Raw genomic sequence first — 115,343 nt, forward strand, 5'->3', positions numbered from 1 at the left:
GGACTCCAGGCATTCAACACCTTGAGCCTCGAGGAAATGGTTCATCTCCATCTCTTCGCTGACCATCGATTTGCCCTTGATCACTTGCCGCGCCTCGTGAGCGCGGATGATCGAAAGGACGATGCCATTGGCTTCGTCCACCGTTTCCGCCCAGTGCACTGTCACACCGTTGCGGGTCAGGTTCTGTTCCAGTTGCTCGAGCAGGTCGGGCAAATTGGAGAGCGCACGCGCCCTGATCGAGTTGCCCAGGGCGCGCAAGTGTTCTCTTTCGTGGGCATCGCTGAAAGCCGCTGCCCGCTTGGTCATCAGTGAATCCATCGCAGTGCGGAAGTTGTTCCGTAGCTGCTGATCACCCAGGGCGTTGTGTGCCCGGGTGCGGAAATCTTCTTCTACGGCAACCGTAGGAATAATCGTCGAGGTGCTCATTGCGCACCTCCGGTTCGTTGCCACAGAAAGCTGGCGAGATGTTGCCCGCGCAGCGCTTCCTTTTGTTTCTCCAATGCGCCGTTGATGTTCATCAAACAGCCACAGTCGGCGCTCAACACCTTGTGCGCGCCGGAATCCTTCAACGCTTTGGTCTTGTCAGCCACCATCGCGCCGGAAATGTCTGGCATACGGACGCTGAATGTCCCGCCGAAGCCACAGCATTCGCTTTCATGGTCATGGTTGACCCGTTCCACGTTGCTCAACTGCGCCAACAACTCGCGGCCGTGCAGGTGGGTGTTCATTTCGCGCCGTGCCGAACACGAGGTGTGCAGCGCGACTTTCACCGGCTCACCGCTGTCCTTGAGCTGCACCTTGCAGACGAACAGCAGAAACTCGGCCAGTTCATAGGTGCGGGCCGCGAGGGCCTGCACCTGTTTCAACGTTTGCGGCTCGTCCTTGAACAAATCGGCGTAATGCTCGCGCAGCATGCCCGCGCAGGAACCCGACGGCACCACCACCGGATAATCCCCGGCAAACAGCGCCAGTTGCGAGCGCGCGACCGTCCGCGCCTGCTCGGTGTAACCCGAGGTGTAGGCCGGTTGTCCGCAGCAGCTCTGCCCTTGCGGGTACTCGACCTTGATCCCTTCGCGCTCCAGCAAGTGGATCGCGTCCATCCCGGCTTCGGGGTAGAACAGGTCGACCACGCAGGTGCCGAACAGGTAGACCTGCGACGGTTTCTCGCTGGGGTATTGCCGAGGTTCGGGCAATGGCGGTGCGACGCGAGTGGCGTTGGGCACAGCGTTGTAAAAAAGCTCGCTCATCAGGCGTGTCTCCGGGTGGGCCCGGTTATCCGTCTGTGGCGGCTGCTGAATATAAAGAGCCTTGCTTTCAGCAGCCTTACAGACCGGGTGGTGAATTGCTGACGCCGGAATCACCAGCCGGCGTCGGTTATTTCCGTTTTGTTTATAGGTTTAGTGCACCAGCATGCCGGTGAACCAGTAGGCCTGGGCCAGAGTGATCAGGCCGACAATCGTCGCAAAGAATAGGCTGTGCTTGAGGGTGAAGCGGAACAGATCCGATTCCTTGCCCACCAGCCCGGTCGCAGCACAGGCCACGGCAATCGATTGTGGCGAGATCATCTTGCCGGTCACGCCACCGCTGGTATTGGCGGCGACCAACAAGGTGTCATTGACGCCGATCTGGTGTGCGGTGGTCGCCTGCAGCGAACTGAACAGGGCGTTGGACGAGGTATCAGAGCCGGTGAGGAACACGCCCAGCCAGCCGAGGAACGGCGAGAAAAACGGGAACGCGGCACCCGTACCGGCCAGCACCAGCGCCATGGTCGAAGACATGCCGGAATAGTTGGTGACGAAGGCGAAGGCCAGCACCATGCCAATCGACAGAATAGGCCAGCGCAGTTCGTAGAAGGTCTCTTTCAAAGTGGTCAGACCAGTTTTGAAGTTGATCTTCAATACCAGCATCGAGATCAGTGCGGAGAAGAAAATCGCGGTGCCGGTCGCGGAAATCGGGTCGAGTTTGAACACGGCCGGGATGGCGGTTGGGGTGGTGACGATCGGAGCAGTCTTGATCACTAATTGATCAAGGTGCGGGATCGCGAAGTTGAACACCCAGGCGTACATCGAGCCGCCGGCGGCGAACATCGCTTTGAAGGGCTTGAGGGTCCAGATGGTTACCAGCACGGTGAGAATCAGGAATGGCGACCAGGCGATGAAAATTTCCCAGAGGCTGTAAGGCGATGCCACGGTGCTGCGTTTCTGGCCGAAACCTCCTGCGCTGGCGGTCACCACTGAGGCCGAAACGGCGCCGGCGATGTGTTGGCCGGCGGCGCGTTTTGGCTGCCAGACTTTGAGGAACAGGGTCAGGGAAATCAGGCTGGCCAGGGCCGAGGTGATGTCCGGCAGCTCCGGGCCGATGAAGTTCGAAGTGAAGTACTGGGTCACGGCGAAGCTCAGGCCTGCGACCAGTGCTGCCGGCCAGGTCTCACGCACGCCGCGCAGGCCGTCCATCATGAACACCAGCCAGAACGGCACGAACAGCGACAGTAGCGGCAATTGGCGACCGGTCATGGCGCCGATCTTGAACGCGTCGATGCCGGTGACCTGGCCGGCCACGATGATCGGAATCCCCAGGGCGCCGAACGCCACGGGTGCGGTGTTGGCAATCAGGCACAGGCCGGCGGCGTACAGCGGGTTGAACCCGAGACCGACCAGCAGCGCGGCGGTAATCGCTACCGGCGCGCCGAAGCCGGCGGCACCTTCCAGAAACGCACCGAAGCAGAAACCAATCAGCAACACCTGCAGACGCTGGTCGTCGGTGATCGACAGCACCGAACTGCGAATGACCTCGAACTGACCACTCTTGACCGTCAGTTTGTAAAGGAACACCGCCGCGACAATGATCCAGGCAATCGGCCACAGACCGTAGGCAAAGCCGTATCCGGCCGCGGCGAAGGCCATGTCGACCGGCATGTGGAAGGCGAAAATCGCCACGGCAATCGACAGGGCCAGCGTGATGCTGCCGGCCACGTGACCCTTGAGGCGGAACACCGCCAGAGCCAGAAAGAAGAAAACGATGGGGATAACGGCCGCAAGAGCGGAGACGCCGAGACTGCCGAGCGGGGTATAGAGCTGTTGCCAGGTTTGCATATGGGGTGGCCCCTAATTGTTGTTGGTCAGGCACTGTCAGCGTTCTTGGTTAATTGGTAATACCAATTTACAATCGCTGTTGGCTAGGGTAAAAGCCTTGATGTCGGTGTGTCAATTTGTCGCCCTGAAACTTTTGTCGAATAAGCGGTGCAGAGGTCATCTGATCCGGTCGGGCGAATGTGCTCTGACAGGTGCCGGCGGGGCGCCGATAGGCCAGAATAGAGAGCCCGGCGAGCGGTCGGGATCGTGGAGAATTGAGTTATGGGGTTTGATCAGATTCGTCAGCGCCGTTTGTCTGACGATATTGTCGAGCGACTCGAGGGGATGATCCTCGAGGGCACGCTGAAGTCCGGTGAGCGGCTTCCGGCTGAGCGCGCCCTGGCCGAGCAATTCGGCGTGTCGCGTCCGTCGTTGCGCGAAGCGATTCAGAAACTGGCGGCCAAGGGCTTGCTGGTCAGTCGCCAGGGCGGCGGCAACTATGTAGTGGAAACGCTCGGCTCGACCTTCAGTGATCCTCTGCTATTGCTGCTGGAGAGCAACCCCGAAGCGCAGCGCGACTTGCTGGAGTTTCGGCACACTCTGGAGGCATCGTGCGCCTATTACGCAGCATTGCGCGCTACGGACGTGGATCGTGAACGTCTGACCGCAGCGTTCAACGAGCTGCAGGATTGTTACACGCGGCATGACGAAGTGAGTCGGGTGGAAGAGGGCGCGGCGGATGCCAGGTTTCATCTGGCGATCGCCGAAGCCAGCCATAACGCGGTGCTGCTGCACACCATTCGCGGGTTGTTCGATCTGCTCAAGCGCAACGTGGTGACCAACATCGGCGGCATGTACAAGCAGCGTACGGAAACCCGCGACATGCTGATCTCTCAGCACCGGGAGCTGTATCTGGCGATTATCGAGGGGCGTGCGGAGCAGGCGCGCGAGGTTTCCAGTCGGCACATTCTGTATGTGCAGGAGGTGCTGGAAGAGGTGCGGCAGGAAGTTCAGCGCATGGCTCGGGCGGAGCGGCGCAAGGGGATGTAGCTTTTAGAAGCAAAAAGATCGCAGCCTTCGGCAGCTCCTACACGGAAATTCTCATTCCTGTGTAGGAGCTGCCGAAGGCTGCGATCTTTTAAAGCAGGAAAATTACTCTTCCTTGCCCTTGTTGCGCACGGCGCGCTGCAATTCACGACCGGCGTCGCGTTCGCGCTCGGTGTCACGCTTGTCGTATTCCTTCTTGCCCTTGCCCAGAGCGATCTCGCACTTGACCATGTGCTTGCTCCAGTAGAAGGACAGGCACACGCAGGCGTAGCCTTTCTGTTGCACGGCAGCGGCGAGTTTTTCCAGCTCGCGCTTGTTGAGCAGCAGTTTGCGGGTGCGGGTCGGATCGGCGATGACGTGGGTGCTGGCGGTCATCAACGGCGTGATGTGACTGCCGAGGAGCCAGGCTTCGCCATCCTTGAGCAGCACGTAACTGTCGACCAGTTGCAGCTTGCTTGCCCGCAGACTTTTTACTTCCCAGCCGGCCAGGACCAGACCAGCCTCGAAACGATGTTCGATGAAGTAATCGTGTCGCGCCTTTTTGTTCTGCGCGATGGTCCCTGTTGGGTGTTTCTTCTGTTTAGCCATAGGGGCGGCATTATATGGAGATAAACGGTCCTCGGCTACGGTGATGCTGCGTGCTTGAGCAGGTTGATTGAATCCCGGACAATGCGGCCTCTTTTTCTAACGCTTGGGCGTGATATTCAATGTCGACAGACAAGGTTTCTGTCCACGGCAGTTGGGCTAGCCGCTGGGTTTTCATATTCGCCGCGACCGGTTCGGCCGTGGGACTGGGCAGCATCTGGAAATTCCCCTACATGGTCGGGGTCTACGGTGGCGGCGCCTTCGTGCTGATGTTTCTGGCCTGTATCGCCCTGATCGGGATCCCGGTCATGCTGGCTGAAACCCTGATCGGCCGCCGCGCACGACAGAGTCCGGCGAACGCCCTGAAGGTGCTGGCGCTGGAAGTCGGGCATTCGGGCAAGTGGTCGTGGGGCGCATTTGCCGGGATGATCACGGCGTTGCTGATCCTGTCTTTCTATAGTGTGGTTGGCGGCTGGTCGCTGGATTACATCATCGACATGGGGCGCGGCGACTTCCAGGGCGCCACGGCGGAGCAGGTCGGCGCTTATTTCGGCAATGTGATCTCCGATCCCTGGCGCCTGACACTTTGGCACACAGTTTTCATGCTGTTGTCGGCCGTGGTGATCGCCAAAGGCGTGGTTGCCGGGCTTGAGCGCAGCCTGCGGATCATGATGCCGCTGCTGTTCGTGATGGTGCTGGTGTTGCTGGGTTACAGCATGACCACCGGGCATTTCATGGAGGGCGTGCATTTCATGTTCGACTTCCATCCGGAAAAAGTCCTCGATGGCTTGCTGCCCGCCATGGGCCATGCGTTTTTTTCCCTGAGCGTGGGCGTCGGCTCGATCATGATCTACGGCGCCTACATGACCAAGGAAGCGTCGTTGTCCGGCACTGTGGTCGGTGTGGCATTGCTCGACACCTTTGTTTCGCTGGTGGCCGGTCTGGCATTGTTTCCGATTGTGTTCGCCGGCGGTTTGAACCCTAGCGAAGGCCCCGGCCTGATGTTCGTCAGTCTGCCATTTGCCTTCGGTAACGTGGTTTTCGGCCAGTTGATGGGCGTGGTGTTCTTTGTCCTGGTGGCAATTGCCGCCTGGAGCTCGGCGATTTCCCTGCTAGAACCGATGGTTGCCTATCTGGTTGAGCGCACGAAAATCAGCCGTGGCTGGGTGACTTTCTGGCTGGCATTTATCTGCTGGTTCGTCGGTCTGGGTACGGTTTTCTCCTTCAATATCTGGAAGGAAGCCAAATTTTTCGTGAACGATGGCGGGCTGTTCCACCTCTACCAATGGGGTGCGGCGGGCGGTCTGGACTTCTTCGGCGTGATCGATTTCTTCACCTCGCGGATCATGTTGCCGCTCGGTGGGCTGTGCTTCGTGCTGTTTGCCGGTTGGGTGATGGGCCGTGAGGCGGTGCGTGACGAGTTGTCGATTCGTAACCCGGCGCTGTTTGCCCTGTCCTTGTTTTTGATGCGCTACGTGGCGCCTATCGGCATTCTGGTAGTGTTTGCCGCTCAGCTCTGGAAGTAACGCTTACATGACGACACATATTCAACGTTCGGCGTTGCTGCCATACCCGGCGCAATTCCTCTACGACCTGGTCAACGACGTCGCGCGTTACCCGGAATTCCTGCCATGGTGCTCGTCCGCCGAGGTGCTGGAGAGCTCGCCCGAGCACATGCGCGCCAGCGTTGGTGTGGCCAAGGGCGGTCTGAGTCAGCACTTCGTCACGCGCAATACGCTGGTGCCGGGGCAGTCGATCGAGATGAACCTGGAAGAGGGGCCGTTCAACCAACTGCATGGCGTCTGGGTCTTCAAGGCCTTGAACGAGAAGGCCTGCAAGATCAGTCTTGATCTGTCGTTCGATTACGCCGGGCCGCTGGTACGCGCGACACTCGGCCCGCTGTTCAATCAGGCGGCGAATACTCTGGTGGATGCGTTCTGCCAGCGTGCCAAGCAGATGCATGGTTGAGCCGGTGATCGAGATTGAAGTGGTGTATGCCGCCGTGGATCGTCAGGTTCTGCACGCTTTGAGCGTTCCAGATGGGGCGACAGTGCGTGAGGCGGTGCTCAAGTCAGGTATCGGGGAAGAATTCCCTGAGCTGGATTTGAGCGAGTGTCCGTTGGGAATCTTCGGCAAGGTGGTGGCTGATCCACAGGTTCGCTTGATACAGGCGGGGGATCGTATCGAGATTTACCGGCCGTTACTGGCGGATCCGAAAGAGGTTCGGCGCCTGCGGGCGGCCAAGGCTGCCGAAGCCAAGGTACGAAGTCAGTAGGCTGAGCAAATCGCAGGCAATAAAAAACCCGGAAATTCCGGGTTTTTTATTGCCTCGCATATTACTGCGGCGAGGTGTCCAGCGGCTCAGGCGTCGGAACCGGAACGGTTTCAACGCCGTCCACGTCCTTCTGGATCTGATCCAGCAAGGAGCCTGGTTTGGCTGGTTCTTCCGGTTTCGGCTTCTCGGCGTTTTCAGCAGGGGCGGTCACGCTGGTGCCACTGTCCTTGCCGAGAATGGCTTCGTCACGACTTACGCCCGGCATGAAGTCACCGGACAGGCTGACAAGCTGGTCGTTGGAGTTGAAATTAACACTCACGCGTTCCTGTTGGCGTTCACCGCCACCAGGTTGCAGGCTGTACAGATAATCCCAGCGATCGGCATGGAACGTGTCGGTCAGCAGAGGGTTACCCATGATAAACCGTACTTGCCGACGGGTCATTCCCGGGCGTAACTGGTCTATCATGTCCTGCGTGACGACATTGCCCTGCTGGATGTCGATTTTGTAAACCCCGGGGAATGAACAACCGGCGAGTGCGAGCAGTCCCACAAAGGTGAAACTGGTTAGCAAGAGCTTGGTGTTTTGCATCGGTGGGCGACTTCCACTATCTTGGCTGGGACAACGTAAACGCCGATCATACCCGCATTAAGAGAAGCTGCGAAGCAGCATCGCGAGAAAGCTGACCATGGTTGAAAATAGCGAACTACGCAAAGCCGGCCTCAAAGTGACCCTGCCACGGGTCAAGATCCTGCAAATGCTCGACTCTACCGAGCAGCGTCACATGAGTGCCGAAGACGTCTACAAGGCGTTGATGGAAGCGGGCGAGGACGTCGGTCTGGCCACGGTTTACCGTGTTCTGACCCAGTTCGAAGCCGCTGGCCTCGTGGTCCGTCACAACTTCGACGGTGGCCACGCGGTATTCGAACTGGCCGACGGTGGCCACCACGACCATATGGTCAACGTGGAAACCGGTGAAGTCGTCGAATTCGTCAGTCCGGAAATCGAAAAGCTCCAGAAAGCAATCGCCGAGGAGCACGGTGTTGATCTGGTAGATCACAATCTGGTGCTGTACGTACGCAAGAAAAAGTAAGCATGTCGCGCGAATTTCAGGTTCGCGAAACGAACGAAGGCGGCCCAAGGGTCGCCTTCGTGCTTTCTGCTGCTCTTAAATTTTTGCGGTAACCACCATTTTTTTCGCGTGAGCCAAGGATTCTTTGGTCAGGTCGATGCCGCCCAGCATCCGCGCCACTTCTTCTATACGGTCGTTCTTGCTCAGTTTGGACACTGCAGTGTGAGTCGCCTGCTCGCCGCGCACCTTGTGCACGAACAAATGCTGATGCCCTTGCGCCGCCACTTGCGGCAAGTGCGTCACGGTCAGCACCTGCCCGCGATCGCCAAGACGACGCAACAACTGGCCGACGATTTCAGCAGTTGGCCCGCCGATGCCCACGTCCACTTCGTCGAACACCAGGGTTGGCACCCGTGAGGTCTGCGCGGTGATTACCTGAATCGCCAGGCTGATCCGCGACAGCTCGCCACCGGAGGCCACTTTGGCCAGCGCCTTCAGTGGCTGGCCGGGGTTGGCGCTGACAAGCAGTTCGACCTGTTCCAGGCCGTTGGGCAGCAGTTCCTCGCTGCTGTTGGCGCGCAATTCAATGGTGAAGCGCCCGCCCGGCATGCCCAGGCGCTGGATTTCCTGCTCTACGGCGCTGGCAAGGCTGCCGGCGGCCTGATGACGCAAATCGCTCAGCTCGCGGGCCTTCTCCTGATAGTGGCGCGCGTAGGACGCCAGTTCTTCACCCAGGCGCTCGATGGATTCGTCATTGGCATTGAGCGTTTCGATCTCATCCAGCAGTTTCTGCTGCATCTCGGCGACTTCGGTTGGCTGGATCCGGTGCTTGCGGGCCAGGGTGTAAATCGCGTCGAGGCGTTCTTCCAGATATTGCAGGCGCGCCGGATCGGCATCGAAGTTGTCGAGGAAGCGATTGAGTTCGCCCACGGCTTCTTCGACCTGGATCTGCGCACTGGTCAGCAGGCTGCTGGCTTCGCCCAGTGCGCCCACCGAGTTGTTCACGCTCGACAGGCGGTTGAGGCTGGCGGTCAGTGCATTCAGTACGTTGCCGGAATCGCTTTCGCTGCACTGCTCGACCACCTGTCGGCAAATGCCAAGCAGGGTTTCGGCGTTGGTCAGGTTCTTGTGTTCCTGCTCCAGCTGTTCGAGTTCGTTTTCGCCGAGGCCGAGGTTTTCCAGTTCTTCGAGCTGGTAGCTGAGCAATTGGTGACGCGCGCGTTGTTCGTCGCCGGAATTGGAGAGGCGCTCCAGCTCCTGGCGAGTCTGACGCCAGCGCTGCGCGGCGAGTTGAACCTGACGGGCCAGATCGGTCGCGCCAGCGTATTCATCGAGCAGGCGCCGGTGGGTATCGGTTTTCAGCAGGGACTGGTGTTCGTGCTGGCTGTGGATATCGATCAGCAGTTCGCCGAGTGCCTTGAGATCGCCGAGAGGGCAGGGCGTGCCATTGATGTAGCCGCGCGAACGGCCTTCGGCGGTGATGACCCGGCGCAGGATGCACGGACCGTCGTTTTCGAGATCGCGCTCGGCCAGCCAGGCATGGGCTTCGGGAATGTCGACCAGGTCGAAGGTGGCCAGGATATCGGCCTTGTCGGCGCCCGGGCGGACCACGCCGCTGTCGGCGCGATCGCCGAGGGTCAGGCCCAGGGCGTCGAGCATGATCGACTTGCCGGCGCCGGTTTCCCCTGTGATCACACTCATCCCGCGATCGAGTTCGAGATCGAGATGTTCGACGATGGCGTAGTTGTGTACGGACAGGTGCACCAGCATAAAGGCCGCTCCCAGGCTTTAGGTCTGGTTATTTATACAGTGTTTTGTTTCTGGCTGACAATGCCCTCGCTTAGCTCGATTCGCTTGATCCGATCAAATGCTTAGTCCGAGCGGGAATGACAATGCAGCACTTTTTTGTAGGGTTAATCATTGCAGGCCCTTGAAGCCTGATTTTGCGGCCCCATATATCGGGGCAGAAGCGCGAGTACAGCTCGCGGACGTAATTGAAAGGAGAATTCTATGGCTGACGAACAGACAGTAGATACGCAAAATCCAGAAGCCAATCAGGCGCCCGAGACTTCGGGTGACGACCTGGCGACCCGTGTACAAGTGCTCGAAGAGCAGTTGGCCGCCGCGCAGGATCAGTCGCTGCGCGTAGCTGCCGATCTGCAGAACGTCCGCCGCCGTGCCGAGCAGGATGTCGAGAAGGCGCACAAATTTGCGCTGGAAAAATTCGCCGGTGACCTGCTGCCGATCGTCGACAGCCTGGAGCGCGGCCTCGAGCTGTCGAGCCCGGACGACGAAAGCATCCGCCCGATGCGCGAAGGTATCGAGCTGACCCTGAAAATGTTCCATGACACGCTCAAGCGTTATCAGCTTGAAGCGATCGATCCGCATGGCGAACCATTCAACGCCGTTCACCATCAGGCGATGGCCATGCAGGAAAGCGCCGACGTAGAACCGAACAGCGTTCTGAAGGTGTTCCAGAAGGGCTACCAGCTCAACGGTCGCCTGTTGCGTCCGGCCATGGTTGTGGTCAGCAAGGCGCCGGCGCCAATTTCGCCTTCGATTGACGAGAAGGCTTGAAATTAGCCGCAAGGCCCCCATTTAGAAGTCAAGCGTTTAAGTATTACCGCAGTTAGCCACCACTGCTGCGGCAACAAAATCCAAAGTTTCGGGAGAGTGAACATGGGCAAAATTATCGGTATCGACCTGGGGACTACCAACTCCTGCGTCTCCGTGCTGGAAAACGGCGTAGCCAAAGTTATCGAAAACGCCGAAGGCGCGCGCACCACGCCGTCGATCATCGCTTACGCCAACGATGGTGAAATCCTCGTTGGTCAGTCGGCCAAGCGTCAGGCAGTGACCAACCCGCACAACACCCTGTACGCGGTGAAGCGTCTGATCGGTCGCAAGTTCGACGAAGAAGTCGTACAGAAAGACATCAAGATGGTCCCATACAAAATCGCCAAGGCTGACAACGGCGACGCCTGGGTTGAAGTGAACGGCCAGAAAATGGCGCCGCCACAAATCTCGGCTGAAATTCTGAAGAAGATGAAGAAGACCGCCGAAGACTACCTCGGCGAGCCTGTGACCGAAGCGGTGATCACCGTTCCGGCCTACTTCAACGACAGCCAGCGTCAGGCGACCAAAGACGCCGGCCGCATCGCCGGTCTGGACGTTAAACGTATCATCAACGAACCAACCGCAGCTGCTCTGGCTTACGGTATGGACAAGGCCAAGGGCGATCACACCGTGATCGTTTACGACCTGGGTGGCGGTACTTTCGACGTTTCCGTGATCGAAATCGCTGAAGTTGACGGCGAGCACCAGTTCGAAGTGTTGGCCACCAACGGTGACACCTTCCTCGGCGGTGAAGACTTCGACATTCGTCTGATCGACTACCTCGTCGACGAATTCAAGAAAGAAAGCGGCATGAACCTCAAAGGCGACCCGCTGGCCATGCAGCGCCTGAAAGAAGCCGCTGAGAAAGCCAAGATCGAGCTGTCGTCCGCGCAGTCGACCGACGTCAACCTGCCGTATATCACTGCAGATGCCACCGGTCCTAAGCACCTGAACGTGAAGATCTCGCGTGCCAAGCTCGAAGCACTGGTTGAAGACCTGGTTCAGCGCACCATCGAACCTTGCCGCATCGCCATGAAAGACGCCGGTATCGACGTTGGCGCGATCAACGACGTGATTCTGGTCGGCGGTCAGACCCGTATGCCGCTGGTACAGAAGCTGGTGACCGATTTCTTCGGTAAAGAAGCACGTAAGGACGTGAACCCGGACGAAGCGGTTGCCATGGGTGCTGCGATTCAGGGCGCCGTTCTGGCCGGTGACGTGAAAGACGTTCTGCTGCTCGACGTCAGCCCGCTGACCCTGGGTATCGAAACCATGGGTGGCGTGATGACCGCGCTGATCGAGAAAAACACCACGATTCCTACCAAGAAATCGCAAGTGTTCTCGACTGCCGACGACAACCAGGGCGCCGTGACCATTCACGTTCTGCAAGGTGAGCGTAAGCAAGCCGCACAGAACAAGTCCCTGGGCAAGTTCGACCTGGCCGACATTCCACCAGCTCCACGTGGCGTGCCGCAGATCGAAGTGACCTTCGATATCGACGCTAACGGCATCCTGCACGTTGGTGCGAAAGACAAGGCGACCGGTAAAGAGCAGAAGATCACCATCAAGGCCAACTCCGGTCTGTCGGATGAAGAAATCCAGAAGATGGTTCGCGATGCCGAGCTGAACGCCGAGGAAGACCGCAAGTTCGCTGAGCTGGCTGAATCCCGTAACAAGGGTGATGCACTGGTTCACTCGACTCGCAAAATGGTTACCGAAGCGGGCGACAAGGTCAGCGCTGAAGAGAAGACCGCGATCGAAGCAGCTGTGGTTGCACTGGAAGCCGCTGTGAAAGGCGACGACAAGGCTGCCATCGAAGCGAAGATCGAAGAGCTGTCGAAAGTCTCGGCTCCGGTTGCTCAGAAGATGTACGCCGAACAGGCTCAGCCTGCTGAAGGCGCGGCACCGCACGACGAGAAAGCTGAAAAGGCTGACGATGTTGTCGATGCCGAGTTCGAAGAAGTCAAAGACCACAAGTAAGTTGTTGGTCGGCCGGTTGACTGCCTTGCGGCGGTGACTGGTAGGATGTCGCCGCGCGGGAGCTTGCTCCCGCGTTGGCGTATCTGGAATACACGAATTTTTACAGCATGCGACAAGGTTCGCCTGCTGCTGGTATGGCCGGGAATGCTCCTGCTTTTCGCGCCGCAAGTACCAAATGAAACAAAGACCAGGATCGTTGAATTGACGTGAGTTGGGTCCGGGCCTGTATTGGGGCTCAACGAGTTTGGCCATCCTCAGGAGGGGTTTGCCGAACGTCCTCAAGAGTGCAAAAGACTTATGGCAAAGCGTGACTATTACGAAGTATTGGGTGTAGAGCGTGGTTCAAGCGATGCAGACCTGAAGAAGGCCTATCGTCGTCTGGCGATGAAGCATCACCCGGACCGTAATCCCGATGACAAAGCGTCGGAAGAACTGTTCAAAGAGGCCAACGAGGCCTACGAAGTATTGTCCGATTCGAGCAAGCGCGCGGCGTACGACCAGTACGGTCATGCTGGCGTCGACCCAAGCATGGGTGGCGGTGGCGCCGGTTTCGGCGGGCAGAATTTCTCGGACATCTTTGGCGATGTCTTCAGTGACTTCTTCGGTGGCGGTCGTGGCGGTTCCCGTGGCGGCGCCCAGCGTGGCAGCGATCTGCGCTACACCCTGGAGCTGAATCTGGAAGAAGCGGTGCGTGGCACTACCGTGAATATCCGCGTTCCGACGCTGGTCAATTGCAAGCCATGCGATGGTTCCGGCGCGAAGAAAGGCTCGTCGCCATCGACCTGCCCGACCTGCGGCGGTATCGGTCAGGTGCGCATGCAGCAGGGCTTCTTCTCGGTGCAGCAGACCTGCCCGCGCTGCCATGGCCAGGGCAAGATCATTTCCGATCCGTGCGATTCCTGCCACGGCGACGGTCGCGTCGAAGAGTACAAAACCCTGTCGGTCAAAGTGCCGGCTGGCGTTGATACCGGCGACCGCATTCGTCTGTCTGGCGAGGGCGAGGCGGGCACCCAGGGCGGCCCGACTGGCGACCTGTACGTTGTGATCAACGTGCGCGAGCACGACATCTTCCAGCGCGATGGCAAACATCTGTTCTGCGAAGTGCCGATCAGCTTCGTTGATGCGGCGCTCGGCGGCGAGCTGGAAATCCCGACCCTCGACGGTCGCGTCAAACTGAAAATCCCTGAGGGCACCCAGACCGGCAAGCAGTTCCGTGTGCGCGGCAAAGGCGTGGCGCCGGTGCGTGGCGGTGGTGCGGGCGATCTGATGTGCCGTGTAGCGGTCGAGACCCCGGTCAATCTGAATCGTCGTCAGCGCGAACTGCTCGAAGAATTCCGCAGCTCGCTGGCGGACGACAACAGCCACTCGCCGAAAACCACCGGTTGGTTCGACGGTGTGAAGCGCTTCTTCGGCGATCTGTAAGGAGTCGGCATGCGACGTATAGCTGTGATGGGCGCCGCCGGGCGCATGGGCAAGATTCTGGTCGAGGCCGTGCAACAGCGCGCGCCGCTGACCGGCCTGACCGCGGCGATCGTTCGTCCCGGCAGTACGCTGATCGGGGTGGACGCCGGTGAGCTGGCTTCGCTGGGTCGCATCGGTGTGCCGTTGTCCGGCAACCTCGAGTCGGTAGCTGAAGAGTTTGATGTGCTGATCGACTTCACCCTGCCGGAAGTCATGCTGAAAAACCTCGCGTTTTGCCGCAAGGCCGGCAAGGCCATGGTTATCGGCACCACCGGTCTCGACGCTGCGCAGAAGCAACTGCTGGCCGAGGCGGGCAAGGATATTCCGATCGTGTTCGCGGCCAACTTCAGCGTCGGGGTCAACCTGTCACTGAAGCTGCTCGAAATGACCGCCCGGGTGCTGGGCGATGATGCCGACATCGAAATCATCGAAGCGCATCACCGGCACAAGATTGACGCGCCTTCGGGCACTGCCCTGCGCATGGGTGAAGTGATCGCCGATGCGCTGGATCGTGATCTGCAGAAGGTTGCGGTCTATGGTCGTGAAGGCCATACCGGCGCGCGAGAGCGGGAAACCATCGGTTTCGCTACCGTGCGTGGTGGTGATGTGGTCGGCGATCACACCGTGCTGTTCGCCTGTGAGGGCGAGCGCCTGGAGATCACGCATAAGGCTTCCAGTCGCATGACATTCGCCAAGGGCGCAGTGCGTGCGGCGTTGTGGCTGGATGCTCGCGAGCCGGGTCTGTATGACATGCAGGATGTGCTTGCGCTGCATTGATTGACTGCTTTTACCCAGCGCAAACGCCCGGTTTGCGCTGGTTTTTCTACGCCGCGCGACGCCCTGTCGCATTCTCCGGCCTTTTAGGCTCTTTAGCGGTGGACCAAAAAAGCCTTTTTCTGTAAGCTACAGCTTTAGTGTGTCCACTAAAAGCGCGCAGAATAATTCAGTGAAGAAGCGGGGTGACGTGTCCATACGTCACTCCGCTTTTTTACAACCTGCGATTGCCCTTTCATGCGTTATTTACGGGAGGTCTTCTTGACTAAGCCAGCCATACTCGCCCTTGCTGATGGCAGCATTTTTCGCGGCGAAGCCATTGGAGCCGACGGTCAAACCGTTGGTGAGGTGGTGTTCAACACCGCAATGACCGGCTATCAGGAAATCCTTACCGATCCTTCCTACGCCCAACAGATCGTTACCCTGACTTACCCGCACATCGGCAACACCGGCACCACGCCGGAAGATGCCGAGTCCGACCGCGTATGGTCCGCTGGCCTGGTTATCCGTGACCTGCCGCTGGTAGCGAGCAACTGGCGTAACACGATGTCCCTGTCCGACTACCTGAAAGCCAACAACGTTGTGGCAATCGCTGGTATCGACACCCGTCGCCTGACCCGCATCCTGCGTGAAAAAGGCGCACAGAACGGCTGCATCATGGCCGGCGACAACATCTCCGAAGAAGCTGCAATCGCTGCCGCGCAAGGCTTCCCGGGCCTGAAGGGCATGGATCTGGCGAAAGTCGTCAGCACCAAGGAAAAGTACGAATGGCGCTCCACTGTCTGGGACTTGAAGACCGACAGCCACGCGACCATCGAAGCGTCCGAGCTGCCATATCACGTGGTTGCCTACGACTATGGCGTCAAACTGAACATTCTGCGCATGCTGGTCGAGCGCGGCTGCCGCGTCACCGTGGTTCCGGCGCAAACTCCGGCTGCCGACGTGCTGGCACTCAAGCCGGACGGCGTGTTCCTGTCCAACGGCCCTGGTGACCCGGAGCCTTGCGACTACGCGATCAAGGCGATCAAGGAAGTGCTGGAAACCGAAATTCCGGTCTTCGGTATCTGCCTCGGTCACCAGCTGCTGGCTCTGGCCTCCGGCGCCAAGACCCTGAAAATGGGCCACGGCCACCACGGTGCCAACCACCCGGTACAGGATCTGGACACTGGCGTCGTAATGATCACCAGCCAGAACCACGGTTTCGCGGTTGACGAAGCGACCCTGCCGGCCAACGTGCGTGCGATCCACAAATCGCTGTTCGACGGCACCCTGCAAGGCATCGAGCGCACCGACAAGAGCGCGTTCAGCTTCCAGGGCCACCCTGAAGCGAGCCCGGGCCCGAACGATGTGGCGCCCCTGTTCGACCGCTTCATCAACGAGATGGCCAAGCGACGCTAAGCGTTCGCCTTGAGACTGTAGCGAGAAGCCCTCGAGGGCGGCCCCGACACCGGTGGCGCCCCTCAGGGCTTCAGAAATCGATCAAGACGGCTTGCCGACTGACCTGCGGATTTGAGTGACAAACCCATGCCAAAACGTACAGACATTAAAAGCATCCTGATTCTCGGCGCTGGCCCGATCGTTATCGGCCAGGCCTGCGAATTCGACTACTCCGGCGCCCAGGCCTGCAAAGCCCTGCGCGAAGAGGGTTACCGCGTCATCCTGGTGAACTCCAACCCGGCCACCATCATGACCGACCCGGACATGGCTGACGCCACGTACATCGAGCCGATCAAATGGCAGACCGTGGCCAAGATCATCGAAAAAGAGCGTCCGGATGCAGTGCTGCCAACCATGGGCGGCCAGACTGCACTGAACTGCGCCCTGGATCTGGAGCGCGAAGGCGTTCTGGAAAAGTTCGGCGTGGAAATGATCGGCGCCAACGCCGACACCATCGACAAGGCTGAAGACCGCTCGCGTTTCGACAAGGCCATGAAGTCCATCGGTCTGGAATGCCCGCGTTCCGGTATCGCCCACAGCATGGAAGAAGCCAACGCCGTCCTCGAGCGTCTGGGTTTTCCGTGCATCATCCGTCCGTCCTTCACCATGGGCGGCACCGGTGGCGGTATTGCGTACAACCGTGAAGAGTTTGAAGAAATCTGCGCCCGCGGTCTGGACCTGTCGCCGACCAAAGAGCTGCTGATCGACGAATCGCTGATCGGCTGGAAAGAATATGAGATGGAAGTTGTCCGCGACAAAAAGGACAACTGCATCATCGTCTGCTCGATCGAAAACTTCGACCCGATGGGCGTGCACACCGGTGACTCGATCACCGTGGCTCCGGCACAGACCCTGACCGACAAGGAATACCAGATCCTGCGTAACGCCTCGCTGGCGGTACTGCGCGAGATCGGCGTCGAGACCGGCGGTTCGAACGTGCAGTTCGGTATCTGCCCGGACACCGGCCGCATGGTCGTGATCGAGATGAACCCGCGTGTATCGCGTTCCTCGGCACTGGCTTCGAAAGCCACCGGTTTCCCGATCGCCAAAGTCGCGGCCAAGCTGGCTGTGGGCTACACCCTCGACGAACTGTCGAACGACATCACCGGCGGCAAGACTCCGGCGTCCTTCGAACCGTCGATCGACTACGTCGTGACCAAGCTGCCACGTTTCGCCTTCGAGAAATTCGCCAAGGCTGACGCCCGTCTGACTACTCAGATGAAGTCGGTGGGTGAAGTCATGGCCATCGGCCGTACCTTCCAGGAATCCCTGCAGAAAGCCCTGCGCGGTCTGGAAGTCGGCGTTTGTGGTCTGGACGAGAAGCTCGATCTGAGCAACCCGGAAAGCATGAGCATCCTCAAGCGCGAACTGACCGTGCCGGGCGCCGAGCGTATCTGGTACGTGGCGGACGCGTTCCGTGCTGGTCTGACCGTCGAAGACATTTTCGGCATGAACATGATCGACCCGTGGTTCCTGGTGCAGATCGAAGATCTGATCAAGGAAGAAGAGAAGGTCAAGACCCTCGGTCTGTCCGCCATCGACCGCGACCTGATGTTCAAGCTCAAGCGCAAAGGCTTCTCTGATCAGCGTCTGGCCAAGCTGCTGGGTGTGACCGAGAAGAACCTGCGTACTCACCGTCAAAAACTGGAAGTGTTCCCGGTTTACAAGCGTGTTGACACCTGCGCTGCCGAGTTCGCCACCGACACCGCGTACCTCTACTCGACGTACGAGGAAGAGTGCGAAGCCGCACCGTCCGGTCGCGACAAGATCATGATTCTGGGTGGCGGTCCGAACCGTATCGGCCAGGGCATCGAGTTCGACTACTGCTGCGTACACGCCGCCCTCGCACTGCGCGAAGACGGCTACGAAACCATCATGGTCAACTGCAACCCGGAAACCGTTTCCACCGATTACGACACTTCCGACCGTCTGTACTTTGAGCCGGTAACCCTGGAAGACGTACTGGAAATCTGCCGCGTCGAGAAGCCAAAAGGCGTGATCGTCCAGTACGGCGGCCAGACTCCGCTGAAACTGGCGCGTGCCCTGGAAGCCGCTGGCGTGCCGATCATCGGTACCAGCCCTGACGCCATCGACCGCGCCGAAGACCGTGAGCGCTTCCAGCAAATGGTCGAGCGCCTGAACCTGCGTCAGCCGCCAAACGCCACCGTGCGCAGCGAAGACGAAGCCGTTCGCGCTGCCGCGAAAATCGGTTATCCGCTGGTGGTGCGCCCGTCCTACGTACTGGGCGGCCGCGCGATGGAAATCGTTTACAAGGAAGACGAACTCAAGCGCTACCTGCGTGATGCGGTGCAAGTGTCCAACGACAGCCCGGTGCTGCTCGACCACTTCCTCAACTGCGCCATCGAGATGGACGTGGATGCGGTCTGCGACGGCAAAGACGTGGTGATCGGCGCGATCATGCAGCACATCGAACAGGCAGGCGTTCACTCCGGTGACTCCGCATGCTCGCTGCCGCCGTACTCGCTGCCGGCGCACATCCAGGACGAGATGCGCGAACAGGTCAAGAAAATGGCCCTGGAACTGGGCGTTGTCGGCCTGATGAACGTGCAACTGGCGCTGCAGGGCGAAGACATCTACGTCATCGAAGTCAATCCGCGCGCTTCGCGTACCGTGCCGTTCGTGTCCAAGTGCATCGGTGTCTCCCTGGCAATGATCGCTGCTCGCGTGATGGCCGGTAAGACCCTGAAGGAAATCGGCTTCACCAAGGAAATCATCCCGAACTTCTACAGTGTGAAAGAGGCGGTGTTCCCGTTCGCCAAATTCCCTGGCGTTGACCCGATCCTCGGCCCAGAGATGAAGTCCACTGGTGAAGTGATGGGTGTCGGCGACACCTTCGGTGAAGCATTCGCCAAGGCCCAAATGGGCGCCAGCGAAGTGCTGCCGACCGGCGGTACCGCGTTCATCAGCGTGCGTGACGATGACAAGCCGCTGGTTGCAGGCGTGGCCCGTGATCTGATCAACTTGGGCTTTGAAGTGGTCGCCACTGCCGGTACTGCCAAGCTGATCGAAGCCGCAGGCCTGAAAGTGCGCCGTGTGAACAAGGTGACCGAGGGGCGTCCGCACGTGGTCGACATGATCAAGAATGACGAAGTCACCCTGATCATCAACACCACCGAAGGCCGTCAGTCGATCGCTGATTCCTACTCCATTCGTCGTAATGCCCTGCAGCACAAGATCTACTGCACCACCACCATTGCTGCGGGCGAAGCTATCTGTGAAGCGCTGAAGTTCGGTCCCGAGAAGACCGTGCGCCGCTTGCAGGATCTACACGCAGGATTGAAGGCATGATCAAATATCCAATGACCGTCCAGGGCGCGAAAGCCCTGGAAGAAGAACACGCTCATCTGACCAAGGTCGTTCGTCCGAAGCTCAGCCAGGACATTGGTACGGCCCGTGAGTTGGGTGACCTGAAGGAAAACGCTGAGTACCATGCCGCGCGCGAACAGCAAGGCATGGTCGAGGCGCGGATCCGTGACATCGAAGGCCGGATTCAGAATCAGGTCATCATCGACGTCACGACCATCCCGCACACCGGCAAAGTGATCTTCGGTACTACCGTCGAAATCGCCAACGTCGAGACTGATGAGAGCGTCACTTACCACATCGTGGGTGAGGATGAGGCTGACTTCAAACTCGGCAAGATTTCGGTCGGCTCGCCTTTGGCCCGTGCCTTGATCGGCAAGGAAGAGGGTGATGTGGTTGCCGTGAAAACGCCGAGTGGCGTTATCGAGTACGAGATTGTCGAAGTCCGTCACATCTGAAGGCAGGCGCCCGCTACGTGCGGGCGCCATGCTTTGGCAGCTGACCCAGATGTTGTGGGTCGGCGGCTTCTGGTTGATTCATCTTGGTTTGCGACCGGTGTTGGGCAAGATTGGCCTGGCGCCGTTGCTGATCGATGAGGTTGCCGATGCATTCGAAGTGCCGTTGGTGGGTTTTGCCGCGGCATGCGTGACTTTTCAGGCTTTGGTGCTGGTACAGGCCGATGGCCTTGGCAGTCTATGGCGGGATTTTCGCGGGCAGGTGTTGCTGATGGCGTTGTATGCGTGTGCGATGTTTATTGCAGTGCATGTCGGCTGGCCGGAAGCGCAGCGCTGGCAGGAATTCAGTTTTCTGGTGTTGGGCTTTTCCGGTGTGGTGCTGGTGTTGCAACCGCTGCCGGGATGGAGTGGCAGGGTGCGCGAAGCACACCCTTGACCCTTGTCATCACTTGAAGCGATGAACGTTCGACAGCTGCTTGTTGACGCTGAAGTTCTTGCGATAAACCAGTGCCATCTTGCCGATGACCTGAACCAAGTCAGCCTTGCCGACCTTGCACAGCTCTGCAATGTGCGCCAGGCGCGACTCGCGATCGAGGATGTTGAGCTTGATCTTGATCAGCTCGTGATCCGCCAGGGCGCGTTCAAGTTCGGCTAATACACCTTCAGTCAGACCGTTGTCCGCCACCGTCAAAACCGGTTTCAGGTGGTGGCCAATGGATTTGTACTGTTTCTTCTGCTCTGGAGTGAGCGGCATAATCTGACCCTTTCGTCTGGATTCTGTAAAATGGCGGCCATTTTACCCGAGGGTTCGTGGATCCGCCCAATTAATCACGACCCTAATCATCGAGGTGCCCAATGGCGCGTTCCAAGACAAGCCTTGGTTGGCTGAAACGACATGTCAACGATCCTTATGTGAAGCAGGCGCAGAAGGATGGCTACCGCTCGCGTGCGAGTTACAAGCTTCTGGAGATCCAGGAGAAATACAAGCTGATCCGTTCCGGCATGAGCGTTGTCGACCTGGGCGCAGCGCCCGGCGGCTGGTCGCAGGTCACCAGTCGGTTGATTGGCGGTCAGGGGCGTCTGATCGCTTCGGACATTCTGGAAATGGACAGCATTCCGGACGTGACATTCATCCAGGGTGACTTCACCGAGGATGAAGTGCTCGCGCGGATTCTTGAGGCTGTGGGTAATTCGCAGGTGGACCTTGTGATTTCCGATATGGCCCCCAATATGAGTGGTACGCCTGAAGTGGATATGCCGAAAGCCATGTTTCTTTGCGAACTGGCGCTTGATCTGGCGGAACGGATACTCAAGCCGGGTGGCAATTTCGTGATCAAGATCTTTCAGGGTGAAGGTTTCGATGTATACCTGAAGGATGCTCGCAAGAAATTCGACAAGATCCAGATGATCAAGCCGGATTCTTCCCGTGGCAGCTCCCGCGAGCAATATATGCTGGCCTGGGGTTACCGCGGTGGTAACGAGTAAAACGAGGTTTTTTGGCGGGGCGATAGGTTTTTCGTATTTTGCCCTGCGTGCATAAGCGAATATTGTGTAGAAAGTGTTTCACAAAGGGTTACAGACGGCGCCTGCCAGAGTTGTAGGTAATGTAGTAAGTTAGGCCGGTGAATATCATGCGAAGCGCGCGCCAGTAGCGGAGCTTGCTTCAGAGGGTAGTTAATTGAACGATATGGCAAAGAATCTGATCCTGTGGTTGATCATCGCGGCAGTCCTCGTGACGGTGATGAACAACTTCTCCAGCCCTAACGAGCCGCAGACCCTCAACTATTCCGACTTCATCCAGCAGGTCAAGGATGGCAAGGTCGAGCGCGTAGCTGTTGATGGCTATGTGATTACCGGCAAGCGCAACGATGGCGACAGCTTCAAGACCATTCGTCCGGCGATCCAGGACAACGGCCTGATCGGCGACCTGGTTGACAATCACGTTGTGGTTGAAGGCAAGCAGCCTGAACAGCAAAGCATCTGGACTCAGCTCCTGGTGGCCAGCTTCCCGATCCTGGTGATCATCGCGGTGTTCATGTTCTTCATGCGCCAGATGCAGGGCGGTGCCGGCGGCAAGGGCGGGCCAATGAGCTTCGGCAAGAGCAAGGCACGCCTGCTCTCCGAAGATCAGGTGAAAACCACTTTGGCTGACGTTGCCGGTTGCGACGAAGCCAAGGAAGAAGTTGGCGAGCTGGTTGAGTTCCTGCGTGATCCGGGCAAGTTCCAGCGCCTGGGTGGACGTATTCCTCGCGGCGTATTGATGGTCGGTCCTCCGGGTACCGGTAAAACCTTGCTGGCCAAGGCGATTGCCGGCGAAGCGAAGGTGCCGTTCTTCACCATCTCCGGCTCCGACTTCGTTGAAATGTTCGTGGGTGTTGGTGCAAGCCGCGTTCGCGACATGTTCGAGCAGGCCAAGAAGCACGCCCCGTGCATCATCTTCATCGACGAAATCGACGCCGTCGGTCGCCACCGTGGCGCCGGCATGGGCGGCGGTCACGACGAGCGTGAGCAGACTCTCAACCAGTTGCTGGTGGAGATGGACGGCTTTGAAATGAATGACGGCATCATTGTGATCGCTGCCACCAACCGCCCTGATGTTCTCGACCCTGCGCTGTTGCGTCCGGGCCGTTTCGACCGTCAGGTAGTTGTTGGCCTGCCGGACATCCGTGGTCGCGAGCAGATCCTCAAGGTTCATATGCGCAAGGTGCCAATGGGTGACGACGTTGCTCCGGCCGTTATCGCACGTGGTACCCCGGGCTTCTCCGGTGCCGACTTGGCCAACCTGGTCAACGAAGCGTCGCTGTTCGCTGCACGTAGCGGCAAACGCATCGTCGAAATGAAAGAGTTCGAACTGGCCAAGGACAAGATCATGATGGGCGCCGAGCGCAAATCCATGGTCATGTCCGAGAAAGAGAAGCAGAACACCGCTTATCACGAAGCGGGCCACGCCATCGTCGGTCGCGTCGTGCCTGAGCATGATCCGGTCTACAAGGTTTCGATCATTCCGCGTGGTCGTGCGCTGGGTGTGACCATGTTCCTGCCGGAAGAGGATCGCTACAGTCTTTCCAAGCGTGCGCTGATCAGTCAGATCTGCTCGCTGTACGGTGGCCGTATCGCCGAAGAAATGACCCTTGGTTTCGATGGTGTGACCACCGGCGCGTCCAACGACATCATGCGTGCCAGTCAGATTGCGCGGAACATGGTGACCAAGTGGGGCCTGTCGGAAAAACTCGGTCCGCTGATGTACGCGGAAGAAGAGGGCGAAGTGTTCCTCGGTCGCGGTGGTGGCGGTCAGGCCGCAAGCTTCTCCGGTGAGACAGCCAAGCTGATCGACTCCGAAGTGCGCAGCATCATTGATCAGTGCTACGGCACGGCCAAGCAGATCCTCACGGACAACCGTGACAAGCTCGATGCCATGGCTGATGCTCTGATGAAGTACGAAACCATCGATGCCGAGCAGATCGACGACATCATGGCGGGTCGTACGCCTCGTGAGCCGCGTGACTGGACTGGTGGCGCGGGTACGCCTCCGCCTCCGGTGATCCAGGATGAGCGTCCTGAAACACCGATCGGCGGTCCGGCTGCTGACGTTTAAGGTTTGAAATGACTTCTGTACAGTCCCTGACCCGGTTGCCTTGCGGCAACCGGGTTCTTGATTTGGCCCGGACGCACGTCATGGGCATTCTCAATGTCACTCCCGATTCCTTTTCCGACGGCGGCCGGTACAGCCAGCTCGACGTGGCCTTGCGTCACGCTGAAGCCATGGTGGCTGCTGGTGCGACGCTGATCGATGTCGGCGGTGAATCGACCCGGCCTGGCGCTCGAGCGGTTTCGCCGCTGGAGGAGCTGGAGCGCGTAGCTCCGATCGTGGAGCTGATCAATCGCGAGCTGGATGTGGTCATCTCGGTCGATACTTCGACACCTGCGGTGATGCGCGAAACGGCGCGCCTGGGTGCCGGGTTGATCAATGATGTGCGCTCGCTGCGCCGCGATGGCGCGCTGGATGCGGCTGCGGCGACCGGGTTGCCGGTCTGCCTGATGCACATGCTCGGCGAGCCGGGTGACATGCAGGACAATCCGCATTATCAGGACGTTACCCGGGAAGTGGGTGAATTTCTGGCAGAGCGCATGGCTCAATGTGCGGCGGCGGGTATTCCTGCAGAGCGGATCATTCTTGATCCCGGTTTCGGTTTCGCGAAAACTCTGCAGCACAACCTGAGTTTGTTCAAGCATATGCAAGCCCTGCATGTGCTGGGGCGTCCGCTGTTGGTCGGCGTCTCGCGCAAAAGCATGATTGGCCTGGCTTTGAACCGCCCAGTGGGCGAGCGTCTGCATGGCGGTCTGGCTCTCGCGGCACTGGCATCGATTAACGGAGCGCGTATATTGCGCGTCCATGATGTGGCGGAAACGGTAGATGTGGTGCGTATGCTCGCAGCCGTGGAATCAGCCGAATAAGAATGATGGAGCACTTATGAGCAAGAAATACTTTGGTACTGACGGTATTCGTGGTCGTGTCGGTGAATATCCGATCACTCCGGACTTCATGCTCAAGCTCGGCTGGGCGGCAGGTATGGCCTTTCGCAAGATGGGCGCCTGCAAGGTGCTGGTCGGCAAGGACACGCGCATCTCTGGCTACATGTTCGAATCGGCGCTTGAAGCAGGCCTGACCTCGGCTGGTGCGGACGTGATGCTGCTCGGTCCGATGCCGACGCCGGCGATTGCCTATCTGTCGCGCACGTTTCAGGCCGAGGCCGGGATCGTGATCAGTGCTTCACACAATCCGCACGACGATAACGGCATCAAATTCTTCTCCGGCAAGGGTACCAAGCTGCCTGATGAGCTGGAGCTGATGATCGAAGAATTGCTCGACGCCCCTATGACAGTGGTTGAGTCGAGCAAGATCGGCAAAGTCTCGCGCATTAACGACGCTTCCGGTCGTTACATCGAATTCTGCAAAAGCAGTGTGCCGACCGGTACAAGTTTTTCCGGTATGAAGATCGTGATCGACTGTGCACACGGTGCGACCTACAAGGTTGCTCCGAGTGTGTTCCGTGAGTTGGGTGCTGAAGTGGTTGTCCTGTCGGCCCAGCCTAATGGTCTGAATATCAATGACAACTGCGGTTCGACCCATATGGGGCAGCTGCAGGCCGCTGTTCTGGCGGAGCACGCTGATCTGGGTATCGCCTTTGACGGTGATGGTGATCGGGTGCTGATGGTCGATCACACGGGTGCCATCGTCGATGGCGACGAATTGCTGTTCATTATTGCCCGCGACCTGCACGAGCGTGGCAAGTTGCAGGGTGGTGTAGTCGGTACCCTGATGAGCAACCTCGGTCTGGAGCTCGCTCTGGCAGAGCTCTCGATTCCATTCATTCGTGCCAATGTCGGTGACCGTTATGTGATCGCCGAGCTGCTGGAACGCAACTGGCTGGTAGGTGGTGAAAATTCGGGGCATATCGTCTGCTTCAATCACACCACCACTGGTGATGCGATCATTGCTGCGCTGCAGGTGCTGATGGCATTGAGAGCGCGCAATGAAGGTCTTGCGCAAACGCGTCAGGCTTTGCGTAAGTGTCCTCAGGTGTTGATCAACGTGCGTTTCGGCGGTGGCGAAAGCCCGCTGGAGCATCCTGCTGTCAAGGAAGCCAGTGCGCGTGTAACCCAGGCAATGGCCGGTCGTGGTCGGGTGCTTCTGCGCAAGTCCGGTACAGAGCCGTTGGTGCGTGTGATGGTCGAAGGCGAGGATGAAACTCAGGTTCGCAGCTACGCCGAAGAACTGGCAAAACTGGTAAGTGAAGTTTCTGCCTGATACGGCTTGCCAGCCATGATTGTGTTGGGTAAAATCTGCGCCCACTTTGACCGACGAGGTACAGCATGCGTCGCCCTATGGTAGCTGGTAACTGGAAGATGCACGGTACCCGCGCCAGCGTCGCTGAGCTGATCAACGGCCTTCGTCATCTGGCCTTGCCAAGCGGTGTTGATGTCGCGGTATTCCCGCCTTGCTTGCATATCAATCAAGTGATTGATGGCTTGAAAGGTAAATCGATTTCGGTCGGTGCGCAGAATTCTGCGGTGGAATCCATGCAAGGTGCATTGACGGGTGAAATTGCACCGAGTCAGTTGGTGGATGCAGGTTGTTCCCTGGTGCTTGTCGGGCACTCCGAACGCCGCCAGATAATGGGCGAGCGAGACGGGATGCTGAATCGCAAGTTCGCAGCGGCACAGGCATGTGGCTTGATTCCGGTGTTGTGTGTAGGGGAAACCCTCGAGCAGCGCGAAGCCGGAAAAACTCTTGAAGTTGTCGGGCGTCAGCTGGGCAGCATCATCGAGGAGCTGGGTGTAGGTGCCTTTGCCAAGGCAGTCATTGCTTACGAGCCTGTCTGGGCCATTGGTACCGGGCTGACTGCAACGCCGCAACAGGCTCAGGATGTGCACAAAGCCATCCGCGAGCAGTTGGCGGCAGAGAATTCTGAAGTCGCACGAGGTGTGCGGCTTCTATACGGCGGCAGCGTGAAGGCGGCCAATGCGGCCGAACTGTTCGGCATGCCGGATATCGATGGGGGGCTCATTGGTGGAGCTTCCCTGAATGCAGATGAGTTCGGTGCGATTTGTCGCGCCGCGGGAAACTGAAAAAATGCTGGAAACAGTCGTAGTCGTTTTTCATCTGCTGGGTGCATTGGGCGTAGTTGCTCTGGTTTTGCTGCAGCAGGGTAAAGGTGCGGACGCTGGCGCGTCTTTCGGAGCAGGTGCTTCAAATACTGTGTTCGGAAGCCAAGGTTCCTCTACCTTTCTTAGTAAGTTTACTGCTATACTTGCCGCCGGTTTCTTCATAACCAGCTTGGGGTTAGGTTACTTTGCTAAAGAGAAGGCTCATCAGCTGACTCAAGCAGGTTTGCCAGATCCAGCAGTGTTGGAAGTGCCTAAGCAGCAACAACCGGCTTCTGATGATGTCCCCGTGCTTCAAGAGCAAAAGTCGGCTACTCCAGCGACTGACGTACCTCCAGCTCAAGAGCAGAAGTAAGAAGGGTTTCAAACGTAGTTTTGCCGAGGTGGTGGAATTGGTAGACACGCAACCTTGAGGTGGTTGTGCCCATAGGGTGTAGGGGTTCGAGTCCCCTTCTCGGTACCAATTAGTCAGGAGAGCCCGCTGTTGCGGGCTTTCTTGCAGGTGGAAGGTTACATTGACCCTATAAGGGATCGGTCGTATACTTCCGCCCCAGCTTTGTCGCGGGGTGGAGCAGTCTGGTAGCTCGTCGGGCTCATAACCCGAAGGTCGTCGGTTCAAATCCGGCCCCCGCAACCAGTTTAAGGAGCCCCTTTTCAGGGGCTTTTTGTTAGCTGGACACTTTCTACGCCGATGTTCGACGGCGTTTCAAGGATGGGCGTTTCGCCCATTTTTTTATTTTGCAGCGCATGCATTTACATGCACGAGGGGGTTCAGGTGTCGAGCAAGCTAGAAGAGTTGCAGGCCTTGTTGGCCCCGGTGGTCGTGGCCCTAGGCTATGAATGCTGGGGTATCGAGTTTTCGGCTCAAGGTCGTCACTCGATGTTGCGTGTTTATATCGATAAAGAGGGTGGCGTGCTGGTGGACGATTGCGCCATTGTCAGCCGTCAGATCAGCGGTGTCCTGGATGTTGAAGATCCGATCTCCGTTGAATACACCCTTGAAGTTTCCTCGCCTGGCATGGAACGCCCACTGTTCACTCTTGAGCAGTTTGCAAAATTTGCCGGTGAACAAGTGAAGATCAAGCTGCGCTCGCCTTTTGAAGGTCGACGCAACTTTCAGGGCCTTCTGCGCGGTGTAGAAGAACAGGATGTCGTGGTGCAGGTAGAAGACCATGAATTCCTGTTGCCGATCGATATGATCGACAAGGCCAACATTATTCCCAGTTTTGACTGAGACGCGGATCCCGCGGATCCAATGGCTTGCGAAAGGCGAGGCGTACGATGAGCAAAGAAGTACTGCTGGTTGTTGAGTCGGTATCCAATGAAAAGGGCGTACCGGCAAGCGTGATTTTTGAAGCGCTGGAGCTGGCTCTGGCCACTGCTACCAAAAAGCGTTTTGAAGACGAAGTTGACCTGCGTGTGGAAATTAACCGCCACACCGGTTCCTACGAGACTTTCCGTCGCTGGACAGTCGTCGAAGAGAATGATCTCGACGATCCTGCGATCGAAACCTGGCCAAGCAAGGTTGCCGAAACGCACCCGGGTGCCAAGGTCGGCGACGTCGTCGAAGAAAAGATCGAATCCATCGAGTTCGGCCGCATTGCTGCACAGACCGCCAAACAGGTCATTGTGCAGAAAGTGCGTGAAGCCGAGCGCGCTCAAGTGGTCGACGCCTATCGCGAGCGCCTGGGAGAAATCATCTCCGGCACCGTGAAGAAAGTCACCCGCGACAACGTGATCGTCGATCTGGGCAACAACGCCGAAGCGTTGCTGGCCCGTGAAGACATCATTTCTCGCGAAACCTTCCGTGTCGGTGTGCGTCTGCGTGCACTGCTCAAGGAAATCCGCACCGAGAACCGCGGCCCGCAGCTGATCCTGTCGCGTACCGCGCCGGAAATGCTGATCGAGTTGTTCCGCATCGAAGTGCCGGAAATCGCTGAAGGCCTGATCGAAGTCATGGCGGCGTCCCGTGATCCGGGTTCGCGTGCCAAGATCGCTGTCCGTTCCAAGGACAAACGCATCGACCCGCAGGGCGCGTGCATCGGTATGCGCGGTTCGCGCGTCCAGGCCGTGTCGGGCGAGTTGGGTGGCGAGCGTGTCGATATCGTCCTGTGGGACGATAACCCGGCGCAGTTCGTGATCAATGCCATGTCGCCGGCAGAAGTGGCGGCCATTATCGTTGACGAAGATGCCCATGCAATGGACATCGCCGTTGGCGCAGACAATCTGGCTCAGGCCATCGGTCGAGGTGGTCAGAACGTGCGTCTGGCGAGCCAGTTGACTGGCTGGACCCTGAACGTGATGACCGAATCGGACATCCAGGCTAAGCAGCAAGCAGAAACCGGCGACATCCTGCGCAACTTCATCGACGAGCTGGAAGTCGACGAAGAACTGGCTCAGGTGCTGGTAGATGAAGGCTTCACCAGCCTGGAAGAGATTGCCTACGTACCGTTGGAAGAAATGCTCAACATCGACGGCTTTGACGAAGATATCGTCAACGAGCTTCGCGCTCGTGCCAAGGATCGTTTGTTGACCAAAGCCATCGCTACTGAGGAAAAGCTGGCAGACGCCCATCCGGCCGAAGACCTGCTCTCGCTTGAGGGTATGGACAAGGATTTGGCGATGGAACTGGCGGTGCGCGGCGTAATTACCCGCGAAGACCTGGCCGAGCAGTCTATTGACGACCTGCTCGACATCGACGGCATTGACGATGATCGTGCCGGCAAGTTGATCATGGCCGCCCGAGCCCACTGGTTCGAGTAATTAGGCGCGGCCTGAGGAGAGAAGTGCATGACGCAAGTCACGGTGAAACAACTGGCCGATGAGGTCAAAACACCGGTAGAGCGCCTGTTGCAGCAGATGCGTGAGGCAGGTCTGCCGCACACCGCCGCCGAAGAAAATGTGACTGACAGTGAGAAGCAATCCCTGCTGACTCACTTGAAGAGCAGCCACAAGGCGAAAGTGGAAGAACCACGCAAGATCACGCTGCAGCGTAAAACCACCAGCACCCTGCGTGTGGCTGGTAGCAAGAGCATCAGCGTTGAAGTTCGCAAAAAGAAAGTTTTCGTACAGCGTAGCCCGGAAGAAATCGAAGCCGAGCGCAAGCGTGAACTGGAAGAGCGTCGCGCAGTAGAAAATGCTGCCCGTCAGAAGGCTGAAGAAGAAGCCAAGCAGCGCGCTGAAGAAGAAGCGCGTCGCCAGCCTGCTGCTGCGCCGTCCGCTCCTGCCGAAGCTGTTGCAGCACCTGCGCCAGTCGCTGAACCTGTGCGCGACGCCGCGCCGGTTGCTGCTGCGCCAGCTGCTGACACTCGCAAGCGTGACGAACAGCGCCGTCCGGACAAACCACGTGCCGACGATAACAATCGTCGCGGCGGTGGTGGCGATGGTGAGCGCAAAAACGCTCCGCATCGCGCATCGGTCAAAGAAAAAGCGCCGGCTCCACGTGTGGCGCCACGCACTACCGACGAAGAAAGCGATGGCTTCCGTCGTGGTGGTCGCGGCAAGGCCAAGCTGAAGAAACGCAACGCTCATGGTTTCCAGAACCCTACCGGTCCTGTCGTGCGTGAAGTGAAGATCGGCGAGACCATCACTGTTGGCGATCTCGCCCAGCAGATGTCGGTCAAGGCTGCTGAAATCATCAAGTTCATGTTCAAACTGGGCACTCCAGCGACCATCAACCAGGTACTCGATCAGGAAACTGCTCAACTGGTAGCTGAAGAACTGGGCCACAAAGTGACCCTGGTCAGCGACACCGCCCTGGAAGATTCCCTGGCCGAGTCCCTGAAGTTTGAAGGTGAGGCAGTTTCCCGTGCGCCAGTCGTGACCGTAATGGGCCACGTTGACCACGGTAAGACTTCCCTGCTCGACTACATCCGTCGTGCCAAGGTGGCAGCGGGCGAAGCTGGCGGCATTACCCAGCACATCGGCGCCTACCACGTTGAAACCGACCGTGGCATGGTGACGTTCCTCGACACCCCGGGTCACGCTGCGTTTACCGCAATGCGTGCCCGTGGTGCCAAGGCGACCGACATCGTGATCCTGGTGGTTGCGGCGGACGACGGCGTGATGCCGCAAACCATCGAGGCTGTTCAGCACGCTCAGGCGGCTGGCGTTCCTCTGGTGGTTGCAGTGAACAAGATCGACAAGCCAGGTGCCGACCTCGATCGCATCCGCAGCGAACTGTCGGTTCACGGCGTGACTTCCGAAGAGTGGGGCGGCGACACTCCATTCGTACCGGTTTCGGCGAAAATGGGTACCGGCGTTGACGAACTGCTTGAAGCCGTTCTGCTGCAGGCCGAAGTGCTCGAACTGACTGCTACGCCATCGGCTCCTGGCCGTGGTGTTGTCGTTGAATCGCGTCTGGACAAGGGCCGTGGCCCGGTGGCCACCGTGCTGGTTCAGGACGGTACGCTGCGTCAAGGCGACATGGTGCTGGTCGGCTCGAACTATGGCCGCGTGCGCGCCATGCTCGACGAGAACGGCAAGCCGATCAAGGAAGCAGGTCCGGCCATTCCGGTCGAGATCCTGGGTCTTGACGGTACGCCGGACGCTGGCGACGAGATGAGCGTGGTTGCCGACGAGAAGAAAGCCCGTGAAGTGGCTCTGTTCCGTCAAGGCAAGTTCCGCGAAGTCAAACTGGCTCGCGCTCACGCCGGCAAGCTGGAAAACATCTTCGAAAACATGGGCCAGGAAGAGAAGAAGACGCTCAACATCGTCCTCAAATCCGACGTCCGTGGTTCGCTGGAAGCTTTGCAGGGCGCTCTGAACGGCTTGGGCAACGACGAAGTGCAAGTGCGCGTGGTCGGTGGCGGTGTCGGTGGTATCACCGAATCCGACGCTAACCTGGCACTGGCTTCCAACGCTGTACTGTTCGGCTTCAACGTGCGTGCCGATGCTGGCGCACGGAAGATCGTCGAGCAGGAAGGTCTGGACATGCGTTACTACAACGTGATCTACGACATCATCGAAGACGTCAAGAAAGCCCTGACCGGCATGCTCGGCAGCGATGTTCGCGAGAACATCCTGGGCGTGGCCGAAGTGCGCGACGTGTTCCGTTCGCCGAAGTTTGGCGCGATCGCCGGTTGCATGGTGATCGAAGGTGTTGTGTTCCGTAACCGTCCGATCCGTGTACTGCGTGAAGACATCGTTATCTTCGAAGGCGAGCTGGAATCCCTGCGCCGCTTCAAGGATGACGCTTCCGAAGTACGTGCCGGCATGGAATGCGGTATCGGCGTGAAGAGCTACAACGACGTCAAAGTCGGTGACAAGATCGAAGTCTTCGAGAAGGTTCAGGTTGCTCGCAGCCTCTGACTCGCGCACTTCAAGGGCCACGCCGGGCCGCCGCATGCAGATGCGCGCCACGGCGTCAGGACTCTAAACGCAACGCCCGGTCTGGCTTTTGTCAGGCCGGGCGTTTGCCGCTTTCAGACCTTGCGGGTTTCACCGTGGGGCAGTAACAGGTAACAAAATCATGGCAAAAGAATACAGCCGTACCCAACGTATCGGCGATCAGATGCAGCGTGAGCTGGCCCAGCTGATCCGTCGTGAAGTCAAAGACCCGCGCGTCGGCCTGGTCACCATTACTGCTGTGGAAGTCAGCCGTGACGTCGGTCACGCGAAGATCTTCATCACCGTGATGGGGCAGGACAACGCCGAAGACATCGCGCAAAGCATCAAGGTGCTCAACGCTGCCGCAGGTTTCCTGCGCATGCAACTGGCCCGTGAAATGAAGCTGCGCAGCGTGCCGCAATTGCACTTCCACTACGACGAAAGCGTCGTGCGTGGCGCGCATCTGTCGGCCCTGATCGAGCGCGCCGTGGCTGAGGACAATCAGCACCTGGCCGCTGCACCTGAAGACACCAAGGAGTAATTCGGTGGCTCAGGTCAAACGTATCCGTCGTAACGTCAGCGGTATCATCCTGCTCGACAAGCCGCTGGGGTTCACCTCCAACGCCGCGTTGCAGAAGGTTCGCTGGTTGCTCAACGCCGAGAAGGCCGGTCACACCGGCAGTCTCGACCCGCTGGCCACCGGTGTCTTGCCGCTGTGCTTTGGTGAGGCAACGAAGTTCTCGCAATACCTGCTCGATTCCGACAAGGGTTACGAAACCCTGGCGCAACTGGGCAAGACCACCACCACGGCGGACGCCGAGGGTGAGGTTTTGCAGGAGCGTCCGGTGACCGTTGGTCGCGCCGATGTCGAGGCGGTTCTGCCGAAATTTCGTGGGCAAATCAGTCAGATACCGCCGATGTACTCGGCACTCAAGCGTGACGGGCAGCCGCTGTACAAGCTGGCCCGTGCAGGCGAAGTAGTGGAGCGCGAACCGCGTTCTGTTACTATTGCGCGCTTGGAATTGCTGGCCTTCGAAGGCGATACTGCGCGTCTTGCGGTGGATTGCAGCAAGGGCACCTATATTCGCACCCTGGTGGAGGATATCGGTGAGCAACTCGGTTGTGGTGCGTACGTCGCGGAACTGCGTCGTACCCAGGCCGGGCCTTTCACCCTGGCGCAGACCGTGACCCTCGAAGAGCTGGAAGCGGTACATGCCGAAGGCGGCAACGAAGCGGTCGACCGCTTCCTGATGCCATCGGACAGCGGTTTGCAGGATTGGCCGCTGCTGCACTTCTCCGAAGCGAGTGCGTTCTACTGGCTCAACGGCCAGCCGGTACGTGCCCCGGATGCTCCGAAGTTCGGCATGGTACGGGTACAGGATCACAATGGTCGCTTCATCGGTATCGGTGAAGTGAGCGAAGACGGGCGCATCGCGCCGCGTCGACTGATTCGGTCAGAATGACCGAACGAGTGTGGCTGTTAACAGGCACGGTCACTACTCATTTATAGATACAGGGATTTGTCCCTGGCCTGTTGAAACTGTTTTTGAAACAGTTTCCTGATAAAAGGATTGCCTCATGGCTCTCGACGTTCAAGAAAAAGCTCAAATCGTTGCCGACTACCAGCAAGCTGTTGGTGATACTGGTTCGCCAGAAGTGCAAGTTGCACTGCTGACCGCCAACATCAACAAACTGCAAGGTCACTTCAAGGCCAACGGTAAAGACCACCACTCCCGTCGTGGTCTGATCCGCATGGTAAACCAGCGTCGCAAGCTGCTGGACTACCTGAAAGGCAAAGATCTGAGCCGTTACAGCGCTCTGATCGGCCGCCTGGGCCTGCGTCGCTAATCAGCGATTGCGCTATGAGGTTGGTTGTCTGTCAGGCATCAGCGGTTTTCCGCTGGTGGCTGGCAGGCTCCCAGCCTCAAGTTTTATCTGCACTACCGTTTTACCCGGACAGTCAGCGGGCCGATTCCCGACATTGCCCAAGAATTTCGCAAGAAACCAGTTCCCCCAAGAGCCACAAAGAAGGTAGGACACCGTGAACCCGGTAATCAAAAAATTCCAGTTCGGTCAGTCGACCGTTACCCTCGAGACTGGCCGTATCGCCCGTCAGGCCTCCGGCGCAGTATTGGTCACCGTTGACGACGACGTCAGCGTATTGGTGACCGTAGTCGGTGCCAAGCAAGCCGATCCAGGCAAGGGCTTCTTCCCTCTGTCCGTTCACTACCAGGAAAAGACTTACGCTGCCGGTAAGATCCCTGGCGGTTTCTTCAAGCGTGAAGGCCGTCCTTCCGAGAAAGAAACCCTGACTTCCCGACTGATCGACCGTCCGATCCGTCCGCTGTTCCCGGAAGGTTTCATGAACGAAGTGCAGGTTGTCTGCACCGTCGTTTCCACCAGCAAGAAGACCGATCCGGACATCGCTGCGATGATCGGTACCTCGGCTGCCCTGGCCATCTCGGGCATTCCTTTCGACGGCCCGATCGGCGCCGCCCGTGTAGCGTTCCACGAAAGCACCGGCTACCTGCTGAACCCGACCTACGAGCAGCAAGCTGCTTCGAGCCTGGACATGGTCGTTGCCGGTACTTCCGACGCCGTACTGATGGTTGAATCGGAAGCCAAAGAGCTGACCGAAGACCAGATGCTGGGCGCGGTACTGTTTGCTCACGACGAGTTCCAGGTGGTGATCAACGCCGTCAAAGAACTGGCCGCTGAAGCTGCCAAGCCAACCTGGACCTGGGCGCCTGCTCCAGAAGCCACCGAACTGCTGGGCGCGATCCGTGCCGAGTTCGGCGAAGCGATCTCCCAGGCTTACACCATCACCGTCAAGGCTGACCGCTACGCACGTCTGGGCGAGCTGAAAGACCAGGTCGTTGCCAAGCTGTCCGGCGAAGAAGGCCAGCCTTCGGCTGCTGACGTCAAAGCGGCTTTCGGCGAAATCGAATACCGCACCGTTCGCGAAAACATCGTTAACGGCAAACCACGTATCGACGGTCGCGACACCCGCACCGTACGTCCGCTGAACATCGAAGTCGGCGTTCTGCCGAAGACTCACGGTTCGGCGCTGTTTACCCGTGGCGAAACCCAGGCTCTGGTGGTTGCGACGCTGGGTACTGCCCGTGACGCACAGCTGCTGGACACCCTGGAAGGCGAGAAAAAAGACCCGTTCATGCTGCACTACAACTTCCCTCCGTTCTCGGTGGGCGAGTGTGGTCGCATGGGTGGCGCCGGTCGTCGTGAAATCGGTCACGGCCGTCTGGCCCGTCGTTCGGTTTCGGCCATGCTGCCAGCCGCTGACGTGTTCCCGTACACCATCCGTGTAGTGTCGGAAATCACCGAATCCAACGGTTCGAGCTCGATGGCTTCCGTTTGCGGCGCTTCCCTGGCCCTGATGGACGCTGGTGTTCCAATGAAGGCGCCGGTTGCCGGTATCGCCATGGGTCTGGTTAAAGAAGGCGAGAAGTTCGCCGTTCTGACCGACATCCTCGGTGACGAAGACCACCTGGGCGACATGGACTTCAAAGTAGCCGGTACCGCCAAAGGCGTTACTGCGCTGCAGATGGACATCAAGATCAAGGGCATCACCGAAGAGATCATGGAAATCGCTCTGGGCCAAGCCCTGGAAGCGCGCCTGAACATCCTCGGCCAGATGAACCAGATCATTGGCCAGTCGCGTACCGAACTGTCGGCCAACGCTCCGACCATGATCGCGATGAAGATCGACACCGACAAGATCCGTGACGTTATCGGTAAAGGTGGCGCGACCATCCGTGCGATCTGCGAAGAAACCAAGGCTTCGATCGACATCGAAGACGACGGTTCGATCAAGATCTTTGGCGAAACCAAGGATGCCGCAGAAGCTGCTCGTCAGCGCGTTCTGAGCATCACTGCAGAAGCCGAGATCGGCAAGATCTACGTCGGCAAGGTTGAGCGCATCGTCGACTTCGGCGCATTCGTCAACATCCTGCCGGGCAAGGACGGTCTGGTACACATCTCGATGCTGAGCGACGCTCGCGTAGAGAAAGTCACCGACATCCTGAAAGAAGGCCAGGAAGTGGAAGTGCTGGTACTGGACGTGGACAACCGCGGCCGTATCAAGCTGTCCATCAAAGACGTGGCAGCGGCCAAGGCTTCGGGCGTTTAATCACCCCACAGCCTTAGCGCAATAAAAATGCCCCGCCGTGAAAACGGCGGGGCATTTTTTTGTCTGCCATAAACGCATTTGTGGCGAGGGAGTTTGCTCCCGCTCGGCTGCGCAGCAGTCGTAAAAAAACATCAGCCTCAGAAAGCCTGGGGTCGCTCCGCAACCCAGCGGGAGCAAACTCCCTCGCCACAAGTGATAATCAGCAGAAACACGCTCAAATTTGCCGCAGCCCGAGACCGGTGCTAGGTTTAGCCCACCGCCCGTGTAGCTCAGCCGGTAGAGCAGCGCACTCGTAACGCGAAGGTCGCAGGTTCGATTCCTGTCTCGGGCACCAACCCCTCGCGCAATCCCGCGATTTATGTCTCCCAGGTCAAAGTTTTTGTGCGAGAGATGTAAAGAGCCGTGTAATTCGTCATGCAAACGTCCTATATTCGGTGCCTGCATGAGCATCGCTTAGCAGTTTTCAGATGATCCCGAATGGTTCCGAAGGCCGGACAATCCGCGTCAGAGAGATCCTTGATGATCCAGATCCATCCTCCATTCTTACGATCAGCGAGAACGCCATGACCGAATTAACTCAAGAGCAACGTCACGCACTAGCGCTGGAAAAATACATTCAGGACGTCCCGGACCTGAAAGAAGAGATCAAGGACCTGAGTCCTGATGATCAGAAAGACCAGATCCAGTGGGCGTTCGAGGACGAAGCCGAATCTCAGGGCTTGCAGCCGTGGGAGCTGACGCTCAAGTACACCAGCACCCCTGAAGAGTTTGAGGCCAAGCGCCTGGAGCTGCACAAGGAGGCGGCCGAAGTGTTGGGCGTCGAGTGGGACGAGTACTGCGAGATGAACAATCTGGTGGTCTGAAACAAAAACGCCAGCCTCAATCGGGCTGGCGTTTTTTATTGCGTGACGGCCTCAGAGGCTGAGGCGCATCGACAGGTCTACCGCTTTCACATCCTTGGTCATCGCACCGATCGAGATGTAATCCACTCCAGTCTCGGCGATCGGCAGCAGCGTGCTTTCGTTGATACCGCCGCTGGCCTCAAGTTTGGCCTTGCCGCCATTCAGGCGCACGGCTTCGCGCATGTCATCCAGGCTCAGTTCGTCGAGCATGATGATGTCGGCGCCGGCAGTCAGCGCTTCCTTCAGCTCTTCCAGACTTTCCACTTCGACTTCCACCGGTTTGCCCGGCGCGATCTTGTGCGCGGCAGCAATGGCTTGCGCGATGCCACCACTGGCGGCGATGTGGTTTTCCTTGATCAGGAACGCGTCGTAGAGGCCGATGCGGTGGTTGTGGCAACCGCCGCAGGTCACCGCGTATTTCTGCGCCAGACGCAGGCCCGGCAGGGTCTTGCGGGTATCCAGCAGCTTGACCTGGGTCTGCGCCACGAAGTCCGCCAGGTACTGCGCGCGCGTCGCCACGCCGGACAGCAGTTGCAGGAAGTTCAGCGCACTGCGTTCGCCAGTCAGCAACGAACGGGCCGGGCCTTCCAGATGAAACAGCGGCTGATTGGGTTTGACCCGTTCGCCGTCCCGTACCTGCCAGTGCACCGCGACGCGTGGATCGAGCTGGCGAAACACCGTGTCGACCCACGCCGTGCCGCAGATAACCGCGTCGTCGCGAGTGATGATGGTGGCTTTGGCCAGACGTTCGGCCGGGATCAGTTGCGCGGTGATGTCGCCGCTGCCGACGTCTTCGAGCAACGCACGGCGCACGTTGGCTTCGATTTCGGCGGTCAAATCGGCGAGACGTAGATTCGGCATAACGGGCTCCACAAACTAAGTGCGCCGATTATAGGGGCATGGCAGGAGCCAACCCAAGGCGAGAACGCGCGTGCCTGACTGCAACTGGTCGATTTTCTGTGAGCAAAGCGCCGTTTTTCGTGGTCACTGGAAGGTGTCGCGGGCATAGGGGAAACCCTGACGGCTATAGCGCCGGGGACAAGTTTTGCAAGATAATCCGCCTTGCATTTGACGTCATGGCTTTGACGCCGATGTGGGAGCGGGCTTGCTCGCGAAAGCGGTTTGTCAGTGACAGTTTTGGCGAACGACACACCGCTTTCGCGAGCAAGCCCGCTCCCACAGGGAATTGCGCGCTAACTGCCCAGTGGAATCACCGTTTCAGGAGGCTTGGATGCACAACGACGGGAATGTAGTGCCTTTGCACAAGGCTGCTACTGATCAGGCGAATCACTCGCCGCTCGCCCGCCTGCCTGTGATTCTGCTTCAGGTTCGCGACAAGGCTGCCCAGCAACTGCGCCACGGTTTGCAGGAGTTGTTCGATAACGCCGACGACACCCTGTTCGAAATGGCCGACCGGGCGCGCAATGACGTCGAACAGAACATCTTTTTCGAAGCCATGCGCGACCTGCGCCTCAAACGCAAAAACATCGAACGCGGTTTTCTCGAGCAATTCTTCGAAGCCTTTGTCGCGCTGATTCAATACGACGCCGTACCTCCCACATTGCCCGGCGCGCTGATATTCGAGGATTCGGCACCGCGTACCGATGACATGGAGCGCAGCGTGGCAGTCGAAACCATGGTCGGCCGGGTGCTCAAGCGCGACGGCTTCGCTCTCGATCAGCTGACCGCGCGACTCAACGTGTTGCTGGGCAAGGATTTCGATAACCAGCACAACCCGCTCGGCCCGGCGATGCTCTGCGAGTTCTTTCTGCAGGCCGGACGTAACCTGGGCGTGGAGATCAAGGTCAAGCTGATCCTGCTCAAGCTGTTCGAACGCTATGTGCTGGCCGATACCGAGCAATTGTATGCCGAAGCCAATCAATTGCTGGTCGCCACTGGCGTCTTGCCTGAGTTAAAACCGGCACCCGCACGCCGCGCGATCGAGCGTGCGGCGGCAAGCATCAGCAGCGAAGAAAGTGACGAACCCGCGCCCGCCGACGAAAGCGTGCAGGAAGTCTTCGCCGCGTTGCAGGAACTGCTGCTGCACGTGCGCGGCAGCGTCGCGCCGACCCTGGAGCCGAGTGCGGCGGCGCTACCGATTAGCACCCGCGATCTGCTGCGCCTGCTTTCACACTTGCAGCAGTATGTGCCGGCGCTGGCGGCGCAGGACGATTTCGATCTGCGCAATCAGCTTGAGCAGTTGCTGACGCGGGTCAGCGTCAGAAGCGGCAAATCGCGCATCGTCGACGGCGCGGATGAAGACGTGATCAACCTGATCGCCATGGTCTTCGACTGCATCCTCGAGGACCGTAACCTGCCGGATTCGCTCAAGGCATTGATCGCTCGATTACAGATCCCGATGCTCAAGGTGGCGGTGCTCGACAAAAGTTTCTTCAGCCGCAGCAGCCACCCGGCGCGGCGGCTGCTCAATGAAATCGCCGATGCCGCCATGGGTTGGGGCGACTGCAATGGCGAAGCGCGCGACAGCCTGTATCTGCGCATCGAACAAGTGGTGCAGCGCCTGTTGAGCGACTTCGTCGACGACCCGGCGATTTTCTCCGAGCTGCTCGCCGATTTCCTGGCGTTCACCAGTGACGAGCGGCGGCGCAGCGAATTGCTCGAACAGCGTTTGCGCGATGCCGAAGAAGGACGGGCGAAAACCGAACTGGCCCGGCAACGAGTCGAGCAGGTGCTGAATCAGGCGTTGCTGGGTAAAGTCCTGCCGCCGTCGGTGGTGACGTTTGTGCGTGATGCTTGGAGCAAAGTGCTGCTGCTGACCTGCCTCAAACATGGCGACCACTGCGCTGAGTGGCAGGCCGATGTGCAGACCATGGAGCAATTGATCTGGAGCGTGCAGCGTCACGACGAGGCGGACGCCGGTTTGCAGTTGCTGGCGCTGGTGCCCGGTTTGCTCAAATCATTGCGTGATGGCCTGAGCAGTTCGGCGTTCGATCCGTTCGCCACCAGCGAATTTTTCAGCGAGCTGGAAGCGCTGCATGTGCGGGTGCTTGAACCCTCAACCGAGCACCCGCCGGCCGATGCGCCGGCGCTGGTGGAGGTGTCGCAGCACATTACCCTGCGCAGCGCTGATGAGGGCGCGATCGGCTTGAATGCCAGTGGCCTGGCGCATGACGACCCGGGGTTGCGTCAGTTGGAGCAACTGCGCCTGGGCAGTTGGGTCGCGTTCCAGGAAGACGACGAGCATAGCCTGCGCTGCAAGCTGGCCGCGATTATCGAAGCTACCGGCAAATACGTGTTTGTCGACCGTACCGGGATGAAAGTGCTGGAGCGCAGCCGCGTCGACCTGGCCCTTGAGTTTCGCCGTGGCGCGGTGCGGGCACTGGATGACACCTTGCTGTTCGACCGGGCGCTGGAGTCGGTGCTCGGCAATCTGCGGCGACTCAATCGCGGCAAGTGATCGCGCGCCGGGGGCCGATCACGGCATACTGGGCGCCAACACAGTCGGCGTTGAAGGAATCGGTATGCAGTTGGATCCCGCTAGCGGGTGGTGTCACGGGGTGCAGGTCTGCCCATCGCCCAACTTCAATGAACGCCCGGCGGGCGAAATTTCCCTGTTGGTGATCCACAACATCAGCCTGCCGCCGGCGCAGTTCGCCACGGGCAAGGTGCAGGAATTTTTCCAGAATCGTCTGGATGTCACCGAGCATCCCTATTTTGCAGGGATCGCCGACCTGCGCGTCTCGGCGCATTTTCTGATCGAACGTGACGGCAAGGTCACCCAGTTTGTCTCCTGTCTTGAGCGGGCGTGGCATGCGGGCGTGTCGATGTTCGAAGGCCGGGAAACCTGTAACGATTTTTCCGTGGGTATCGAGCTCGAAGGCACTGATGATCTGCCCTTTACCGATGCGCAGTATCAGGCGCTGATCACGTTGACGCGTCAGCTGCAAACAGCATTTCCGGCTATCACCGGCGCCCGTATCTGCGGGCACAGCGACATCGCACCCGGGCGCAAGACCGATCCTGGCCCGGCATTCGACTGGGCGCGTTACCGCGCAGCCCTGGCACAAGAGGAAGGACAATGAGTTTTCTGGTGTTACTGCTGGCGGTCTGGATCGAGAAATTCTCGGCCCTGCGCCATCGGGTTCAACGCGATGGCGGATGGATCCGCGAACTGCACAAACTCGAAAGCAGCCAACGGTTGTCGAATCGACCATGGCTGGTGCTGACGATTCTGGTATTGCTGCCGGTGGCACTGCTCGGCTTGTTGCTGCTGGTGCTGGAGCCCGTGGCGTACGGTTTGCTGGCCTTGCCGGTGCATTTGCTGGTGGTGATTTACGCTTTGGGGCGCGGTGATCTGCTCGGCGGCCTCGGGCCGTTTCGTGACGCCTGGCGTCGTGAAGACCTGCAAGCGGCCGCGCATGTGGCCAAGCGTGATCTGAACATCTGCGCCGACAGCGGCGAGCAGTTGCTGGACCGGGTTCAGGGTCACCTGTTGTGGCAGGCCTATCAGAGCTTCTTCGCGGTGATTTTCTGGTACTTCGTGCTCGGTCCGGTGGCGGCGCTGGCTTATCGCTTGCTGGCATTGGCTGAAGAAAACAGCCAGAACCCGGCGCTCGCCGAACGTGCCGGCCAGTTACGTCACGCTTTTGACTGGTTGCCGGTGCGCCTGCTGGCTGCCAGCCTTGCACTGGTCGGCAACTTCGTCGCGGTCAGCCGGGTGATGTTGCACGAACTGCTGAACTGGAACATCAGCGCCGCGCAACTGATCAACAAGGTCGGGCTGGCAGCCGCTGAGATCCCGCCGCCGGTGGTCGGCCCTGAGGGCATCAACACCCTCGATTGCCTGTGGGAACTGCTGCTGCGCGCGGCGGTGCTGTGGTATGCCGGGTTTGCCTTGTGGACAGTGCTGATCCACTGAACCCTCGGTGAAATTCATTGTGGCGAGGGAGCTTGCTCCCGCTGGGTGGCGAAGCCGCCCTCGCTGTTCATCATAAACGACGCATCCAAGCGATTTGCGTCTGCTGCGCAGCCGAGCGGGAGCAAGCTCCCTCGCCACAAGGTGAGCGATCTGCCCCAGATAGTCGTTAACCTTAAGTTACAAAACCTCCCGCCGATTTGAGCTATACAGAGACAGCGCCCGATAGTGGCTATCTGCTGTCGCCCTGCGCCTGCCAATAAAAACAAGAAAAACCAAGGGAGACTTCCAGTGAAGAGCTTGCTCTATCCCGCCGTCTCGCTGATGAACCGTCTGAGCTTCGGCATGAAGTTCAGCCTGATCAGCGTGCTGTTCCTGGTACCGATGCTGGTGACCAATTTCTATCTGGTGCGCGATTCCTATCGCGAGTTCCAGGGCACCCGGGTCGAATTGCAGAGTCTCGATCTGCTGGGTAGCAGCCTGAGCCTGCGCCGGGATCTGGAGACGCTGAACAATCTGGTGCAGATCAACGTCACCCTCGGCCAGTCCGGCAAAGCCGACAACCTCGAAGCGCAGATCAGCAGCCTAGAGCAAACCGTGCTGGCGCGTCTGCAGGGTCTGCAGGCGATGACCGACGATCCCGAGCAGATCAAACTGTTCGACGGCAAACGCGATGAAATGATCAGCGCGTTCAAGGCCCAGCAGGCGGAAAGCTCCCTGCAAAGCAAAAGCGCGATGATCGGCAAGCTGCTCGGCAACGCGCAGATCTTCAGCCAGATCGTCACCAGTCAGGCCGGTCTTAGCCGCGACAACCAGAGCGACATCCGCCAGCTCAGCGAGCTGCTCACCCATATCACCCCGGCCGTGACTCAGACCTTGGGCGAGGGTCGGGCCATCGGTTCGTATTCGTTGGGGCAAGGCTTTCTCAACAGTTCGTCGAGCAGCCGTTTCGACGAGTTGCTGGCGCAGATCGAAAAGCTCCAGGCCGAATACGCGTTGAAATTGCAGGACGCCCTCGACTCCAGCAAAGCCGCGCGCGCCAGCCTCAGCGCGCCGGCCGACAGCAGCAAGACTTCGCTCAAACAGACCAGCGAACTGTTTGAAGCGAAAGTCGTGATGGCCGAGACCCTCGATACCCCATGGCAAGCGTTCTATGACCAGGTCACCGCGCTGATGGACACGACCTATCAACTCAACGACGCGACGCTGAAATTCCTCGATACCCAATTGCAGCAGCGCCTGGCGCAAAACCGCACGCACATGGTGTTGCAGGCGGTGGCGCTGGCGGTGGTGTTTGTGCTGATTTTCTATCTCTACGGTGGTTTCTACGCCTCGACCCGCACCACGCTCAAGCGCCTGGGCGCGATGATGGACAAGGTCGCGGCTGGCGATATGACGGTCAATTTCAAGGCCAACAGCCGCGATGAATTGGGTGAGCTGGGGGAGGTGTTCAACGGCACCGTGAGGAAAATCCACGACCTGATCGAGCGGGTCGGGCAGACCGTGGCTGAGGTCGAGCGCCAGGCCGGGCAGGTGGAAACCGTGTCTGCGCAAAGCAATCAGGCAGTGGCCGGGCAGCGCACGCAGATCGAGCAAGTGGCGACGGCGATGAACCAGATGTCGGCGACCTCGCTGGAAGTTGCACGCAGCGCGGCGGCAGCGGTGAGCAGCGCGCACAGCGTCAACGATGAGACCATTAGCGGTCGCGGGCTGGTCGAGGCGCAGCAGGGCAGCATTACCGCGCTGGCCAGCGAGATCGATCAATCGGTGCTCGTGATCAACCAGTTGGCCAGCGACAGCCAGTCGATCAGCCGCGTGCTGGAAGTGATCAAGAGCATTGCCGAGCAGACCAACCTGCTGGCGCTCAACGCTGCCATCGAAGCGGCTCGCGCCGGCGAGCAGGGCCGAGGATTTGCGGTGGTGGCGGATGAAGTGCGCACCTTGGCCAAACGCACCCAACAATCGACCGAAGAAATCGAGCAGATGATCGCCAAACTGCATGGCGGCGTCGGCGCGGCGGTGAAAGCCATGGGTGTCAGCCATCAGATGGCCAACGGCACGGTCGGGCAGTCGGAAAAGGTCCAGCAGGCGTTGGAAAACATCCTCGGCGCGGTAGGCATGATCGTTGATCAGAACCAGCAGATCGCTGCTGCCGTGGAGCAACAGACCGCCGTGGCCCATGACATCGACCAGAACATCGTCGAGATCAACCGCGCCGGCGAGCGCACGGCCCAGGGCGCGCACCAGACCGAGGACGCCAGCCGGGCGCTGTCGGCGCAGGTGGTGGAACTCAAGCAACTGATCAGCGCGTTCCGCGTCTGACACCCGCAGATCGAAATGTGGGAGCGGGCTTGCTCGCGAAAGCGGTGTATCAGTCAACGACTATGCCGACTGGCACCCCGCTTTCGCGAGCAAGCCCGCTCCCACAGGGGTTATGGATTACCAGCCGAAGATTTCACAACTGTTGGCGGTACTGGCGGCAGCCAGTTGTTGTGGGCTGATATTCATCAGTTGGGCCAGCGCCTCGCAAATCGCCGGCAGGTGCGCGGGAGTGTTGCGCACACCTGGATACATCGCCGGCGCCATGTCCGGAGAATCGGTTTCGAGCACGATCGAGTCCAGCGGCAACTCTGCCAGCACCCGATGCATGCGCAACGCCTGTGGCCAGGTCGGCGCACCACCCAGCCCCAGTTTGAAACCGAGCTTGATGTATTCGCGTGCTTCTTCGCGGCTACCGGCGAAGGCGTGGATGATCCCGGCGCGTTTGAGCTTGAAGCGTTTGAGCGTGGCGATCACCGCCGCGTGGCTGCGGCGGACGTGGATCAACGCCGGCAGTTCAAAATCTGCCGCCAGTTGCAGCTGCGCCTCGAACAGCGCCTGCTGGCGTTCGCGGTCGAGGGTCTCGATGAAGTAATCCAGACCGATCTCGCCCACTGCGCACAACTGTCGATGGCCGCGCAGCCGCGTCAGCCAGTCGCCGAGTGCGTGTAGATCTTCGGGTTGATGCTGATCGAGGTACACCGGATGCAGACCGAATGCTGCGTACAAGTCGGCATCGCTCTGCACCAGATCCCAAACCCGCTGCCAATTGCCCTGATAAACCCCCAGCACCACCATCCGCCGCACCCCGAGGGCGCGGCTTTCGGCGAGCAACGCTGAGCGATCGGCGTCGAAGTCGGGGAAGTCGAGGTGGGTGTGGCTGTCGATCAGCTCCACGGCTCAGTCCCGGTGAATGCGCTGCTTGAAGGTCCGCGCGATGGCCTGCACGCCAGGCTTGTATTGCGATTGCTCGACGGCGGCCAGCGCCAGTTCCAGCGCCTTGTCGGCGATCAACTGGTGCTGCTGGGCCATGGCGTTGACCGGCAGCGGCAGGAAGTCGAGCAACTGCGTGTCACCGAAGGTGCCCAGGCGCAGCGGGCGGGATTTGAGCGGGAAGTCATGCAGCGCATCGAACACGCCCTGCAGCAGCACGTAGGAAGTCGTTACCAGCGCATCCGGCAAATGCCCCAGACGTTGCAGGAGTTCTTCCATCAATTGCTTGCCGCATTCACGGCTGAAGGACTCGGCGTGCTCGATCAGCACTTCGCCTTTGAAGTCGACCAGTGCCTGCTTGAAGCCGGCAGCACGTTCCTGACTGATGCTCAGCTCCGGACGCGCGCCGAGCAGCACGATCTGTTTCGGCTGCGGATCGAGCAGGCTTTGGGTCAGGTGCAGACTGGCTTCGCGGTCGTCACTGATCACCGAGCAGAAGTGCTCGGGGTCCATGACCCGGTCGATGGCGATGATCGGCAAACCCTTGGCCTGCAACTGGTGATAGCTGTCGTCACCGGCCGGCAGGCAACTGGCGACGATCAGCGCATCGCAGCGGCGCGCCTTGAACAGTTGCAGCAACTGGCGCTCGCTGTCCGGCGCATCGTCGGAGCTGGCAATCAGCAACTGATAACCCCGCGCCCGCGCGCCTTGCTCGAGCAGTTTGGCGATCCGCGCGTAACTGGGGTTTTCCAGATCCGGCAGAATAAAACCCAACGTGCGGGTGTGCCGACTGCGCAACCCCGCCGCTTGTGGATTGGGGGTGAAGCCGTGCTGTTCGACGACCGCACGCACCCGCTCGACCGTGGCGTTGCTGATGCGTTGCTGTTCGGCCTTGTCGTTGATGACGTAGCTGGCGGTGGTCACGGACACTCCGGCCAACCGCGCGATATCACTGAGTTTCAACCCGGGATTTCCTTGTTTTTTCGAGCTTGCCGCCACATTTTCGCCAATCCTACCCGATTCGGGCAGACGACTATTGTCGCAGCGCATCCGACAAGTTGGACTTCAAGGATGAGACATTATCGAGTAACGTGCCGATCAATCTAGATTAAACGTTTCAGCAAGCGTATTTTCTACGTTTTAGACGCCTTTGGCCGGTTCTGCCGTGAAACCGCCAAAACTGCCGCTGAAAAGCAGGCTGACCAGCGCCTAAGCTGTGACCATTCAAAACAATATCCTGGCGCATCCATGTGCCAAAAAGGAGATCGCATGCTCGAGCTCACTATAGAGCAGATATCCATGGGCCAATCGGCTGTGGATAAACCCGCCGCCCTGCAATTACTCGCCAATCATCTGGTGGCCGATGGCCTGGTCGCCGATGGCTACCTCGCCGGCTTGCAGGCCCGGGAAGCCCAGGGCTCGACCTTTCTCGGCCAGGGTATTGCCATTCCCCACGGCACACCCGAGACCCGCGATCAGGTATTCGCCACCGGCGTCCGGCTGATGCAGTTTCCCGAGGGCGTGGATTGGGGCGATGGTCAGATCGTTTATCTGGCGATCGGCATCGCCGCCAAATCCGACGAACACCTGCGTCTGTTGCAACTGCTGACCCGCGCCCTCGGCGAGACCGATCTGGGCCAGGCCCTGCGCCGCGCCAGCTCGCCGGAAGCGTTGCTGAAACTGCTGCAAGGCGCGCCACAGGAGCTGGCGCTGGATGCGCAGATGATCGGCCTCGGCGTGTCGGCTGACGATTTCGAAGAACTGGTCTGGCGTGGTGCGCGTCTGCTGCGTCAGGCCGATTGTGTGAGCAACGGTTTTGCCGGTGTGCTGCAACAAGTCGAAGCGCTGCCGCTGGGTGATGGCCTGTGGTGGCTGCACAGCGAGCAAACCGTGAAGCGCCCGGGCCTGGCGTTCGTCACCCCGGACAAACCGATGCGTTACCTCGGCCAGCCGCTCAGCGGTCTGTTCTGTCTGGCCAGTTTGGGTGAGGCGCATCAGGCGCTGCTCGAACGTCTGTGTGCGCTGCTCATCGAAGGGCGCGGCCATGAACTGGGCCGCGCCACCAGCAGTCGCAAAGTCCTCGAAGTGCTCGGTGGCGAACTGCCCGCCGACTGGCCGAGCGCCCGTATTGCCCTGGCCAACGCCCACGGTCTGCACGCACGTCCGGCGAAGATCCTTGCGCAACTGGCGAAGAGTTTTGACGGTGAAATCCGCGTGCGCATCGTCGACAGCGCGGACAGTGCCGTGTCGGTGAAAAGCCTGAGCAAACTGCTGAGCCTCGGCGCCCGTCGCGGTCAGGTGCTGGAGTTGATCGCCGAGCCGAGCATCGCCGCTGATGCCTTGCCGGCGTTGCTGGCCGCTATCGAAGAAGGCCTCGGCGAAGAAGTCGAACCGCTGCCGGCCGTGAGCCAGCAACGCGAAGTCATCGCCGATATCGCCGAAGTGCTGATCGCTCCGGCATCCGGCGCGCAGTTGCAGGCGATCCCGGCGGCACCGGGCATCGCCATTGGGCCTGCGCATATTCAGGTGCAGCAGGCGATCGATTACCCGTTGCGCGGCGAGTCCGCCGCCATTGAACGCGAGCGCCTCAAGCAAGCGCTGAGCGATGTGCGCAGTGACATTCAGGGCCTGATCGAACGCAGCAAGGCCAAGGCCATTCGCGAGATCTTCATCACCCACCAGGAAATGCTCGACGACCCGGAACTGACCGACGAAGTCGACACCCGCCTCAAGCAAGGTGAAAGTGCCGAAGCGGCGTGGATGGCGGTGATCGAAGCGGCGGCCAAACAACAGGAATCGCTGCAGGACGCGTTGCTCGCCGAGCGGGCGGCGGATTTGCGGGACATCGGTCGCCGGGTGCTGGCGCAACTCTGTGGCGTGCAGACGCCGAACGAGCCCGAGCAACCGTACATTCTGGTGATGGATGAAGTCGGCCCGTCCGATGTGGCGCGACTCGATCCGGCCCGTGTGGCCGGGATTCTCACCGCTCGCGGCGGCGCCACCGCGCACAGTGCAATCGTCGCCCGTGCTCTCGGGATTCCTGCGCTGGTGGGGGCGGGCGCTGCGGTGTTGCTGCTGGAACCGGGCACGCCGTTGCTGCTCGACGGCCAGCGCGGTCGCCTGCACGTCGACGCCGATGCCGCGACCCTGCAACGTGCCGTCGAAGAACGCGACACCCGCGAGCAGCGCCTCAAGGCCGCCGCCGAACAACGTCATCAACCGGCGCACACCACTGACGGTCATGCCGTGGAAGTGTTCGCCAATATCGGTGAAAGCGCCGGGGTTACCGCTGCGGTCGAGCAGGGCGCCGAAGGTATCGGCCTGCTGCGCACCGAACTGATTTTCATGGCCCACCCGCAGGCGCCGGACGAAGCCACTCAAGAGGCCGAATACCGTCGCGTTCTCGACGGCCTCGCCGGGCGGCCGCTGGTGGTGCGCACCCTTGATGTCGGCGGCGACAAACCGCTGCCGTATTGGCCGATCGCCAAAGAAGAAAACCCGTTCCTCGGCGTGCGCGGCATTCGCCTGACCTTGCAGCGTCCGCAGGTCATGGAAGCGCAGTTGCGCGCCTTGCTGCGTTCGGCGGATAACCGGCCGTTGCGGATCATGTTCCCGATGGTCGGCAGCGTTGAAGAGTGGCGTCAGGCCCGCGACATGACCGAACGCCTGCGCCTGGAAATCCCGGTCGCGGACTTGCAACTGGGGATCATGATCGAAGTACCGTCAGCGGCCTTGCTGGCGCCGGTATTGGCCAAGGAAGTCGACTTCTTCAGCGTCGGTACCAACGACCTGACGCAATACACCCTGGCCATCGACCGTGGTCACCCGACACTTTCGGCCCAGGCCGATGGCCTGCACCCGGCGGTGCTGCAACTGATCGACATCACCGTGCGTGCCGCGCATGCCCATGGCAAGTGGGTCGGTGTGTGCGGCGAACTGGCGGCGGATCCGCTGGCGGTGCCGGTGCTGGTCGGCCTTGGCGTCGATGAACTGAGCGTGTCCGGTCGCAGCATCGCCGAGGTCAAGGCGCGCATCCGCGAGCTCAGCCTGACCCAGGCGCAAACCCTTGCTCAACAAGCCCTGACCGTGGGCAGCGCGAACGAAGTGCGTGCATTAGTGGAGGCCCTGTAATGGCCAAGATTCTCACCCTGACCCTCAACCCGGCGCTGGACCTCACGGTCGAGCTGCCACGCCTGGAGGCCGGTCAGGTCAACCGCAGCGACGAGATGCACACCCACGCCGCCGGCAAAGGCGTGAACGTCGCCCAGGTACTCGCAGACCTCGGGCATCAACTGACGGTCAGCGGCTTTCTCGGCGAAGACAATCTGCAAGCCTTCGAAACCCTGTTCGCCAAGCGCGGCTTTGTCGACGCGTTCATCCGCGTGCCGGGGGAGACGCGCAGCAACATCAAGGTCGCCGAGCACGACGGGCGCATCACCGACATTAACGGCCCGGGGCCGGTGGTCGACGCGGCGGCGCAGCAGGCGCTGCTTGAGCGTCTGCTGCAGATCGCCCCGGGGCATGACGCGGTGGTGGTCGCCGGCAGTCTACCGCGTGGCGTCAGCGCGCAGTGGTTGCGCGAGTTGATCGAACGCCTGAACGGTCTCGGCCTGAAAGTCGCCCTCGACAGCAGTGGCGAAGCCTTGCGCGCGGCCATTGAAGCGCGCCCGTGGCTGATCAAGCCGAACACCGAAGAACTCGCCGATGCGCTCGATTGCGATGTGGTTTCGCACGCGGCCGAAGCGCAGGCAGCGGCGTGCCTGCACGCCAAGGGTATCGAGCACGTGGTGATTTCCCACGGCGCTGACGGTGTGAACTGGTTCAGTGTCGGCTCGGCGCTGCATGCCACGCCGCCCAGGGTCACGGTCGCCAGTACGGTGGGTGCCGGCGATTCGCTGCTGGCCGGCATGCTCCACGGTTTGCTCAGTGCCGATACTCCCGAGCAGACCCTGCGCACGGCCACGGCGATTGCCGCGATGGCGGTGACGCAGATCGGTTTCGGCATCAACGATGCGGCGCAACTGGCGCAGCTCGAACAGGGCGTACGCGTGCGTCCCCTGACAGAACAATAAGAGGGTTTGTCATGAAATTAGCCATTGTCACGGCCTGCCCGAACGGCATGGTCACCAGTGTGCTGTGCGCCCGTCTGCTCGATGCGGCGGCCCAACGGCAGGGCTGGAGCACCAGCGTCGAAGTGGTCGATGCGGCGCACCCGGAACGTGAATTGTCGGCCGCCACCATTGAGGCGGCGGAGTGGGTGTTGCTGGTGGCCACCGGCGACATCGACATGACGCGTTTTGTCGGCAAGCGCGTGTTTCGCATCGCCCCGGCGCAAGCGCTGCAGGATGTCGAAGCGGTGCTGCGTCGCGGTGCCGAAGAGGCCGAAATTTACGTCGCCAGCGAAGCCGTCCCGGTTGCCGCTGCGCAACGTGCGCCGCGCATCGTCGCGATCACCGCGTGCCCGACCGGCGTCGCCCACACCTTCATGGCCGCCGAAGCGTTGCAGCAAACCGCCAAGCGCCTGGGCTATGAACTGCACGTCGAAACCCAAGGCTCGGTCGGCGCGAAAACCCCGCTCAGCGCAACGGCGATTGCCGAGGCTGACGTGGTGTTGCTGGCGGCGGACATCGAAGTCGCCACCGAGCGTTTTGCCGGCAAGAAAATCTATCGCTGCGGCACCGGGATTGCCTTGAAGCAATCCGAAGCGACACTGAAAAAAGCCCTCGCCGAAGCTCAGGTTGAGAGCGCTGCGAGCGACGGCAAGGCGCCGGCCAAGCAAGAGAAAACCGGGGTCTACAAACACCTGCTGACCGGTGTTTCGTTCATGCTGCCGATGGTGGTGGCCGGTGGTCTGATGATCGCGCTGTCGTTCGTCTTCGGCATCACCGCGTTCAAGGAAGAAGGCACGCTGGCGGCAGCGCTGATGCAGATCGGCGGCGAAACCGCGTTCAAGCTGATGGTGCCGCTGCTCGCCGGTTACATCGCCTACTCGATCGCCGACCGCCCGGGCCTGGCGCCGGGGATGATTGGTGGCTTGCTCGCCAGCACGCTGGGGGCAGGGTTTATCGGCGGGATCGTCGCCGGGTTTATCGCCGGTTATGCGGCCAAGGCCATCAGTCGTTATGTGGCATTGCCGCAGAGCCTCGAAGCGCTGAAACCGATTCTGATCATTCCGTTGTTCGCCAGCCTGATCACCGGTCTGGTGATGATCTACGTGGTCGGTAAACCGGTCGCGGGGATGCTCGCGGCACTGACGCATTTTCTCGACAGCATGGGCACCACCAACGCGATTCTGCTCGGCGTGTTGCTCGGCGGCATGATGTGCGTCGACCTCGGCGGGCCGATCAACAAAGCCGCGTATGCGTTCTCGGTGGGGCTGCTGGCTTCGCAGAGTTACGCACCGATGGCCGCGACCATGGCCGCCGGGATGGTGCCGCCAATCGGGCTGGGCATTGCCACGTTCATCGCCCGCCGCAAGTTCGCCCAGACCGAGCGCGAGGCCGGTAAAGCGGCGCTGGTGCTGGGGCTGTGCTTCATCTCCGAAGGGGCGATTCCGTTTGCCGCGAAAGACCCGCTGCGGGTGATTCCGGCGAGCATCGCCGGTGGTGCGTTGACCGGCGCGTTGTCGATGTACTTCGGCTGCAAACTGATGGCGCCGCACGGTGGCTTGTTTGTGCTGGCGATCCCCAATGCGATCAATCATGCGTTGCTGTATCTGCTGGCGATTGTCGCGGGGAGTTTGTTGACGGCCGTTGTCTATGCGACGGTCAAGCGCCCGGGAGCCGTTGAGTTGGCGCTGGAACCCGCCAAAGCCTGACACTGCAATACCCCTGTGGGAGCGGGCTTGCTCGCGAAGGCGTCATGTCAGTCGATATTTCTTGAACTGACACACCGCTTTCGCGAGCAAGCCCGCTCCCACAGGGGGGATGTGCTGTCATGCCGGATTCATCATCCCGTGCTTAAGTTTTCCTTTTTCCAGGGAGAACAGCATGAGCGATTTCAATCCGGGGCGCCGACGGGTGATGCAGGTTGTCGGTGCCGGGCTGCTGATGCCGGGGCTGGCGCCGGCGGTGATCGCGTCGGTCAAGGATCGGCCGCAACTCACCGACGGCGTGCAGTCCGGCGACCTGCAAGGCGACCGCGCGATGATCTGGAGCCGCAGCGACCGTCCGGCGCGGATGGTGGTCGAGTGGGACACCCGCAGTCAGTTTCGTCACCCGCGCCGTGTAGTCTCGCCACTGGCCGATGCGCGCACTGACTTCACCGCCCGTGTCGAACTCACCGGTCTGCCCGCCGATCAGGCGATTTTCTATCGGGTGTATTTCAAGGACGCACAATCCGGCGTCGCCAGCGAGCCGTGGCTCGGCCATTTGCGCAGCGCTCCGAAAGCGCGACGCAATATCCGTTTCGTCTGGAGTGGCGACACCGTCGGCCAGGGCTTTGGCATCAACCCGGACATCGGCGGCATGCGCATCTACGAATCCATGCGCCTGCGCCTGCCGGACTTCTTTATCCACAGCGGCGACACCATCTACGCCGACGGCCCGGTGCCGGCGCAACTGACCACCGAAGGTGGGCGGATCTGGCGCAACCTCACCACCGAAGCCAAGAGCAAAGTCGCGCAGACCCTTGACGATTATCGCGGCAACTACCGCTACAACCTGATGGACGAAAACATCCGCCGCTTCAACGCCGAAGTCCCGCAGTTCTGGCAGTGGGACGACCACGAAGTGGTCAACAACTGGTCGCCGGGCAAGCAGCTCGACGAGCGTTATCAGGAAAAAGATATCCACACCCTGGTCGGCCGCGCGCGCAAGGCCTGGCTGGAATATTCGCCGATGCGCCTGCAGGCGGCCGATGGCGGCGGACGGATTTATCGCAAGCTCGGTTACGGGCCGATGCTCGATGTGTTCGTGCTCGACATGCGCAGCTATCGCGGGGCCAACGACGACAACCTCGGCGCGGCCAAACCGTTCCTCGGGCGTGAGCAACTGGACTGGCTCAAGCGTGGGCTGAAACACTCCAAGGCGCAGTGGAAGGTGATCGCCGCCGACATGCCGATCGGCCTCGGTGTGCCCGACGGTGAAGTCAGCCCGGGCGTGGCGCGCTGGGAGGCCGTGGCCAACGGTGATCCCGGCCCGGCGCAGGGACGTGAGCTGGAAGTCGCCGAGTTGCTGGGTTTCCTGCGGGCGCAGCAGGTGCGCAATTTCGTGTTTCTGACGGCGGACGTGCACTACTGCGCAGCGCACCACTACCACCCGGACCGCGCGGCGTTTCAGGATTTCGAACCGTTCTGGGAATTTGTCGCCGGGCCATTGAATGCCGGGAGTTTCGGGCCTAATCCGCTGGACAAGACCTTCGGCCCGGAAGTGGTGTTCCAGAAGGCCCCGCCGACCCAGAACGCTTCGCCGTTTGCCGGGTTTCAGTTCTTTGGTGAGGTGAACATCGAAGGGCAGAGCGGGGAGATGAGCGTGGTGTTGCGGGATTTGAATGGGGTAGCGGTTTTCGAGCAGAAATTGCAGCCAGTTTGAAGATCAAAAACAACCCTCACCCCGGCCCTCCCGAAACGTCGGACCGCTTGGAGGGTGAGGGCATTTTTCGCTTCGCGGCAATTCTTGTGATTTGCTCCAGTACATTTTCCATCTGCTGCATCACTTCAAGATTACTGAACCGCATAACTTCAATGCCCTGACGTTCCAGGAAAAGCGTCCGACGTTGATCGTGGATCAAGCCCGCTATTTCATAGTGTTGACCCCCATCCAGCTCAATCGCCAGTTTCAACTCTACGCAGTAAAAATCCAGGACATAGGGCGGACATGGAAACTGCCTGCGGAATTTCAGATTGGCGATTTGGCGTGAACGAAGTTTTTGCCAGAGTAATTGTTCGCAATCGGTTTGGTTGGCGCGTAACTGGCGGGCGAACTGAGCGAGAGTGAGGCGATTTTGCATGCTTCACGATCCTTGTGAAGTGGCTGGAAATCTCACTGTAGACGAGGACCCTCACCCCAGCCCTCTCCCGGAGGGAGAGGGAGCCTACGGAGTTGTATCGAGTTGTACATCGACCTGAAAGACCGAGCCGATTATGGATTCGGTGAATCACCTTCAGGTCGGTGTATTTATCCGCCATCCCCCGATCAGTCCCCTCTCCCTCCGGGAGAGGGTTAGGGTGAGGGGATCTTTGGATGAGTCAGTAAACGTCGCGGCGATAGCGGCCCTGTTCGATCAGACGTTCGACTTCGGCGGTGCCGAGGATGTCGTTGAGTGCCTGATCGACGCCGGCGGCCATGCCCTGCAGGCTGCCGCAGATGTAGATCACTGCGCCGTCAGCCAGCCATTTTTTCAGTTCGTCAGCAGATTCGCGCAGGCGATCCTGGACGTAAATCTTTTGCGCCTGATCCCGCGAAAACGCCAGATCGAGTCGCGCCAGATCGCCATTGATCAACCACTCCTCCAGCTCTGCACGGCAAAGGAAGTCGTGCTGGCGATTGCGCTCACCGAACAGCAGCCAGTGACGCTGCTGACCGTCGGCGATGCGTGCTTTGAGCAGGCTGCGCAGCCCGGCCAGCCCCGTGCCGTTGCCCAGCAGAATCATCGGCACCGCTTCGTTCGGCAAGTGGAAGCCACTGTTGCGCCGCACGCGCAGGCTGATGCTGCCACCCACGGGCGCATGCTCGGTCAGCCAGCCGGAGCCGATGCCCAGGCTGCCGTCGCTGTGTTGTTCCTGACGCACGATCAGTTCCAGCACGCCGTCGGCGGCAATCGAGGCGATCGAGTATTCGCGCATGGCCAGCGGCACCATCGCATCGACCAGCGCTTGCGCGTGCAGGCCGACCAGATGCGCGCGATGTTCGGGTAACTGGCGGCTGGCGAGGGCGATTTCCAGTGGTTCTTCGAGGCCGTTGACCTTCACTGTGGTTTCACCACGAATGCCGAGGCCGTCGAGGAAATGTTCGATGGCCCACGGGCAGTTGCGCGGCAGCACTTCCACGAGGTCGCCGGCCAGCCAGCTGCTGGTGCTCGGTGCCTTCAGGCCCAACAGGTAAACCGGCGCGCCGCTGCTGTCGGGGTTCATCAGTTCGCGGCTGACCAGCGTCCAGTTGTCGTAGCTCGGCGCTTGCCAGCTGTCGACCGGCGCTTGCCCGGTCAACTGTCCGAGCTGGGTTTGCCAGTGACGCAGGGCGTAGGGGTCGCCGCTGTCGACTTCGACCGGGGCGAACAGGGTCTTGCCGCCGTGCTCGCCCAACCACTGATGCAGGCGTCGGGCGAAACCGCAGAAATTCTGGTACTGGCGGTCGCCGAGGCCCAGCACCGCATAGTTCAGGCCGTCGAAGCTGGCGGCGTTGCTCAGCACTTTGCGCTCGAAACCGCGGGCGCTGTCCGGTGCTTCGCCGTCGCCGAACGTGCTGACCACGAACAGCGCGTTATTCGACTCACGCAGATCCTGCGCGCTGACGTTCGCCAGCGGCTGCACCTTCACCGGCAACCCGGCGGCCTGCAATTGTCCGGCGGTCTGCCACGCCAGTTGTTCGGCAAAACCGCTCTGGCTGGCGAAACCCACTAGCCATGCCGGTGCATCAGCGGCCGGTGCCTGAAGACCTTTGCGCGCGTCCTGAATCTGTTTTTTCTTGCGCCGGCGATCCAGATACAGCAGCCATCCGGTGATGAAAAACAGCGGCATGCACACGGCGGCGAGGGTGACAATGATTCGTCCGACCAGACCGAAATAACTGCCGACGTGCAGCGCGTAAATGCTGGTCAACAGCTGCGCCTTGAAGCTCTTGTCGGCGTAGCGGTCGACACGTTTGACCACGCCCGTGGCCGGGTCGAGGGTGATCTGGTTCAGCGCGCGATCATGCGGCGAGCTGTCGAGCAGGTAGAACACGGTCGCCGGCTGCCCGGCCACTGGCGGCATGCGGATGTTGTAAGCCGACAGGCCCGGGCCGGCAGCGCTGTAGATGCTGCTCCACATCGCCGCGTAGTCGGCCGTCGGTGCCGGGCCTTCCGGCGCCGGCCCGCGACCGCCGCGCACGCGCTCGTTTTGCGGCGCGTCGGAAAGCAGTCGGGTCAGGCCTTTGTTGTACCACTCGTACGACCAGGACAACCCGGTCAACGCCAGCAGCAGATACACCAGCAAACACCAGGTGCCGGCCACCGAGTGCAGATCCCAATTGAAGCTGCGGCCCTTTTTCTTCCAGTCGAGGGTCAGCCACACGCGCCAGCTGTTCCACTGTCGTGGCCAGCGCAGGTACAGCCCGGAGAGGCAGAAGAACACCAGGATCAGGGTGCAGGCGCCAGTGATGTTGCGCCCGGTATCGCCCATGGCGAGGAAGCGGTGCAGTTGCAGCATCAGGCCGAAGAAATCCTGGCCAACCGCGTCGCCCATGAACTCGCCGGTGTACGGATCGAAGTAGCGCATCTCGCCACGACGTTCGCCTTTGGGCGGGGTGAAGTAGACGCGTGCGGCGTTGCCGCTGTCGGTCTCGACCCAGAGCATCGCGACTTTCTTGCCGGAGCTCGCTTCGATGTGTTCCACCAGCTCGACTGGAGGCAGGACGCCAGCGACCTGTTTTTCCACTTGCAACACCGACGGGTTCAGCGCCCGCAGGATTTCGTCCTGGAACGAATAGGCGGCACCGGTAATGCCCATCAGGGCCAGCACCAGCCCGGCAGTGATGCCGAAAAACCAGTGCAACTGGAACAGGGTTTTCTTCAACACGTCGCTCGCCTTGTCCGTTCGAAAATTGTCATCACGGCGCGCATTATGCCGTGGGTTGTCGAGAGCTTCTTTGATTACGCACAAAGGCCCCGTTCAATCTAATGAACGGGGCCGGATCTGCTGATTGCATTAACTGTGGGAGGGGGCTTGCTCGCGAATGCGTCGTGTCAGTCGATATCTGTTTCACTGACACATCGCCTTCGCGAGCAAGCCCGCTCCCACATTTACCGCATCAATCAGAAGTGGAAGTTGGTGCTCAACAGTGCCGTACGGCCCGCCGCCTGGTTGGCGAAGTGGGTCGAGAAGGCTTTGTCGTAGTAGGTTTCATTGGTCAGGTTCTGCACGTTGAGTTGCAGGTCGACGTTCTTGCTCAGCTTGTAGGCGGCCATCGCGTCGTAACGTACATAGGAATCGACCATCGTGGTGTTCGCTACACTGCCGTAGACGTCGTCGACGTAGAACGCGCCGCCACCGAGGGTCAGCTTCGGTGTGACCTGATAAGTGGTCCACAGACTGGCGCTGTTTTTCGGCGTGTTCGGCAGTTCGTTGCCGTCGTTGGCCCTGCCCATCGGGCCGCCGTCGACTTGTTCGCTGTCCATGAACGCGTAGCCGGCGAACACTTGCCACTTGTCGGTGATCTTGCCGCTGGCCGACAGCTCGATACCTTGCACGCGGGTCTTGCCGGCATTCTCGTAGGAGGTGGTGTCGACTTGCACGCGAGCGTTTTCTTTCTCGGTGCGGAACAGGTCAGCGGTCAGCGACAGGCGATCGTTCAACAGATCCCACTTGGTGCCGATTTCGTAGTTCTTGGTGGTTTCCGGTTCCATGTCGCTCTTGAGCAGGTTGCCATTGCGATCCGGGGTGCCGCCCAGCGGGTTGCCTTCCTGGCCTTCACCGAGGGTGTTGCCAGGTGGCGTCGCGGAGGTCGCGTAGGAGGCGTAGATGCTGCCGTTCGGTGCCGGTTTGTAGACCACGCCGAACTGACCGGTGACGAATTCGCTGGTGTCATCACCCTTGGAGGTGGTGGTGCCGGCGTTGTTGTAGGTCTTGTAATCGGTGTCGAAGTGGTCGTAACGCAGCCCCATGTTCACCAGCCACTGCTCGGACAACTCCAGGGTGTCGAACGCATACAGCGCGTAAGTATTGGCCTTGGTGTCGGTGCCGGCGTAGTTGCGCGAGATCGCGCCGTTCCACGGATCGTTCGGGGTCGGGTTCGACAGCGAGGTGCAGTTGTAGCCGCTGGACGCGCCGATCATCGACGGGGTGCAGTTGCTGCTTGCTGCCACGTTAGTGGTGCGCGGCGTGGTGTCGGTGTTGACGTTGTACGAGGACTTCTGGCCTTCCTCGCGGGTGTATTCGACACCGGTGGAGAAGCTGTTCTTGAAACCGGCGACGTAGAAGTTGCCGAACAGGTCAGTCTGGTTGGTGGTGGTCTCGGTGTTGCTCACCCGCGTGTTGGCACGGCGCCAGACGCTGCCATTGTTGACGTTGCCCTTGCTGTCGTCCGGCTGGGTGAGGATGTAATCCTGCATGCTGGTGCCGTGGCGCAGGGTGTTCTTGATGGTCAGCGAGTCGCTCAGGTCATGCTCGATGGCGAAGGTCGCGGTGTCGGTGCGGCCCTTGCGGAAGTCGCGATCCAGACCGTAGAAGTTGCTGTGATCACCACCGGCGTATGGCTTGTCCGGGTTGGACTTGGTGCGTGCCGCCGAACCACCGGCCGGGATGGTGTAGGGAATGCCCGAGTCCGGGGTGTCGTTGCTTTCCAGATGGTAGTAATCGAGGTTGACGCGGGTGTCGGTGCCCAGGCCAAACGCCAGGGAAGGCGCGATGCCCCAGCGGTCGTAATCGACTTTGTCGCGACCGGCGACGTTGCTCTCGTGGCTCATCAGGTTCAGACGGCCAGCAGCGGTGTCGCTGAACTGGTAGTTGCCGTCGAGGGTGTAGCGCTGGGTCTGGTCGGAGCCCCAGGTGAAACCACCGTCGAACGAGTTGCCCAGGTGCGCTTTCTTGCTCACCAGATTGATGCTGCCGCCGGCTGCGCCGCGACCGCCGATGGCCGAGTTCGGGCCCTTGCTGACTTCGATGTTTTCCACGGCGAAGATTTCGCGGCTCTGCGAACCGGTGTCGCGCACGCCGTCGAGGTAGGTGTCACCCTGGGCGTCGAAGCCACGAATGAACGGACGGTCACCCTGCGGGTTGCCGCCTTCACCGGCGCCGAAGGTGATGCCCGGCACGGTGCGCAGCGCGTCCTGCATGTTCAGGGCGCCGGTGTCTTTGAGCACTTGTTGCGGGATGACGGTGACCGAGCGCGGCGTGTCGACCAGCGGCGCGGTGTACTTGGGCGAGGAGGCTTTTTCGACCTGGTAGGACGTCGAGTCCTGCGCTTCGCCGGTGATGGCGGTGGCGTCCAGGGCGATGGCATTGCCAGAGGCTTTGCTATCGGTCTTTTCCGCGGCGAAGACCATCTGGCCAGCGGAGCCGGCGGTGATGGCGACACCAATGGCCGACGCGAGCAGACGTGGTGAACTGACCGGCAATTGAACCTGTTGACGTGACATTTTTATTCCCCTCCCCAAGGATTTGAGGTCGCGGAATATAGGGTAAACAGGTATTCGTATCAATTGCGAAACATTGTTATTCGCGACGAATTTACATTCTTTACAATTTAACCTTACGGTTTTTGCCGATTCATCCGTCGTGCGGGTTTTACACGGCCAATAAGAATCAATACCATTGGCACCCCTTTACCATCAGGTACGATCACCATGCTGCTGCACATCCCCGGCCTGTTCGCCAAAGAAGAAGTGCAGCGCATCCGCGAGGCGCTGGAGCAGGCGGATTGGGCTGATGGCAAGATCACCGCCGGCTACCAGTCGGCCAAGGCCAAGCACAATCTGCAATTGCCTGAAGGCCATCCACTGGCCAAGGAAATCGGCGCAGCGATGCTCGAACGACTGTGGAAAAATCCGCTGTTCATGTCGGCCGCGCTGCCGCACAAAGTATTCCCGCCGTTACTCAACTGCTACACGGCGGGCGGCAGTTTCGACTTTCACATCGACAACGCCGTGCGCCAGCCCAAAGGCAGCATCGAGCGGGTGCGCACCGATCTGTCGGCCACACTGTTTTTCAGCGAACCCGAGGATTACGACGGCGGCGAGCTGGAGATTCAGGACACCTTCGGCACGCAACGGGTGAAACTGCCCGCCGGCGACATGGTGCTCTATCCCGGAACCAGCCTGCACAAGGTCAACGCGGTCACGCGGGGTGCGCGTTATGCGTCGTTCTTCTGGACGCAAAGCCTGGTGCGCGAAGACAGTCAGCGCGCGTTGTTGTTCGAGATGGACGGGGCGATTCAGCAACTGACTCAAGACATGCCTGATCATCCTTCGCTGATCCGCCTCACCGGTACGTATCACAACCTGCTGCGGCGCTGGGTCGAGGTATGAGTTTCCTGCTGCGTCGCGAGGAAATCCTCAGCGGCGAACAACTTAGCGCCATGCTCGGCGAAAGTCCGGCCCGTGCCGCGCAAGCGATTTTGCTCGCGGCGGGTGAGGGCGAAGTTGAAGCGCAGGCGTTGCTTGGACAGATTCTTCTGGATGGACAGGGCATCGCGCAGGATCAGCCGCTGGCGCTGCGCTGGTTCGGCATCGCCGCCGGGCGCGGGCATTTGATGGCGCGCAACATGCTCGGGCGTTGTCATGAGCATGGCTGGGGGTGTTCGGCAGATGCGGCGATTGCCGCACAGCACTATCGGATCGCGGCGCAAGCCGGACTGGATTGGGCGATGTACAACCTCGCCAATCTGCTCGCCACCGGGCGGGGCGTGGCGGTGGATCATCAACAGGCGTTGGCGCTGTATCGGCGCGCGGCTGAATTGGGCCATGCGAAATCGATGAATTTGCTGGGGCGCTATCTGGAAGAAGGGCAGGTGTGCCCGGCGGATCCTGTGGCAGCGCGTGATTGGTATCGACGTTCGGCTGAGGCTGGGGATTTTCGTGGGCAGTTCAGTTTTGCTGCAGTTTTGGCGGGCGAGGGGCGGATTGATGGGGCGGTCGATTGGCTTGAGAAAGCTTTGGCCGGCGGCAATCTGAATTTTCTGCGGGTGGCGAGTCAGGCACTGTTAAGTGCGACAGATCCCGGAATCCGGGGGATGGCATCCAGATATCAGCTTCGCGCCGATGAGTTAAGCCGCACTGCATAACCCCTGTGGAGGCGGGCTTGCTCGCGAAGGCGTTGTGTCAGTCATCATCATCCGCACTGGCCCACCGCATTCGCGAGCAAGCCCGCTCCCACAATGGATTGCATCGACATACAAAAAAGCCCATGACACGTCATGGGCTTTTTGCATTATGGCTTCAGCGCTTACACGTAAAACGATTTCAGCGGCGGGAAGCCATTGAATTCGACGGCGCTGTAACTGGTGGTGTACGCACCGGTCGACAGCCAGTACAGACGATCACCAATGGCCAGGTTCAGCGGCAGGCCATATTTGTAGTTCTCGTACATGATGTCGGCGCTGTCGCAGGTCGGGCCGGCGATGACCACTTCTTCCATCTCGCCTTTCTTCTCGGTCCAGATCGGGAACTTGATCGCTTCGTCCATGGTTTCGATCAGGCCGGAGAACTTGCCTACATCGGTATACACCCAACGCTCGACGGCGGTGCGGGATTTACGCGCAACCAGCACCACTTCGCTGACCAGAATACCGGCGTTGGCGATCAACGAACGGCCCGGCTCCAGAATGATTTCCGGCAGGTCATCACCGAAGTCTTCCTTCAGGAAGCGGATGATCTCTTCGGCGTAGGTTTCCAGGCTGTTGGTGCGGGTGATGTAGTTGGCCGGGAAGCCGCCGCCCATGTTGATCAGCTTCAAGTGGATGCCGTCTTCTTCTTTCAGACGCTCGAAGATCACTTTGACCTTGGCGATCGCTGCGTCCCAGACGCTGATATCCCGCTGCTGCGAACCAACGTGGAAGGAGATGCCGTAAGGCACCAGGCCCAGGTCGCGGGCGAGGATCAGCAGGTCCATGGCCATGTCGGTCTGGCAACCGAATTTGCGCGACAGCGGCCAGTCAGCGGTGGTCGAGCCTTCAGTCAGGATGCGCACATAGACTTTCGAACCCGGCGCGGCCTTGGCAATGTTACGCAGGTCGGCTTCGGAGTCGGTGGCGAACAGGCGCACGCCCTTCTCAAAGAAGTAGCGGATGTCCTTGGATTTCTTGATGGTGTTGCCGTAGCTGATCTGATCCGGGCTGACGCCACGGCTCAGCACTTTGTCCAGCTCATAGATGGAGGCGATGTCGAAGCTCGAGCCTTTCTCTTTGAGCAGGTCGATGATCTCGACAGCCGGGTTGGCCTTGACCGCGTAGTAGACCTTGGCGAATTCGAAACCGGCGCGCAGGTCGTCATAGGCCTGGCTGATCATCGCGGTGTCGATCACCACGAACGGGGTTTCCTGTTTGTCGGCGAACGCCTTCATTTTCTGAAAGGTTTCGCGCGCGAAATAGTCTTCGACCTGGATCGACATGCTGGGAGCTCCTATGGGCAAACTCGTAAAAACAATGGGTGCAAATGAACGCCCTCCGTATCCCCACTTTGGTTCGCCTACTTCCCAAGGCATGTCGCCGAAAGCAAAAAGGCCACGGGCGTTTTTGCCCTTGGCCTTGCTGTCTCGTCGTCAGTACTTGAGCCGGATGGATCGTTTCCAGCATGGACGTTCGGCGCGAACTTTAGGGCGTGAGGGGCCTGAGATCAACTAAAAATGTCGCGTTTTTGCACGCTTCTGACGTGCGTCGCGAATATCACTCTTTGTAGCCGACCGAGATGACGGACAGATGTTCCCCGGGAATTTCCATGTGTTAAAAATACCTGCACGTTCGCCGCTTTTGTCGGCTAATTATCGGGGAAGTGTGATCGGCGCAACATCGGCGACGTTGGCGGCGAGAGGCGGGTGTGAGGGGGATTTTGATGGGTGTGGCGGGTGCTTTAGCAGTGCCAGAGCCAACCTCGGTGTTGATATTCTTTTCCAGTCTTTGAAAACACAAAAAAACTGTGGCGAGGGAGCTTGCTCCCGCTGGACTGCGAAGCAGTCCCCGCTTTTTTTAAAAGAGGGGCCGCTGCGCGACCCAGCGGGAGCAAGCTCCCTCGCCACAGGTTCGGTGTGCGACCTTTTTATCGATCAGGCGATTACAGCCTCAGCCGGCGAGACGATACTGGTCTTCATCCCGCGTGAACGACCTGAACTCAGGTAGGCCGCAATCGACTCCTGCGTCACCTCACCGAGGAACACCCGCTCGGCATCCATCACCGGCAGCCACGAACGGTTGAACTCATACATGCGTGACAACAGGATGCGCAAATGTTCGTCGTACGCCGCCGTGGCGTTGAACTCGCGCAGATACTGCCCGCAGGTGCCGGTCTGGCGATGCAGGTCGCGGCGACGCACGTAACCCAGCGCCTTGTTCTCGGCACAGGTGACCACCACATAGCGGCGGTCATGCTCGTCCATCAATTCCAGCGCATCGGCCACCGGGGTTTCCGGGCTGACCGACGGCGCGTTGTCGGCGGCGTCCTCGGCCTTCACCAGCAGCAGACGTTTGAGGGTACTGTCCTGGCCAACGAAGTTGCTGACGAAATCGTCCGCCGGGTGCGCGAGCAGGGTGTCCGGGTGATCGATCTGCAGCAGTTTACCGGCGCGGAAGATCGCGATCTTGTCGCCGAGTTTGATCGCTTCGTCGATGTCGTGGCTGACCATGATCACGGTCTTGTTCAGCGCCCGTTGCATCTCGAAGAACTCGTTCTGGATCATCTCGCGGTTGATCGGGTCGACCGCACCGAACGGTTCGTCCATCAGCAACAGCGGCGCATCCGCCGCCAGTGCGCGGATCACACCGATGCGCTGTTGCTGGCCACCGGACAACTCGCGCGGATAGCGATGCAGATACTGCTTGGGTTCCAGCTTGATCATGCTCATCAGTTCGCGAGCGCGATCGTGGCATTTCTGTTTGTCCCAGCCGAGCAGTTTCGGCACCACGACGATGTTCTCTTCGATGGTCATGTTCGGGAACAGGCCGATCTGCTGAATCACGTAACCGATGTTGCGGCGCAGTGTCACCTCGTCGAGGTCGGTGGTGTCTTCGCCGTTGATCAGGATCTTGCCCGAGGTCGGCTTGATCAGACGGTTGATCATTTTCAGCGTGGTGCTTTTACCGCAACCCGATGGCCCGAGGAATACACAGATTTCGCCTTCATTGACGGTCAGGCTCACCGAGTCCACGGCTTTGACATCTTTGCCGTTGCTCTGGAAGGTCTTGCTGAGGTTTTGAAGTTCGATCATTTGAGGAGTCCTTTTGGAGTCAGCGTACGTTGCAGCCACTGCAGGAGAAGGTCGGCGAAGATCGCCAGAAGACTGACCAGCAGCGCGCCGACGATCAGCATCGACATGTCGCTGCGGCTGATGGAGGCGAGGATCAGCACACCGAGGCCACCGGCGCCGATGGTCGCGGCGATGGTCATCACGCCGATGTTCATCACCACGGCGGTGCGCACGCCGGCGAGGATCACTGGCACCGCAATCGGCAACTCGACCATGCGCAGGCGCTGGCCGAAGGTCATGCCGATGCCGCGTGCGGCTTCACGGATTCCCGGTTCAACGCCGGTCAAGGCGAGGTAGGTGTTGCGCATGATCGGCAGCAGTGAATAAAGGAACACCGCGGTGATCGCCGGCATCGGCCCGAGGCCCTGGCCGAACTTGGAGTAGAACGGCAGCAGCAAACCGAACAGCGCAATCGACGGCACCGTCAGCAGCACCGTTGCGCTGGCCTGCAAGGGGCCTGCGAGGCTCGGAAAACGCGTCATCAGAATGCCCAGCGGCACACCGATGAAAATCGCCAGCGTCACCGCAATGCCGACCAGAGTGATGTGCTGCCAGGTCAGGTGCATCACCTGCTGCCAGTCGAGGTGGGAAAAGGCGTTCAGAAATTCCATGACTTTTCCTCCTTAGTTGAGTGGGTGCTGGCGCAGGAAATCCGCGGCGACTTTCGATGGGCTTTCGTGATCGACGTCGACCCGCGCGTTGAGCTGGCGCATGGTTTCGTCGTCGAACAGTTGCGCCAGCGGCTTGAGTTGCTCGGCCAGTTGCGGGTGCGCATCGAGGTAGGCCTGACGCACTACCGGCGCGGCGGTGTAGTCGGGGAAGTAGTGCTTGTCGTCTTCCAGCAGTTTCAGGCCGAACGCATTCAGGCGACCGTCGGTGGTGTAGACCAGACCGGCAAACACCTGGCCGTTGCGCAGCGCGGTGTAGACCAGCCCCGCATCCATCTGGCGGATATTCTTGCGAGTCAGGTTCATGTCGTAGAGCTTGACCATGCCGTCCAGACCGTCGGAGCGGTTGGCGAACTCGGTGTCCAGCGCCACCAGGTGATTGGTCTTGGCCTCATCGCGCAGCACCTTGTTCAGGCCGCTGATGGTGTTGATCTGTGGATACTCCTCGGCGACTTTTTTCGGCAGGGCGAGGGCGTAGGTGTTGCTGAATTTCGACGGGGTCAGCCAGATCAGGCCTTTTTTCGCGTCGAGTTCTTTCACTCGGGCGTAGGACTGTTCGCTGTCGAGTTTTTCGGTGACATGGTTGTAGGCCACCAGCGACACGCCGGTGTATTCCCAGAGCATGTCCAGTTGTCCGCTTTCGTGGGCGCTGCGGGCCAGGTTGCTGCCCAGTCCGCCGGTGATCTGCGCGTCGTAGCCTTTGCTGCGCAGGTATTGCGCGGTGATTTCCGCGAGCAGGGTCTGCTCGGTGAACACCCGGGCGCCGAGGCGAATGAGCGGTTTTTCCGCCGCCTGGGCAAATCCTGCGAACAGCATGATGCAGCCCAAGATCAAGCTAAATCGTTTCATAAATATTCCTTCGCAAAAGCCTTAAGACGGGCGCAAACCGCGTTCCAGCCAGAGACGGCTGGCGAGGGTGACCACGCCATCGAGCAGCAGGGCCAGCAGCGCGGTGCACGCGGCGCCGAGCAGCAGTTGCGGCTGATTGTTCAGGGCGATGCCAGGGAAGATCAGGCTGCCGAGGCTGTTGGCGCCGATCAGGAAGGCCAGCGGCGCGGTGCCGACGTTGATCGCCAGTGCAACGCGCACGCCACCGATGATGATCGGCACGGCGTTGGGCAATTCGACTTTCCACAGCACCTGGCGCGGGGTCATGCCGATGCCGACGGCGGCTTCTTTCAACGAACCCTGGACGTTTTTCAGGCCTTCGTAGGTGTTGCGCACGATCGGCAACAGGGAAGCGAGGAACAAAGCGAAGATCGCCGGGCCACTGCCGATGCCGAGAATCCCCAGGGCAATCGCCAGTACAGCCAGCGGTGGCACGGTGTTGCCGATATTGAAGATCTGCATGAAGCGTTCAGCGCGGCCGACCATGGTCGGGCGACTGAGAAAGATACCGGCGGGGATGCCCACGACCAGGGCGGCCAGCATTGAAGCGAGGACGAGAATCAGATGAGCTTGCAGGTAAAACAACAAATCGTCGCGGTAGTGTTCGATCGTGTTGATGCCGATCCAGTGGATCAGCAGGGCCAGGAGCGCGATAACCACCGCACCTCCCATCAGCCCTTTGCCATAGCGGATAGCCACAGGCGGACTCCTTTTCTTGTAGTCGGCGAACGCTCTCCCGTGTGGCATGCCAAGCCTTGGCTGCCGGGAATAAACGTTCGCGAGAAGCAGCTCCCTCAGCACCGGCAACAAGCGGTCTGAAAGCGAGCCATGAGCGCAGCCTCGTCAGGCTAACTTGCTGATTTTTCAGCCCCTGACGAAATGTCGTAACAGGGGATGGACGTCTCCGGGCTTTAAAAGGTTCCCATCCGGGGCAGCATTTGGCCACCCTTAATGTGCTCAACGGTTCGGTTATTGCATCGACTTGGGCTATAATCGCGGCCCTTTTTTGAATCACCGCCAGGCGATTTCCCATGACCAACCAGGCCGCCGAAGTCGCGAAACGCCGCACTTTCGCCATTATTTCCCACCCCGATGCCGGTAAAACCACGATCACCGAAAAGCTCCTGTTGATGGGCAAGGCGATTGCGGTGGCCGGTACGGTGAAATCCCGTAAATCCGATCGCCATGCGACATCCGACTGGATGGAGATGGAGAAGCAGCGGGGTATTTCCATTACCACGTCGGTCATGCAGTTCCCGTATCGCGAACACATGATCAACCTGCTCGACACCCCGGGCCACGAAGACTTCTCCGAAGACACCTACCGCACCCTGACGGCGGTCGACTCGGCGCTGATGGTGCTCGACGGCGGTAAAGGCGTTGAGCCACGGACCATCGCCCTGATGGACGTCTGCCGTCTGCGTGACACGCCGATCGTCAGCTTCATCAACAAACTCGACCGTGACATCCGCGACCCGATCGAACTGCTCGACGAGATCGAAGCTGTTCTGAAGATCAAGGCAGCGCCGATCACCTGGCCGATCGGTTGCTATCGCGACTTCAAGGGCGTGTACCACCTGGCCGACGACTACATCATTGTCTACACCGCCGGTCACGGTCACGAACGCACCGAAACCAAGATCATCGAGAAGCTCGATTCCGACGAGGCGCGCGCGCACTTGGGCGATGAGTACGAGCGCTTCCTCGAACAACTGGAACTGGTGCAGGGCGCCTGCCACGAGTTCAACCAGCAGGAGTTCCTCGACGGTCAACTGACCCCGGTGTTCTTCGGTACGGCATTGGGCAACTTCGGTGTCGACCACGTGCTCGATGCTGTCGTTGACTGGGCACCGCGTCCGCTGGCCCGTGTCGCCAACGAGCGTACCGTGGAGCCGGTGGAAGAGAAGTTCTCGGGCTTCATCTTCAAGATCCAGGCGAACATGGACCCGAAGCACCGCGACCGTATCGCCTTCATGCGTATCTGTTCCGGCAAGTACGAGAAAGGCATGAAGATGCGCCACGTGCGTACCGGCAAGGACGTGCGCATCGGCGACGCCCTGACGTTCTTCTCTTCCGAGCGTGAGCAGCTGGAAGAGGCGTACGCCGGCGACATCATCGGTCTGCACAACCACGGCACGATCCAGATTGGCGACACCTTCAGCGAAGGCGAAGTCCTCGGTTTCACCGGTATCCCGCACTTCGCCCCGGAACTGTTCCGTCGTGTGCGTCTGCGTGATCCGCTGAAGTCCAAGCAGTTGCGTCAGGGGCTGCAGCAGTTGGCTGAAGAGGGCGCGACTCAGGTGTTCTTCCCTGAGCGCAGCAACGACATCATTCTGGGCGCCGTCGGTGTGCTGCAGTTCGATGTGGTCGCCAGCCGTTTGAAAGAGGAATACAAGGTTGAGTGCTCTTACGAGCCGATCACCGTGTACTCCGCGCGCTGGATCGAATGCAGCGACAAGAAGAAGCTTGAGGAGTTTTCCAACAAGGCTGTGGAGAACCTCGCACTGGATGGTGGTGGGCACCTGACCTATCTCGCGCCGACGCGGGTTAACCTGGCGTTGATGGAAGAGCGGTGGCCGGATGTGAAATTCCGTGCGACGCGTGAGCATCATTAAGCGCTGAGCTGGGTTGTTCGAAAGCCCCTGAGGTGTAGGCCTTGGGGGCTTTTTTTGGGGCTTTGTCTTGGCGGCCTTTGGGCCGACCAGGTTCCTGGTTTTTTTGGGTACATATCCGTTTTTTTGGTAACGGCTACTTAGGGTTTCGCCCTTACGGCGAGTCACCTTTTCCAAACGCCGAAAAGGTAACCCAAAAGGCTTGCTCCTGCGTTCGGCCCGCTCGCTGGGGCTCGGGGTTCCTTCGCTGCGGGATTGATCCGGGCGCAGCGCCTCCGGTTTGCTTCGCTGCACCTCCTCTCGCTGTGTTTGGCTTCGCCAAACGGTCGCTGCGCTCCCACCCCCGGATCAATCCCTCCACTCAGCCTTCCGACGTCGCCCGTGGATCAAGATCAAGAGCGGTACTCGAGCTGGCGCTCATTGTTTTGAGTGGGGCGGCTGCGCCGCATGGGGCATACACAAATCAAAACCGTGGGAGCTGGCTTGCCAGCGATGGCGGCCTGATAGCCGACCAATTTCTACCTGAATACACCGGGTTCAACCTGTGGGAGCGGGCTTGCTCGCGAAAGCGGTTTCACAGCCGACCAATCTCCAACTGAGCACAACCAATCCCACTGTAGGAGCCAGCCTGCTGGCGATGGCGGCCTGACAGCAGACCAATCTCTAACTGATTGCACCCAATCCAATTGTGGGAGCGGGCTTGCTCGCGAAAGCGGTTTCACAGCCGACCAATCTCCAACTGAACACAACCAATCCCACTGTAGGAGCCAGCCTGCTGGCGATGGCGGCCTGACAGCAGACCAATCTCTAACTGATTGCACCCAATCCAATTGTGGGAGCGGGCTTGCTCGCGAAAGCGGTTTCAAAGCCGACCAATCTCCAACTGAGCACAACCAATCCCACTGTAGGAGCCAGCCTGATGGCGGCCTGACAGCAGACCAATCTCTAACTGATTGCACCCAATCCAATTGTGGGAGCGGGCTTGCTCGCGAAAGCGGTTTCAAAGCCGACCAATCTCCAACTGAGCACAACCAATCCCATTGTAGGAGCCAGCCTGCTGGCGAAGGCGGCCTGACAGCAGACCAATCTCTAACTGATTGCACCCAATCCAATTGTGGGAGCGGGCTTGCTCGCGAAAGCGGTTTCAAAGCCGGCCAATCTCCAACTGAGCACTACCGATCCCACTGTAGGAGCCAGCCTGCTGGCGATGGCGGCCTGACAGCAGACCAATCTCTAACTGATTGCACCCAATCTAATTGTGGGAGCGGGCTTGCTCGCGAAAGCGGTTTCAAAGCCGACCAATCTCCAACTGAGCACAACCAATCTCACTGTAGGAGCCAGCCTGCTGGCGAAGGCGGCCTGACAGCAGACCAATCTCTAACTGATTGCACCCAATCCAATTGTGGGAGCGGGCTTGCTCGCGAAAGCGGTTTCACAGCCGACCAATCTCCAACTGAGCACAACCGATCCCACTGTAGGAGCCAGCCTGCTGGCGATGGCGGCCTGACAGCCAACCATTTTCTAACTGAGCGCACTCAATCGAACGAGCGAGCGACCGACCGAAGGCTACAGAGGGTTGTGGGGCGGATCCTTTTTTGTGGCTGCGATGCTCTTGAGCGCTACAAACTGGGTGCTGGCCATCAGTTCTATCGGTCATATCACCCGATTGACGATGGCAGGGTAGGGAACTGTTGATCCCGGCCGTTGTGGCGGTTTACTGCACCGGTAGCAATGTTCCCTGGTGAAAGAACATCTGCCACTGCTCGGCCTGTTTGCGCCAGATCGAGCTACGCAGTGTGTTGACCGTGACACCTTGAGCCTTATCCACGTTCTGGCAGTGATAGGTCACCAGCACAATGTCGTCCGACAGATATCTACTGCTGAATTGACTGATGGTGCGCTGCGTAAAGGTCTGTAGTGGCAATTGCTCGATTACTTCTGCCTTTGACCATTTATCGCCGCGAGCACCAATCTCGACAAACTCGTCGGCGATCAAGCGCGAAAGATCTTCGGCATTGCTTCGTACAGCTTGCGATAGCAGAGATTGTTCGAGATCCAGCAGAGTTTTTGACAGGTCCATGGCAGTAGCCTTTGTCCGAATGTTCAGCGATACATTACCCATGTTGTTGCGGCAATGGCGACTCACCTCGGTTGAGTGGTGCGTTTGAGGAAATGTCCGCCAGTTGTCTGCTTCACGAGCGTAATCCGGCTCTGCTTTTACATTTCAAAACCTCCGCCCACACGACTTTCCAATTCAACCCGTCTACTGTTCAGCGAACCCTCGCCGCAGCGGACGTTACATGATCAAAGGACTGACTCAACTGATGCGTCTGAAAGGCTATTTCTCCCCAATGTCGTGGGTCCTTGCTGCTCTTTTATTCATCAATCGCCTCAGCGCCATGGTCAAACTCTTCATGGCGCTGTACCTGCGTCAGGAGTTGGGGCTGGCGATTGAAACCGTCGGCTGGTTGCTCTCGGCTTATGGCGCGGGGTTGCTGGTCGGTTCGATGCTTGGCGGTTGGCTCAGTGATCATGTGCGCACGGCGCGGCTGACGGCGGCGCTGTTTTTCGTGTCGGTGTGGGTGCTGATGCTGTTGGGGCTGGTGACGCAGGTGCCGTGGCTCGCCGGTTTGTTGTTGCTCAGCGGTGTGATCGACGGGGCGATTCGTACGTTGCATCAGCGGCTGATCATGGAATATTGCGAGGTGGCGCAGCGTTCTCGCGCGCAGGCCTTGAGCCGGGTGGCGCGCAATCTGGGTATGGCGGCTGCCGGGGTGGCGGGCGGGGTGCTGGCGCAGGCGGATTTCCGTTGGGTGTTTTTTGTCAGTGCGGCGATGACGATGCTGGCGCTGCTATGGTTCATGCGTACGACGTGGCAGCGGCCGGTGTTGGTGGTTGAGGACGAATCCGTCGATGGTTCAAGTGTGCCGTTTCGCGACAAGCCGTTCCTCTGGCTGCTCGCGGCGACGGCCGTGCTGGGCATCGCATTCGACACGGTCTACAGCACGCTGGGCAATTATCTGCGGGACTATTACCACCTGAGCACCACGGCGATCGGCTGGCAGTTCGGGCTCAATGCGTTGCTGGTGATCACGCTGCAGATTCCGTTGTCACACTGCGGCGAGCGTTGGGGCACGCGGCGGCAAATGCTCGCGGGGAGTTTGTTGCTGGCCGGCGGATTGGGCATGTTGCCGTTCGGATCCGGGCTGGCGTTCGTCTGCCTGTCGACGGTGATCTGGACCTTGGGCGAGGCGTTGTTCATGCCGCCGCTGAATGTGCTGGCGATGCAGTTTGCCCAGCGTGGCAAAAGCGGCCAGTACTTTGGTCTGTTCTTTATGAGCTGGAGCGCCAGTGCCTTGTTGTCACCCGTGCTCAGTGGTCAGCTCTATGGTCAGTTTGGCGGTCACAGTGTCTGGCTCATGAGTGCGCTGTTGGTGCTCATCTCCATCCCGCTGACCTGGCAGGCCACGCGCGGTGCTTAGCTGTTTCGGTTATTGCTGTTATTCGAAAGCAATCTGTCTGCCGATGGCATTTCTGCCCGCCTTGCCGCGTCCTAAGTGGTGAGCCGGCCGGATCGCAACTAGATTTCACACGGAGCCAGTCCGGCAAGCATGTCTTAGCGCAACAGGATGGAGTCGGCCATGAAAAGCAGATTGCTACGGATTTTGATGTTGTTGAAAGTGATGGTGATGCTATCCCTCGGCACCGCGACGGCCTGGGCCGAGTGCGAGGATCACGATTCCCAGGCGTTTAACGGCCAGGTCGGACACAGCGGTTTGATGCTCGCCAAGTCGGAATCAGAGCCTGGCGATCAGGGGCAGGGTGGCAGCGCCGATGATGACGACTCGACCACAGATGAACCGGACGATGAAGGCGACAGCCAGACGTAGATCTTGGCCAAAAGAAAACCCCTTCTGCCTCGACTGATGCGCAATCGGGACAGAAGGGGTCTGGTTAACGCTTTAGCTACAACTCAAGCTCCCTGTGGGAGGGGGCTTGCTCCCGAAAGCGGTGAGTCAGTCACCATTGTCAGTGATTGTCATACCGCATTCGCGAGCAAGCCCGCTCCCACACTTTCGTCCGCCGTTAATCAGGCGGCGCCGTCGAGGAATTGCTCGGCGTAGTGGCAGGCCACCTGGCGATTATCCAATTCACGCAACAACGGCTCTTCAGTGCTGCAACGCTCGGTCGCGTATGGGCAGCGCTTGTGGAACGCGCAGCCCGGTGGCGGGTTCAGCGGGTTGGGCAATTCGCCGACGATCTTGATTTTCGGCTTGTTCGGGTCCGGATGAATGGTCGGGGTCGCCGACAGCAGCGCCTGGGTGTACGGGTGCAATGGACGCTCGTAGATGTCGTTCTTCGGACCCATTTCCACCGGGCGACCGAGGTACATCACCATCACATCATCGGCCACGTGTTGCACCACCGCCAGGTTGTGCGAGATGAACACGTAAGCGGTGTTGAATTCCTGCTGCAAGTCCATGAACAGGTTCAGCACCTGCGCCTGAATCGATACGTCCAGCGCCGAGGTCGGTTCATCCGCCACCAGTACTTTCGGTTGCAGCATCATCGCGCGAGCGAGGGCGATCCGCTGGCGCTGACCGCCGGAGAACATGTGCGGATAACGCTGGTAGTGCTCGGGACGCAAGCCGACCTGCTTCATCATCGCCTGGACTTTTTCGCGACGTTCGGCGGCGGACAGGTTGGTGTTGATCAGCAGCGGCTCGCCGAGCTGGTCACCGACTTTTTGCCGTGGGTTCAATGACGCGTACGGGCTCTGGAACACCATCTGCACGTCTTTGCGCAGTTGCTTGCGCTGAGCCTTGTCGGCACCAGCCACTTCCTGCCCGGCGATTTTCAGCGAGCCGGACGACGGCTCTTCAATCAGGGTCAGAGCGCGGGCGAGGGTGGATTTGCCGCAGCCCGATTCGCCGACTACGGCGAGGGTCTTGCCGGCTTCCAGTTCGAACGACACACCGTTGAGGGCGCGCACGGTCGCGTGGCCCTTGAACAGGCCACGGGACACTTCGTAGTGACGGGTCAGGTCGCGGGCGGTAAGTACGACGGCCATTACGCCACCTCCTGGTTCAGCGGGAAGAAGCAGCGAGCGAGGCTGTTGCTTTTCGGATCAAGGGCCGGACGCTGCGCGCGGCAGCTGTCCTGCACGTACGGGCAGCGCGGCGACAGCAGGCAACCCTGCGGACGGTCGTAGCGGCCCGGGACGATGCCCGGCAGGGTCGACAGGCGTGAGGCGCCCTGGCTGTGTTCCGGAATCGCCTTGAGCAGCGCTTCGCTGTACGGGTGTGCCGGGATGTCGAACAGTTGCGGCACCTGACCGACTTCAACGGCTTGGCCGGCGTACATCACGCACACGCGCTGGGCTGTTTCGGCCACGACGGCGAGGTCGTGGGTGATCAGCACCAGGCCCATGTTCTGTTCTTTCTGCAACGCCAGCAGCAGATCCATGATCTGCGCCTGAATCGTCACGTCCAGTGCAGTGGTCGGTTCGTCGGCGATCAGCAGTTTCGGTTCGCCGGCAATCGCCATGGCGATCGCGACACGCTGGCTCATACCGCCCGACAGTTGGTGCGGGTAGGCGTCCATACGGCTGGCGGCGCCCGGGATCTCCACTTTTTCCAGCAACTCGATCGCACGTTTGCGCGCTTGCTTGCCGGACATTTTCAGGTGCAGACGCAGCACTTCTTCGATCTGGAAACCGACGGTGTAGCTCGGGTTGAGCGCGGTCATCGGGTCCTGGAACACCATCGACAGGTCTTTGCCGACGATTTGCCGACGCTGACGATTGCTCAGCTTGAGCATGTCTTTGCCGTCAAAGCTGAGCGAGTCGGCGGTGACGATGCCGGGATGCTCGATCAGGCCCATCAGCGCCATCATGGTCACGGATTTACCCGAACCCGATTCGCCAACGATCGCCAGGACCTCGCCTTTGTCGACTTTCAGGTCGAGGCCATCGACAACGGGTGTCGCGGTTTTGTCGCCGAAGCGAACGTTGAGATTCTTGATTTCTAGCAGTGACATGGGAATCTCCTCAGGCGGCGTTCTTGAGTTTCGGGTCCAGCGCATCGCGCAGACCGTCGCCCATCAAGTTGATTGCCAGCACGCTGAGCAAAATGGTCAAACCAGGCAGACTGACGACCCACCAGGCGCGTTCGATGTAATCGCGGGCCGAGGCCAGCATGGTGCCCCACTCAGGGGTTGGCGGTTGTACGCCAAGGCCGAGGAAGCCTAGCGCCGCAGCGTCGAGAATCGCCGAAGAGAAACTCAGGGTCGCCTGTACGATCAGCGGCGCCATGCAGTTTGGCAGCACGGTGATGAACATCAGACGTGGCAGACCGGCACCGGCCAGACGCGCGGCGGTCACGTAGTCGCGGTTCAGTTCGCCCATCACGGCGGCGCGGGTCAGACGCACGTAGGACGGCAAGGACACCACAGCAATGGCGATCACGGTGTTGATCAGGCCAGGGCCGAGGATGGCGACGATCGCCACCGCCAGCAGCAAGGACGGCAGGGCCAGCATGATGTCCATCAAGCGCATGATGGTCGGGCCGATCATCTTCGGGAAGAAACCGGCGAACAGACCGAGGAGGATCCCCGGGATCAGCGACATCACCACCGACGACAAACCGATCAGCAGCGACAGGCGCGAACCCTGGATCAGCCGTGACAGCAGGTCACGCCCCAGTTCATCGGTGCCGAGCAGGAATTGCATCTGCCCGCCTTCGAGCCAGGCCGGTGGCGTCAGCAGGAAGTCACGGTATTGCTCGCTCGGGTTATGCGGCGCGACCCACGGCGCGAAAATCGCGCAGAAGATGATCAGCAGCATGAACAGCAGGCCGGCAACCGCGCCCTTGTTCTTGGAGAAAGCTTGCCAGAATTCTTTGTACGGCGACGGGTACAGCAGGCTTTGATCCGCGCTTGGAGCGGCGGTGGCTACTGAGGATGTTGGAGTGCTCATGGTATGGACCTCAGCGCTGATGACGGATGCGTGGGTTGGCAAAGCCGTAGAGGATGTCCACTACGAAGTTGACCAGAATCACCAGGCAGGCGATTAACAGGATGCCGTTTTGCACAACCGGGTAGTCCCGGGCGCCAATGGCTTCGATCAGCCATTTACCGATGCCGGGCCAGGAGAAGATGGTTTCGGTCAGGACTGCACCGGCCAGCAGGGTGCCGACTTGCAGGCCGACCACGGTCAGGACCGGGATCAGCGCGTTGCGCAGGCCGTGCACGAACACCACACGCGACGGCGACAGGCCTTTGGCCTTGGCGGTGCGGATGTAGTCTTCACGCAGCACTTCGAGCATCGACGAACGGGTCATCCGCGCGATCACCGCCAGCGGAATGGTGCCGAGCACGATGGCCGGCAGGATCAGGTGATGCAGGGCATCGAGGAACGCGCCCATGTCATCGGCCAGCAGCGTGTCGATCAGCATGAAACCGGTGCGCGGCTCGATGTCGTAGAGCAGGTCGATCCGTCCGGACACCGGGGTCCAGCCCAGGCTCACCGAGAAGAACATGATCAGGATCAGGCCCCACCAGAAGATCGGCATCGAATACCCCGCCAGGGAAATGCCCATCACCCCGTGGTCGAACAGGGATCCTCGCTTGAGTGCCGCAATCACCCCGGCCAGAAGACCGAGGATGCCGGCGAACAGCAGGGCGGCCATGGACAGTTCCAGGGTCGCCGGGAAAAGGGAGGTGAACTCGGTCCATACGCTTTCACGCGTACGCAGGGATTCGCCGAGATCGCCGTGGGCCAGTTTGCCGATGTAGTCCAGGTACTGGGCATACAGCGGCTTGTTCAGACCTAGGCGTTCCATTGCCTGAGCGTGCATTTCGGGGTCGACCCGACGTTCGCCCATCATCACTTCCACGGGGTCGCCCGGAATCATGCGAATCAACGCGAAAGTCAGCAAGGTGATGCCGAAAAACGTGGGGATCAACAACCCCAGTCGGCGGGCAATAAAACTAAACATCTTGTGTGGTACCTCATCAGCCGGTTAGGCGTGCCCGGCGACCCTGGGGTCAGGGTCGCCGGGAGTTTCTTATCTACTTCACCTGGGTAGTGGCGAAGTTATTAGTGGTGAGAGGGCTGATGTGATAACCCTCTACGTTGTTGCGCATTGCGGTAAACATACGGGTGTGGGCCATGCTGATCCACGGTTGGTCCTGATTAAACAGCACCTGGGCCTGTTCGTAGAGTTTGGCGCGTTCGGCCGGATCTACTTTAGCCCGTGCTTCGTCGAGCAGTGCCTGGAATTTCTCGTTGCACCAGCGCGCGTAGTTTTCGCCGTTCTTGGCCGCTTCGCAACTGAGCATAGGCGTCAGGAAGTTATCCGGGTCACCGTTGTCGCCCGCCCATCCGGCCGAGACCATGTCGTGCTCGCCAGCCTTGGCGCGTTTGAGCATTTCACCCCATTCCATGACGCGGATGTCGATCTTGATCCCGACTTTCGCCAGGTCAGCCTGCATCATCTGCGCGCCGAGCATCGGGTTCGGGTTGGTCGGGCCGCCGCCGTTACGGGTAAACAGGGTAAACACGGTACCTTCCGGAACCCCGGCTTCCTTGAGCAAGGCACGGGCCTTGTCCAGATCGCGTGGCGGGTTCTTTAGGTCGTGGTTGTAGCCCAGCAGTGTCGGCGGGTACGGGTTGACCGCCACCGAGGCGTTGCCTTTGCCGAACAGCGCGTTGACGTAGGCTTCCTTGTCGAACGCGATGTCGATGGCCTTACGCACGCGCACGTCGCTCATGTACTTGTGCTGGGTGTTCATGGCGATATACGAGACGGTCATCGCATCCAGTTCGTCGACTTTCAGGTTGCTGTCTTTCTTGATGCTCGGGATGTCGTCCGGTTTCGGATACAGCGCGATCTGGCACTCGTTGGCCTTGAGCTTCTGCAGGCGCACGTTGTTGTCGGTGGCGATCGCCAGGATCAGCGCGTCGGCCGGTGGCTTGCCACGGAAGTAGTCCGGGTTGGCCTTGAAGCGCACCTGCGCATCCTTGGCGTAGCGCTGGAAGATGAACGGGCCGGTGCCGACTGGTTTGTTGTTGAGGTCGCCGGTCTTGCCGGACTTGAGCAACTGGTCGGCGTACTCGGCCGGGTAGATCGAGGAGAACGCCATGGCGATGTCGGCCAGGAACGGCGCTTCGCGGCGGGTCAGGGTGAACTTGACCGTGTTGTCGTCAACTTTTTCGACGTTTTTCAGCAGTTCCTTGAAGCCCATGCTTTCAAAGTACGGGAAGCCGACGCTCGACAGTTTGTGCCACGGGTGATTCGGGTCCAGCTGACGCTGGAAGCTCCAGACCACGTCGTCGGCGTTCATGTCGCGGGTCGGCTTGAAGTATTCGGTGGTGTGAAACTTGACGCCTTTGCGCAGATGGAACGTGTAGGTCAGGCCGTCTTCACTGATGTCCCAGGACTCGGCCAATGCCGGAATCACTTCAGTGGTGCCGGGCTTGAAGTCGGCCAGACGGTTGAAGATCGTTTCGGCCACCGCATCGGCAGTGACTGCAGTTGTGTACTGGACCATATCGAAGCCTTCCGGGCTGGCTTCGGTGCAGACCACCAAGGGTTTGGCCGAGACGCCGATGGCGGCGCTCAACAACGCGGCAGCAACGGCCGCACGTAGGGGAAGCATTTTCATCGATAACCCTCTGCAATCGGTTGAAGACAAAAAACCGAACGGCCGACTCATCATGAGTCAGCCGTCGGTTGGCGTTTTTACAGGATGTTGAACGGGATGGTGGTCACGAGACGGAACTCGTTGATGCTGCCGTCGGACTGGAACTCGCTCGCACGGTGCGCGGTGTAAGTGCCGCGAATGGTGGTGGCTTTCAGCGGACCGCTTTGTACCGCATAGGTCGCGCCGATGCCGTATTCATAGTGGTGCTCGCCGTCCTGTTCCTGGATGGTGTCGTAACCTTTGCCCGCCACACCTTTGTTGCCGGTGTAGTGGGTGCCGTCGATGCCCCAGCCGCGCGCCTGATAGATGTTGAATTTCAGACCCGGCACGCCGTACTCGGCCATGTTGATGGCGTAGGAAACCTGAAAGGACTTCTCGTTCGGGCCGTTGAAGTCCGACAGCAGGGAGTTGGCCAGGTAAATGCCGTTGGTTTCGTGCAGGTAGTCGAAGTATTCGTTACCGTTCACTTGCTGGTACGAGAAGGTCAGGTTGTGTGCCTGGTGGGTCAGGCCGAACGACAGCGAGTAGGTGTCGTTGTCGATTTCGCCCAGCAGCTTTTTGCCTTCGTCGACGGTTTTGTAGTAATTCAGGCCGGTGGTCAGAGCGAGGACATTGCTGTCACCCAACTCATGGGTGGCGCCGAAGTAGTACTGATTCCACAGGTCTTCAACCTGAGTGCCCCACAGGCTGGTTTTCAGGCTGGCGAGCGGCTGGTAGCTGATGCCTGCGGTGTTGACCTTGTCGGATTCAACGCGGCCGTTGGCGTATTCAGCGCGGAATTTTTGCAGGCTTTGTTCCGAGCGCGGCGATACGCGATCGAACGTGGCCAGGTCGAAGGACAGGTTGTTCAGTTCTTCACTGTGCAGGGCAATACCTTCGAAGCTCGAAGGCAGCGCACGGTTGCCTATCACGTCGACTTGGGGGCTGCTGAAACCCATGCGGCCGGCGGTCAGCGTAGTGTTGGAAACGCGCGCCTTGATGTTGGCCAGGCCCACTTTGCTCCACTGATCGACCGCCTCACCGTTGTTCTTGTGAGTCAGGGTACGGTTGTTCCCTGAGTAAGCGCCGGTCTTCGGTGCGCCACCGTTACCGGAGGCCAGATTCTCACGATCACGTTCGAGCGCGATGGCGTTGTACGCCGCGACTTCAGTGCTGATCCCTACAGTACCCTCGGTAAAGCCCGAGTTGTACTTGACGATGGTGCCTTGTACCCAGTTGATCCGTCGGTCGGTTTCGGCGATCTGACCGTTCTTTTTGTAGGCGAACTTGCCGCCGCGCTTCAGTTGCTCATTGGCGTACCAGTTACGCGTCGTACCGGTGATCGATTGTCCTTCGACGAAGCCGGTCGCTTCAGCCTGGGCGCTCTTGGTGTTGACGGTCACCGGGGTGAACGCCTGGCTTTGGGTTTCCGCATAAGCCGTGGCGGTGACGCTGCTGATGGCCAGGGCCAGTATCGCGGTGCTGCTCAGTTTCATGGGTGAAGCTCCTTTACTTTCTTTTTATGCCGGCTTTTTTGGGTGGGCCGGTTATTGGTTTAGAACTCATTTCACACATCGCAAACGTTTGCAAAATGCCGGATCGGCGAATTTCGGCAAAGCGCTTGCGTGAGGGGATAGACGGTCCCCTCAGCATTGCGGCTAATCGGTTGGGTTAATCGATACTGACGCCCGAGAACACATTGCGACCGAAGGGGCTGACCTTGAACCCTTCAACCCTGGCGCTTAACGGCTGGTTGACCGTCGAGTGGGCGACAGGCGTGATCGGCACTTGCTGCTTGAGCAACTGCTGCGCCTGTTTGTAGAGCATGGTGCGCTGGTCGCGGTCGGTGACGACCTTGGCCTCTTTGATCAGCTTGTCGTAAGCCGGATCGCACCACATGGAATAGTTGTTGCCGCCAATGGCGTCGCAGCTGTACAGGGTGCCCAGCCAGTTGTCCGGGTCGCCGTTGTCGCCGGTCCAGCCGATCAGGCTGATGTCGTGCTCGCCATTCTTGGTGCGCTTGATGTACTCGCCCCATTCGTAGCTGACGATCTTCACTTTCAGACCGATTTTTGCCCAGTCCGCCTGGAGCATTTCGGCCATCAGTTTGGCGTTCGGGTTGTACGGACGCTGTACCGGCATCGCCCACAGGGTGATTTCGGTGCCTTCCTTGACGCCGGCAGCCTTGAGCAGCTCTTTGGCTTTTTCCGGGTTGTAGGCGGCGTCCTTGATGCTGTCGTCGTAGGACCACTGGGTCGGTGGCATGGCGTTGACCGCCAGTTGCCCGGCGCCTTGATAAACAGCGTTGAGAATCCCCTGTTTATTCACTGCCATGTCCAGCGCCTGACGTACTTCGAGCTGGTCGAAGGGCTTGTGGCGCACGTTGTAGGCGATGTAGCCGAGGTTGAAACCCGGCTTGGAAATCAGCTGCAGTTTCGGGTCGGCTTTCAGTGCTTCGACATCGGCAGGGCGCGGGTGCAGGGTGATCTGGCATTCGCCGGCCTTGAGCTTCTGCACGCGCACCGAGGCGTCGGTGTTGATCGCGAAGATCAGATTCTTCAGCTTGACCCGGCTCGGGTCCCAGTACTGTTCGTTGCCGGTGTAACGGATGTTCGAGTCTTTCTGATAGCTCTTGAACACGAACGGCCCGGTACCGACCGGCTTCTGGTTGATGTCGCTCGGCTTGCCTTCGGCCAGCAGCTTGTCGGCGTATTCGGCGGACAGGATGGCAGCGAAGCTCATGGCGATGTTCTGGATGAACGCGGCGTCGACGCTGTTGAGGGTGAATTCCACCGTCAGCGGCCCGGTCTTTTCGACCTTGGCGATGTTCTTGTTCAGACTCATCCCGTTGAAATACGGGAATTCGGTCGGATAAGCCTTACGGAATGGCTGTTGCGGATCGAGCATGCGGTTAAACGTGAACAGCACGTCGTCGGCGTTGAAATCGCGCGTCGGTTTGAAGTACGGCGTTGTGTGAAATTTCACACCTTCACGCAGGTGAAAGGTGTACTTGAGACCATCCTCGGAAATATCCCACTTGGTTGCCAGTCCCGGTACGACGTTGGTCGCGCCTTTTTCAAACTCGACCAGACGGTTGTACAGCGGCTCGGCGGCATCGTTATCGGTGGCCGTCGTGTATTGCGCGGTATCAAAGCCCGCCGGGCTGCCTTCAGAGCAAAACACCAGGCTGTTGCTGGCGGCGTAACTGGCGGACGTGGCGGCCAACAGGCCGGCGCCCAGCAATGCGGAAAAAATCAAGGTATGGCGCATGACGCTCCCTCTTTTTGTAGTGTTGTTCAATGCACCGCGGACCCGTCCAGGGACGTTGAGGTGGCATCGAGCTCAATCCAGCACGTACGGCAAGCCGGTGGCACACGCAGAAACTGGTCAGAACCCGACGGTAGGGGCCGTGGGTCTGGCAGTAAATGCGTAATTGCCTGAAAACTCGTAGGAAAAGTCGACACGTCCTATGCCACTGCAGTCATCCGCAGCGGAATTGGCTGTAGGCAAATTCCTGACTTCCCGGCAGCTAAAGCAAGGGCGACGTCATGAACGTCGCCCTTGCAATGGCTTAATTGCTGACGCTGACGCCGTAGAAGGAATTCAAGCCGAATGGGCTGATCTTGAAGTCCTGCACGTTGGCGCGCATGGGTTGATACACCGTCGAGTGAGCGATAGGTGTCATTGGGACTGCATCTTTGAGGACGTGTTGCGCCTGTTTGTACAGTTCGGTGCGCTTGCCCTGGTCGGTCGTGCGCTTGGCTTCCTTGACGAGGCCGTCGAACTTCTTGTCGCACCACTTGGAGAAGTTGTTGCCGCTGAGCGAGTCGCAGCCGAACAGCACGTTCAGCCAGTTGTCCGGGTCACCATTGTCACCGCTCCAGCCAATGATCATGGCTTGGTTCTCGCCACCTTTGGAGCGCTTGATGTACTCGCCCCATTCGTAGCTGGTGATCTTCACTTTCAAGCCGATCTTGGCCCAGTCGGACTGGAGCATTTCAGCCATCAGTTTGGCGTTCGGGTTGTACGGACGCTGCACCGGCATCGCCCACAGCACGATCTCGGTACCTTCCTTGACGCCGGCTTCCTTGAGCAGCTGTTTGGCTTTCTCAGGGTCGTACTTGGCGTCCTTGATGGTGGTGTCGTAGGACCACTGGGTCGGCGGCATGGCGTTGACGGCCAGCTGGCCGGCGCCCTGGTAAACCGAATCGATGATCTGCGGCTTGTTCACCGCCATGTCCAGCGCCTGACGCACGCGCAGGTCAGCCAGCGGGTTCGCTTCGTTGCTGCCCTTGACCTTGTCCATCACGTTGTAGGCGATGTAGCCCAGGTTGAAACCGGCCTGGTCAGGCATCTTCAGGGTCTTGTCGGCCTTGAGCGCCGCGAGATCCGCCGGACGCGGGAACAGGGTGACCTGGCATTCGTTCTTTTTCAGCTTCTGGATACGCACCGACGGGTCGGTGGTGATGGCGAAGATCAGGTTGTCGATCTTCACGTCATCCGGCTTCCAGTAGTCCTTGTTGCCGGTGTAACGGATGTTCGAGTCTTTCTGGTAGCTCTTGAACACGAACGGGCCAGTGCCGATCGGCTTCTGGTTGATGTCGGCAGCCTTGCCGTCTTTCAGCAGTTGGGCAGCGTACTCGGCGGACTGGATCGAGGCGAAGCTCATGGCCATGTTCTGGATGAACGCGGCGTCGACTTCTTTCAGCGTGAACTTGACGGTGTGGTCGTCGACTTTATCGATCTTGGTGATGTTGGTGTCCATCCCCATGTCGGTGAAGTACGGGAATTCGGTCGGATACGCCTTACGGAACGGGTCATCCTTGTTAATCATGCGATTGAAGGTGAACAGCACGTCGTCGGCGTTGAACTCACGAGTCGGCTTGAAATACGGGGTGGTGTGGAACTTGACGCCTTCACGCAGGTGGAAGGTGTAAGTCAGGCCGTCCGGGGAAATGTCCCAGCTGGTGGCCAGGCCCGGGATAACGGCGGTGCCGCCACGCTCGAACTGGCTCAGACGGTTGAACATGGTTTCGGCTGAGGCGTCGAAGTCGGTTCCGGTGGTGTACTGGCCTGGATCAAAACCGGCCGGGCTCCCTTCGGAGCAGAACACCAGGTTAGTCGCAGCGGATGCGAAAGGTGCGGAGGCTAACAAGCCTGCGCCGACTAAAAACGGAATGACCGCGTGTTTAAGCATGTTGGCCTCATGATTTGTTGTCATTTTTTAATAGTGAGGTACGACCTCGTGAGTCGTGCCTGCGGATACTTATGCAGGGGCCATACCCAATGCAAGATCCAGAGTGTGAGCGAGCGTTAAACGGTGGCACGTACGTACCTTAATGTCGCATCTGTGTAACTTTTGACGCATTTGACCGTTTGCGAGTGGTTTTTACGGTGCAAACGAAGCCCCAAAACGGTGCGCTGGTCACGTTGTGCGCGCCGCGTTGGGGCTCGGTGTTACTTATTTATACCCACGCCGTAGAAGGGGGTAAGACCGAACGGGCTGATCTTGAAGTCGGTCACTTCCTTGCGCAGCGGCTGGAACACCGTCGAGTTGGCAATCGGGGTGATCGGCACCTGTTGTTTAAGGATCAGTTGCGCCTGTTGATACAGTTTTACCCGTTGCGCCTTGTCGGTGGTCACTTTGGCCTGCTGCACCAGTTTGTCGTAGGCCGGGTCGCACCACTTGGCGTAGTTGCTGCCTTTCACCGCCGCGCAGCTGTAGAGCACGCCGAGCCAGTTGTCCGGGTCGCCGTTGTCACCGGTCCAACCATAGATCATCGCGTCGTGTTCGCCATTTTTCGCACGCTTGATGTACTCGCCCCATTCGTAGCTGACGATGTTGGCCTTGATGCCGATTTTCTCCCAATCCTGCTGGATCATCTGTGCCGACATGCGCGCATTCGGGTTTGAAGCGCGCTGCACCGTCATCGCCCAAAGGTTGATGGTTGTACCCGGTGCAACCCCTGCTTCTTTCAGTAGCACCCGGGCTTTGACCGGGTCGTAAGGGGCGTCTTTGATGGTCGGGTCATAGGACCATTGCGCAGGCGGCAGGGCGTTCTGCGCCAACTGGCCGGCACTCTGGTAAACGGCGTTGATGATCGCCGGTTTGTCGATGGCCATGTCCAGTGCCTGGCGGACCTTGAGCTGGTCCAGCGGCGGGTGAGTGGTGTTGTAGGCGAGGAAGCCGAGGTTGAAACCGGCCTGCTTGAGCACGCGCAGGTTCGGGTCTTTCTCCATGACCTGGATGTCGGCCGGGCGCGGGTAGCCGCTGACCTGGCATTCGCCGGCCTTGAGTTTCTGCAGGCGTACGGCGGCGTCCGGGGTGATCGAGAAGATCAGGTTGTCGATCTTCACGTCTTCCGGTTTCCAGTAGGCCGGGTTGGCGGCGTAGCGGATCTGCGAGTCTTTCTGGTAGCGCTTGAATACAAACGGGCCGGTGCCCACCGGCTTCTGGTTGAGGTCGGCGGCTTTGCCTTCCTTCAACAGTTGCGCGGCGTATTCGGCCGATTGCACCGAGGCGAAGCTCATGGCGAGGTTTTGCACGAAGGCGGCGTCGACGTTGTTGAGGTTGAAGCGCACGGTCTGGGCGTCGATTTTTTCCACCGATTTGATCGTGGTGTTCAGGCCCATGTCGGTGAAGTACGGGGACTCGGCGGGGTAGGCCCTGCGAAAGGCGTTGTCCGGGTCGAGCAGGCGCTGGAAGGTGAAGAGGACGTCGTCGGCGCTGAAATCGCGGGTCGGGGTGAAATATTCCGTTGTGTGGAATTTCACGCCTTGCCGTAGGTGGAAGGTGTACTGGAGGCCGTCCGGGCTTACGTCCCAGTTGGTTGCCAGGCCGGGTTCGACTTCGGTGCCGCCGCGCTGGAATTGGGTGAGGCGGTTGAAGACGGTTTCGGCGGAGGCGTCGAAGTCGGTGCCGCTGGTGTATTGGCTGGGGTCGAAGCCGGCGGGGCTGGCTTCGGAGCAGTAGACCAAGGTGGTGGCTGCGTTTGCGATCGGGGCTATGGCTGTCAGTGCGAGGGTGATTAGTAGTGGTTTTAGGGTGAATCTTTCCATGGAGTCCCCGGGATTTGGAGGTGGTTGTTTTTTTCAGGTTAGCGGGGATTTGGGTGTGTTCGGAAATATCGTTTTTCCTGTTGGGGTGTCTATCTCGGTATATGTGGCGGCTTTTGTCGAGTGCATATCCGTTGCTGCGGTAACGGCTGCTTAGGGTTCCGCCCTTACGGCGGGTCACTTTTGACAAACGCCTCAAAAGTAACCAAAAAGGCTTGCTCCTGCGTTCGGCCCGCTCGCTGGGGCTCGGGGTTCCTTCGCTGCGGGATCGATCCGGGCGCAGCGCCTCCGGTTTGCTTCGCTGCACCTCCTCTCGCTGTGTTTGGCTGCGCCAAACGGTCGCTGCGCTCCCACCCCCGGATCAATCCCTCCACTCAGCCTTCCGACGTCGCCCGTGGATCAAGATCAAAAGCGGTACTCGAGCTAACGCTCATCGTGTGAGTGGTGAAAAGCGGGTGCGGCGACTGGCTAAGTGATGGCGGCCTGACAGCCGACCAATCTCTAACGGCCTGCACGTTATCCACTGTGGGAGCGGGCTTGCTCGCGAAGAGGGCCGTCCAGTCACCCAATAACCTTGGCTTGTTTAAAGTCGTTTCAAATAACCAGAACCTTCCCACAAGGTTTTCAGGTTGTCCCTCGGACGCCAGCTCTCTAGCCTTGAGCTGTCGCTGAAAACTCAGCGATCGGGCGTGAGAACCCGGCAGTTCATAGTCATTCAGTGCCCATACCCGCATAATTGCCGCCAGCCAATACGCTGTATGCAATTACGTTATGGCGGCTCTGTGCGGGCAGACTTTTGTCTGGCCGGGTGCCTATGACCGGTTTCTCACCCCGCACAAAGCTGCCACCTCTTCGTCGTGTGAGAAACGGCTTGAGGTGGCCTAACGTCATAGGTGAAATGCATGTCCAAACCCGTCCCAGATCCACCGCTCGAACCTACAACCCCACTCGCCGAAGCCCTCCACGCTGAAGACCTCGCGAAAAACCGCGAAGCGATCAAGCGCGCCCTCGACTTCTACCTCAGCCCCGAAGCCACAAAACCGCGCCCACCCAGTTCGATGTTCCTTGTCCATCCGGGCATCGACACGGAAAGTCTGCTGGCCCACGCCTGTGAATCCTTGGCCTCGGCCAACACCATGGCCAGTGATTTCGCCGATCAGCTCAGTCGTCCGCAGCGCAATACGGCGCTGGCGATTCAGCAGATCATCATGCTCGCTGAGCTGGCGGTGAACCGGGCGCTGGATCGGGTTGATCCGCAGACCTGAGACCGCGTTATCGTTCATCGCGAGCAGGCTCACTCCTACAGGGGAACGCATTCCAAATTGTAGGAGTGAGCCTGCTCGCGATGGCGGCGGAACATTCACTACAAAATCCAGGCACAAAAAAACCGGCGATTATCCTCTGATCGCCGGTTTTTCATTCAGCCCACATCAATTCACTGCATCAACACTTCAATCGAGCCGTCGGCGGTAAGGCTGACCTGGCTGGTGCCGGCTTCAACTTCCGGCGTGACCGGTGCCGAATCCGCCATGCCGGCGGCTTTCATCATCATCGGGGCGCGCATGTACGGTTGTGGGTAGCCGTTGCTGTTGAGGTTCAGGTTGACGATTTTGTAACCCTTGCCGCCCAGTGCGTCAGTGGCCAATTGCGCGCGGGCCTTGAAGGCGCTGACGGCTTCTTTCAGCAACTTATCCTCGCTGGCCTTGCGGGTCGGCTCGGCAATGGCGAAGTCCATGCCGCCCATTTTCAGGTCGGTCAGCAGTTCGCCGGTGAGTTTGGACAGGGCGGCGAAGTCGGCGCTTTCCAGGCGCAGTTCGGCGCGTTCACGCCAGCCGGTGATCTTCTGGCCTTTGGTGTCGTAGATCGGGTAGCTGTTGCGGCTGCCCTGGCGCAGAGTGATGTCTTTGACTTGCTTGGCCTGGGCCAGAGCCTTGTTCATGGTAGTGCTGACGTCGGCGGCGAGTTTGGCCGGGTCGGTGTTTTGCGCTTCGGTGTAGAGCGTCACGATCATCAGGTCGCGGGCCACTTCCTGGCTGACTTCGGCGCGCAGGGATATCTGGTTGTAGTGCAACTCATCGGCGGCCAGCGCCGGAAGGCTGGCGACACTGCCGACGGTCAGGGCGAGAAGGGCGGCGCTGCGGCGAAAGGTGTGCATGAAGGCTCCTTGAATAATGCGCAGGTGTTGGTTCGTCCCTGCGTGAAACCATCAGACTCTAGCTTCTGCGATCCGGTTCGCCCAGTTACAACTTCTATACAGATCTCATGTCTGCACGTATTCCTTGAGCGAATGAGATTTTTGTGGCGAGGGAGCTTGCTCCCGCTCGGCTGCGCAGCAGTCGTAAGACCAGCAATTGCGGTCTTTCAGTCAGACTGCATTTGCCGGGATTGGGCCTGCTTCGCAGTCCAGCGGGAGCAAGCTCCCTCGCCACAGTCGACCTCGGACAGCCATGTGAAGTAGCCGATTTTTCTGGCAACGCCATGTGGTCATTTGCCGCACTTTCGCCTCTCAAAGGCGCGGCTTGGTTATACTCCGTGCGATCCGCCTGGAGCGCTCATCAGGAGAGCTCATGCTCGCCCCCGTACAACTGACTTCCGCCACTCGCCAGAACCTCTGGCGGCTGACTTTCATTCGCACCCTGGTGCTCGCCGCGCAGGCCGGTTCCGTCGGCCTGGCTTACTGGCTGCAACTGCTGCCGTTGCCGTGGGTGCAACTGGCGATGACCCTCGGCTGCTCGATTCTGCTGTGCGTGTTCACTGCCGTGCGACTGCGTACGTCGTGGCCGGTGACCGAACTCGAATATGCGCTGCAACTGGCCTGCGATCTGGTGATCCACAGTGCGTTGCTGTATTTCTCCGGCGGTTCGACCAACCCGTTCGTTTCCTATTACCTGGTGCCGCTGACCATCGCGGCGGTGACGCTGCCATGGCGTTATTCGGTGATTCTGTCCGGCATCGCGCTGGCGCTGTATACCGTGATGCTCACGCGTTTCTATCCGCTGGAAACCCTGCCGGTGGCCCGCGAGAACCTGCAGATCTACGGCATGTGGCTGAGCTTCGCGCTGGCCGCTGCGGTGATCACGTTTTTCGCTGCGCGCATGGCCGAAGAGCTGCGTCGTCAGGAAGAATTGCGCGCGATTCGTCGCGAAGAAGGCCTGCGCGATCAGCAATTGCTCGCCGTCGCCACTCAGGCGGCCGGCGCCGCGCATGAGCTCGGCACGCCGCTGGCGACCATGAGCGTGTTGCTCAAGGAGATGCAGCAGGATCATCCCGACGCGATGCTGCAGGACGATCTGAAGGTGCTGCAGGATCAGGTCAAACTGTGCAAAGAAACCCTGCAGCAACTGGTACGCGCCGCCGAAGCCAACCGCCGTATGGCGGTAGAGATGCAGGACGTCACCCAATGGCTCGACGAAGCTTTGAACCGCTGGCACCTGATGCGTCCGGAAGCCAGTTATCGCTTCCAGCGTCTCGGCCAGGGCACCGTGCCGCGCATGGCGCCGCCACCGGATCTGACCCAGGCGCTGCTCAACCTGCTGAACAACGCCGCCGACGCTTGCCCGGAAAATCTTCAGGTGACGCTGGACTGGGATGCGGAAACCGTGACCATCAGCATTCGTGACCACGGCGCCGGTGTGCCGCTGGCCATCGCCGAGCAGATCGGCAAACCGTTTTTTACCACCAAGGGCAAAGGTTTCGGCCTGGGCCTGTTTTTGAGCAAGGCCAGCGTGACACGCGCCGGCGGCTCAGTGAAACTCTATAGTCATGAGGAAGGCGGCACGCTCACCGAGCTGCGCCTGCCCCACGGCGCCCGAGGAGACCAACATGAGTGACGAAATCCAAGTCGAAGGCGAAGAACTGCCGCATTTGCTGCTGGTCGACGACGACGCGACCTTCACCCGGGTGATGGCCCGTGCCATGGCCCGCCGTGGCTTTCGCGTCAGCACCGCAGGTTCCGCCGAAGAAGGCCTGACCATCGCCCAGGCTGACCTGCCGGACTACGCCGCGCTGGACCTGAAAATGGACGGCGACTCCGGCCTGGTGCTACTGCCCAAGTTGCTGGAGCTGGACCCGGAAATGCGCGTGGTGATCCTCACCGGTTATTCGAGCATTGCCACCGCGGTCGAAGCGATCAAGCGCGGCGCCTGCAACTACCTGTGCAAACCGGCCGACGCCGATGACGTACTGGCCGCGCTGCTCTCCGAGCACGCCGACCTCGACAGTCTGGTGCCGGAAAACCCGATGTCGGTTGACCGTCTGCAATGGGAGCACATCCAGCGTGTGCTGACCGAACACGAAGGCAACATCTCCGCGACTGCCCGTGCCTTGGGCATGCACCGCCGCACCCTGCAGCGCAAACTGCAGAAGCGCCCGGTTCGTCGTTGAAAGGTTTTCTGGCCAAATGAGCTGGACTGAATGAAACAGGCGCTACCCTGCATTAGGGTAGCGCCTTGGGCTCAAGGTACAACCGTGAAGTGCGTTGGTGGCGATGTGTAATGCCATTCGCCCAGAGTTCCGTTGCATTGTGCGTAGAGTTTCTTTCCTACCCATTGTTTCAAGATAGCTTTTGATACCGGGAGAATGACCTTGTTCTGATTACCGACTTGTCGGTTGATTTCAGATTTGGTGTCGTCATAACCGATCCAGGCAACATCGATAATTGCCTCACGGTTATCGGACCAGAATATGAATGTAGCCCCCGAATCACTCAGCTCACTGATAGACAGTTCGCCCTTCTTGATCGAATCGCTGGTTGGAGCATTAAGCGGGTTGTCTTCTTTGTTCATGACCAATTCCTTTCGTTGTCAGAGGGGTAATCTGTTCTCCTGATTCACAGCGAATTCCTTGCAGGAGGCCAGCCCAGTTGATCAGCCTGAATCGCCCCCCTCTACTGTCAACTCTGACAGTCCCGATGAACGGTACGTGCGCTCGCTGCGATACTGAAACCCCCATGAATCTGAACAATCCCTGAATGAGCCAGTCCCACTCTGGCGATAAAACGCACCGATCATCTATGATCGGTGCGTATCTGTTCTTTTCTTTATCGAGCCTTTTTCATGAATCAGAACGCTGAATATTCCGCGGTCAACGATGCTGTGCGCGGGCAGTTTTTTCGCAAGGTGTGGGCGATCATCACGCCTTACTGGCGCAGCGAAGAGAAGGGCAAGGCCTGGACGTTGCTGATTGCGGTGATCGCGCTCTCGCTGCTGAGCGTGGGCATCTCGGTGTGGTTCAACACCTGGTACAAGGATTTCTACAACGCCCTGCAAAAGAAGGACGAAGCGGCGTTCTGGCGCTTGATTCTGTATTTCTGCGGCATTGCGGCGGTGGCGATTGTCGGTGCGGTGTATCGGCTGTATCTGACCCAGATGCTGACGATTCGCTGGCGGGCGTGGCTCACCGAAAAGCATTTCTCCCGTTGGCTCGCCGACAAGAATTACTACCAGCTGGAGCAGGGCGGTTACACCGATAACCCGGATCAGCGGATTTCCGAAGACCTCAACAACTTCACTTCCAACACCCTTGAGTTGGGGATCGGCCTGCTGCGCAATATCGTCAGTCTGGTGTCGTTCTCGATCATTTTGTGGGGCGTGTCAGGCAGCATCGAAGTCTATGGCATCACCATTCCCGGCTACATGTTCTGGTGCGTGCTGGTCTACGCCGTGGTGGGCAGCTGGCTGACGCATTTGATCGGTCGTCGCCTGATCGGCCTGAATAACCAACAACAACGCTTCGAAGCCGACCTGCGTTTTTCCATGGTGCGGATTCGTGAAAATGCCGAGAGCATCGCGTTGTACAACGGCGAGCCGAACGAGAATCGCCGCTTGAGCAACCGTTTCGGCATGGTCTGGCATAACTTCTGGGACATCATGAAAGTGTCCAAGCGCCTGACATTTTTCACCGCCGGTTACAGCCAGGCGGCGATCATCTTCCCGTTTATCGTTGCGTCGCCGCGTTACCTCGCCGGCAAGATCGAACTCGGTGAGCTGATGCAGATCAGCTCGGCGTTCGGCAACGTCCAGGAGAGTTTCAGCTGGTTTATCAGTGCCTACCAGAGCCTCGCGTCCTGGCGTGCCACCTGTGATCGTCTGCTGAGTTTCCGTCAGGCCATGACCGATAACGAACAGCGCCGCCCAGCCATCGATGTGCAGAATAAGGGCAGCGAATTGCAAGTACACAATCTCGGTCTGGATCTGGCTGATGGTCGTCATCTGCTGACCAATGCCGACATGACAGTCGAGCCGGGTGAGCGTGTAATGCTCAGCGGCCGATCCGGCAGCGGCAAGTCGACGTTGCTGCGAGCGATGGGACATCTGTGGCCGGCGGGGCACGGCAACATCCGGTTGCCGGCGGCACGTTACCTGTTCCTGCCGCAGAAACCGTACCTGCCGATCGGCACCTTGCGCGAGGCCTTGAGTTATCCACAGCCGAGTGAGACCTACGCGCCTGAGCGTTATGCCGAAGTGCTGGAAATCTGCCGTCTGCCGCATCTGGTTGCGCGTCTGGACGAAGCCAATCACTGGCAGCGCATGCTGTCGCCGGGTGAACAGCAACGTCTTGCCTTCGCCCGCGCCATGCTTTACGCACCGCAATGGCTGTATATGGACGAAGCGACGTCGGCGATGGATGAAGAGGATGAGGCAACGTTGTATCAGGCGCTGATCGATCAGTTGCCGGGCCTGAGCATTGTCAGCGTTGGCCATCGCAGCAGCCTCAAGCGTTTCCACCCGCGGCATGTGCGGATCGACAGCGGGCATCTGGTGGAGCAGGCCGTGACCGCGTGATCACCACAACCCCCTGTGGGAGCGGGCTTGCTCGCGAAGGCGTCCCTTCAGTCGACAAATCGGTTGCCTGACACACCGCCTTCGCGAGCAAGCTGAACTGGCCTAATGATTTTGGACACCTCAATCGGGCGCTATGATGGCGCCCAAATCTGAGGTGTTTGGATATGCGTAAATCTTATTCAAGTGAGTTCAAACTCAAGGCTGCCAGCATGGTGCTGGACGAGGGGCAGTCGGTTCCCGAGGTCTGTGCCAGTTTGGATATTGGCCCTACGGCCTTACGCCGCTGGGTCGATCAGGTTCGCAAGGAACGCTTGGGCTCGACTCCGGTGGGAGCCAAGGCGATCACCGCGGATCAGCGAGAGATTCAGGAACTTAAAGCCTTGCTCAGGCAAAAAGATCGGGATATCGAAATCCTAAAAAAGGCCAGTGCTCTCCTGCTTTTGGACGCCAAAGATCACTCTCGTTGATCTGTGAGCTGGGCGAGCAGTACGGCGTTAACGATTGCTGTCGTGTGTTCGGAATAAACCGCAGTAGCTTTTACGCATGGCGTCAGCGCCAAGGCAAAGTGAGCCCTAAGCGAGAGCAGCTCAAGGCCATGCTGGTCAAGCACCACAAGGCGTCGAGAGAGTCTGCGGGCGCTCGTACCTTGGCTAAACAGCTGCAAGCCGGCGGGCATGATGTCGGGCGGTTCATGGCTCGCAGCTTGATGCGAGAAGCAGGCATTGTCAGCCGTCAACGCCGGCGCCATAAGTACAAGTCACCCGGCGTGGAAGCGTTGGTGGCACCGCATGTGCTCAAACGCAAGTTTGATGTTACGGCGGTCAATCAGGTGTGGTGTGGGGACGTGACGTACATCAAAGTCGGCAAGCGCTGGCTGTATTTCGCGGCGGTTCTGGACTTGTTCGCTCGCCGGATCGTGGGCTGGTCGTTTTCGATGATCTCCGATGCCACGCTGACCTGCGAAGCCCTGCGGATGGCGATTGAACTACGCGGTCGCCCAAAAGACGTACTGTTTCACTCCGACCAAGGTTGCCAGTACACCAGCCATAAATTCAGAAATGAACTGCTGGAACATGGACTCCGGCAGAGCATGAGCCGTAAAGGCGAATGCTGGGACAACGCTGCGATGGAGCGTTTCTTTGGAAGTTTGAAATCAGAGTGGGTGCCAGAAGCAGGCTACGTATCGGAACACGAGGCCCGAGCGGATGTGCAGCGCTATGTATCGCGCTACAACATCACCAGGCCACATAGCTACAACGACTATCGGTCACCAGTCGCCAAGGAGAAGTTGGCGGCGTGAAACCTTAATCAGTGTCCAAGATTACTTGACCAGTTCAAGCCCGCTCCCACATGGCGTAATGTGAGGCGGGATGTGATCGTACAACCCGCGTGCGCTATGATGCCTACCAAGCCGAATTTTCGAGACCAGACGTTGACCATGGAAAACCCGATCGACACTCCACGCCTCCCACGCAAGCGCCGCAGCCTGGCTCAGGAGCTGGTGACGGTGCTGACCGAGCAGATCCGCGACGGTCTGCTCAAGCGCGGCGACAAATTGCCCACCGAGTCGGCGATCATGCAGGAGCACGGTGTCAGCCGCACCGTGGTGCGCGAGGCGATCTCCCGCTTGCAGGCTGCCGGCCAGGTGGAAACCCGCCACGGCATCGGCACCTTCGTGCTCGACACGCCGAGCCCCAGCGGTTTTCGCATCGACCCGGCCACGGTCGTCACCCTGCGTGATGTGCTGGCGATTCTCGAATTGCGCATCAGCCTGGAAGTGGAGTCCGCCGGCCTCGCCGCGCAACGCCGCAGCCCCGAGCAACTGGCGACCATGCGTGCCGCCCTCGATGCGCTGAACGACAGCGTGGCCCACGCCAGCGATGCGGTGGCCTCGGACTTCGCTTTCCACCTGGAAATCGCCCTGTCCACCGGCAACCGCTACTTCACCGACATCATGACCCACCTGGGCACCAGCATCATTCCGCGTACGCGGCTGAATTCGGCGCGCCTGGCCCATGATGATCAGCAGCACTACATGAACCGCCTGAGCCGCGAGCACGAGGAAATCTACGATGCGATTGCCCGTCAGGATTCCGATGCGGCACGAGCGGCAATGCGTCTGCACTTGACCAACAGCCGCGAAAGACTGCGCCAGGCCCATGAAGAGGCGCAGGCGCAGGGGTGAGGTTGAATCAGTCTTTAAGCTCGATTAACAGTTGCATTGAAAGCTTTTGATTGCCCGCACTTTCGAGGGAGTACTGCAATACGGCGTTCGTTTCAGCATTGAGCATTCTTTCAAACGTCGTTTTCGGGATTGGCAATACAATCGGCTTTCCGATGGTGATAGCAGTCAGTACGATCTTTGTTTCCCATTCCAGGAAGCCGTCCGAGTTACTCACTGTCAGTTTGATCGTGTCCCCAGGGACTGCGTTTGGAAGCACGGGCACTTCCCCATGGGCCTCATCAATCAGGTTATGAACGTAGAGCACCCCATTGATCGCTTCTTTAAGCGAAGGAGCCGGCAGCATTGTTACAGCGAAGCTTTTGTCTTTCATGTTCAAGATCCTTTTGGTCGTCCAGGCCGATATCGGCACGACCTGATTAATGTCTTGATCAAGAAAGCAAAGCACCTGTAAGAAATACCAGTCTCGACGAACGGTAAGCCGCTGATTTATGCAACGACACAGCGCTTTCGCGAGCAAGCCCGCTCCCACACTTGAAATGCATTCCAACGTGGGAGCGGGCTTGCTCGCGAAGGGGCCGGTGAATTCAGCGCGGCAATATCGAGCGATCCACCCTCACCGCCAGTTGCGCTTTCCCCGGCCTGGCAGTAAACGCCACCAAACCGTCCTCATCCACAATCCCCAGCGCAATCGGCTTGCCATCTGCCAGCAACTCCAGCGGCGCACCTTGCAGCGACTGCCCCGACGCCAGTTCCAGTTTCAATGTGATCGTCATGCTCATTCTCCTTAGTTGACGTTGCCCGTCGGGTGGTAGTCCTTGAGCAGCAGGTAGGTGCTCCAGCCCCACCAGTCATCGATGGTGGCGGTGTCGTTGAGGTTGTTCACGTCTTTTCGCCGCAGCACCTTGCCGCCCTCGACGCGGAACAGCGGCGAGAAGTTGCCGGAAAGATTCAGCACCGCCGTCAGATCCGGCAGCCGTTGCAGCGCGGCAAACGTCGAAGGGGCGGGCACGTTGCCGCTGAGGTAAGCGGCGAAGATTTCATCCGCCGAGGCCTGCACCGCCAGATTGACCTGGATGCGGTTGTCCGCATCGCTGGCGTCGAAGTAGCGTTTGTCGCCGTAGGCGCGCCATTGATCGCCATGGGCGTTGCGCACGTTGAGGCCGAATTTGCTGTCCTCGTCGTGCATGAAACGGGTCACCAGCGAGCCGAGATCGCTCGGCGTGACCACCGCCGCCATCTCTTTGCGCGGCACACGCAGGTGGCCGGCAGAGAACAGGTCGGTGAGGAAGTGGTCGGCAAACGCGTTCATCGCGTAGGCCCGTTCCAATTGTTGTTCATCGTGAGTGGCGCGGGCCGCGACGGCGGTTTGCAGGGCGGCGGTGTGGCCGGCGATGTAGGCCAGTCTGGCCCATTCGCCGAAGTGGTCGGCGTTGTTCGCCGCCAGTTTCAGATAACGCCCGAGCGGGAACAGCGCGGAGACAAAACTGCCGCCGCCGGTGAGCTTGTTCCACTCTTCCGACAACGTATCTCCCAGTGCATCGTAGGCTTCGTGCGGTGGTTTACCGTCCTTGATCGCCTGTTTAACCGCGTCGATCTCTTTTTGCATGACCGCGAGAATCTGCGTGGCCTCGGCGCGGGAGGCCGGGAGCACGGCGAGAGAATCGAATGCCGCGCTGAAGCGGTTCAGGCGATCAGCCGGGGTCGCGCCTTCGTTGATCGGTCGATCGACCACGCCGTAGAAATCTCCGGCCAGCGCTACCACCTGGCCGTAGGTCAGCGCGAGGCCATTGGGCAGGTGCAAGGGCACGTTTTGCGCGCGAATCGGCTCGGCGTTTGCGTTGAAGCGCAGCAGGGTGTTGTCGCCGATGGATGTGTGTTCGGCGCCTTCGAAGCGCAGTGGCGGCCGAATGCTCAACGCTTTGCCGGGGAGGGCGGTGGCCGGTTCGACATCGCTGTGGGCGTCGGCGATGTGCAGCAGCAGATGCGGATTGTCAGCGTTGAAGTGGATGCCATTTACGGTGAAAAGATCATCGAATCGGGCGACGACCGGTTGGGGCCTTTCCTGTGGTTTCGGGCGCAGTCCGGACATTTCTTTCTCCTTGATATGTCGTCGGTGGATTTATTTTTAACTGTATGGATATACAGTCAAATCGAGCCTAGCCCAGATTTTTCCTACGTCAAGAACGAATCTTGTCCGACAAAAAGAGTGAGGCGACGATGAAATGCAGTTGACGGTTATCTTTTAAGTTGTACGATGACCTACAACTTCAGCACTGGCTGAACCATAAAACTCACAAAAAAATGTTGCTACCCAGGGTGTTCGAAAAATGAATCCACAAGAACTGAAGTCCATCCTCTCCGCCGGTCTGCTGTCGTTCCCGGTCACCGATTTCAATGCCCAGGGCGACTTCAATCGCGCTGGCTATATCAAGCGTCTGGAATGGCTGGCCCCGTACGGCGCGTCGGCACTGTTCGCCGCCGGCGGCACCGGTGAGTTCTTCTCCCTGGCAGCCAGCGAATACTCGGAAATCATCAAGACGGCGGTCGATACCTGTGCCACCAGCGTGCCGATTCTGGCCGGCGTCGGCGGCTCGACCCGTCAGGCCATCGAGTACGCGCAGGAAGCCGAGCGTCTGGGCGCCAAAGGCCTGTTGCTGCTGCCGCACTACCTGACCGAAGCCAGCCAGGACGGCGTCGCCGCCCACGTTGAAGCGGTGTGCAAATCGGTGAACATCGGCGTGGTGGTCTACAACCGCAACGTCTGCCGCCTGACCGCGCCACTGCTGGAACGTCTGGCCGAGCGCTGCCCGAACCTGATCGGCTACAAGGATGGTCTGGGCGATATCGAGCTGATGGTGTCGATCCGTCGCCGCCTCGGTGATCGCTTCAGCTACCTCGGTGGTCTGCCGACCGCCGAAGTCTACGCCGCTGCCTATAAGGCTTTGGGCGTGCCGGTTTACTCGTCGGCGGTGTTCAACTTCATCCCGAAAACCGCGATGGATTTCTACCACGCCATTGCTCGCGAAGATCACGCCACTGTCGGCAAGATCATTGACGACTTCTTCCTGCCGTACCTCGACATCCGCAACCGCAAGGCCGGTTATGCCGTGAGCATCGTCAAGGCAGGCGCCAAGATCGCCGGCTATGACGCAGGTCCGGTGCGGGCGCCGCTGACCGACCTGACCGGCGAAGAGTACGAAATGCTCGCCGCGCTGATCGACAAGCAAGGCGCGCAATAAACACCGACCCAAGAGGCCGCTGAGCAATCAGCGGCTTTTGCGTAGAGAGGAGAATTTTCTGTGGCTGATTCCAAGCGTTACGACAACTACATCAACGGTGAATGGGTTGCCGGTGCCGATTACTCGGCCAACATCAACCCGTCTGAGTTGAGCGACACCATCGGCGACTACGCCAAGGCTGACCTGACTCAGGTTAACGCCGCTATCGATGCGGCCCGCACCGCGTTCCCGGCGTGGTCGACTTCGGGCATTCAGGCCCGTCACGATGCGCTGGATAAAGTCGGCACGGAAATCCTCGCCCGTCGCGAAGAACTCGGCACCCTGCTGGCCCGGGAAGAGGGCAAGACCCTGCCCGAAGCCATCGGCGAAGTGACCCGCGCCGGCAACATCTTCAAGTTTTTCGCCGGTGAATGCCTGCGTCTGTCCGGCGACTATGTGCCGTCGGTGCGCCCGGGCGTCAACGTCGAAGTGACTCGCGAAGCCCTCGGCGTGGTCGGTCTGATCACTCCGTGGAACTTCCCGATTGCGATTCCGGCGTGGAAGATCGCCCCGGCGTTGGCCTACGGCAACTGCGTGGTGCTGAAACCGGCGGATCTGGTGCCAGGCTGTGCCTGGGCGCTGGCGGAAATCATCTCCCGCGCAGGCTTCCCGGCCGGCGTGTTCAATCTGGTGATGGGCAGCGGCCGGGTGGTTGGCGAAGCGCTGGTCAACAGCCCGAAAGTCGATGGCATCAGCTTCACCGGTTCGGTGGGCGTGGGTCGGCAGATCGCCGTTAATTGCGTGTCGCGCCAGGCCAAGGTGCAGCTGGAAATGGGCGGCAAGAACCCGCAGATCATTCTCGACGACGCCGACCTCAAGCAAGCAGTCGAGCTGTCGGTGCAGAGCGCGTTCTACTCCACCGGCCAGCGTTGCACGGCGTCGAGCCGCTTGATCGTCACCGCCGGGATTCACGACAAGTTCGTCGAGGCCATGGCCGAGCGCATGCAGTCGATCAAGGTCGGCCACGCGCTGAAGTCCGGCACTGACATCGGTCCGGTGGTTTCCCAAGCGCAGCTTGAACAGGACATGAAGTACATCGACATCGGCCAGAGCGAAGGTGCGCGTCTGGTCAGCGGCGGTGGTCTGGTGACTTGCGACACCGAAGGTTACTTCCTCGCGCCAACGCTGTTTGCCGACAGCGAAGCGTCGATGCGCATCAGCCGTGAAGAGATTTTCGGCCCGGTGGCCAACGTCGTTCGCGTGGCCGATTACGAGGCGGCGCTGGCGATGGCCAACGACACCGAGTTCGGTCTGTCGGCCGGTATTGCTACCACGTCGCTGAAGTACGCCAACCACTTCAAGCGTCATTCGCAAGCCGGGATGGTGATGGTCAACCTGCCGACCGCCGGTGTCGATTACCACGTTCCGTTCGGTGGCCGTAAGGGTTCATCCTATGGCTCACGTGAGCAAGGCCGCTATGCACAAGAGTTCTACACGGTCGTGAAGACCAGCTACATCGGCTCCTGATACAGCAATACCCCTGTAGGAGCTGCCGAAGGCTGCGATCTTTGCTTTTGAAGATCAAAAGATCGTCCGATCGCGGCCCGAGCCTTCGGCAGCTCCTACAGGGAATACATACAGATTCACCCGCGCATAAAAATAATCAGTGGGAGTACATCTACATGCAATCGTCCAAGCCGACTCACGTCCGCTATTTGATCCTGCTCATGCTGTTTCTGGTGACCACGATCAACTACGCCGACCGCGCGACCATCGCGATCGCCGGTTCCAGCCTGCAAAAAGACCTCGGCATCGACGCGGTCACCCTCGGCTATATCTTCTCCGCTTTCGGTTGGGCCTATGTTGCCGGGCAGATTCCCGGGGGCTGGCTGCTCGATCGCTTCGGCTCGAAAAAAGTCTACGCCCTGAGCATTTTCACCTGGTCGCTGTTCACCGTGCTGCAAGGCTTTGTCGGTGAATTCGGCATGTCCACGGCGATCGTTGCGCTGTTCATGCTGCGTTTTCTGGTGGGTCTGGCCGAAGCGCCATCCTTCCCCGGCAACGCGCGCATTGTTGCCGCCTGGTTCCCGACCGCTGAACGCGGTACGGCTTCGGCAATCTTCAACTCGGCGCAATACTTTGCCACCGTGTTGTTCGCGCCGTTGATGGGCTGGATCGTGTATTCCTTCGGTTGGGAGCACGTGTTCATCGTCATGGGTATGCTCGGCATCGTGTTTTCGCTGGTCTGGCTGAAAGTCATCTATAGCCCGCGCGAACACCCTCGCATCAACGACGCCGAGTTCAAGCACATCGCCGACAACGGCGGTATGGTCGACATGGATCAGAAGGGCAAAAAATCCGACGGTCCGAAGTGGGATTACATCCGTCAGTTGCTGACCAACCGCATGATGCTCGGCGTGTATCTGGGCCAGTACTGCATCAACGGCATCACCTATTTTTTCCTGACCTGGTTCCCGGTGTACCTGGTGCAGGAACGCGGTATGACCATCCTCAAGGCCGGTTTCATTGCCTCGCTGCCGGCGATCTGCGGTTTCATCGGTGGTGTGCTTGGCGGGGTGATTTCCGATTACCTGCTGCGCAAAGGGCATTCGCTGACCTTCGCGCGCAAGGCACCGATCATCGCCGGTCTGCTGGTGTCCAGCAGCATCGTCGCTTGCAACTATGTTGATGTGGAGTGGATGGTGGTTGGCTTCATGGCTTTGGCATTCTTCGGCAAAGGCGTGGGCGCACTGGGTTGGGCAGTGGTGTCCGACACTTCGCCAAAACAGATCGCCGGTCTGAGCGGCGGCCTGTTCAATACCTTCGGCAACATCGCCTCGATTACCACGCCGATCGTGATTGGCTACATCATCAGCTCCACCGGTTCGTTCAAGTGGGCGCTGGTGTTCGTCGGTGCCAACGCACTGGTTGCAGTGTTCAGCTACCTGGTGATCGTCGGCCCGATCAAACGTGTGGTGCTCAAAGAGCCGCCAACCAACGGTGGTTCTGAAGTCACCGGCAAATTGTCTCAAGCGCATTCCTGAGGAGCGGCGTCATGCAGTTGATTGAACATTCCGACTCGCCGCGCTACATCCGCCTGCACGAGCGGGACAACGTAGTGATTGTGGTCAACGACCAGGGCGTACCGGCCGGCACCGAGTTCCCGGACGGTCTGGTGACCGTGGATTTTGTGCCGCAGAGCCACAAGGTCACCCTCGAGGACATTCCCGAGGGCGGCCAGGTGATTCGCTACGGCCAGACCATCGGCTACGCGTTGCAGCCGATTCCACGCGGCAGCTGGGTCAAGGAAGATCAACTGCGCATGCCCACCGCGCCGCCGCTGGACAGCCTGCCGCTGTCCACCGAAGTGCCGACCGCGCAGGCCCCGCTGGAAGGCTTCACGTTCGAGGGTTATCGCAACGCCGACGGCACCGTCGGCACGCGCAATATCCTCGGGATCACCACCACGGTGCAGTGCGTGACTGGTGTGCTCGATCACGCGGTGAAACGCATCAAGGACGAGTTGCTGCCGAAGTATCCGCACGTCGATGATGTGGTGGCGCTGACCCACAGCTACGGCTGCGGCGTGGCGATCACCGCCACCGACGCCTACATCCCGATCCGCACCGTGCGCAATCTGGCGCGCAACCCGAACCTGGGTGGCGAAGCGCTGGTGATCAGTCTGGGCTGCGAGAAATTGCAGGCCGGGCAGGTGATGCATGAGGACGATGCCTCGGTCGACTTGAGCGAGCCATGGCTGTATCGCCTGCAGGATTCCAGTCACGGTTTCACCGAGATGATCGAGCAGATCATGGCGCTGGCTGAAGTCCGGTTGAAGAAGCTCAACCAGCGCCGCCGCGAAACCGTGCCGGCCTCCGAGCTGATCCTCGGCATGCAGTGCGGCGGCAGCGATGCGTTCTCCGGCATCACCGCCAACCCGGCGCTGGGATATGCCTCGGACTTGCTGCTGCGCGCCGGGGCGACGGTGATGTTTTCCGAAGTCACCGAAGTGCGCGATGCGATCTACCTGCTGACCTCCCGTGCCGAAACCAGAACCGTGGCGCAAGAACTGGTGCGCGAGATGGATTGGTACGACCGTTATCTGGCCAAAGGTGAAGCGGATCGCAGTGCCAACACCACGCCGGGCAACAAGAAGGGCGGGTTGTCGAACATTGTCGAGAAGTCGCTGGGCTCGATCGTCAAATCCGGCAGCAGCGCGATCAATGGCGTGCTCGGCCCGGGCGAGCGTTTCAAGCAGAAGGGTTTGATTTTCTGCGCGACGCCTGCCAGTGATTTTGTCTGCGGCACCTTGCAGTTGGCAGCGGGGATGAACCTGCATGTGTTCACCACCGGACGGGGTACGCCGTATGGTTTGGCGATGGCGCCGGTGGTCAAGGTTTCGACGCGTACGGAGTTGGCGCAGCGCTGGCCGGACCTGATCGATATCGACGCCGGACGGATCGCCACCGGTCGCGCGACCATCGAGGAATTGGGCTGGGAGTTGTTCCACTACTACCTGGATGTGGCGAGCGGCAAGCAACAGACCTGGGCGGAGAAGCACAAGCTGCATAACGACATTACGTTGTTCAATCCGGCGCCGATTACCTGACCCTGTGGCGAGGAGCTTGCTCCCGCTGGACTGCGTAGCAGTCCCATCTTTTGGGGCCGCTTCGCGACCCAGCGGGAGCAAGCTCCCTCGCCACAAGTGTGACCGCTCCCACATTGGATCTGTGGTGTTTCTGTGGGAGCGGGCTTGCTCGCGAAGGCAATCTGACAGACGCCGGAGGACTCGCTGGCTTATCATTAAGCCCTGACGACGCTCACCCAAAGGCTCCCCCGGCATGCTGGCAATCTTCCTCGAAACCCTGAACATCACTGCACCGGTGTTCGCCATGCTGTTTCTCGGGGTGTTGCTCAAACGCATCGACTGGATCAACGACAACTTCATCCACACCGCTTCCTCGCTGGTGTTCAACGTCAGCATGCCGGCGCTGCTGTTTCTCGGGATTCTGCATGCGGATCTGCACGCCGCGCTGCAACCGGCGCTGCTGATCTACTTTGCGCTCGCCACGCTGGTGAGTTTTGCCCTGGCCTGGGGCTGGGCGATCATCAAGTGCCCGCGCGAAGATCGCGGCATTTACACTCAAGGCGCGTTTCGCGGCAACAACGGGGTGATCGGTCTGGCGCTGGCGGCGAGCATGTACGGTGACTACGGGATTTCCCTCGGGGCGATTCTCGCGGCGCTGGTGATCCTGTTCTACAACACCCTGTCGACCATCGTGCTCGCGGTGTACAGCCCGGTGATCAAGTCCGATCCGTGGAGCATCTGCAAAAGCGTGTTCAGCAACCCGCTGATCATCAGCGTGATTGCCGCCGCGCCGTTCGCGTATTTTCAGATCAGCCTGCCGGGCTGGCTGGAAACCTCTGGCCAGTATCTGGCGCAAACCACCTTGCCGCTGGCGCTGATCTGCATTGGCGGCACGCTGTCACTGGCAGCGCTGCGCAAGAGCGGCAGCATGGCGCTGAGTTCGAGTCTGGTGAAGATGATCGGCCTGCCGGTGCTGGCGACGCTCGGCGCATGGCTGTGGGGTTTTCGCGGGGCGGAGCTGGGGATTCTGTTTCTGTACTTCGGCAGCCCGACGGCGGCGGCCAGTTTCGTCATGGCCCGGGCAGCGCAGGGCAATCATGAGCTGGCGGCGGCGATCATTGTGCTGACCACGCTGATGGCGGCGATCACCACCAATATCGGGATCTTTCTGTTGCAGTGGGGTGGGTGGATCTGACTGGCAGATCTTCAGTGGCTGAAAGGGCCTCTTCGCGAGCAAGCCCGCTCCCACAGGTTTTTGTGTTGTTAATCAGATTTCAACAACACCAAAGAACCCTGTGGGAGCGGGCTTGCTCGCGAAGGCGTCAGTCCAGTCACTCAGGTTTCTGGTAGGTATCGATCACTTCCTGCGCCGCACGAAACGCATCAATCGCCGCCGGCACGCCGGCATACACCGCGCAATGCAGCAGCGCCTCGCGAATCTCATCCACCGTGCAGCCATTGTTCAGCGCACCACGCACATGGCCCTTCAGCTCTTGCGGGCACTTCAACGCGGTCAGCGCAGCAAGCGTGATCAGGCTGCGGGTTTTCAGCGGCAGACCCTCACGATTCCACACGCCACCCCAGGCATGTTCATTGACGAAATCCTGCAAGGGTTGAGTGAACTCGGTGGCGTTGCCCATGGCGCGATCAACAAACGCATCGCCCATTACCTGGCGGCGGACTTCAACCCCGGACTTCTTCGATTCGGTCATGGCATATCCCTCTTGTGGTGTTGGCGGCGCCAGGCGCGGATCGACGTGAACAACAGAAACGTCAACAGCGTCGGCAGCACGTAGAACAGCATCAACTTTTCAAGCTTGCCGGCCAGTGGCATGCCGGTGGTAAACGACACCACGTGCAGCCCGTACGCCAAATACAAACCGAGCAACAGCAAACCTTCGGCACGGGTCACGCGGTAGCCGGAATAGAACACCGGCAGGCACAGCGCGGCGACGCCGAGCATCACCGGCAGGTCGAAATCCAGTGCGTTCGGCGACACCGACAGTGGCGTCGGTGCGATCAGTGCGGTCAGGCCGAGTACCCCGAGCAGATTGAACAGGTTGGCACCGATCACGTTGCCGACGGCAATATCCCGTTGTCCGCGCAGTGCGGCGATCAGCGAAGTGGCCAGTTCCGGCAGGGAGGTGCCGACAGCGACGACGGTCAGGCCAATGACGCGCTCGGAAAATCCAAGATCAGTTGCTACCACCACGGCAGCTCCGAGCAAAAGGTGCCCGGCAAATACCAGCATCGCCAAACCGACGATGATCATCAGAGAACTGCCGATCCACGACGTTTGGGGTGTTTCAACTCGCTCTGTATGCGGCCGTGTCGAGTGCCGTGACTGGCGCAACAATAAGCCGAGATACAGCGCTAATGCGGCCAACAACAGGATGCCGTCGAAACGCCCGATTTCTTCGTTCCACGCCAATACGAATACCAGCAGGCTGGCGCCGATCATCAATGGAATATCCAGGCGCACCAGTTGCCGCGAGACCCGCAGCGGAATGATCAGTGCCGACAGGCCGAGGGTCACGAGGATATTGAAGATGCTGCTGCCGACCACGCTGCCGACTGCGATGTCGGGGTTGTGCGCCAATGCGGCTTGCAGGCTGATGGCCATTTGTGGCGCACTGCTGCCGAGGGCGACGATGGTCAGGCCGATGATCAGCGGCCGTACATGCAGACGCGCCGCCAAGCGCACCGCCGCACGTACCATAAGTTCGGCACCGAAGATCAGCAGGCACAGACCCGCGAGCAGTTCGATCACGCTGATCAGGGGTAAATCGGCTAATCCGAAAATGGTCAGCGCTCCATCAGTCGAGGGCCTGCACGCGAACCCGTGCGGTGCCGCTGCGCAACATGCCCAGCTGTTCGGCGGCCTCGCGAGACACGTCGATCAGGCGCCCGCGTGTATGCGGGCCGCGGTCATTGATGCGGACCACGACGGATTCATCGTTTTTCAGGTTGGTGACCTTCACCCGGGTGCCGAAGGGTAGCTGGCGATGGGCGGCGGTCAGGGAATTCTGGTTGAACGGCTCGCCACTGGCGGTGCGTTTACCGTGGTGCTTGGCACCGTAATAAGAGGCGACGCCGGTCTGGTCGTAACCGTGCGGGTCGATGATGTCGGTGCTGGCGCAACCGGCCAGCAGGGAGAGCAGGGCGCAGGCGCCGAGCAGGCGTTTCATTCAAAGGCTCCACAAAACAAATGTGGAAACAATCCAATTTGGAGATCAGCTTCTGTGGCGAGGGGATTTATCCCCGATGGGGCGCGCAGCGCCCCCAAATTCCAGATACAGAAGAATTGGGGCAGCTTCGCAGCCCATCGGGGATAAATCCCCTCACCACAAAAAACCTCTTGCCATAGAAGATTGTTCCCACAGGGGATGGAGCCAGGCTTCAGGTCTGGCCCCATTTTCATCAGCCTTCGAGCTTGCTTTTCAGCAGTTCGTTCACTTGCTGCGGGTTGGCTTTGCCTTTCGAAGCCTTCATGGCCTGACCGACGAAGAAGCCGAACATCTTGCCGCGTTTGGCTTCGTCTGCCGCACGGTATTGTTCGACCTGCTCGGCGTTGGCCGCGAGCATTTCGTCCAGTACCGCGGAGATCGCGCCGCTGTCGGTCACTTGCTTCAGACCGCGCTTGTCGATGATCTCGTCCGCCGTGCCTTCGCCGTTGGCCATCGCTTCGAACACCACTTTGGCGATCTTGCCGGAGATGGTGTTGTCCTTGATGCGCTGCAGCATGCCGCCCAACAGTTCAGCGGAAACCGGCGACTCGTCGATGTCCAGGCCTTGCTTGTTGAGCAGGCTGCCCAACTCGACCATCACCCAGTTCGCCGCCAGTTTGGCGTCGCCGCCGATGGCTGCGACCTTCTCGAAGTAGTCCGCTTGCTCACGGCTGGTGGCCAGCACGTTGGCGTCGTAGGCCGACAGACCGAACTGGCTCTGGAAGCGCTCGCGTTTTTGCGGTGGCAGTTCCGGCAGGGTGGCGCGCACCTCGCCGAGGAACGACTCTTCGATGACCACCGGCAGCAGGTCCGGATCGGGGAAGTAACGGTAGTCGTTGGCTTCCTCTTTGGAGCGCATCGGACGGGTCTCGTCCTTGTTCGGATCGTACAGACGGGTCTGCTGGATCACTTTGCCGCCGTCTTCGATCAGCTCGATCTGCCGCTGGATCTCGGAGTTGATCGCCTTCTCGATGAAGCGGAACGAGTTGACGTTCTTGATCTCGCAGCGGGTGCCGAACTCAACCTGACCTTTCGGACGTACCGACACGTTGCAGTCGCAACGCAGCGAACCTTCGGCCATGTTGCCGTCGCAGATGCCCAGGTAACGCACCAGCGCGTGGATCGCCTTGACATAAGCCACGGCTTCCTTGGCGCTGCGCATGTCCGGTTCGGAAACGATTTCCAGCAGCGGCGTGCCGGCACGGTTCAGGTCGATACCGGTGGCGCCGTTGAATTCTTCGTGCAGGCTCTTGCCGGCGTCTTCTTCCAGGTGCGCGCGGGTGATGCCGACACGTTTGACGGTGCCGTCTTCCAGCGCGATGTCCAGGTGGCCCTTGCCGACAATCGGCAACTCCATCTGGCTGATCTGGTAGCCCTTCGGCAGGTCCGGGTAGAAGTAGTTTTTACGGGCGAACACGTTGTGCTGACCGATCTCGGCGTCAATCGCCAGACCGAACATCACCGCCATGCGCACCGCTTCCTGGTTCAGCACCGGCAACACGCCGGGCATGCCCAGGTCGATCAGGCTGGCCTGGGTGTTCGGCTCGGAGCCGAACTGGGTGGAACTACCGGAAAAGATTTTCGACCGGGTAGTGAGCTGAGTGTGAATCTCCAGCCCGATCACGACTTCCCATTGCATGTGTGTCTCCTAGCCTTTTGCTGGGGATTTTGAAACGTTGCGAGCGAAGGTAAGGCAAGGCGAAAACTGGCGAGTAAGCGGAGTTGACTTTAGTCAATGAGCATTACGAGCCAGTTTTCAACGCAGCATTACCGAGCGCAGCAGTTTCAAAACCCCTGCGGGGTGCGGGTGTGCCAGTCAGTGTGTAACTGATACTGGTGGGCAACGTTGAGCAAACGGCCTTCCTGGAAATACGGCGCGAGCAACTGCACGCCCACCGGCAGACCGTCGACAAAACCGGCCGGCATCGACAGACCCGGCAGGCCCGCGAGGTTGGCGGTGATGGTGTAGACGTCTTCCAGATAGGCAGCGACCGGGTCGCTGTTCTTGGCGCCGAGCTTCCAGGCCGGGTTCGGCGTGGTCGGGCCGAGGATGATGTCGACCTCATTAAAGGCCGCCATGAAGTCGTTTTTCACCAGACGACGGATCTTCTGCGCTTTCAGGTAGTAGGCGTCGTAGTAACCGGCGGACAGCGCGTAGGCACCGACCATGATCCGGCGCTGCACTTCAGGCCCGAAGCCTTCGCCACGGGAGCGCTTGTACAGGTCGATCAGGTTTTCCGGGTTCTCGCAGCGATGGCCGAAGCGCACGCCGTCGAAACGCGACAGGTTCGAGGAAGCTTCGGCCGGGGCGATCACGTAGTACGCAGGAATCGCGTGCTGCATGTTCGGCAGGCTGATTTCCTTGATAACGGCACCGAGCTTCTGCAGCTCCTGGATGCTGTTCTGGATCAGTTCGGCGATGCGCGGGTCGAGACCGGCGCTGAAATATTCCTTCGGCACGCCGATGCGCAGGCCCTGCAGCGAAGTGTTGAGGCTGGCGGAGTAATCCGGAACCGGCTCATCGATGCTGGTGGAATCGTTCTGATCGAACCCGGCCATACCTTGCAACAAAATCGCGCAGTCTTCGGCCGTACGCGCCAACGGGCCGCCCTGATCGAGGCTGGAGGCGTAAGCGATCATGCCCCAGCGCGAAACACGACCGTAGGTCGGCTTCAGGCCAGTGAGGTTGGTGAATGCAGCGGGCTGACGGATCGAACCACCGGTGTCGGTGGCGGTGGCCGCCGGCAACAGACGAGCGGCAACCGCGGCGGCCGAACCACCGGACGAACCGCCGGGCACGTGTTCCAGGTTCCACGGGTTTTTCACTGCGCCGTACCAGCTCGACTCGTTGGCCGAACCCATGGCGAATTCGTCCATGTTGGTCTTGCCCAGGGTCACGGCGCCGGCTGCGGCCAGTTTCGCAACCACGGTTGCGTCGTACGGCGCCTTGAAGTTGTCGAGCATCTTCGAGCCGCAGCTGGTGCGGATGCCCTGGGTGCAGAACAGGTCCTTGTGAGCGATCGGCGCACCGAGCAGGGCGCCGCTCTCACCGTTGGCCCGGCGCGCGTCGGCGGCTTTCGCCTGCTCGAGTGCCAGCTCTTCGGTGAGGCTGATGAAACTGTTGAGCTGCGGATCGAGCTGGGTAATACGCGCCAGCAGGACTTTGGTCAGCTCTTCGGAGGAAAACTTTTTATCGGCGAGACCGCGGGCGATCTCGGCCAGAGTCATTTGATGCATTGCAGGCTCTTTCCCTTTAGTCGATGACTTTCGGAACCAGATACAGGCCGTTTTCGACCGCTGGTGCGATGGACTGATAGGCCTCGCGGTGATTGGTCTCGGTCACGACGTCGGCGCGCAGGCGCTGACTGGCTTCCAGCGGGTGGGCCAAAGGCTCGATACCGTCGGTATCGACGGCCTGCATTTCGTCGACCAGCCCGAGAATGCTGTTGAGGGCGGAAGTAATGTGCGGAAGATCGGCATCATTCAGGCCAAGGCAGGCCAGATGTGCGATTTTTTCCACGTCGGAGCGTTCTAGCGCCATCGGGATTCTCCAGTGGAAAACAGAACGGACGGCGTCCGTGTGTTAGATTGTCGGAACACTACCGCACTTCTACGGTCATAAGGCCGCGATTGTGGGGCTTGGTGCACAGAAAAGCGGCCAATTTAACATATTGGCGCCTTGCCCAAAATCCCTGTCGTTGTTAGAGTTTGCCGCACTTTTTTACCCACGCGTTGCCTAGGGTCCCTTTCCCATGTTCAAGAAACTGCGTGGCATGTTTTCCAGCGATCTTTCCATTGACCTGGGCACTGCCAACACCCTTATTTACGTGCGCGAGCGCGGTATCGTCCTGAATGAGCCATCGGTTGTGGCCATTCGGACACACGGTAACCAGAAAAGTGTCGTCGCTGTCGGCACCGAAGCCAAGCGCATGCTCGGCCGTACGCCGGGCAACATTGCTGCCATTCGTCCGATGAAGGACGGCGTGATCGCTGACTTCAGCGTCTGCGAAAAGATGCTGCAATACTTTATCAACAAGGTTCACGAAAACAGCTTTCTGCAGCCCAGCCCTCGTGTGCTGATCTGCGTTCCATGCAAATCCACCCAGGTTGAGCGTCGTGCCATCCGTGAATCGGCCCTTGGTGCCGGTGCCCGTGAAGTGTTCCTGATCGAAGAGCCGATGGCGGCTGCGATCGGTGCCGGTCTGCCGGTTGAAGAAGCACGCGGTTCGATGGTCGTCGATATCGGTGGTGGTACCACTGAAATCGCGCTGATCTCCCTGAACGGCGTGGTCTATGCCGAATCCGTCCGCGTGGGCGGCGACCGTTTCGACGAAGCGATCATCACCTACGTGCGCCGCAACTACGGCAGCCTGATCGGTGAATCGACTGCCGAGCGCATCAAGCAGGAAATCGGTACGGCCTACCCGGGCGGCGAAGTTCGCGAAGTCGACGTTCGCGGTCGCAACCTGGCCGAAGGCGTTCCACGCGCATTCACCCTGAACTCCAACGAAGTGCTGGAAGCTCTGCAAGAGTCCCTGGCTACCATCGTTCAGGCGGTGAAAAGCGCACTGGAGCAATCGCCGCCGGAACTGGCTTCCGACATCGCCGAGCGTGGTCTGGTGCTGACCGGTGGTGGCGCGCTGCTGCGTGACCTCGACAAGTTGCTGGCCCAGGAAACCGGTCTGCCGGTGATCGTTGCCGAAGACCCGCTGACCTGCGTTGCTCGCGGCGGTGGCCGTGCATTGGAAATGATGGACAAGCACACCATGGACCTGCTCTCCAGCGAATAATCGCCGGGTTGCAATACGTGGGTGAGCGCACAGGCAGCACTTTGCAGTGCTGCCTGTTGGCGTTTATCTTCTGTCAGTCTTCATCCAGGCCGGTTTGATGCCGTATGAATAAACAGAACATTTGCCTGGGAGGAGCGGCTTATTAAACCGCTTTTCGCCAAAGGCCCTTCGTTGGGTGTGCGCCTGTTGGTGCTGGCCGTGCTGTCGGTCGCGCTGATGGTGGTCGATGCCCGCTTCGACCTGCTCAAACCCGCGCGCAAACAAGCGTCGCTGGTGTTGATGGACGCCTACTGGATCACCGACCTGCCCGGACGGCTGTGGGAAGGCATCGCCAGTCAGTTCGGCAGCCGCACCGAGCTTGTCGCCGAAAACGAAAAACTCAAGACCGAGAACCTGCTGTTGCAGGGCCGCATGCAGAAGCTTGCCGCCCTCACCGAGCAGAACGTGCGGCTGCGCGAGTTGCTCAATTCCTCCGCACTGGTCAACGAAAAGGTCGAAGTGGCCGAGTTGATCGGCATGGACCCCAATCCCTTCACCCATCGCATCATCATCAATAAAGGTGAGCGCGATGGCGTGGTGCTCGGTCAGCCGGTGCTCGATGCACGCGGCCTGATGGGCCAGGTGGTCGAGTTGATGCCGTACACCTCCCGGGTGCTGCTGCTGACCGATACCACTCACAGCATTCCTGTGCAGGTGAACCGTAACGGTCTGCGGGCGATTGCCAGCGGCACCGGCAACCCGGAACGTCTGGAGCTGCGGCATGTTGCCGATACCGCCGACATCAAGGAAGGCGATCTGCTGGTCAGCTCCGGCCTGGGTCAGCGCTTCCCGGCCGGTTATCCGGTGGCGACGGTCAAGGAAGTCATCCACGACTCCGGCCAGCCGTTCGCGATTGTCCGTGCGGTGCCGACCGCTGCATTGAACCGCAGTCGTTATCTGCTGCTGGTATTCAGCGACAACCGCACTGCCGAAGAACGCGCCAACGATGCGGCGCAGGCCCAGGAAAATCTTGATGCGCAGGGCGGCGGCCCGATGCTTCCGGCCACGGTGCCGAAAGTCGTCAACACACCGGCAGCCGCGACAACGCCAGCTGCGCCGACCGCTCCAGCGCCAGCTGCTGCGGCCAGCACCACGCCGGCCAAACCTGCGGCCAAGCCCACGGCGGCGAGCAAGCCGCCGGCATCCCAGCCTGTTGCGCGTCCGGCGGCGAAACCACCTGCCGCCGCGCCAGCTAACACCGGGAGACAAGAATAATGGTCGGCGCTACCGCTTCGCGTAACGGCTGGATTGTCTGGCTGACGTTTGTCGTCGGCATCCTGCTCAGCGTTTCACCGCTGCCAATGTTCATGGAAATCCTGCGTCCCCTCTGGCTGGCCTTGCTGCTGACTTTCTGGGCGTTGTACATGCCCCATACGGTCGGCATGGTCACCGCGTTCTGTCTGGGGCTGGCCGAAGACGTGCTGCAGGGCGATCTGCTTGGCCAGAATGCCTTGATCCTGACGCTGATCACCTTCCTCGTGCTGTCGTTGCAGCAGCGTCTGCGGATGTTCCCGATGTGGCAGCAATGCCTGGTGATCCTGGTGATCTTCGGCCTCGCTCAACTGGTTCAACTGTGGCTCAGCGCCTTGACCGGCAATCGTCAGCCCACCCTGGCGCTGGTACTGCCGGCACTGGTCAGTGCCTTGCTCTGGCCTTGGGTCAGCTTCGCTTTGCGTGGATTGCGCCGGCGCTACAAAATCAACTGATTCGGTCAGGCATGTGCCCGCACCTCGACAAGGGAGATGTCTTGATGAAGCCGCTTTACCTCGCCTCTGGTTCGCCGCGTCGGCGTGAGTTGCTCACGCAGATCGGCGTGCCGTTCTCCGCCATCACTGCGGACATCGATGAAACCCCGCTCCCTGAAGAATCGCCCTCGGCCTATGTCGAACGCCTTGCGCGTGGCAAGGCCGAGGCCGGTCGACGCACGCTGGTGTCCGACGCGGCGTTTTGCGTTCTGGGCGCGGACACCGCGGTGGTGCTCGACGGCAAAATTCTTGGCAAACCGGTGGACGAAGCCGACGCATGCGCCATGCTGATGATGTTGTCCGGCAAGGAGCATGAAGTGCTGACCGCCATCGCTGTGCTGCAAGACCAGCGCTGCGAGTCGCGCGTGGTGCGCAGTCTGGTGCGGTTCCGTCCGATCAGCCGCGAAGAGGCTGCGGCCTACTGGGCCAGTGGCGAACCCCGGGACAAGGCCGGCGGTTATGGCATTCAGGGCCTCGGCGCGGTGTTTGTCGCCGGCCTCAATGGCAGCTATTCGGCGGTGGTCGGGCTGCCGGTTTGCGAAACCGCAGAACTGTTGGGCCATTTCGGCATACCCTGTTGGCAAAACCTGAACGCGCAATGAGCGTCGTACGAATCAAGATGCGGCCATTATCGTGAACACGCCTGAACGAGACCCTGCCATGAGTGAAGAGATTCTGATCAACATCACGCCGATGGAATCGCGCGTGGCGGTGGTCGAAAACGGTGTGCTGCAAGAAGTCCACGTTGAGCGCACGCAAAAGCGCGGGATCGTCGGCAACATCTATAAAGGCAAGATCGTGCGCGTGCTGCCGGGCATGCAGGCGGCGTTCGTCGATATCGGTCTGGATCGCGCCGCGTTCATTCATGCCTCGGAAATTTCCCTGCGCGAAGGCCCGGCGGTAGAAAGCATCAGCGCGCTGGTGCACGAAGGGCAGAGCCTGGTGGTGCAGGTGACCAAGGACCCGATCGGCTCGAAAGGTGCGCGACTGACGACTCAGTTGTCGATTCCGTCGCGTTATCTGGTGTACATGCCGCGCACCGCCCATGTCGGCATTTCCCTGAAGATCGAAGACGAAGCCGAGCGCGAACGCCTCAAGCAGGTGGTCAGCGATTGTGTGGCCAAGGAAGGAATCAAAGAGGCCGGTGGCTTCATTCTGCGTACCGCCGCCGAAGGTGCCGGGGCTGATGAAATCCTCATGGACATCCGCTACCTGCGGCGCCTGTGGGATCAGATCAATGCGCAGATCCAGACCATCGGCGCACCGAGTGTGATTTATGAAGACCTCGGCCTGGCCTTGCGCACCTTGCGCGATCTGGTCAGCCCGAAGATCGAGAAGATCCGCATCGACTCCCGGGAAACTTTTCAGAAAACCACGCAGTTCGTCGCCGAACTGATGCCGGAAATCGCCGATCGTCTGGAACACTATCCGGGCGAGCGGCCGATTTTCGACCTGTATGGCGTCGAAGACGAAATCCAGAAAGCCCTCGAGCGCAAAGTGCCGCTCAAGTCCGGCGGCTATCTGGTGGTCGACCCGGCGGAAGCCATGACCACCATCGACGTCAACACCGGCGCGTTCGTTGGTCATCGCAATCTCGAAGAAACCATCTTCAAGACCAACCTCGAAGCCGCCACCGCGATTGCCCGGCAGATGCGCCTGCGCAATCTGGGCGGGATCATCATCATCGACTTCATCGACATGGAAGATGAAGAGCACCAGCGCCAGGTGCTGCGTACCCTGGAAAAACAGCTCGAACGTGATCACGCCAAGACCAACATCATCGGCATCACCGAGTTGGGCCTGGTGCAGATGACCCGCAAGCGCACCCGCGAGAGCCTTGAGCAAGTGCTGTGCGAGCCGTGCAGCAGTTGCCAGGGCCGTGGCAAGCTGAAGACCCCGGAAACCATCTGTTACGAGATTTTTCGCGAGATTCTGCGTGAAGCCCGCGCCTATCAGGCCGAGGGGTATCGGGTACTGGCGAACCAGAAAGTAGTGGATCGGCTGCTCGACGAAGAGTCGGGTAATGTCGCCGAGCTTGAAGGGTTCATCGGCCGCACCATCCGCTTTCAGGTCGAAACCATGTATTCCCAGGAACAATATGACGTGGTGCTGCTCTGAACCCCTGCAGCACATTTAATCCACAACGGCTGGCCTCAGCTTTTAGTAGTTTTTTTGCCATGGGAGCCAACTGACATGGAGCGTCTGACACGCATTTTGGCCACACTGACCCGCTGGGGGCTGGGCCTGTGCGCGTTGGTTCTGGTGTTGATGGCGTTGTACGTCAGCCTCGGTCGGGAACTGACGCCGCTGGTGGCGGAATACCGCACCGATATCGAAGACAAGGCCACCGCCGCACTCGGCATGCCGTTGCAGATCGGCGAACTGGAAGGCAACTGGAGCGGCTTCGCGCCGATTCTGCTGGCCCATGATGTGATGGTTGGTGACGGCGCCAATGCCTTGCGCCTGGATCGGGTGCGCGTGGTACCTGATCTCTGGGCCAGTCTGCTGGCGCGCGAAGTCCGCATCGCCCACCTGGAACTGAACGGCCTGAAGATCAGCGTCAAGGAAGCGCAGGATGGCACCTGGGCGCTGGAAGGCTTGCCGGTGCAAAAGGATCAGCCGCTTGATCCCGAACAATTGTTCAAGCGCTCGCAGATGGTTCAGCAATTGTCGGTGCTCGACAGTCAGGTGACCGTGCAGCCGCTGGATCAGGCACCGATGACCTTTACTTATGTTGGCCTCAATCTGAAAACCGGCAGCAGCCGTCAGCGTCTTGATGCTCGTCTGACCTTGCCCGATGGGCAACCGGTAGCGATGAGCCTGCGTACACGGATTCGCCCCTCTCAATTGCGCAACAGTTCGGTTGACGGTTATGTCAGCCTGCCGCAAAGCGACTGGTCGAAGTGGCTGCCGGAGCGTGTGACCCAACAATGGAATTTTTCCGAGATCAAGGCGGGCGGCGAGCTGTGGGTGAACTGGAACGACGGCGCTCTGCAAAGCGCCGCCATCCGCTTGAACGCACCGCAGGTGACCGGCGCTTATGCCGAGCGCAAGCCGATCAAAATCAGCAATCTGGCGCTCAACGGCTATTACCAGCGGGATGACGAGGGCGCGATCGTTACTCTCGATTCGCTGGCGATGAACTTCGGCGAGAATCGCTGGGAATCCCGTGTGCAGCTCAAGCAGACGGTGGCCACCGATAAAACCGATGAGTTGTGGCACTTGCAGGCCGACCGCCTCGACCTGACACCGATCACGCCGTTGCTCAATGCGCTGGGGCCGTTGCCCGAAAACGTCGCCACGGTCGTCGACCACCTGAAGGTGACGGGTGGACTGCGCAACGTGCTGCTGGATTTTCGTCCCAACGCCACCGACGGCTCGAAGTTCGGCTTCGCTGCCAACCTCGATAATGTCGGTTTCGATGCCTATCACGGTGCCCCGGCGGCGCGAAACGTCAGTGGCAGCCTCAGCGGCAACCTCGACGGCGGCGAGTTGCGCCTGGACA

General features: G+C 59.8%; 97 protein-coding genes and 3 tRNA genes (2 of these 100 only partly in view). 61 read left to right on the plus strand and 39 right to left on the minus strand.

Annotation, left to right across the window (positions count from 1 at the left end; translation table 11 throughout):
- The 3 genes from ACS4NR_RS25635 to ACS4NR_RS25645 form a co-directional block, all read right to left on the minus strand.
- Positions 1–426: the start of a LutB/LldF family L-lactate oxidation iron-sulfur protein gene (locus tag ACS4NR_RS25635; protein WP_456018658.1), read on the minus strand. The gene continues 1,029 nt to the left of window position 1, outside the view; the window shows 426 of its 1,455 coding nt (coding positions 1–426); it begins with the start codon at positions 424–426; its stop codon lies beyond the left edge, outside the window.
- Positions 423–1,247 (minus strand): (Fe-S)-binding protein, encoded by an 825-nt coding sequence (locus ACS4NR_RS25640; protein WP_443532080.1) that lies wholly within the window; start codon positions 1,245–1,247, stop codon positions 423–425. The genes ACS4NR_RS25635 and ACS4NR_RS25640 overlap by 4 nt, the downstream gene beginning before the upstream one ends.
- Before the next feature lie 150 nt (positions 1,248–1,397).
- Positions 1,398–3,092, minus strand: a complete 1,695-nt coding sequence (locus ACS4NR_RS25645) for a lactate permease LctP family transporter (RefSeq protein WP_456018659.1) — start codon at positions 3,090–3,092, stop codon at positions 1,398–1,400.
- A gap of 261 nt (positions 3,093–3,353) precedes the next feature.
- Between ACS4NR_RS25645 and ACS4NR_RS25650 the strand changes: the two genes are divergently transcribed.
- Positions 3,354–4,121, plus strand: coding sequence for a GntR family transcriptional regulator (locus ACS4NR_RS25650; RefSeq protein ID WP_166496147.1), 768 nt, complete (start codon positions 3,354–3,356; stop codon positions 4,119–4,121).
- Positions 4,122–4,223: 102 nt separating this feature from the next.
- On the opposite strand, the gene smpB is transcribed toward ACS4NR_RS25650, so the two are convergent.
- Positions 4,224–4,706, minus strand: a complete 483-nt coding sequence (smpB, locus tag ACS4NR_RS25655) for an SsrA-binding protein SmpB (RefSeq protein WP_003221505.1) — start codon at positions 4,704–4,706, stop codon at positions 4,224–4,226.
- Between the two features lie 119 nt (positions 4,707–4,825).
- On the opposite strand from smpB, the gene ACS4NR_RS25660 reads away from it, so the two are divergent.
- Genes ACS4NR_RS25660 through ACS4NR_RS25670 form a run of 3 tightly spaced genes read left to right on the plus strand, consistent with a single transcriptional unit; the run spans position 4,826 to position 6,978 of the window.
- Positions 4,826–6,229: a sodium-dependent transporter gene (locus tag ACS4NR_RS25660; protein ID WP_456018660.1), complete on the plus strand. Its 1,404-nt coding sequence runs from the start codon at positions 4,826–4,828 to the stop codon at positions 6,227–6,229.
- A 7-nt stretch (positions 6,230–6,236) separates the two neighbouring features.
- Complete coding sequence (locus tag ACS4NR_RS25665) at positions 6,237–6,671, plus strand: type II toxin-antitoxin system RatA family toxin (RefSeq protein ID WP_003221509.1); 435 nt, start codon at positions 6,237–6,239, stop codon at positions 6,669–6,671.
- On the plus strand, positions 6,664–6,978 hold the full coding sequence (locus tag ACS4NR_RS25670) for an RnfH family protein (RefSeq protein WP_456018661.1): 315 nt from the start codon (positions 6,664–6,666) through the stop codon (positions 6,976–6,978). The genes ACS4NR_RS25665 and ACS4NR_RS25670 overlap by 8 nt, the downstream gene beginning before the upstream one ends.
- Before the next feature lie 61 nt (positions 6,979–7,039).
- Here the strand turns inward: ACS4NR_RS25670 and ACS4NR_RS25675 are convergent, their stop codons facing one another.
- A complete protein-coding gene (locus ACS4NR_RS25675; protein WP_095139828.1) occupies positions 7,040–7,567 on the minus strand; it encodes an outer membrane protein assembly factor BamE in 528 nt (175 codons plus the stop codon).
- A 97-nt stretch (positions 7,568–7,664) separates the two neighbouring features.
- Between ACS4NR_RS25675 and fur the strand changes: the two genes are divergently transcribed.
- Positions 7,665–8,069 (plus strand): ferric iron uptake transcriptional regulator, encoded by a 405-nt coding sequence (fur, locus tag ACS4NR_RS25680; RefSeq protein WP_003221515.1) that lies wholly within the window; start codon positions 7,665–7,667, stop codon positions 8,067–8,069.
- 75 nt (positions 8,070–8,144) lie between these two features.
- Here the strand turns inward: fur and recN are convergent, their stop codons facing one another.
- Positions 8,145–9,818 (minus strand): DNA repair protein RecN, encoded by a 1,674-nt coding sequence (gene recN / locus ACS4NR_RS25685; RefSeq protein WP_456018662.1) that lies wholly within the window; start codon positions 9,816–9,818, stop codon positions 8,145–8,147.
- Between the two features lie 240 nt (positions 9,819–10,058).
- Here recN and grpE point away from each other — a divergent pair, with 240 nt between their 5' ends.
- From grpE to ACS4NR_RS25725, 8 genes are all read left to right on the plus strand, one after another.
- Positions 10,059–10,625, plus strand: coding sequence for a nucleotide exchange factor GrpE (grpE, locus tag ACS4NR_RS25690; RefSeq protein ID WP_007961425.1), 567 nt, complete (start codon positions 10,059–10,061; stop codon positions 10,623–10,625).
- A gap of 102 nt (positions 10,626–10,727) precedes the next feature.
- Positions 10,728–12,644 (plus strand): molecular chaperone DnaK, encoded by a 1,917-nt coding sequence (dnaK, locus tag ACS4NR_RS25695; protein ID WP_003221521.1) that lies wholly within the window; start codon positions 10,728–10,730, stop codon positions 12,642–12,644.
- A 297-nt stretch (positions 12,645–12,941) separates the two neighbouring features.
- A complete protein-coding gene (gene dnaJ, locus ACS4NR_RS25700; RefSeq protein ID WP_003221522.1) occupies positions 12,942–14,066 on the plus strand; it encodes a molecular chaperone DnaJ in 1,125 nt (374 codons plus the stop codon).
- Between the two features lie 9 nt (positions 14,067–14,075).
- Positions 14,076–14,882, plus strand: coding sequence for a 4-hydroxy-tetrahydrodipicolinate reductase (gene dapB, locus ACS4NR_RS25705; protein WP_456018663.1), 807 nt, complete (start codon positions 14,076–14,078; stop codon positions 14,880–14,882).
- A gap of 258 nt (positions 14,883–15,140) precedes the next feature.
- Positions 15,141–16,277 carry a glutamine-hydrolyzing carbamoyl-phosphate synthase small subunit gene (carA, locus tag ACS4NR_RS25710; protein WP_027610776.1) on the plus strand — a complete coding sequence of 379 codons (1,137 nt, stop codon included), beginning with the start codon at positions 15,141–15,143 and terminating at the stop codon, positions 16,275–16,277.
- A gap of 126 nt (positions 16,278–16,403) precedes the next feature.
- Positions 16,404–19,625 (plus strand): carbamoyl-phosphate synthase large subunit, encoded by a 3,222-nt coding sequence (carB, locus tag ACS4NR_RS25715; protein WP_086793704.1) that lies wholly within the window; start codon positions 16,404–16,406, stop codon positions 19,623–19,625.
- Positions 19,622–20,098 carry a transcription elongation factor GreA gene (gene greA / locus ACS4NR_RS25720; RefSeq protein ID WP_003221530.1) on the plus strand — a complete coding sequence of 159 codons (477 nt, stop codon included), beginning with the start codon at positions 19,622–19,624 and terminating at the stop codon, positions 20,096–20,098. The genes carB and greA overlap by 4 nt, the downstream gene beginning before the upstream one ends.
- A gap of 28 nt (positions 20,099–20,126) precedes the next feature.
- Positions 20,127–20,531, plus strand: coding sequence for an MFS transporter (locus tag ACS4NR_RS25725; RefSeq protein ID WP_166496150.1), 405 nt, complete (start codon positions 20,127–20,129; stop codon positions 20,529–20,531).
- Between the two features lie 9 nt (positions 20,532–20,540).
- Here the strand turns inward: ACS4NR_RS25725 and ACS4NR_RS25730 are convergent, their stop codons facing one another.
- On the minus strand, positions 20,541–20,849 hold the full coding sequence (locus ACS4NR_RS25730) for a YhbY family RNA-binding protein (RefSeq protein WP_003221534.1): 309 nt from the start codon (positions 20,847–20,849) through the stop codon (positions 20,541–20,543).
- 101 nt (positions 20,850–20,950) lie between these two features.
- Here ACS4NR_RS25730 and rlmE point away from each other — a divergent pair, with 101 nt between their 5' ends.
- The 17 genes from rlmE to ACS4NR_RS25815 all read left to right on the plus strand — a co-directional run bounded on the left by rlmE (position 20,951) and on the right by ACS4NR_RS25815 (position 37,099).
- Positions 20,951–21,580 (plus strand): 23S rRNA (uridine(2552)-2'-O)-methyltransferase RlmE, encoded by a 630-nt coding sequence (rlmE, locus tag ACS4NR_RS25735; protein ID WP_003221536.1) that lies wholly within the window; start codon positions 20,951–20,953, stop codon positions 21,578–21,580.
- A gap of 202 nt (positions 21,581–21,782) precedes the next feature.
- Positions 21,783–23,690 carry an ATP-dependent zinc metalloprotease FtsH gene (ftsH, locus tag ACS4NR_RS25740; protein WP_456018664.1) on the plus strand — a complete coding sequence of 636 codons (1,908 nt, stop codon included), beginning with the start codon at positions 21,783–21,785 and terminating at the stop codon, positions 23,688–23,690.
- A gap of 8 nt (positions 23,691–23,698) precedes the next feature.
- The gene (gene folP / locus ACS4NR_RS25745; protein ID WP_456018665.1) at positions 23,699–24,550 is read left to right on the plus strand and encodes a dihydropteroate synthase; all 852 of its coding nucleotides are present in this window, start codon (positions 23,699–23,701) and stop codon (positions 24,548–24,550) included.
- Positions 24,551–24,566: 16 nt separating this feature from the next.
- A complete protein-coding gene (gene glmM / locus ACS4NR_RS25750; RefSeq protein ID WP_115987614.1) occupies positions 24,567–25,904 on the plus strand; it encodes a phosphoglucosamine mutase in 1,338 nt (445 codons plus the stop codon).
- Between the two features lie 65 nt (positions 25,905–25,969).
- A complete protein-coding gene (gene tpiA / locus ACS4NR_RS25755; RefSeq protein ID WP_095139821.1) occupies positions 25,970–26,725 on the plus strand; it encodes a triose-phosphate isomerase in 756 nt (251 codons plus the stop codon).
- A gap of 4 nt (positions 26,726–26,729) precedes the next feature.
- Entirely contained in the window at positions 26,730–27,116 is a 387-nt protein-coding gene (gene secG / locus ACS4NR_RS25760) for a preprotein translocase subunit SecG (protein ID WP_027610782.1), read from the plus strand.
- A 22-nt stretch (positions 27,117–27,138) separates the two neighbouring features.
- Positions 27,139–27,224, plus strand: a tRNA-Leu gene (locus tag ACS4NR_RS25765).
- A 97-nt stretch (positions 27,225–27,321) separates the two neighbouring features.
- Positions 27,322–27,398, plus strand: a tRNA-Met gene (locus ACS4NR_RS25770).
- A gap of 138 nt (positions 27,399–27,536) precedes the next feature.
- A complete protein-coding gene (rimP, locus tag ACS4NR_RS25775) occupies positions 27,537–27,995 on the plus strand; it encodes a ribosome maturation factor RimP (RefSeq protein WP_007973115.1) in 459 nt (152 codons plus the stop codon).
- 47 nt (positions 27,996–28,042) lie between these two features.
- A complete protein-coding gene (gene nusA, locus ACS4NR_RS25780) occupies positions 28,043–29,524 on the plus strand; it encodes a transcription termination factor NusA (RefSeq protein ID WP_003221546.1) in 1,482 nt (493 codons plus the stop codon).
- Between the two features lie 27 nt (positions 29,525–29,551).
- Positions 29,552–32,071 (plus strand): translation initiation factor IF-2, encoded by a 2,520-nt coding sequence (infB, locus tag ACS4NR_RS25785; RefSeq protein ID WP_095139820.1) that lies wholly within the window; start codon positions 29,552–29,554, stop codon positions 32,069–32,071.
- A 160-nt stretch (positions 32,072–32,231) separates the two neighbouring features.
- Positions 32,232–32,630 carry a 30S ribosome-binding factor RbfA gene (gene rbfA, locus ACS4NR_RS25790; protein WP_003221549.1) on the plus strand — a complete coding sequence of 133 codons (399 nt, stop codon included), beginning with the start codon at positions 32,232–32,234 and terminating at the stop codon, positions 32,628–32,630.
- Between the two features lie 4 nt (positions 32,631–32,634).
- Positions 32,635–33,552 (plus strand): tRNA pseudouridine(55) synthase TruB, encoded by a 918-nt coding sequence (gene truB, locus ACS4NR_RS25795; protein WP_024011571.1) that lies wholly within the window; start codon positions 32,635–32,637, stop codon positions 33,550–33,552.
- Positions 33,553–33,667: 115 nt separating this feature from the next.
- Positions 33,668–33,937, plus strand: coding sequence for a 30S ribosomal protein S15 (gene rpsO / locus ACS4NR_RS25800; RefSeq protein WP_003221553.1), 270 nt, complete (start codon positions 33,668–33,670; stop codon positions 33,935–33,937).
- Positions 33,938–34,130: 193 nt separating this feature from the next.
- Positions 34,131–36,236: a polyribonucleotide nucleotidyltransferase gene (gene pnp, locus ACS4NR_RS25805; protein ID WP_007961443.1), complete on the plus strand. Its 2,106-nt coding sequence runs from the start codon at positions 34,131–34,133 to the stop codon at positions 36,234–36,236.
- Positions 36,237–36,494: 258 nt separating this feature from the next.
- Positions 36,495–36,570 (plus strand) — tRNA-Thr (locus tag ACS4NR_RS25810).
- Positions 36,571–36,799: 229 nt separating this feature from the next.
- Complete coding sequence (locus ACS4NR_RS25815; RefSeq protein ID WP_095139819.1) at positions 36,800–37,099, plus strand: DUF6388 family protein; 300 nt, start codon at positions 36,800–36,802, stop codon at positions 37,097–37,099.
- 51 nt (positions 37,100–37,150) lie between these two features.
- Here the strand turns inward: ACS4NR_RS25815 and nadC are convergent, their stop codons facing one another.
- Positions 37,151–37,999 (minus strand): carboxylating nicotinate-nucleotide diphosphorylase, encoded by an 849-nt coding sequence (gene nadC, locus ACS4NR_RS25820; RefSeq protein WP_095139818.1) that lies wholly within the window; start codon positions 37,997–37,999, stop codon positions 37,151–37,153.
- 370 nt (positions 38,000–38,369) lie between these two features.
- Between nadC and ACS4NR_RS25825 the strand changes: the two genes are divergently transcribed.
- From ACS4NR_RS25825 to ACS4NR_RS25840, 4 genes are all read left to right on the plus strand, one after another.
- On the plus strand, positions 38,370–40,556 hold the full coding sequence (locus ACS4NR_RS25825) for a DUF1631 domain-containing protein (protein WP_456018666.1): 2,187 nt from the start codon (positions 38,370–38,372) through the stop codon (positions 40,554–40,556).
- Positions 40,557–40,620: 64 nt separating this feature from the next.
- A complete protein-coding gene (gene ampD, locus ACS4NR_RS25830; RefSeq protein ID WP_330207673.1) occupies positions 40,621–41,181 on the plus strand; it encodes a 1,6-anhydro-N-acetylmuramyl-L-alanine amidase AmpD in 561 nt (186 codons plus the stop codon).
- Positions 41,178–42,017, plus strand: coding sequence for a regulatory signaling modulator protein AmpE (gene ampE, locus ACS4NR_RS25835; protein ID WP_456018667.1), 840 nt, complete (start codon positions 41,178–41,180; stop codon positions 42,015–42,017). The genes ampD and ampE overlap by 4 nt, the downstream gene beginning before the upstream one ends.
- 1,614 nt (positions 42,018–43,631) lie before the next feature.
- A complete protein-coding gene (locus ACS4NR_RS25840; protein ID WP_456020410.1) occupies positions 43,632–44,336 on the plus strand; it encodes a methyl-accepting chemotaxis protein in 705 nt (234 codons plus the stop codon).
- 117 nt (positions 44,337–44,453) lie between these two features.
- On the opposite strand, the gene ACS4NR_RS25845 is transcribed toward ACS4NR_RS25840, so the two are convergent.
- The gene (locus tag ACS4NR_RS25845) at positions 44,454–45,230 is read right to left on the minus strand and encodes a TatD family hydrolase (RefSeq protein ID WP_095139813.1); all 777 of its coding nucleotides are present in this window, start codon (positions 45,228–45,230) and stop codon (positions 44,454–44,456) included.
- A gap of 3 nt (positions 45,231–45,233) precedes the next feature.
- Positions 45,234–46,229, minus strand: a complete 996-nt coding sequence (gene cra, locus ACS4NR_RS25850; protein WP_456018668.1) for a catabolite repressor/activator — start codon at positions 46,227–46,229, stop codon at positions 45,234–45,236.
- Positions 46,230–46,535: 306 nt separating this feature from the next.
- Here cra and ptsP point away from each other — a divergent pair, with 306 nt between their 5' ends.
- From ptsP to ACS4NR_RS25870, 4 genes are all read left to right on the plus strand, one after another.
- Positions 46,536–49,397 (plus strand): phosphoenolpyruvate--protein phosphotransferase, encoded by a 2,862-nt coding sequence (ptsP, locus tag ACS4NR_RS25855; RefSeq protein WP_456018669.1) that lies wholly within the window; start codon positions 46,536–46,538, stop codon positions 49,395–49,397.
- Positions 49,397–50,338 carry a 1-phosphofructokinase gene (gene pfkB, locus ACS4NR_RS25860; protein WP_115987605.1) on the plus strand — a complete coding sequence of 314 codons (942 nt, stop codon included), beginning with the start codon at positions 49,397–49,399 and terminating at the stop codon, positions 50,336–50,338. Before ptsP ends, pfkB begins: the two co-directional genes overlap by 1 nt.
- 11 nt (positions 50,339–50,349) lie before the next feature.
- Positions 50,350–52,083, plus strand: a complete 1,734-nt coding sequence (locus ACS4NR_RS25865) for a PTS fructose-like transporter subunit IIB (protein ID WP_456018670.1) — start codon at positions 50,350–50,352, stop codon at positions 52,081–52,083.
- Between the two features lie 172 nt (positions 52,084–52,255).
- The gene (locus tag ACS4NR_RS25870; protein WP_456018671.1) at positions 52,256–53,797 is read left to right on the plus strand and encodes an alkaline phosphatase D family protein; all 1,542 of its coding nucleotides are present in this window, start codon (positions 52,256–52,258) and stop codon (positions 53,795–53,797) included.
- A gap of 16 nt (positions 53,798–53,813) precedes the next feature.
- Here ACS4NR_RS25870 and ACS4NR_RS25875 read toward each other — a convergent pair whose 3' ends face one another.
- The 3 genes from ACS4NR_RS25875 to ACS4NR_RS25885 form a co-directional block, all read right to left on the minus strand.
- On the minus strand, positions 53,814–54,215 hold the full coding sequence (locus tag ACS4NR_RS25875) for an endonuclease domain-containing protein (RefSeq protein WP_456018672.1): 402 nt from the start codon (positions 54,213–54,215) through the stop codon (positions 53,814–53,816).
- A gap of 238 nt (positions 54,216–54,453) precedes the next feature.
- Positions 54,454–56,982: a PepSY domain-containing protein gene (locus tag ACS4NR_RS25880; protein WP_456018673.1), complete on the minus strand. Its 2,529-nt coding sequence runs from the start codon at positions 56,980–56,982 to the stop codon at positions 54,454–54,456.
- Between the two features lie 236 nt (positions 56,983–57,218).
- Entirely contained in the window at positions 57,219–59,540 is a 2,322-nt protein-coding gene (locus ACS4NR_RS25885) for a TonB-dependent receptor (RefSeq protein ID WP_456018674.1), read from the minus strand.
- Positions 59,541–59,747: 207 nt separating this feature from the next.
- Between ACS4NR_RS25885 and ACS4NR_RS25890 the strand changes: the two genes are divergently transcribed.
- On the plus strand, positions 59,748–60,428 hold the full coding sequence (locus ACS4NR_RS25890) for a Fe2+-dependent dioxygenase (protein ID WP_095139806.1): 681 nt from the start codon (positions 59,748–59,750) through the stop codon (positions 60,426–60,428).
- Positions 60,425–61,183 carry a tetratricopeptide repeat protein gene (locus ACS4NR_RS25895; RefSeq protein ID WP_456018675.1) on the plus strand — a complete coding sequence of 253 codons (759 nt, stop codon included), beginning with the start codon at positions 60,425–60,427 and terminating at the stop codon, positions 61,181–61,183. The genes ACS4NR_RS25890 and ACS4NR_RS25895 overlap by 4 nt, the downstream gene beginning before the upstream one ends.
- A 161-nt stretch (positions 61,184–61,344) precedes the next feature.
- Here ACS4NR_RS25895 and ACS4NR_RS25900 read toward each other — a convergent pair whose 3' ends face one another.
- The 5 genes from ACS4NR_RS25900 to ACS4NR_RS25920 form a co-directional block, all read right to left on the minus strand.
- A complete protein-coding gene (locus tag ACS4NR_RS25900; protein WP_115987595.1) occupies positions 61,345–62,508 on the minus strand; it encodes a type III PLP-dependent enzyme in 1,164 nt (387 codons plus the stop codon).
- Positions 62,509–63,159: 651 nt separating this feature from the next.
- Entirely contained in the window at positions 63,160–64,317 is a 1,158-nt protein-coding gene (locus ACS4NR_RS25905; protein ID WP_456018676.1) for an osmoprotectant ABC transporter ATP-binding protein OsmV, read from the minus strand.
- The gene (locus ACS4NR_RS25910; RefSeq protein WP_003221593.1) at positions 64,314–64,967 is read right to left on the minus strand and encodes an ABC transporter permease; all 654 of its coding nucleotides are present in this window, start codon (positions 64,965–64,967) and stop codon (positions 64,314–64,316) included. Before ACS4NR_RS25910 ends, ACS4NR_RS25905 begins: the two co-directional genes overlap by 4 nt.
- A 12-nt stretch (positions 64,968–64,979) precedes the next feature.
- Positions 64,980–65,873, minus strand: a complete 894-nt coding sequence (locus tag ACS4NR_RS25915; RefSeq protein WP_456018677.1) for a glycine betaine ABC transporter substrate-binding protein — start codon at positions 65,871–65,873, stop codon at positions 64,980–64,982.
- Between the two features lie 21 nt (positions 65,874–65,894).
- On the minus strand, positions 65,895–66,584 hold the full coding sequence (locus ACS4NR_RS25920; protein ID WP_177409065.1) for an ABC transporter permease: 690 nt from the start codon (positions 66,582–66,584) through the stop codon (positions 65,895–65,897).
- A gap of 359 nt (positions 66,585–66,943) precedes the next feature.
- Between ACS4NR_RS25920 and ACS4NR_RS25925 the strand changes: the two genes are divergently transcribed.
- Positions 66,944–68,527, plus strand: coding sequence for a peptide chain release factor 3 (locus ACS4NR_RS25925; RefSeq protein WP_007965665.1), 1,584 nt, complete (start codon positions 66,944–66,946; stop codon positions 68,525–68,527).
- A gap of 1,711 nt (positions 68,528–70,238) precedes the next feature.
- On the opposite strand, the gene ACS4NR_RS25930 is transcribed toward ACS4NR_RS25925, so the two are convergent.
- Positions 70,239–70,604 (minus strand): nuclear transport factor 2 family protein, encoded by a 366-nt coding sequence (locus tag ACS4NR_RS25930; RefSeq protein WP_456018678.1) that lies wholly within the window; start codon positions 70,602–70,604, stop codon positions 70,239–70,241.
- 220 nt (positions 70,605–70,824) lie between these two features.
- Between ACS4NR_RS25930 and ACS4NR_RS25935 the strand changes: the two genes are divergently transcribed.
- Positions 70,825–72,006 carry an MFS transporter gene (locus tag ACS4NR_RS25935; protein ID WP_456018679.1) on the plus strand — a complete coding sequence of 394 codons (1,182 nt, stop codon included), beginning with the start codon at positions 70,825–70,827 and terminating at the stop codon, positions 72,004–72,006.
- 159 nt (positions 72,007–72,165) lie between these two features.
- Positions 72,166–72,414, plus strand: coding sequence for a hypothetical protein (locus tag ACS4NR_RS25940; RefSeq protein WP_095139460.1), 249 nt, complete (start codon positions 72,166–72,168; stop codon positions 72,412–72,414).
- Between the two features lie 200 nt (positions 72,415–72,614).
- Here the strand turns inward: ACS4NR_RS25940 and ACS4NR_RS25945 are convergent, their stop codons facing one another.
- From ACS4NR_RS25945 to ACS4NR_RS25985, 9 genes are all read right to left on the minus strand, one after another.
- Positions 72,615–73,595: a peptide ABC transporter ATP-binding protein gene (locus ACS4NR_RS25945; RefSeq protein WP_095139461.1), complete on the minus strand. Its 981-nt coding sequence runs from the start codon at positions 73,593–73,595 to the stop codon at positions 72,615–72,617.
- Positions 73,595–74,563 carry an ABC transporter ATP-binding protein gene (locus ACS4NR_RS25950; RefSeq protein ID WP_095139462.1) on the minus strand — a complete coding sequence of 323 codons (969 nt, stop codon included), beginning with the start codon at positions 74,561–74,563 and terminating at the stop codon, positions 73,595–73,597. Before ACS4NR_RS25950 ends, ACS4NR_RS25945 begins: the two co-directional genes overlap by 1 nt.
- A 10-nt stretch (positions 74,564–74,573) precedes the next feature.
- On the minus strand, positions 74,574–75,500 hold the full coding sequence (locus ACS4NR_RS25955; protein ID WP_095139463.1) for an ABC transporter permease subunit: 927 nt from the start codon (positions 75,498–75,500) through the stop codon (positions 74,574–74,576).
- Between the two features lie 10 nt (positions 75,501–75,510).
- Entirely contained in the window at positions 75,511–76,521 is a 1,011-nt protein-coding gene (locus ACS4NR_RS25960; protein WP_007953665.1) for an ABC transporter permease subunit, read from the minus strand.
- 73 nt (positions 76,522–76,594) lie between these two features.
- On the minus strand, positions 76,595–78,190 hold the full coding sequence (locus ACS4NR_RS25965; RefSeq protein WP_456018680.1) for an ABC transporter substrate-binding protein: 1,596 nt from the start codon (positions 78,188–78,190) through the stop codon (positions 76,595–76,597).
- Positions 78,191–78,267: 77 nt separating this feature from the next.
- A complete protein-coding gene (locus ACS4NR_RS25970; protein WP_095139465.1) occupies positions 78,268–79,704 on the minus strand; it encodes an OprD family porin in 1,437 nt (478 codons plus the stop codon).
- 175 nt (positions 79,705–79,879) lie between these two features.
- Entirely contained in the window at positions 79,880–81,478 is a 1,599-nt protein-coding gene (locus tag ACS4NR_RS25975; protein ID WP_443532103.1) for an ABC transporter substrate-binding protein, read from the minus strand.
- Between the two features lie 301 nt (positions 81,479–81,779).
- Positions 81,780–83,405 (minus strand): ABC transporter substrate-binding protein, encoded by a 1,626-nt coding sequence (locus ACS4NR_RS25980; RefSeq protein ID WP_095139467.1) that lies wholly within the window; start codon positions 83,403–83,405, stop codon positions 81,780–81,782.
- Between the two features lie 260 nt (positions 83,406–83,665).
- Entirely contained in the window at positions 83,666–85,267 is a 1,602-nt protein-coding gene (locus ACS4NR_RS25985; RefSeq protein ID WP_456018682.1) for an ABC transporter substrate-binding protein, read from the minus strand.
- 899 nt (positions 85,268–86,166) lie between these two features.
- On the opposite strand from ACS4NR_RS25985, the gene ACS4NR_RS25990 reads away from it, so the two are divergent.
- Positions 86,167–86,529, plus strand: a complete 363-nt coding sequence (locus tag ACS4NR_RS25990; protein WP_346651058.1) for a DUF6124 family protein — start codon at positions 86,167–86,169, stop codon at positions 86,527–86,529.
- A 170-nt stretch (positions 86,530–86,699) separates the two neighbouring features.
- On the opposite strand, the gene ACS4NR_RS25995 is transcribed toward ACS4NR_RS25990, so the two are convergent.
- Complete coding sequence (locus tag ACS4NR_RS25995; RefSeq protein ID WP_108591439.1) at positions 86,700–87,419, minus strand: SIMPL domain-containing protein; 720 nt, start codon at positions 87,417–87,419, stop codon at positions 86,700–86,702.
- A gap of 412 nt (positions 87,420–87,831) precedes the next feature.
- Between ACS4NR_RS25995 and ACS4NR_RS26000 the strand changes: the two genes are divergently transcribed.
- Together ACS4NR_RS26000 and ACS4NR_RS26005 are read left to right on the plus strand one after the other, a co-directional pair.
- Positions 87,832–89,094: an ATP-binding protein gene (locus ACS4NR_RS26000; RefSeq protein WP_027610820.1), complete on the plus strand. Its 1,263-nt coding sequence runs from the start codon at positions 87,832–87,834 to the stop codon at positions 89,092–89,094.
- Positions 89,087–89,647, plus strand: a complete 561-nt coding sequence (locus ACS4NR_RS26005; RefSeq protein ID WP_003221630.1) for a response regulator transcription factor — start codon at positions 89,087–89,089, stop codon at positions 89,645–89,647. Before ACS4NR_RS26000 ends, ACS4NR_RS26005 begins: the two co-directional genes overlap by 8 nt.
- A gap of 71 nt (positions 89,648–89,718) precedes the next feature.
- Here the strand turns inward: ACS4NR_RS26005 and ACS4NR_RS26010 are convergent, their stop codons facing one another.
- On the minus strand, positions 89,719–90,048 hold the full coding sequence (locus ACS4NR_RS26010; RefSeq protein WP_103367777.1) for a hypothetical protein: 330 nt from the start codon (positions 90,046–90,048) through the stop codon (positions 89,719–89,721).
- A gap of 270 nt (positions 90,049–90,318) precedes the next feature.
- On the opposite strand from ACS4NR_RS26010, the gene ACS4NR_RS26015 reads away from it, so the two are divergent.
- From ACS4NR_RS26015 to ACS4NR_RS26030, 4 genes are all read left to right on the plus strand, one after another.
- Entirely contained in the window at positions 90,319–92,046 is a 1,728-nt protein-coding gene (locus ACS4NR_RS26015) for an ABC transporter ATP-binding protein/permease (RefSeq protein WP_456018683.1), read from the plus strand.
- A gap of 164 nt (positions 92,047–92,210) precedes the next feature.
- Positions 92,211–92,513, plus strand: a complete 303-nt coding sequence (locus tag ACS4NR_RS26020; RefSeq protein WP_225595758.1) for a transposase — start codon at positions 92,211–92,213, stop codon at positions 92,511–92,513.
- Complete coding sequence (locus tag ACS4NR_RS26025) at positions 92,510–93,346, plus strand: IS3 family transposase (protein WP_456018684.1); 837 nt, start codon at positions 92,510–92,512, stop codon at positions 93,344–93,346. The genes ACS4NR_RS26020 and ACS4NR_RS26025 overlap by 4 nt, the downstream gene beginning before the upstream one ends.
- A 138-nt stretch (positions 93,347–93,484) precedes the next feature.
- Positions 93,485–94,231 carry a FadR/GntR family transcriptional regulator gene (locus ACS4NR_RS26030; RefSeq protein WP_177325602.1) on the plus strand — a complete coding sequence of 249 codons (747 nt, stop codon included), beginning with the start codon at positions 93,485–93,487 and terminating at the stop codon, positions 94,229–94,231.
- A gap of 7 nt (positions 94,232–94,238) precedes the next feature.
- Here the strand turns inward: ACS4NR_RS26030 and ACS4NR_RS26035 are convergent, their stop codons facing one another.
- The 3 genes from ACS4NR_RS26035 to ACS4NR_RS26045 all read right to left on the minus strand — a co-directional run bounded on the left by ACS4NR_RS26035 (position 94,239) and on the right by ACS4NR_RS26045 (position 96,320).
- Positions 94,239–94,601: a hypothetical protein gene (locus ACS4NR_RS26035; protein WP_456018685.1), complete on the minus strand. Its 363-nt coding sequence runs from the start codon at positions 94,599–94,601 to the stop codon at positions 94,239–94,241.
- A 214-nt stretch (positions 94,602–94,815) separates the two neighbouring features.
- Positions 94,816–95,004, minus strand: coding sequence for a hypothetical protein (locus ACS4NR_RS26040; protein WP_456018686.1), 189 nt, complete (start codon positions 95,002–95,004; stop codon positions 94,816–94,818).
- Positions 95,005–95,015: 11 nt separating this feature from the next.
- Positions 95,016–96,320, minus strand: a complete 1,305-nt coding sequence (locus ACS4NR_RS26045; protein ID WP_456018687.1) for a phospholipase — start codon at positions 96,318–96,320, stop codon at positions 95,016–95,018.
- A 238-nt stretch (positions 96,321–96,558) separates the two neighbouring features.
- Between ACS4NR_RS26045 and kdgD the strand changes: the two genes are divergently transcribed.
- The 5 genes from kdgD to ACS4NR_RS26070 all read left to right on the plus strand — a co-directional run bounded on the left by kdgD (position 96,559) and on the right by ACS4NR_RS26070 (position 103,232).
- Positions 96,559–97,470, plus strand: a complete 912-nt coding sequence (gene kdgD, locus ACS4NR_RS26050) for a 5-dehydro-4-deoxyglucarate dehydratase (protein WP_007981458.1) — start codon at positions 96,559–96,561, stop codon at positions 97,468–97,470.
- A gap of 60 nt (positions 97,471–97,530) precedes the next feature.
- Positions 97,531–98,976, plus strand: coding sequence for an aldehyde dehydrogenase family protein (locus ACS4NR_RS26055; protein WP_166496174.1), 1,446 nt, complete (start codon positions 97,531–97,533; stop codon positions 98,974–98,976).
- Between the two features lie 47 nt (positions 98,977–99,023).
- Positions 99,024–100,493, plus strand: coding sequence for an MFS transporter (locus ACS4NR_RS26060; protein ID WP_456018688.1), 1,470 nt, complete (start codon positions 99,024–99,026; stop codon positions 100,491–100,493).
- Between the two features lie 11 nt (positions 100,494–100,504).
- A complete protein-coding gene (garD, locus tag ACS4NR_RS26065) occupies positions 100,505–102,058 on the plus strand; it encodes a galactarate dehydratase (protein ID WP_456018689.1) in 1,554 nt (517 codons plus the stop codon).
- 232 nt (positions 102,059–102,290) lie between these two features.
- Complete coding sequence (locus tag ACS4NR_RS26070) at positions 102,291–103,232, plus strand: AEC family transporter (protein WP_443532111.1); 942 nt, start codon at positions 102,291–102,293, stop codon at positions 103,230–103,232.
- Positions 103,233–103,368: 136 nt separating this feature from the next.
- On the opposite strand, the gene ACS4NR_RS26075 is transcribed toward ACS4NR_RS26070, so the two are convergent.
- The 6 genes from ACS4NR_RS26075 to gatC all read right to left on the minus strand — a co-directional run bounded on the left by ACS4NR_RS26075 (position 103,369) and on the right by gatC (position 108,805).
- Complete coding sequence (locus ACS4NR_RS26075) at positions 103,369–103,749, minus strand: carboxymuconolactone decarboxylase family protein (RefSeq protein WP_456018690.1); 381 nt, start codon at positions 103,747–103,749, stop codon at positions 103,369–103,371.
- Positions 103,746–104,807, minus strand: coding sequence for a calcium/sodium antiporter (locus tag ACS4NR_RS26080; protein ID WP_456018691.1), 1,062 nt, complete (start codon positions 104,805–104,807; stop codon positions 103,746–103,748). The genes ACS4NR_RS26075 and ACS4NR_RS26080 overlap by 4 nt, the downstream gene beginning before the upstream one ends.
- A gap of 46 nt (positions 104,808–104,853) precedes the next feature.
- Positions 104,854–105,225, minus strand: a complete 372-nt coding sequence (locus tag ACS4NR_RS26085; RefSeq protein WP_456018692.1) for a septal ring lytic transglycosylase RlpA family protein — start codon at positions 105,223–105,225, stop codon at positions 104,854–104,856.
- Positions 105,226–105,457: 232 nt separating this feature from the next.
- Positions 105,458–106,903 carry an Asp-tRNA(Asn)/Glu-tRNA(Gln) amidotransferase subunit GatB gene (gatB, locus tag ACS4NR_RS26090; RefSeq protein WP_007961565.1) on the minus strand — a complete coding sequence of 482 codons (1,446 nt, stop codon included), beginning with the start codon at positions 106,901–106,903 and terminating at the stop codon, positions 105,458–105,460.
- A gap of 146 nt (positions 106,904–107,049) precedes the next feature.
- Positions 107,050–108,501, minus strand: a complete 1,452-nt coding sequence (gene gatA / locus ACS4NR_RS26095; protein WP_047597858.1) for an Asp-tRNA(Asn)/Glu-tRNA(Gln) amidotransferase subunit GatA — start codon at positions 108,499–108,501, stop codon at positions 107,050–107,052.
- 16 nt (positions 108,502–108,517) lie between these two features.
- On the minus strand, positions 108,518–108,805 hold the full coding sequence (gene gatC / locus ACS4NR_RS26100) for an Asp-tRNA(Asn)/Glu-tRNA(Gln) amidotransferase subunit GatC (RefSeq protein WP_003221657.1): 288 nt from the start codon (positions 108,803–108,805) through the stop codon (positions 108,518–108,520).
- A gap of 211 nt (positions 108,806–109,016) precedes the next feature.
- Between gatC and mreB the strand changes: the two genes are divergently transcribed.
- The 6 genes from mreB to ACS4NR_RS26130 all read left to right on the plus strand — a co-directional run.
- Positions 109,017–110,054: a rod shape-determining protein MreB gene (gene mreB, locus ACS4NR_RS26105; RefSeq protein ID WP_002555108.1), complete on the plus strand. Its 1,038-nt coding sequence runs from the start codon at positions 109,017–109,019 to the stop codon at positions 110,052–110,054.
- A gap of 141 nt (positions 110,055–110,195) precedes the next feature.
- On the plus strand, positions 110,196–111,308 hold the full coding sequence (gene mreC / locus ACS4NR_RS26110; RefSeq protein ID WP_456020411.1) for a rod shape-determining protein MreC: 1,113 nt from the start codon (positions 110,196–110,198) through the stop codon (positions 111,306–111,308).
- Positions 111,308–111,799, plus strand: coding sequence for a rod shape-determining protein MreD (mreD, locus tag ACS4NR_RS26115; protein ID WP_007961576.1), 492 nt, complete (start codon positions 111,308–111,310; stop codon positions 111,797–111,799). The genes mreC and mreD overlap by 1 nt, the downstream gene beginning before the upstream one ends.
- 44 nt (positions 111,800–111,843) lie before the next feature.
- Complete coding sequence (locus ACS4NR_RS26120; RefSeq protein WP_456018694.1) at positions 111,844–112,440, plus strand: Maf family protein; 597 nt, start codon at positions 111,844–111,846, stop codon at positions 112,438–112,440.
- Between the two features lie 58 nt (positions 112,441–112,498).
- Positions 112,499–113,956, plus strand: coding sequence for a ribonuclease G (rng, locus tag ACS4NR_RS26125; RefSeq protein ID WP_007961585.1), 1,458 nt, complete (start codon positions 112,499–112,501; stop codon positions 113,954–113,956).
- A 75-nt stretch (positions 113,957–114,031) separates the two neighbouring features.
- Positions 114,032–115,343, plus strand: partial view of a YhdP family protein gene (locus ACS4NR_RS26130; RefSeq protein ID WP_456018695.1) — the start only. It continues 2,492 nt past the right edge of the window; only the first 1,312 of its 3,804 coding nucleotides appear in the window; its start codon is at positions 114,032–114,034; its stop codon lies beyond the right edge, outside the window.

It is taken from the genome of Pseudomonas sp. JQ36 (genome assembly GCF_053851495.1).

Coding starts and splice junctions, on each gene's coding strand:
- ACS4NR_RS25640 (WP_443532080.1), bottom strand. CDS start 1,247: ATGAGCGAGCTTTTTTACAACGCTGTGCCCAACGCCACTCGCGTCGCA.
- ACS4NR_RS25645 (WP_456018659.1), bottom strand. CDS start 3,092: ATGCAAACCTGGCAACAGCTCTATACCCCGCTCGGCAGTCTCGGCGTC.
- ACS4NR_RS25650 (WP_166496147.1), top strand. CDS start 3,354: ATGGGGTTTGATCAGATTCGTCAGCGCCGTTTGTCTGACGATATTGTC.
- smpB (WP_003221505.1), bottom strand. CDS start 4,706: ATGGCTAAACAGAAGAAACACCCAACAGGGACCATCGCGCAGAACAAA.
- ACS4NR_RS25660 (WP_456018660.1), top strand. CDS start 4,826: ATGTCGACAGACAAGGTTTCTGTCCACGGCAGTTGGGCTAGCCGCTGG.
- ACS4NR_RS25665 (WP_003221509.1), top strand. CDS start 6,237: ATGACGACACATATTCAACGTTCGGCGTTGCTGCCATACCCGGCGCAA.
- ACS4NR_RS25670 (WP_456018661.1), top strand. CDS start 6,664: ATGGTTGAGCCGGTGATCGAGATTGAAGTGGTGTATGCCGCCGTGGAT.
- ACS4NR_RS25675 (WP_095139828.1), bottom strand. CDS start 7,567: ATGCAAAACACCAAGCTCTTGCTAACCAGTTTCACCTTTGTGGGACTG.
- fur (WP_003221515.1), top strand. CDS start 7,665: ATGGTTGAAAATAGCGAACTACGCAAAGCCGGCCTCAAAGTGACCCTG.
- recN (WP_456018662.1), bottom strand. CDS start 9,818: ATGCTGGTGCACCTGTCCGTACACAACTACGCCATCGTCGAACATCTC.
- grpE (WP_007961425.1), top strand. CDS start 10,059: ATGGCTGACGAACAGACAGTAGATACGCAAAATCCAGAAGCCAATCAG.
- dnaK (WP_003221521.1), top strand. CDS start 10,728: ATGGGCAAAATTATCGGTATCGACCTGGGGACTACCAACTCCTGCGTC.
- dnaJ (WP_003221522.1), top strand. CDS start 12,942: ATGGCAAAGCGTGACTATTACGAAGTATTGGGTGTAGAGCGTGGTTCA.
- dapB (WP_456018663.1), top strand. CDS start 14,076: ATGCGACGTATAGCTGTGATGGGCGCCGCCGGGCGCATGGGCAAGATT.
- carB (WP_086793704.1), top strand. CDS start 16,404: ATGCCAAAACGTACAGACATTAAAAGCATCCTGATTCTCGGCGCTGGC.
- greA (WP_003221530.1), top strand. CDS start 19,622: ATGATCAAATATCCAATGACCGTCCAGGGCGCGAAAGCCCTGGAAGAA.
- ACS4NR_RS25725 (WP_166496150.1), top strand. CDS start 20,127: ATGCTTTGGCAGCTGACCCAGATGTTGTGGGTCGGCGGCTTCTGGTTG.
- ACS4NR_RS25730 (WP_003221534.1), bottom strand. CDS start 20,849: ATGCCGCTCACTCCAGAGCAGAAGAAACAGTACAAATCCATTGGCCAC.
- rlmE (WP_003221536.1), top strand. CDS start 20,951: ATGGCGCGTTCCAAGACAAGCCTTGGTTGGCTGAAACGACATGTCAAC.
- ftsH (WP_456018664.1), top strand. CDS start 21,783: ATGGCAAAGAATCTGATCCTGTGGTTGATCATCGCGGCAGTCCTCGTG.
- folP (WP_456018665.1), top strand. CDS start 23,699: ATGACTTCTGTACAGTCCCTGACCCGGTTGCCTTGCGGCAACCGGGTT.
- glmM (WP_115987614.1), top strand. CDS start 24,567: ATGAGCAAGAAATACTTTGGTACTGACGGTATTCGTGGTCGTGTCGGT.
- tpiA (WP_095139821.1), top strand. CDS start 25,970: ATGCGTCGCCCTATGGTAGCTGGTAACTGGAAGATGCACGGTACCCGC.
- secG (WP_027610782.1), top strand. CDS start 26,730: ATGCTGGAAACAGTCGTAGTCGTTTTTCATCTGCTGGGTGCATTGGGC.
- nusA (WP_003221546.1), top strand. CDS start 28,043: ATGAGCAAAGAAGTACTGCTGGTTGTTGAGTCGGTATCCAATGAAAAG.
- infB (WP_095139820.1), top strand. CDS start 29,552: ATGACGCAAGTCACGGTGAAACAACTGGCCGATGAGGTCAAAACACCG.
- rbfA (WP_003221549.1), top strand. CDS start 32,232: ATGGCAAAAGAATACAGCCGTACCCAACGTATCGGCGATCAGATGCAG.
- rpsO (WP_003221553.1), top strand. CDS start 33,668: ATGGCTCTCGACGTTCAAGAAAAAGCTCAAATCGTTGCCGACTACCAG.
- ACS4NR_RS25815 (WP_095139819.1), top strand. CDS start 36,800: ATGACCGAATTAACTCAAGAGCAACGTCACGCACTAGCGCTGGAAAAA.
- nadC (WP_095139818.1), bottom strand. CDS start 37,999: ATGCCGAATCTACGTCTCGCCGATTTGACCGCCGAAATCGAAGCCAAC.
- ACS4NR_RS25825 (WP_456018666.1), top strand. CDS start 38,370: ATGCACAACGACGGGAATGTAGTGCCTTTGCACAAGGCTGCTACTGAT.
- ampD (WP_330207673.1), top strand. CDS start 40,621: ATGCAGTTGGATCCCGCTAGCGGGTGGTGTCACGGGGTGCAGGTCTGC.
- ampE (WP_456018667.1), top strand. CDS start 41,178: ATGAGTTTTCTGGTGTTACTGCTGGCGGTCTGGATCGAGAAATTCTCG.
- ACS4NR_RS25840 (WP_456020410.1), top strand. CDS start 43,632: ATGTCGGCGACCTCGCTGGAAGTTGCACGCAGCGCGGCGGCAGCGGTG.
- ptsP (WP_456018669.1), top strand. CDS start 46,536: ATGCTCGAGCTCACTATAGAGCAGATATCCATGGGCCAATCGGCTGTG.
- pfkB (WP_115987605.1), top strand. CDS start 49,397: ATGGCCAAGATTCTCACCCTGACCCTCAACCCGGCGCTGGACCTCACG.
- ACS4NR_RS25865 (WP_456018670.1), top strand. CDS start 50,350: ATGAAATTAGCCATTGTCACGGCCTGCCCGAACGGCATGGTCACCAGT.
- ACS4NR_RS25870 (WP_456018671.1), top strand. CDS start 52,256: ATGAGCGATTTCAATCCGGGGCGCCGACGGGTGATGCAGGTTGTCGGT.
- ACS4NR_RS25875 (WP_456018672.1), bottom strand. CDS start 54,215: ATGCAAAATCGCCTCACTCTCGCTCAGTTCGCCCGCCAGTTACGCGCC.
- ACS4NR_RS25885 (WP_456018674.1), bottom strand. CDS start 59,540: ATGTCACGTCAACAGGTTCAATTGCCGGTCAGTTCACCACGTCTGCTC.
- ACS4NR_RS25890 (WP_095139806.1), top strand. CDS start 59,748: ATGCTGCTGCACATCCCCGGCCTGTTCGCCAAAGAAGAAGTGCAGCGC.
- ACS4NR_RS25895 (WP_456018675.1), top strand. CDS start 60,425: ATGAGTTTCCTGCTGCGTCGCGAGGAAATCCTCAGCGGCGAACAACTT.
- ACS4NR_RS25900 (WP_115987595.1), bottom strand. CDS start 62,508: ATGTCGATCCAGGTCGAAGACTATTTCGCGCGCGAAACCTTTCAGAAA.
- ACS4NR_RS25905 (WP_456018676.1), bottom strand. CDS start 64,317: ATGATCGAACTTCAAAACCTCAGCAAGACCTTCCAGAGCAACGGCAAA.
- ACS4NR_RS25910 (WP_003221593.1), bottom strand. CDS start 64,967: ATGGAATTTCTGAACGCCTTTTCCCACCTCGACTGGCAGCAGGTGATG.
- ACS4NR_RS25915 (WP_456018677.1), bottom strand. CDS start 65,873: ATGAAACGATTTAGCTTGATCTTGGGCTGCATCATGCTGTTCGCAGGA.
- ACS4NR_RS25920 (WP_177409065.1), bottom strand. CDS start 66,584: ATGGGAGGTGCGGTGGTTATCGCGCTCCTGGCCCTGCTGATCCACTGG.
- ACS4NR_RS25925 (WP_007965665.1), top strand. CDS start 66,944: ATGACCAACCAGGCCGCCGAAGTCGCGAAACGCCGCACTTTCGCCATT.
- ACS4NR_RS25930 (WP_456018678.1), bottom strand. CDS start 70,604: ATGGACCTGTCAAAAACTCTGCTGGATCTCGAACAATCTCTGCTATCG.
- ACS4NR_RS25935 (WP_456018679.1), top strand. CDS start 70,825: ATGATCAAAGGACTGACTCAACTGATGCGTCTGAAAGGCTATTTCTCC.
- ACS4NR_RS25940 (WP_095139460.1), top strand. CDS start 72,166: ATGAAAAGCAGATTGCTACGGATTTTGATGTTGTTGAAAGTGATGGTG.
- ACS4NR_RS25945 (WP_095139461.1), bottom strand. CDS start 73,595: ATGGCCGTCGTACTTACCGCCCGCGACCTGACCCGTCACTACGAAGTG.
- ACS4NR_RS25950 (WP_095139462.1), bottom strand. CDS start 74,563: ATGTCACTGCTAGAAATCAAGAATCTCAACGTTCGCTTCGGCGACAAA.
- ACS4NR_RS25955 (WP_095139463.1), bottom strand. CDS start 75,500: ATGAGCACTCCAACATCCTCAGTAGCCACCGCCGCTCCAAGCGCGGAT.
- ACS4NR_RS25960 (WP_007953665.1), bottom strand. CDS start 76,521: ATGTTTAGTTTTATTGCCCGCCGACTGGGGTTGTTGATCCCCACGTTT.
- ACS4NR_RS25965 (WP_456018680.1), bottom strand. CDS start 78,190: ATGAAAATGCTTCCCCTACGTGCGGCCGTTGCTGCCGCGTTGTTGAGC.
- ACS4NR_RS25970 (WP_095139465.1), bottom strand. CDS start 79,704: ATGAAACTGAGCAGCACCGCGATACTGGCCCTGGCCATCAGCAGCGTC.
- ACS4NR_RS25975 (WP_443532103.1), bottom strand. CDS start 81,478: ATGCGCCATACCTTGATTTTTTCCGCATTGCTGGGCGCCGGCCTGTTG.
- ACS4NR_RS25980 (WP_095139467.1), bottom strand. CDS start 83,405: ATGCTTAAACACGCGGTCATTCCGTTTTTAGTCGGCGCAGGCTTGTTA.
- ACS4NR_RS25985 (WP_456018682.1), bottom strand. CDS start 85,267: ATGGAAAGATTCACCCTAAAACCACTACTAATCACCCTCGCACTGACA.
- ACS4NR_RS25990 (WP_346651058.1), top strand. CDS start 86,167: ATGTCCAAACCCGTCCCAGATCCACCGCTCGAACCTACAACCCCACTC.
- ACS4NR_RS25995 (WP_108591439.1), bottom strand. CDS start 87,419: ATGCACACCTTTCGCCGCAGCGCCGCCCTTCTCGCCCTGACCGTCGGC.
- ACS4NR_RS26000 (WP_027610820.1), top strand. CDS start 87,832: ATGCTCGCCCCCGTACAACTGACTTCCGCCACTCGCCAGAACCTCTGG.
- ACS4NR_RS26005 (WP_003221630.1), top strand. CDS start 89,087: ATGAGTGACGAAATCCAAGTCGAAGGCGAAGAACTGCCGCATTTGCTG.
- ACS4NR_RS26010 (WP_103367777.1), bottom strand. CDS start 90,048: ATGAACAAAGAAGACAACCCGCTTAATGCTCCAACCAGCGATTCGATC.
- ACS4NR_RS26015 (WP_456018683.1), top strand. CDS start 90,319: ATGAATCAGAACGCTGAATATTCCGCGGTCAACGATGCTGTGCGCGGG.
- ACS4NR_RS26020 (WP_225595758.1), top strand. CDS start 92,211: ATGCGTAAATCTTATTCAAGTGAGTTCAAACTCAAGGCTGCCAGCATG.
- ACS4NR_RS26030 (WP_177325602.1), top strand. CDS start 93,485: ATGGAAAACCCGATCGACACTCCACGCCTCCCACGCAAGCGCCGCAGC.
- ACS4NR_RS26035 (WP_456018685.1), bottom strand. CDS start 94,601: ATGAAAGACAAAAGCTTCGCTGTAACAATGCTGCCGGCTCCTTCGCTT.
- ACS4NR_RS26040 (WP_456018686.1), bottom strand. CDS start 95,004: ATGACGATCACATTGAAACTGGAACTGGCGTCGGGGCAGTCGCTGCAA.
- ACS4NR_RS26045 (WP_456018687.1), bottom strand. CDS start 96,320: ATGTCCGGACTGCGCCCGAAACCACAGGAAAGGCCCCAACCGGTCGTC.
- kdgD (WP_007981458.1), top strand. CDS start 96,559: ATGAATCCACAAGAACTGAAGTCCATCCTCTCCGCCGGTCTGCTGTCG.
- garD (WP_456018689.1), top strand. CDS start 100,505: ATGCAGTTGATTGAACATTCCGACTCGCCGCGCTACATCCGCCTGCAC.
- ACS4NR_RS26070 (WP_443532111.1), top strand. CDS start 102,291: ATGCTGGCAATCTTCCTCGAAACCCTGAACATCACTGCACCGGTGTTC.
- ACS4NR_RS26075 (WP_456018690.1), bottom strand. CDS start 103,749: ATGACCGAATCGAAGAAGTCCGGGGTTGAAGTCCGCCGCCAGGTAATG.
- ACS4NR_RS26085 (WP_456018692.1), bottom strand. CDS start 105,225: ATGAAACGCCTGCTCGGCGCCTGCGCCCTGCTCTCCCTGCTGGCCGGT.
- gatB (WP_007961565.1), bottom strand. CDS start 106,903: ATGCAATGGGAAGTCGTGATCGGGCTGGAGATTCACACTCAGCTCACT.
- gatA (WP_047597858.1), bottom strand. CDS start 108,501: ATGCATCAAATGACTCTGGCCGAGATCGCCCGCGGTCTCGCCGATAAA.
- gatC (WP_003221657.1), bottom strand. CDS start 108,805: ATGGCGCTAGAACGCTCCGACGTGGAAAAAATCGCACATCTGGCCTGC.
- mreB (WP_002555108.1), top strand. CDS start 109,017: ATGTTCAAGAAACTGCGTGGCATGTTTTCCAGCGATCTTTCCATTGAC.
- mreD (WP_007961576.1), top strand. CDS start 111,308: ATGGTCGGCGCTACCGCTTCGCGTAACGGCTGGATTGTCTGGCTGACG.
- ACS4NR_RS26120 (WP_456018694.1), top strand. CDS start 111,844: ATGAAGCCGCTTTACCTCGCCTCTGGTTCGCCGCGTCGGCGTGAGTTG.
- rng (WP_007961585.1), top strand. CDS start 112,499: ATGAGTGAAGAGATTCTGATCAACATCACGCCGATGGAATCGCGCGTG.